We start from the raw sequence: 115343 nt of genomic DNA on the forward strand, positions 1-115343 counted from the left end.
CAAGGCCTGCCTTCAGGATGCCGAAAAAGGCAATGTGAAATTGCGGGCAATTGGGCATAAAAACTGCAACACGGTCCCCTTTGCGAAGCCCGCGTGCCGCCAGCAGCGCAGCAAAACGGTTGGCTTGAGCGTTGAGTTCGGCCCAGGAAACCTCGCTGCCATAAAAAAAGATTGAGGGCGCATCGGGGCGGGTCTGTGCCCAGTGGGACAAATGCTCCGACAGAGGCCGCTCGCCCAGCGGATAAGCGATCTCGCGCGACAGCCCCTCGGGCCAGGAGGCCAGCTGCCGGGCCTTCATGTCAGCAAGATAGGTATCGAGGTCAATAGAAGTCTGTTTCGTCATTTTGCCGTATCAACCTCTTTCAGTTCATTCAGGATCTGCTCGCGCAGTTTGTATTTCTCGACTTTAGCGGTGGGGGTGATCGGAAGCGCGTCTATGAAACGGATGTGACGCGGGCGCATGTAGCGCGGCATCTCGGCCTCCGTATGCGCGGTGATTTGTTCAAGCGACAGGGTGGTGCCCGGCTCGGCCTCGATCCAGACCGCGATATCATCTTCCTCGCCTATGGCTGCGGGGATGGGGACGGCCGCACAGGCGCGGACACCCTCGATGTTAAGGATTACGGATTCCACCTCGAAGGAGCTGACATTCTCGCCGCGGACGCGGAAATAGCCGCCCATCCTGTCGATAAAGACAAACAGGTTCCTTTCCGCGTCGATGCAGCGCACCGCATCTCCGGTATGAAACCAGCAGTTCTTCAGAACCTTCAGGGTCGCCTCTGGCTTGTTCAGATAGCCTTGCAGGATCATTTCGGGAAAACGGGGTCTCAGGCAAAGCTGACCAACCTCGCCTGCTTGCACCGGTGTGTCCGTCTCGTCCATCGCAGCGGCCTCGAAGAATTTGACCGGCGCGCCCATGATGCCCTTGGGCAAGCCCGTGCGCCCGTCAAACACTGGGCGGCCAAGCGCTGCGACCCGGGTGCGATAAGTTGCTTTGTCGTGGCCTTTCCAAAGCGCCTCAGGGGTGCCCTGACCGTCGGGAAATTCATCAATGACGCCGGAAAATACGGACCCGCTTTCAGTTTGGCCAAACCCGACTGTGATGAAATCGATCCCGAAGCGGCGTGCAAAGATTTGGTGGCGTTGGGTGTAGGGCTGGATGTGGACCTTGTTCAGCGTATTGGCAGCATCGTTGTCACTCTCTGGTTGTGACATGATATGCGGGATCATCACGTCGAGCAGAGTGGTCGCAGAAGCACCCACTTTGGCAATCCGTGCCCAGTATTCGCTCGCCGAGAACCTGTCCCACAGTCCGGTTGTGCAGCCGGTCCAGACCGCACGGCCGAAAAGGTTGAATGCCCCGCCCACATGGTAGAGCGGCAGATCGCAATGAACCACGTCTTCGGCTGTGTTGATGTCGCGCGAGGTGTAGCAATACTGGTTTATCCAGCGGTGGCCCAGCCGCACGCCTTTGGCCGGACCGGTGGTGCCCGAGGTATAGATGATGGCGGCGGTGTCGTCAGGCCCGAGCGGCGGTGCTTCGGACAGGGGGGCGTCGGCTTCGTAGGTTTCGACGTCTCCGCCGGGGCCGATCAGGATGAACCCGGGCATGTCCGCCCGCAGATCGTTAATTAATGCGACACCGGGCCCATCTGCGATGATCGCTTTGGGTGCTGTGTCGTTTACTTGATAGCTCAGGAACCCGCCTCGCAGATTGTAGTTGATCGGCGCAAAGACAGCACCAAGCCGCCAGATCGCAAACATCGAGAGAGCAGTGATGAGCGCGTTTTGCGAATGCACACTTACATGATCCCCCGCGGTCACGCCCTGCGACATAAGCAGTGACGCCATCCGGCGCGTGCGGGCGGCAAAATCGGCATAGCTCAGATCGAGGTTTTCGTCACCATAGTGTAGCAGCAGCTTGTCGGGTTGGCGTGCCGCGTGGGCATCCAACGCATGCAGCAGCACGTCACCGTGGCTGGTCATTCTGTCAAACACCTGCTGTGGGGTCAGGACGGTCGTTTCCGTGGTCATGTTGCTGTTTCCAGAATGGCGACCGGTTGGTCTTCGCTCACCTCGTCACCTTCGGCGACCAACAGGGTTTTGATGCGACCGGCTGTTTCGGTGGCGACCTGGATTTCCATCTTCATCGCCTCGACAACCATCACCGTCTCGTCGCGGTCAACGGTATCTCCGACAGACTTCAGTAATTGCCAGACACGTCCGGAAACGTCGGATTTCAATGTAAACTCAGGCATGGCGTACTCCGGTCATTGGGGTTCAGGTGCGGGACGTCGGATCCAGTGCTTCGCGCAAGGATTCGCCCACGGTATTAAAGGCAAGTGCCGTTATCAGAATTGCGATGCCGGGGGCGTACATCTGTGCAGGTGCGATCTGTGCGTAGACATATGCCCGCGCAATCATCGACCCCCAGGAAGGATCGGGCGGCTGCATGCCCAGACCCAGAAAGCTCAGCGATGCTTCGGCCAGCAGTCCCACAGCCATCAGAAGGGTCATCTGCACCAGAACCGGTTGGATGGCGTTGGGTAGGACATGGCGCATCAGGATCCAGCCCGACGAGGCACCGAAACACTGGGACGCCTCGACGTAGAGTTCCTGTTTCAGCACCAGTGCGCGTGCGCGCACCAGCCGTGCCAGTTGTGGCGCAAAGACGATGCCGACAGAAAGCATCGCATTGGTCAATCCGATGCCCAGAACGCCTGTCACCGCGATGGCCAGTACGATGGCGGGAAAGGACAGGAATGTATCAAGGAGCCGGCTGATGATCTGGTCAATCCAGCCGCCGGTGTAGCCTGCTATCAGACCCACGGGCACGCCGAGAACGGTCGCAACGGTGACTGCGAGGACGGCGGCGTATACCGATGCGCTCGCGCCATGTATGAGCCGCGAGAATACGTCGCGACCCAGATCGTCCGTTCCCAGAAGATGCATTGCCGAAGGTGGGTTCAGCATCGCCGCATAGTCCTGAAGCGTAGGATCATAGGGCGCGATCTGGTCCGCAAAAAGGGCGCAGATGAAGATGACCAGCAACACCAGCAAGGCAATCGCTGCAATCGGATCGTCGATCATCCAGTGGAGAATGCGCAGCGGCAATCCGGGCCGGTCTACCCGGGGTGGCGTGGTCGGCGCTGTCGCGGAGGCATCGGCGGGTGGGGACATATCATTCATTGTTGCGCGATCCTCGGATCAAGGATGGAGTAGAGAATGTCGGTGACGAGATTGACGGTGATCACTGTCAGGACCATGACCAGCACAGCCCCCTGAACGACGGGAAAATCGCGCTGGAGCGTGGCGTTCACGATGGTGTTGCCCATGCCGGGGATCGCAAAGACCACCTCGACCACAACGGTAGCGGCCAGTGTACGGCTGATCAGGAGCGAAATCACCGTCAGCAGGTTGACCGACACATTACGCAACCCGTGTTTCCATAGGATTGAACGGAACGGCAGGCCCTTGGCATGCAGTGTGCGGAAATGTTGTGAATGCAGCGTCTCGACCAATGACGAACGGAGCTGGCGTCCGACTTCCGCCATGCCGGAGGCCGCCAGGGCGACAGCTGGTAAGGTAGCATACCACAAGGCCGCCAGCGGATCCTCGAAGGGGGACACAAAACCGGTTGCAGGAAACCAGGCGCGGTTCAGGGCGAAGATCACAACAAAGATCATGGCGATCCAGAAGTTCGGCAATGCCACGCCAACAGAGGTAAGCACCATCACCAGCTTGTCACCAAGCCCGCCCGCCCGCGAGGCCGCCAGAATGCCCAAGGGCACGCCCACCGCCACGGACAGCGTTACTGCGTAGAGAACGATGAACAGGGTATTGGGAAATACCCGCGCAAGGGTGGTGGAAACCGGCTCTCCGGACAGGAGGGATTCTGACAGGTCCCCCTGTATCGCGCCCATAACCCATTGGCCGTATTGCACGATCAATGGCTGGTCCAGCCCTTTGAGACGGCGAATTTCCTCGATCCTCTCGACGGTGGCGTTTTCACCCGCAAGAGTGATCGCTACGTCGCCGGGCAGCAGTTTCAGGAGCATAAACACCGAAAAAGTCGCGAGTAGCAGAACAGGGATCGCCTGTAGCAACCTTCGGGTCAGCATTCTGCGTTGTAGCTTGTTGAGCATAAAGCAGTCTTTCGCAAAAGGGCGAGGGGGAAGGGGAGGCACCGGAGCGAGTGGCCGCTCCGGTGCGCCGGTTCTAGCCGAGCTTCACATCGTTGAACTTCGGCTTGCCAAGCAGATTGGCGTTGAAGTCCTGCACCTCAGAGGTGACGGCATCGACTTCGTAGCGCACGGCCAGCGGGATGGTGAGCTGAGCCTGCATGACCATTTGCTGCACTTCGCCGAGTGCTACCTTGCGCGCATCTTGATCCGCAGTTTCGCGGCTGCGCTGGATCGCATCGGCAAACCCTTCGGGCGGTGCAACCCGTCCGGGGTTGTAGAAGGAGTTTTCCGAGTAAAGCAGCGCATAGGTAAGCGATGGATCGGGCCGGCCCGTCCACGCCGACATAAGAAGATCACCTTGCTTTTCCTCGCCGAAGAAGCGGCCGGAGTTCTCGGCGACCGGCGCGTTCTGGAAGCGACCGCGCACACCGATCTTGCTCCATTGTGCCAGCAGAACTTCTTGGCGCTGCACCGATCCCTGATCCGGATAACCTCTTAGATCAAGCTCGAGACCATCGCCGTAGCCCGCTTCCTCCATCAATCTTTTTGCCTCATCGACATCATATGTTGTGAGCTCTGCGGCCGCCTCGGAATAGGCCCAGTGTGCTTTGGGCAGGTTCATATAGGCGGCTTCGCCCACATTGGCCTGTGTCGCCGCCACAAAGGCGTTGCGGTCGACGGACAGCGAAAGGGCACGGCGGACGCGCACATCCTGCAAAGCCCCGCGCGCGGCATTCACGTAAAGCTGATGAATATAAAGCGTCGGACCCGATACAATTCCGAGATTTGGTATTTTTTCTACCAGGATTTTCTGCCGTTCGCTGAGCTGGTAGGCGATGTGGACCTGTCCCGATTGCACCGCGCGCAAGCCGGTGGATTCCTCGGGCATCACGAACATTTCGATGCCGTCGGTACCGGGTACCCCGTCACGCCAATGCGCGTCGAACTTTGTACCCACTACTTTTTCGCCGTCCGTCCAGGAGACAAATGACCAAGGTCCTGTCCCGACGGGTTCACGGTCGACGTTGGTTTCCGGATCATTCCCCAGTGCCGTTGGCGACACCATCATGCCTGCGCGGTCAGACAGGATCAGCGGAAGTGCTGTGTCGGGTGCAGACAGACGCAGGGTGACAGTCAGCGGATCGGTTACTTCCACCGTCTCGACGCTGGCAAGGTCCTGTTTGATGTTGGAAATCTGTGCTGTGCGATTCCGGTCCAGGTTGAATTTGACGGCCTCGGCGTCACAGGCAGACCCGTCGTGGAAGGTGACCCCGTCGCGCAGTTTCAGCACCAGCGTTTTGGGCTCCGGAAAGGACCATTCGGCCGCAAGGCCCGGTTTGGGAGCAAGGGTGTCGGGCTCCCAGTCGATCAGCGTGTCATAGTGGTTGTAGAGGAACGTGTGGTCAGAACCGGAACCGCCGGTAGCAGGATCAAGGCTTGAGGGGTTGGCATTGGCGCGCACCCGCAGGATATTTTCACCGTTGGCTTGTGCCATGGCGGGCAGACCGCCAATCGAGGCCACAGTTGCCAGACCGGCCAGCCCGCTCAGGACCTGCCTGCGCCGCAAAGGCGGTAGGGCGTCGATAGCCTTTCGTTTTGTCTCGTTCATTTGATATCCTCCCGATTTCAAGTTTCACTGTTGTAGAATTGGGGCATTATTTTACGTCAGGCGGCCCCTTTTTCGCCCGTTCTGTCAGGCAGCGGCGGCAAGCCGTCCGGCGTGGTGTGGTGGCAGGCGGTGTAATGATCCGGCCGCAATTCGCGCCATTCGGGTGCCTCTGTCCGACAGATCTCGGTTGCCCAAGGACAGCGTGTATGGAACCGGCAGCCGCCGGGCGGATCCAGCGGACTTGGGATGTCTCCTTCCAGCCTCAGCCGGGTGCGGTTGCGCAAATGCGCGGGCAGGGGCTGTGGCTCTGCCGACATCAGGGCGATGGTGTAGGGATGCAATGGCCGGTCGATCACATCATCGGTCAGGCCCAATTCCATGAACTTGCCCAGATACGTCACCGCGATCCGGTCTGAAATCTGCGCGACAATTGCGATATCGTGGGCGATAAACGCATAGGCCAGCCCTAGATCGCGCTGCAACTCGACGAAAAGATTGAGGATCTCGCCCCTGATCGAGACATCCAGCGCCGCCACGACCTCGTCACAGACCACAAGTTTCGGGCTGAGCGGCAGGATACGCGCGATATTAACCCGCTGTTTCTGTCCGCCCGACAGCTCGTGTGGATAGCGTAGCGCCAGATCGCGGCGCAGGCCGACCCGTTCCAGCGCGTCCAGCGCCCGGCTGCGCATCTCTGCGCTGTCCATCCCGCCCATGAAACGCATTGGCTCCAGCAGGCTATCCAAAATTGTCATGCGCGGATTAAGCGCGGCACTCGGATCCTGAAAAATCATCTGGAAGGCACGGCGAAAGCTGCGCCATTTGCGGCGTGACAAGGTTGCGCGATCAGTGCCGTCAAACTGCACGGTCCCGTCCGAGGGGGCCAGCAACCCGGCCAGCACGCGACCGATGGTAGATTTGCCCGACCCGCTCTCACCGATGATTCCGAAGGTCTCGCCGTGCCGGATATCAAAGCTGACATCGTCCACGGCACGCAGTTCCGCAGTGCCATCCAGGGTGGGAAAACGGATGGACAGGTTGGTGACTGAGGCCACGGGTGTGGTCGTGTCAATGAACTCGTGCGGTTGTGCTGCAGCGGTACGGTTCATGAGATTACCTCCGGCATGGGGGCGGGCGCTGTGTCCACCGCGCCATTCAGGCGCAGGTCTTCGGAACGCCAGCATCTCACACGTCGGTCGGGCGCAATATCGCGCAGCGCCTGTGGCGCGTCACAGCCCTCAATCCGGTGGGGGCAACGCGCCGCAAATCTGCATCCGTCCGGCATCATGAACGGCGAGGGCACACGCCCCGCGATATACGCGAAATTTCCCCGTTCGTGATTGAAATGCGGCAGCGAGCGCAGCAATCCGGAGGTGTAGGGATGCGCAGGCTGTGCCAATGCTTCATCCACGGGTGCGTCCTCGATAATCTGGCCCGCATACATCGTGATCATGCGCTGACAGGTTTCCGCCACCACGCCCAGATCGTGGGTGATGAACAGCATTGCCATGCCACGCTCTTCCGAGAGGCGGGTTAGCAATTCCATAATCTGCGCCTGAATGGTCACATCCAACGCGGTTGTCGGTTCATCTGCGATGATCAACTGGGGGCGGTTAATCAGCGCAATTGCGATCATCACGCGCTGGCGCATTCCTCCCGACAACTGGTGCGGATAATCGTCGATGCGCTGGCTTGGTGCCGGTATCCCGACCTCGGCGAGCGCTTCTATGACCCTTTCGCGCTCTTCGGCGCGGGGCAGTCGCTCGTGCAGGCGCAGGGCCTCGCTGATCTGGCTGCCGATGGTAAACACCGGATCAAGTGCGCTCATCGGCTCCTGAAAGATCATGGCGATCGATTTGCCGCGCATCCGCCGGATCTGTTTGCTGTTCGCCTTGGCCATATCGATATCTTGCAACAGGACCTGCCCGCCGATCTTCGCGGTGCCGGGCAGCAGACGCATCAAGGACAGGCCGGTGACCGATTTCCCGCAGCCGGACTCACCCACAAGGCCCACCCGCTCGCCGGGTTTGATGCTGAAGTTCAGGTCATGGATAATGTTCGACGAAGGCTGTCCGCGCCGTCCTTGGAAGGATATCGAAAGGTTGCGCACATCCAGCAGGGGCGCGGTTGCATCAATCACTGCGGCCGTACTCATGGACGATACCGTGTCGCTGGCGCGTCGCGCAGATTGCGGCGATAGGCAAGGTGGATGAAATCTACCAGATACGCCCTTGTTTCAGCGGGATCTACGATTTCCTCAATTCCGAATGCTTCTGCCGTGCGGAATGGTGACCGCAGATTGTCGAGCCGCGCCTCGATCTCAGCAAGCGCCGCCTCCCTGTCGGGCGCTTCATCCAACTCCGCGCGATAGGCCGCTTCAATGCCGCCCTCCAGCGGGATCGATCCCCAATCGCCCGAAGGCCATGCAATCCGGTGCCTGAAGCCTTCAGGATTGATATGCGCAGCACCACCCACGCCGAAACATTTTCGGATGATCACACCCATTGTGGGCACCGTCATGCGGTAGACCGCAGCCATGGTCCGTGCGCCGCGTCTTATGGTGCCTGTCGCCTCGGCCTCGGGGCCGATCATAAAGCCGGGGATATCTACGAAATGAATAAGTGGAATGCGGAATGTCTCGGCAAAATCTATAAATCGGGTGATTTTGTCGCACGTATCCGCAGACCAGCCGCCTCCGTATATATTGGGGTCGGATGCCAGAATGGCCACCGGATGCCCGTCGATGCGGGCCAGTGCGGTCAGCGTTGCGCGGCCAAACTTTGGTGCCAGTTCAAGCATACTTTCAGGATCCAGCACACGCCGTAGGATGGTCCGCATCTTGTATGTCTGGCGCCGTGATGTCGGAACAATGTCGCGCAATGAAGGGTCAGTAGCGATGGACACGGGTGCCGCAACCGGAACCGCATCGCCCACCGATGAGGGCAGGTAAGACAGGAACCGGCGCGCGGTATCAAATGCTTCGGCTTCATCTTCGACGACCAGATCAGCGGCACCCGAGCGTTCGTGCACAAGCGGGCCGCCAAGGCTGTCCTTGTCTGTGTCGATGCCGATCCGCGCAACCACAGGCGGACCTGCGATAAACATATGCGAGGTCGAGCGGGTCATGATTGTCAGATGCGCGGATACCGCCCGCGCAGATGCGATACCTGCAACCGACCCAAGTACCAGCGCGATGACCGGAACAGTTTCAAGATTTTCGATGATCGAATCCCAACCGGGACAGGCCGGCACATAGGTTCTTCCGATAGATTCGACCGTGCGCACGGATCCTCCCGTGCCGTCAATCAAGCGGATCAGCGGCAGGCGCAGCTCATGTGCCATCTTCTCGGCTTGGATTGTCTTTTCAGAAATCATCGCATCGGCCGAGCCGCCGCGTACGGTGAAATCGTCACCGGTGATAACAACATCGCGCCCGTCTACCCGACCGCGCCCGAAAATAAAATTAGAGGGGGAGAGGCTTTGCAGACTGCCATCGGAGCCGTATTGCCCAACCCCGGCGATGGAACCGATCTCGCGGAACGTGCCCGGGTCACAGAGCTGGTCGATCCGGGTGCGAACATCCAGTTTCCCGCGCGCATTGTGCCGCGCAACTTTCTCTTCACCACCCATTTTCCGGGTCTCTTGTTGGCGTCGGTATAGCTCCGCCAGCGAGTCCGTCTCAAACATGCGCGAGTCCCTCCTCCCAAAGTGCTCGAGAAGAAAGAAGCCGCAGATCCTGTAGAATGTCAATTGTATACAATCAACATTAACTTGGAGATGTGCGAGATCGTCGCTGGTTGTTAAAAGAAATCGTTGTATTCAAGGAGGTTGCTTGTGCCTCTATTGTGACCTCTGAGACGGGGCGGACGGAGGCAAACCGCTGGTAATAGCAAAACTTTGCCGAAAAGGTCCCCAGAGATATTAAGCGCGGCAAGCGGAAAATTCACCCGTTCATAGGGGAGATCAGAATCACTGCGTACGCTTTAAGCGGCGAACACAGTATCGCAGAGATGTTTGGACGACTTGTCAGAATTGCGATGAAACATGCCTGGAAGCGCATACCTGCCAAAAGCTGAACGACACCTGATGGACGATCCGCCCCTTGGACATTATATGCACTTAAGCGCGGTGGCTGACCGAGCCATCTTTACGTTTACGTTCGACGATTGAGCCCATGGCGGTCGCCCTCATTGATACTTCGGTAGTCTTAGGAACACGGGGCGGAGTTGTATCGAGCCGAACATGTCAAAAAGGTCCAGAGAGTGGCCGAGTGAGATTTGAATTACATGTCAAATAGTGCAATAAATCGAAGGGCTTGCGAGGCAGCCCGCCTATCCGTTGCACCGATGATGGATTGGACGGACCGTCACTGCCGCTATCTGCACCGGCAGCTGAGCGGCCAGGCGCTGCTCTACACCGAAATGGTGACCGCACCTGCGCTTGTGCGAGGCGGGGCCATGCATTTGTTGGACCATCATCCGGCGGAACACCCCGTGGCACTTCAATTGGGCGGATCGGACCCCAAGGAATTGGCGCTGGCCGCCAAACTAGGGGCCGATGCGGGATATGACGAGATCAACCTGAATGTGGGCTGTCCGTCAGACCGGGTTCAATCGGGCTGTTTCGGTGCCGTCTTGATGCAGCAGCCAGCGCTGGTTGCCGAATGTGTGGCCGAGATGCAGGCGGTGGTTGACGTGGATGTAACCGTCAAATGCCGTATCGGTGTAGACGATCAAAACCCGCAGGATGTGCTGCCGGAGTTTTTGTCGCGCATCGTAGCAGCGGGGTGTATCCGCGTGAGCATACATGCGCGCAAGGCTTGGCTTCAGGGCCTCAGCCCAAAGGAAAACCGCGATATTCCGCCGCTGGACTATGAGCTTGTCCACCTGATGAAGGAGTATTTCCCGAACCTACATATCTCGGTCAACGGCGGCATCACGTCGCTTGATCAGGCAGAGGCGTTTCTGGATGGCGGGCTGGACGGGGTGATGATCGGGCGCAGTGCCTATCATCAGCCGGCTGACATTTTGGCGCAGGCAGACCGGCGCATTTTCAACGAGGGCACCGATACCACAGCCGAAGCGGCGGTGCTGGCAATGCTGCCCTATATCGAGGATCACTTGACCGCGGGGGGCAAGCTAAACCAGATCACGCGGCACATGATGGGCCTGTTTGCGGGGCGCCCCGGTGCGCGGCAGTGGCGGCGGATGTTGTCGGAGGAGGCGCACCGCCCAGGTGCGGGGCCCGAACTGGTGTTGGCGGCGCTGGATCAGGTCAAGACGCTGGCACAGGTACAAGAAGCGGTGTAGCAGGGGGCACCCAAACCGGAGAACCCCATGCCCGATACCATGCTTTTGATACAAATGGCGCTTCTGCTGATGCTGATCGGTGCCTTTGCCGGTGTGCTTGCCGGGCTCTTGGGTGTCGGCGGCGGCATCGTTCTGGTACCTGCCTTTTTCTATGCGTTTCAGACTCTTGGCTATGAGGGACCGCAGTTGATGCAGATGTGTCTGGCGACCTCTCTGGCAACGATCATCGTGACATCGGTGCGCTCGGCGCTCAGTCACAATAAAAAGGGTGCAGTGGATTGGGACATCCTGCGCACCTGGGCACCCGGCATCGTGATCGGCGCTGTACTGGGGATGCTGACGGTGGCGCAGTTGCGCTCGAATACCTTGCAGGGAATCTTTGGTGTGCTCGCCCTGATCGTCGGCTTGTATATGGGATTTGGCCGGTCGGAATGGCGTTTGGGGCAGGCCATGCCGACGGGGATCAAACGGGTGGTCCTGTCACCGCTTATGGGTTTTATGTCCGTGCTGATGGGCATTGGCGGCGGCAGCTTTGGTGTGCCGCTCATGAGCCTGTTTAACGTGCCGATCCACCGTGCAGTAGCCACAGCGGCGGGGTTCGGCGTGCTAATCGCGGTGCCCGCGGTCATCGGCTTTCTTTTCGTGCCGATGCTCACCGGCGCACCGCCTTTAACATTGGGCACGGTCAATCTGGTGGCCTTCGGCATCATCATTGCGATGACCCTGATCACCGCACCCTACGGCGTGAAACTGGCACACGCGATGGATCCCAAGCCACTGAAACGGGTCTTTGCGGTGTTTTTGATTGCTGTGGGGCTGAACATGCTGCGCAAAGCGCTTGGATGGTAGAAGACGGCTATACCGTCTTTGACAGCGATCCAGCCACACTCAGATGGGCAACGGCGGCCGGCGACCTTGCTCGCGCTATTGCGAACGATCCGCAGATGCAGCGCGCAAATCTGCGCCATGCAAAGACATGGTTTGTGGGCGTCGATGTACTGCCGAACGCCACGGACGGCAGTATCGGAGAGGTGCCTCTGCAAGGGCCGTTGGAGAAGTGCGTTGCGCCCCAGCAAAGCTGGCACCGCGCGCAGCTTTCCATCGTTTATCCCGGCTACCCGGGACAAGACAAAGACGAAAGTGATGCCAACCACCGCTACAGGATCAAACGGCATGCTGCCCATGTTGATGGCCTTTTGCCCATCGGCCCGGCAAGGCGGCGTTATCTGCGCGAGCCGCACGCCTTCATACTGGGCTTGCCTTTGAACGAGATAGATGCCGCCCCTCTGATGGTTTGGCCGGGCAGTCATCATGTGATGGGGGATGCCTTGCGCGCTGAGATTGGTGATGTAGACCCCCAAGAAGTTGATCTGACAGAGGCCTATCAAGCGGCGCGCCGGAAGGTGTTTGAAACCACCGCTGCGCGACCTGTTCGCCTGAAACCGGGCCAATCTGTGTTGCTACACCGTCACCTGCTGCATGGGGTTGCGTCTTGGGGCAGCGCGGCACCCAGCGATGAGGGTCGGATGATCGCATATTTCCGCCCGCAGTTCACCGCTGAAGAGTGGATAAACCCCTAATAAAATAGCGCAACTTTCTTACAAAGACCGGTTATTTGCCGCATTGTCGCCATTTCGGACACGATATAATGGAGTATCAACAGGCAATCGAAAGCATCCGACATGGCATCCATCATCACCAGCGCACAGGGGTCACTGGCCTACTGGACCGGGAAAGCTACCGGCCCCGGCAGCCGTGCATTTGACCACAAAGGTAATTTTAGCAAGCCTGAGCTCTGCGGTTTTAGCGGGCTTAGCGCCTTTGCCGCCAACAGCAATCACCCGCCAGCGGACTTCGAGGGTGCAGTGACCTGGGATGCGGGCGTCGATCTGCTTTTTAGGATTGCGGGCGCGCGGTAATCTACCGCCCTGCCAAACGTGCCGCCCTGCCGCCGCGCCGCTTGGTCAGTTGTCCCGCCCGTCCGGGCAGTTCATCCATAATCTCGCGCCGTTCCGCCGGATCCATGCGCGACCAGCGTCCGATCTCGTCGATCGACCGCAGACAGCCAGTACACAGCCGCGCCTCAGGGTGCACCACGCAAATCTTGATACAAGGGCTTTCAACCTCGGCCCGTTTCCAGACATCATCGCTCACAACGGCGCTCCTTGCCGGCGCATGACCGCCAAACGGTCCAGCACACCTTGTAGAATATATCCCGCCGCCACATGGTCGATCACCTCTGCGCGACGCTTGCGTGTCGTATCCGCCTCGAGAAGTGCGCGTTCGGCGGCCACAGTTGACAGGCGCTCGTCCCAGTAGGTGATGGGCATCGGGCTGATCCGGTCGAAATTCCGGGCAAAGGCGCGGGTCGATTGGCACCGCGCGCCTTCGGAGCCGTCCATGTTACGCGGCAGACCGAGCACCAGACCACCAATACGACGATCCTTGATGATCTCGATCAGGCGGGCGGCATCCAGTCCAAATTTCTTGCGCCGTACTGTTTCAAGCGGCGTGGCTACGCTGAGGAAGCTGTCGGTCACGGCAACACCGATGGTCTTTTCCCCCAAATCGAGGCCGATCAAGGCCTGCATCGGTGGGAGAACTGCCGCGAATTCGGTCATATCGTCAAAGATCATTCTGCCACCCCGGCGTCCTGTCCGGCCTTCGTGATGATGTCCATCGCCGCTGGCTCACCCGCAAAGACCTCTGCCGCGTTGTTGTAGATCGCCAATGCTTCGCTCCGGCGGCCCAGCACACCCAGCGATGTGATCAGCCGTGCCCAGTCACGGGCAGGGCCGCCTTCCATGGCTAAACGGTCGGACAGCCCTTCAACCATACCGCCTATCATTTCCATCCGGTCTTCAGTGCTCATCTGTGCCGCCGCTTCAATGTCGTCAACCGAAGGGCCGGGGGCGGCCCCCGCACCGATCGCAGGCAGCGTGTAATTGACCCCGGCAAGTTGCGCGACGGTTTCGATCTGTGATACGATGGGGTCGATCCAGGACGCATCGGGTGGCCCACGGCGCAGCAGCGCATCCCAAAGCCGGAAAGCAATATCGGGTCTGCCGGTCTGGATCATCATCAGACCCAGATAGTAGCGCCCTCTACCATCAGTCTCATCCAGATTAAGGGCGGCGCGAAAGGCGGTCTCGGCCTCGGGCGAAACATAGCCGCCTGCGGCCAGCACCAGCAACTCACCATAGTCAGATATATCGCTGGCGGTAATCTCATCCGCCATGATTTGCATCACTCGGTTCTGTGCGGCGGCGGCTTCGGTGAAGTTCCCCAGCCGCGCTTCGTTCTGGGCCAGCAATTGATTGCCTTGCAGGTCATTGGGGCGGGCGGCAACCGTTTCGCGCAGCCGTTCCATTAGGCTGAGAAACTCCGCCGTTGGGGGCTCTGGCGGGGTGAAGGGCGGCAGGCCCGCAACGGCGGTCGCCTGATCAGGCCGGTTCTCGCGCAGTTCTTCGGCGAACGCGATGCGGTCTTCCAAAGCCAGATCGCCATACCCCGGCTGCCCGAGCTTCATATAGATCGCCAGGCTCCCGCCGATCATCGCAACCAAAATCGCGCCCATGAACAGGGGGTTGGGTCCACCGGACTGGGAGGCTTGGGTGCTGCGCCCGGCATCGGCAGCCAGAATACGGCGCGAAATCTCGGTGCGGGCGCGGTCGCCATCGTCAGCCGGGATCACGCCACGCGCCACGTCACGTTCCACCTCGGCCAGCTGGTCGCGGTAAACACGCAAATCATAAGCGGCACCGTCGGTGATTTCCGTCTCACTTTTGCGCCACATCGCCCGCAGCAACAGGGCAGTGACGGCGGCGGCCATTGCGACGGTGATTATCCAGAAACCCATGTGCTGCCCTTATGTTTCGGTTATGCGTACCTAATCGGTCCACCGCTTGGAAAAAAGGGGGCATTTGCCTGCGCCCCTGCGACACCCCGGCGCAATTGCGGGCCATGTCGCAAAACTGGTAGCAAACGCCGATACCAGTATCCCTTTTTCTGGGCATCCCGTCAGAACAGGGGTATCAGCCAAGCGGACTGCGCCAGCCGCCTTCTGTCTCTGCCAAGGATCTGTGATATGAAGAAATACTCTGTCTTTGCCGTCGCCCGCGAAGCGATGCGCCATCACACCGGCTGGAACCGCGCCTGGCGCGATGCGCAACCGAAGGCAAAGTATGACGTGATCATCATCGGGGCAGGGGGGCACGGCTTGGCCACGGCCTACTACCTCGGCAAGAATTTTGGCATCACCAATGTCGCGATTTTGGAGAAAGGCTGGTTGGGCGGTGGCAACACGGGCCGCAACACGACGATCATCCGCTCGAACTACCTTCAGGACCCGTCTGCGGCGATCTATGAAAAATCCCGATCCCTCTACGAAACGATGAGCCAGGATCTGAACTATAACGTGATGTTCAGCCCACGCGGTGTGATCATGCTGGCGCAAACCGAACACGAGGTGCGCGGCTACAAGCGCACGGCGCATGCCAATGCGCTGCAAGGCGTGCAGACCGAATTCATCGACGCCGCCCGCGTCAAGGAACTCTGCCCGATCATGGACATCGACGGGCCGAGCTATCCGGTACTGGGTGGCCTGTGGCAAGCACGCGGCGGCACAGCGCGGCATGATGCGGTCGCCTGGGGCTATGCGCGAGCATGCTCCGACATGGGCATGGACGTGATCCAGAAATGCGAAGTGACGGGCATCCGACAGGAAGGCGGCAAAGTTGTCGGCGTCAGCACCAGCCGGGGCGACATCGGCTGCGACAAACTGGGTATGGTGGTCGCGGGCCACTCCGGCCATTTGGCCGATATGGCAGGCTTCCGTCTGCCCATCGAATCCGTAGCGCTTCAGGCGCTGGTATCAGAACCGATCAAACCCTGTATGGACGTCGTCGTGATGGCCAACACAGTGCACGGCTATTTGTCGCAATCAGACAAGGGCGAGATGGTCATCGGCGGTGGCACCGACGGGTACAACAACTACACCCAGCGCGGATCATTCCATCATATCGAGGAAACGGTCAGGGCGCTGGTCGAGACCTTCCCGATGCTCTCGCGCCTCAAGATGCTGCGCCAATGGGGCGGCATCGTGGATGTGACAGGCGACCGCTCGCCGATCCTGTCAAAAACACCTGTCGAAAATATCTTTATCAACTGCGGTTGGGGCACCGGCGGCTTCAAGGCGATACCTGGTTCAGGTTGGGCCATGGCGGAACTGATGGCCAAAGGCCGCTCGCCACTGACCGATGCCTTCGGGCTGGAGCGGTTTACCGAAGGCCGTTTCATTGATGAAAGCGTGGCTGCGGGGGTGGCCCACTGATGTTGCCACTTCACAACACCGCTGCGGGCTTAGGGAACCTTTATAGAGGTCCGGATGTTTCCTGTGCAGAACCTGAAATAGAAGGGAATGCAAAATGGAACATCCAGACCGTACCGTATCTGAACGTAACACCACGACCACCACAACGACCTCGGGTGGCGCAAGCATGGGATTTATCGTCGGGGCTCTTGTGGTCATCGTCGGCATCCTTGCCTACGTCGTCTTCGGCAACGGGGCGGACACGTCCGACGGCGCAGCCGATGACGTCAACGTCACAATCGAAGGTGCAGGCGATGCCGTCGAAGGCGCAGCGGACGCCGTTGAAGGTGCCGCATCTTCGGGTGCCGAAGCTGTCGCTGACTAAGCGCAGCGTATATCTAGGTAGCAACACCGATGTGGCTGCTCTTCTGACGAGGGGCAGCCATTGCTTTGCGCGATCCGTCCCACATTCACGAACGGAATTTGCGACATGCTAACGATCCATTGTCCTAACTGCGGCGTCACGGCGGAAGAAACCGAGTTCCACGCCCACGGCGAGGCGCATCTGAAACGCTTCGGCCCCGGGTCCTCCGAAGACGATTTCGAATCCTACCTTTTCATGCGCAAAAACCCCAAGGGCGTACACTTCGAGCGTTGGCGGCACCAGTACGGCTGCGGCAAGTGGTTCCATGTGGCGCGTTGCACCACGACCCTGGAAATCTTCGGCAGCTATTCCGCCCAGACCACCGAACCGCCGAAAGAGATCATCAACCACATCGAAAACCGTCGCCCAGACTGGAACGCCACAGAGGCACCAAAGTGACCCCCTTTCTCTTTTTGGCCAAAGGGTCTTCACTTTCAAAAGGTGTCACAAGACGCTGCCTTTCCCTGCAGTCAAACGCGCCTTGTGCCGCATCTTTGTTTATCGGGAAAGCAATGCCCCGACATACCGTCCGCACCAACCACCCACACCATAGGTCGCACACATGAGCACACGCCTCGCCACCCCCGGCCGACTGATCGACAAAGCTGCCCCGGTCTCCTTCACCTTCAACGGTAAACAGCTGCGTGGCTACAAGGGCGATACGCTCGCCTCCGCTTTGCTCGCCAACGACCAGATGCTGATGGGCCGCTCTTTCAAATATCACCGCCCGCGCGGGGTTGTGGCATCGGGGGCGGAAGAACCGAACGGGCTGGTCAACCTAGGGTCCGAAGGCCGGTTCGAGCCGAACCAGCGCGTCACCACGACCGAGCTGTTCGAGGGGTTGGAAGCCAGCAGCCAGAACCACTGGCCCAGCCTGGAATTCGATGTGGGGGCCATTAATGCACAGCTCAGCCGGTTTCTGCCTGCGGGCTTTTACTACAAAATGTTTATGTATCCGCGCAGCTTTTGGGAACATGTCTATGAGCCGATCATCCGCGCCTCTGCGGGTCTTGGCAAAGCGCCGAAGGCGCGGGATGTGGACACCTACGAACACTTCTACACCTTTTGTGATGTATTAATCGTCGGCGGCGGGGTTGCCGGGATGCAAGCCGCGCTGACCGCAGGCAAAGCCGGTGCGCGGGTGATCCTGCTCGAGCAGACCGATCATTGGGGCGGGCGTGCGCCGGTGGACGGGGGCCGGATCGATGGTGCCCCCGTGGATGACTATGTGAAAGAAACCCTCAACGCGCTGCGGTCCATGGACAATGTAGAGATGCGTCTGCGTACAATGGGGGCGGGCGTCTACGATCACGGGTACGCGCTGGGCTACGAACGATTGACCGACCATGCACCTGAAGCAGCAGGTCCGCGTCATCGCCTGTGGCGTATCCGCGCCGCACAAATCATCACCGCGACGGGTGCGATCGAGCGTCCGCTCAGCTTTGCCGGTAACGATATCCCGGGAGTGATGCTGGCCTCGGCAGTGCGCGACTATGTGGTCAACTATGGCGTATCCGTGGGCGACCGCACGGTCGTTGTGACGAACAATGACAACGCCTATCTGACGGCAATTGCGCTGAAACATGCAGGCCTCGATGTGCCGGTGATCCTTGATGCGCGGGTCTTGCCCAGCGATCTCGGGTTGATCGAACGGGCCAAGGCGCTGGGCATTCGTGTACTGATGGGCCACGCCATTGCAACCGTCAAGGGCGGCAAGCGCGTGACCGGCGTCAGCATTTGCGCCCAAGCCGGCGAAGGTGCCGTACTGGAAGAAATCCAATGCGATGCAGTGGCCATGTCGGGCGGCTGGTCCCCGGTGGTGCATCTGTGGTCGCACTGCGGGGGCAAACTGCGCTGGGACACCGCTCATGCCTGCTTTAGCCCCGATGTGGATAATCCGCCCAAGGGCTCCGATGGCATGGGTTTTGTGACCCCGGCAGGGGCGGCATCGGGTATGTTTGCGCTGGATGATGTGCTGCATGACGCCCATGCTGCGGCCGAAGGGGTGATCACCAGTCTCGATATGAAACTGCCCAAGGATGTGACGTCTCCCATCGCTGAGCGGCGCGAGGAAAGCCCGATGGCCCCCGTCTGGATGATGCCACAGGGGGCAAGCGTCAAACTGCGCGAAAAGACATGGCTGGACTATCAGAATGACGTCAAGGTGTCCGACGTCCGGCTTGCCGCGCAAGAAGGCTTTGTCAGTGTCGAACATGCAAAGCGGTATACCACGCTTGGTATGGCGACCGATCAGGGCAAGCTAAGCAACATCAACGGGCTGGCCACACTGGCGGGGGCGTTGGACGCGGATATTCCAACTGTGGGCACCACCACTTTCCGCCCGCCTTATCAACCCATATCGCTTGGCGCGATTGGCGGCGAGGCGCGGGGCGACATCTTTCAGCCCATCCGCCGCACACCGATGCAGGACTGGCACGAGGCCAATGGCGCGGTGTTTGAACCTGTTGGCCGATGGCGTCGGCCCTACGCCTTCACGCGGGGACTGGAAAGCACTCACGATGCAGTAATGCGTGAAGTAAAGAACACTCGCGAAAAACTAGGTTTGCTGGACGCGTCGACCCTTGGCAAAATCATCGTCAAAGGCCCCGATGCGGGCAAGTTTCTGGACATGATGTACACCAACATGATGTCCACGCTGAAGCCCGGCAAATGCCGCTATGGCCTTATGTGTTCGGAGAACGGTTTCCTGATCGACGACGGTGTTGTTGCCCGGATCGACGAGGATACATGGCTGTGTCACACCACCACCGGCGGCGCGGAAAGCATTCATGCCCACATGGAAGAATGGCTGCAGACCGAATGGTGGGACTGGAACGTCTATGTGGCGAACGTGACAGAGCAATACGCGCAAATCGCTGTGGTCGGTCCGAATGCCCGCACCGCGTTGGAGCGTTTGGGCGGCATGGACCTGTCAAAAGAGGCGCTGGGGTTCATGGACTGGGCGGATGGCACCTTGGGTGGCTTCAAGGTCCGTATCTTTCGGATCTCTTTCTCGGGCGAGCTTTCATACGAGATTGCCATCGACGCAGGCCACGGGCAGGCACTGTGGGATTCGCTCTTGGCCGTAGGCGCTGATCTGGGCGCGATGCCATACGGCACCGAATGTTTGCACATCCTGCGCGCTGAGAAAGGATTCATCATGATCGGGGACGAAACCGACGGCACCGTGATCCCGCAGGATCTGGGCTTGAACTGGGCGATCTCGAAAAAGAAAGAGGATTATCTGGGCAAGCGCGCACAGGCGCGGTCCCATATGACCGATCCTTCGCGCTGGAAGCTTGTGGGGCTTGAGACTGTAGACGGATCCACGCTGCCGGACGGGGCCTATGCAACGGGCGAGGGGACCAATGCCAACGGCCAGCAGAACATGATCGGTCGCGTCACCTCAACCTACCATTCTCCGACCCTCGATCGCGGCATTGCCATGGGGCTTGTGCTGAACGCTCCTGACCGCATGGGCGAAGTGCTCAGATTCCCGGGCACCGATGGCAAGATCTACGAGGCCAAAATCGTGGACCCGGTGTTTTATGACAAGGAAGGGAGCAAGCAGAATGTCTGATCCTGTAACCGCCTTGAAAGGCTTGAAGAACACGGGTGGGTTTGCGTCGATCAGCGAGGTCGGCCCGACGGGCATGATCACCCTGCGTGGTGATCTGTCTGCTAAGCCAGTGATCAAAGCAGCGGTGGCCGCGAGTGGTGTGACCATGCCGGAACAGGGTCGCATTGGCAGCGAAGGCAATCACGCGATGGCCTGGATGTCGCCGGATGAACTGTTGATCCTATGCGCCTACGGCGATGTTCACGACCGTCTGGCGGCATTGAACAAGAAGCTGTCGGGTCAACACACACTCGCGGTGAATGTGTCCGATGCCCGCGCAATGTTTCGGGTCCGTGGTGCACATGCACGCGAAGTTATCGCTAAGGTTGCGCCAGTGGATATGCATCCCGATGCCTTCACGCCCGGCATGTTCCGCCGCACTCGTTTTGCGCAGGTGCCTGCGGCCTTTTGGATGCCTGAACCTGATGTGGTGCAGGTCATCTGCTTCCGGTCCGTTGCGCGATATATGTACGATCTTTTGGGCATGGCGGCGCAAAGCAGATCCGAAGTGGGTTACTTCCGCCGCTGACTTTCCCGCAGTTGGTCTTGGTACGGCCGCATTCGAGGTGTTCTGTGCTTGTCTACCGAAGGGGTGGGGCGAGGAGACAATAAGATGCGCAAAGCCTTTGGAACACTTATACTCGCGCTGGTTGGCGCGACCGTTCTCTCGATCATCTGGCTGGGTGGTGCCGCGTTTCTGGGGAACGAAGGGGCGATTTGGGCCTTTTTTCTGGGTGGAATGTTTCTGCGCATCCCGGTACTCTTTCTGCTGGTGATCCTGGCGATGATCGGAGGCCATCTGCGCAACTCGGGCGACAACCCGCTTCCGTCGCCGCGCCGCGAACGGATCGAGCCTCCTTTGAAGGGCGCAGTCGGTGTCAGACCCGCAACCTCTGGTTCAGAAGGACCGGCCGGTGAGCAATCGACGCCAAAGGCAACAAGAAACCACACGATCTATGGTTGTGCCGGGATTGTTCTTGGAGCGCTTTTTCTGGCAGCCAGCGTCCGGCACGCCGTCGGCCTGACGCATTTTGAAAATGCTGGCATTTTCCTGCTCATGATCATCATGCAGTTTAAAACGCTCTTCGGTGTTTTACTTATTCTCTTCGGTCTTGCAGAATTGCAGCATGTCAAAGGTATCCGACAGACTGTTGATGATACCTTCAGTACCTGAGGCTTGCGGCAAATCCGTAGTGGTCCGAACCTGCATAAAGCGTCTGGTGCCTGTTGATCCTGTGGTGATGTTTCCCAAGGCGCAGCCTTGACTAAGGGCTGGCGCGTGCTTCATTTGATAAGAAATGATACTTTAACATCAAGGAGGCCCAACAATGGCTTTTTCACTTCCCGATCTTCCCTATGCCCACGACGCCCTTGCCGCCAAAGGCATGAGCGCCGAGACGCTGGAGTACCATCACGACAAGCATCACAACGCTTATGTCACCAATGGCAACAAGGCGATTGAGGGCACAGAGTGGGAAGGCAAGTCTCTCGAAGAGATCATCAAGGGTACGTATGACGCGAATGCTGTGGCGCAGTCGGGCATTTTCAACAACATTAGCCAGCTGTGGAATCACAATCAGTTCTGGGAGATGATGGGTCCGAATGACAGCGCCATGCCCGGCGAGCTGGAAAAGGCGATCACCGAAAGCTTTGGCTCCGTCGACAAATTCAAGGACGAATTCAAGGCGGCAGGTGCCGGTCAGTTCGGCTCCGGTTGGGCTTGGCTGGTCAAGGACACGGACGGCGGCCTGAAGGTCACCAAGACCGAAAACGGCGTGAACCCTGTGTGCTTCGGCCAGACCGCTTTGCTGGGCTGTGATGTATGGGAGCATTCCTATTACATCGACTTCCGCAACGCGCGTCCCGACTACCTGTCGAACTTCCTTGACAACCTTGTGGACTGGGAAAACGTCGCCTCGCGCATGTAACCGCGATAGGCAGCGTGCTATTCTGGCACCTACTGGAAACCCCGCAAGCTTCGGCTTCGCGGGGTTTTTGTTTGGAACCTGCGACCTTCCGGAAGGGTTTTGTCATCAACAGCAAGACATGAGGAGGACATTATGACGAAGAGAGATGCAGCCGACAAAGAGGGCGCAAAGGTCGTCAAAGAGAGCGATGACCAAATCGCAGTCAGCCAGCAAGGCCGCGCTCAAGGCAATTTGCAAAGAGACATCGCCACCCAAAACGAAGAAAAGCGCGCGGAAGAGATGCCCGCTGGTGTAACGCGCGTAACCGGCTCAGACAAACGCAACCATGGAGAAGACGCATGACCCATCTGACCAACGGAACATGGGTGCTGATCGCTGACGGTGAGAAGGCGCTTTTTTTGCAGAACGTCACAGACGGCGAAGACCCATATCTCGACGTATTCCGCGAGGAAGAACAGGAAAACCCGCCGAACAGAGAGCAAGCTGCAAATCGCCGTGGGCGGTTCAATGATGGCCCAAGTGTGCACCGTTCTGCCGTAGACGATACGGACTGGCACCAGCTTTCAAAGGAAAGGTTCGCAGCAGAGCTTGCTGAGATTCTTTATAAGAAAGCGCATCAGGGCGCGTTCGAAAAACTGGTCATCGTTGCACCGCCAAAGACATTGGGCGAATTGCGTAACGAAATGCATCAGGAAGTTTCTACCAAGGTCATCGGCGAAGTGCCAAAGACACTGACGAACCACCCTGTTGACGAGATAGAAAAAATTGTCGCTGCCGAACTGGCCGCCGCGTGACGAGGGAGAAACCGTCCGTTAACTGAGCGCAGTGTCGAGCGCCGATAGCGCCGCCTTAGCATCCCTGACAAAACTTACAAAACCCAATATGTCGTCGCCCGCAAACCCGCTGGCGACGACATGCTGCAATAGATCACCCAGTTTATCCCAATAGCCGTTCGTATTGATCACCAGCACCGGCTTTTTGTGTAGCCCAAGCTGGCGCCAGGTCAAGACTTCGAACAGTTCATCCAGCGACCCCGCACCGCCCGGCAAGACAAGTACTGCGTCGCAATTCATGAACATGACCTTTTTGCGCTCGTGCATGGTTTCGGTCACCACATAGCTGGTCAGATCGGTCTTTCCCACTTCCCAATCGACCAAATGCTGTGGGATCACGCCAAAGGTTTCACCGCCCGCCGCCTGTGCCGATCGCGCCACACTGCCCATCAGCCCAACATCACCCGCGCCATAGACCAACCGGTACCCGTCCTCTGCCAATCCCGTGCCCAGCGTTTCGGCATCGCGGGTAAATGTCGGATCGTTGCCGGGCCGTGACCCACAGAATACACATACCGATTTTCGCGTCATTCTGTCGCCTTTCTTGTGAAAGTGTGCCTTGGTGGGACCAGTGGCATTTTGACCCCTGTTAGACTGCTTGCTAAAAAGGCTCAACCTTTTGGGATAGAACGATGATGCGAAACATGTTTGCACGGCTCAACGGTGGGGCAGGTGCCTTTGCGGCCGGCATCGTCTGTCTGGTATTGGTCGGTGCGGGCATCTGGATACAGCAACGCCCCTCGGTTGAGGATGTGGAACAGCAAGTCGCTTTGAAGATGCCAAGCAGCGATCCAACGGCGGAAATCGAAGAGGCACCGCGCGAAGCGGATACATCCGAGACTGCGAATACTAATTCACCAACTGCCCCGGCCTTTGACGAAGTGCGCCGCGAGGCGGATGGCATGACCGTCATCGCAGGTCGCGCAACTCCGGGATCTGCGGTCAGTGTAATGCAAAATGGCGTTGAGGTGGCCCAATCCACCGCAGACCCGAACGGCAAATTCGCCACGCTCGCGATCATTCCGCCGGATGGCGAAGGGCATGTGCTGAGCCTGTCACAGACCCTCAACGGGACGCAGGCCATATCGCAGGACGAAATCATCCTTGCGCCGCGAACGGCCATTGAACCTGCGCCCGCCGCTTTGCCGGAGGAGGAAACTGCCGAAAAGGCCCCCGTTCCGGATAAGGTGCCCGACCAGATTGCCGCACAATCCGGAGACACCCAATCGACAGTGGCGGACCCGTCTGAAAACTTGACGTCGGAGGTTGCCGCATCTGAAGTGCTTCAGGAGTCACCCCCGAAAATAGACCCCGCGCCATTGGCCGAACCCTCAGCACCCGTTGCAAAAATCGCGGCTGTCGAGACGCCAGTGGTTGACCCTGCACCCGTACCGACACCTGTCGCCCCCACGGCCACTCCGGCTCCCGCCGCTCAGGCGCCGCAAGCAGTTGCCGTGCTCAAGTCCACTGAGGATGGCGTGGAGTTATTGAACACCCCAAGCCCCCAAGCCATGACGAATGTCGCCATCGACACCATCAGCTATTCCGGCGCGGGTGAGGTTCAGCTGGCCGGACGTGCGCAAAGCGATACCGCATCGGTGCGCGTTTATCTCGACAATGCGCCTGTTGTGAACCTCGCAGTGGATGCCGCAGGCCGCTGGCGAGGGGAATTGCCTGACGTGGACGAAGGCATCTATACGCTGCGCGTCGACGAAGTTTCTTCGCAGGGGACTGTGACCAGCCGCGTTGAGACCCCGTTCAAGCGCGAAGATGCTCAGGTGCTGGCCGATGCCACCGCTGCCCAAAGCGGGCCGGTCAAGGCGATTACTGTGCAAAAAGGCGCGACGCTCTGGGCGATTGCACGCGAACGCTATGGCGATGGAGAGCTTTACGTGCGGGTGTTCGAGGCCAATGCCTCCTCCATTCGCGATCCGGACCTGATCTATCCCGGCCAGATTTTCGATCTGCCGGACTAATGTTGCTAAGGGCATTACGGCTAATTCCGCGCCGTGACTGGCAACCGCCACGTCGCGGGGCTATGTAGCAGGCAAAGAGACTGGAACTTGAATGCCCGCTGATACGAGCCAAACTGCAAACACCAAAAAATTCCCCCGCAAGACAGGCCCGCAAAAGTCGCCGGACCCGGACCCTAAGAATGTGGACGAGGGCCAGTCCGGCCTTCTGGTTCTACGCAAAGTGGCCCCCTATCTTTGGCCGGCGGACATGCCTTGGGTCAAACGGCGCGTTGTCTGGGCAATGATCGCGCTCTTTGTATCCAAGTTGATCTCGGTCGCCACACCGCTCTTTTACCGCGATGCGGTGGACGCACTGGCGGGCGAGGGCGTGCCGATGGTTGCCTTGGGCGCGATTGGGCTGACGGTCGCTTACGGTATGGCACGACTGATGACCGTGGGGTTCCAGCAATTGCGCGATGCAATATTTGCGCGCGTGGGCCAACGCGCGCTGCGGATGCTGGCGCTTGAGACATTCCAGCACATCCACAAGCTCTCGATGCGCTACCACATCACCCGCAAGACCGGCGGGCTCAGCCGGATCATCGAGCGCGGAGTCAAAGGTGTGGAATTCCTCCTGCGCTTCCTGCTGTTCAACATTGGCCCGCTGATTCTGGAATTGCTGATGATCGGCGCGGTGCTGACCTATCTGTTTGACTGGACTTATCTGCTGGTCGTGGCTGTCACCATCGGGCTTTATGTCTGGTTCACCTTTTCGGTCACCGAATGGCGCGTGCGCCAGCGGCGCCAGATGAACGCTGCCGATACCGATGCGAACCAAAAAGCGGTGGACAGCCTGCTGAACTACGAGACCGTCAAATACTTCGGTGCCGAGGCCCGTGAAGCGCAGCGCTATGATGGAGCGATGGCGGGCTACGAGGATGCCGCGATCAAGACCAGCGTCTCGCTCGCCTTTCTGAACTTCGGGCAGTCGCTGATCATTACGGCAGGACTGGTGGCGGTCATGATCATGGCCGCCATCGGCGTGCAGAATGGCACACTCACGGTAGGCGATTTTGTCATGGTGAACGCCTATATGGTGCAGATCACCGTGCCGCTGAACTTTCTGGGCACGGTCTATCGCGAGATCAGGCAGGCGCTGGTCGATATGGGCCAGATGTTTGGCCTGTTGGAACAACCTGCCGAGATTTCGGACAAACCCGGTGCACCCGCCCTGAATGTCACCGGCGGGCGCGTTACCCTGGAGGATGTGCAATTCGGCTATGATAGTGAGCGGCGCATCCTTCGGGGTGTCTCGCTTGAGGCCGCACCGGGGCAGACCGTGGCGATAGTCGGATCGACCGGATCTGGCAAGTCCACCATCGGGCGGCTGTTGTTCCGGTTCTATGACGTGAACAATGGCGCGCTTAAGATCGATGGGCAAGATGTGCGGGACGTCACGCAAAACAGCCTGCACCGTGCGATTGGTGTCGTGCCGCAGGACACGGTGCTGTTCAATGACACCATCGGGTACAACATCGCCTATGGGCGCGATGGGGCCACCCAGGCAGAGGTCGAGGCCGCAGCAAAAGATGCGCAGATCCACGACTTTATCCTAAGCCTGCCCGACGGCTACGACACCACCGTGGGCGAGCGTGGCTTGAAGCTGTCGGGTGGCGAAAAGCAACGCGTGGGCATCGCCCGCACCCTGCTGAAAGACCCCCCGATCCTGTTGCTGGACGAGGCGACCTCGGCGCTTGATAGCGAAACGGAGCACGAGATTCAGGACGCCTTGATGCGCGCAGGGCAAGGGCGGACAGTGCTGACAATTGCACACAGGCTCAGCACAATTGCTGACGCGGACCGGATTGTCGTGCTGGAAAAAGGCGAGATCGTCGAACAGGGCACCCATGACGCGCTCTTGGCGCAGGAAGGGCGTTACGCCCAGTTGTGGCACCGTCAGCAGTCCGAAGAAGCGTGAGCAGGGGCAAGGATTATCCGCGCACGCCGGACGGGCATTTCTTTGTGTCCAAGGGGCGGCTGTGGCGCTGTACCGATCCGTCGCTAGACGACAGTACACGTCGCGCGGCGGTTAAAGCCTTGATGCAGGCACGCAGGGCGGTATTCCAAGCTGAGTCCGAGACAGCGACCCGCGCGGCCCGGGACAAGGTCGATGCGACCAAGAGGGAGTTGGGAGAGCGCGGACCTGTCTGGTGGCGAGATGGCAGTCCTGACGAGGGCGGCAAGCACCCCCGAAATTCAATCTATGCAGCGTGGTGGGCTGATCTGAGCGATGAAGACCGGGAGCGGGGCGATCCCCCAAAGGATAAGTGACGCCCCGCCACTCGCGCGCTAAACTGGTGCGTTGGTTCTAATCCTCGGCAATGGCTTTCGACGTCAGCTTGTCCAGCGCGCCGGTCATCATCTGGATATATTTTGCATCGGCCGGAAGGCCGTGGTCCGCAACAAGGCTGGCGGGCGCGTGATAGCTGACATGCACGACACCTTCGCCGTCGGCATAGCTGAGCACCCGCAGCGGCAGATCAAGTCCGGCGGTTTGCGCGTCCTGCATCGCAGGCGTGCCCAGCTTGGGATTACCAAAGATTAAAAGCTCGGTGGGGCGCAACTCCATATCGACCTTCTCGGCACCAGCGGCGTGATCCACACGGGCGAAAACTGTCGCACCTGCGGCCTCCACAGCAGCTTCCAGCCGGTCCATCGTGGTCGAGACACTATACGGGCTTACTTTGTTGACCATATCGGCGGCAAATGCGGGCAGTGCCAAAAGGGCGGCGGCTGTGCAGGCGAGGACGGTGGACCGGATCATGGAAGAACTCCTGTGTTGAGAGACCATCAACCTATCGCAGATCGCGCAGAATGCGAGGGACGCGCCCTCACATCCGCTTGATCGGTCCTATTCCGCCGCCGCGGCAGGAACCTGCGGGCGGCTGGCGATGGTGGATGGCGGCGGCCCCGCGTCCCAGATGATCTCTTCATTCGACATGCGCCGCGCATCGCGTTGCAAAGCCCAGTCGCGGGCCGCCTTGCTGGCGCGGCCCAATGAAAGCTTGGCCAAGAGCCGCGCAATCCAGCGGATATAGGTGGTCGCCCAGACACGGATCGCCAGCAGCGACGGCGTGACCATCAGCGTTAGAACCGTCGCCACCCCAAGGCCAAAAACCACCGCCGTTGCCAGTTGCTTCCACCACAGGGCGGTGGGGCTATCGACGGTATATCCGCCATCGGCAAAGTTGAGGCTCAGGCCGAACATCATCGGGGCAAGTCCGGCCATCGTAGTGATCGTCGTCAGCAAAACGGGCCGGATGCGCGCTTGTGCGGTGCGAATGATCGCCTCGATCCGCGGCATGTAGCGTTCATATTCCTGATAGGTGTCGATCAGAATGATGTTGTTATTTACCACAATTCCGGCAAGCGCCACGATCCCCGTGCCGGTCATGATGATGCTGAAGGTCTGGTCCATCACAAGCATACCGATCAGAACGCCTGTCGTTGATAGCACGACCGCGACCAAAACCAGCACCGAATTGTAGAATGAATTGAACTGCGCCAGCAGGATGATGAACATCAGCCCTAATGCAGCAGTGAAGGCGGAGCTGAGGAAGGCCTGGCTTTCGGCCTGATCTTCCTGATCGCCGGTCCACTCGCTTGTGACCCCGAAAGGCAACGGCTTTTCATCCAGCCATTTGGTGATCTCTGCAATGCGTTCATTGGCGTTGATCGGGACCAGTCGCAGGCTCCCGTCCGAGACACCCTCCGCGATATCGACGCCCGTGCCGGCCTCTGTGCGCTGTGTCAGCTTGTATGCGGTACCATCGGGGGCTGTGACATCCGCGTCATTGCCCGCTGGGCGCAGGGTGGCCATCGTGGTGCTGACATCCGTGCCATCGACACGTGTTACCTCAACGACCTTCATCAGACCGGCGGTCACATCGGCCTTCACATCCAGATACCGCTTTTGATCGATGCGGTTGATCTCGGCCAGTTTGGGTACGGGCGTGCGGGTGATGAAATTGCTCAGCGGGATCAGACCATCGCCGGTGCGTACCTTAAGCGTATCAAGCGTCGAGAGGACGCGATCGCCTTCAGGCAGGCGCACGCGGATCTCGATTTCCTCATCCGAGCTGTCAACGCGCATGGTATCGAGCAGCAGACCGCGCGTCACCAATTGCACCATCGCGCCCACGGTCAGCACATCCGCACCGTAGCGCCCGGCCTTTTCGACATCCACATCGATCTGCCAATCGATGCCGGGCAGGGGGCGTGTGTCTTCGATCAGGGTCAGACCGGGGGTGCGCTCGAATTCGGCGCGGGTCAGCGCCGTTGCGGTCAGCAGATCGGGAAAACTGTCGGATTTGATCCGCAAATGCACCGGTTTGCCCGAGGCAGGTCCCATCGCGAGGTTCAGTGTTTCGGTCCCGATCCCGGGCAAAGCGGCGAGTTCTTCGTTCAACTCCGCGATGATGACATCGCCGTCAAAAGCGGGGTCCTGAGTGCTGCGATTGATGTCGAAGCCCAGAAGGGGCACCGTAAACAGCGGCGTGACAATCTCCGGCCGATCCTCCCAGGGGATCGTCTCAAACTGGATCTGACCAATGGTGTCTTTGGGCGATTGCGCGCCGCCTGTGTTGCTGTCCAGCCCGCCTTCGCCTGCGAAAGCAAAAGCCGTCTGAACACCAGGGTGCCGCAGAACGATCGCTTCAGCCTGTTGCAGTAGATCATCCTTTTCTTCCAGCGAAAGGTTGCCGCGCGCCAGCACATAGACAATCGCCTGCTCGGGCTCGGATTCCACAAAGAACTCTACGCCTTTCGAGTTATTGCCAAAGAAGATCATCACCGTGCCGACGAAGACAAAAACGATACCGGCCATGACCAGAGGCATCACCGGATTGCCGACAATAAAGGCCATCACCCGGCCAAAGCCGTTCCGTTTATAGCCAGCCTCAATGCGGGTCGGTGTGGTGCGAAACAGTTTGGAAGTGACCCAGCGCCCGCCACGTCCGGCGCGGGTGAAGATGCCAAAGAACGCCAGTAACCCAAGCATGGCACCCGACAACCCCGTGGCCACCAGCGCGCAAAGCGCCAGCACGCTGACAAAAACCACGAAGAAGGTCGGGATCACCGAGCCAAGCAAATCGAACCCGTCCATCGCCGCGAACTGCGCCGAGATGATTCCAAAGAGCGGCTGCATCAGAGCCATGGGCAGCATCAGCATGACCAAAGCCACCGGAAACAGAAGCAAATGCAGATACCAGCGCAGGCCCGCGATGGATTCCATATTGTCGGCCATCCAGCGTTCCAACCGGCCCGTCACGCCGCCCATTACGGGCAGGTAGACCAGCGCCACCACGAGTGAGGCAGAGAGAACAAAGATCAGCGTGACCGGCAACATGCCCATGAACTGTCCGGGCACACCGGGCCAGAACAGCATCGGCAAAAATGCGCACAGCGTTGTCGCAGTTGACGAGATAATTGGCCAGAACATCCGCTTGGCCGCCTCGGTATAGGCCTGCATCGGGCCATCGCCCTGTTGCTGTCGCGCGTCGGCGTATTCAACCACCACAATGGCCCCGTCGACCAGCATGCCCACGGCCAAAATGAGACCAAACATCACGATGTTGGACACCGAAATACCCATCAATGCGAGGAACGCGAAACACAGCAAGAAGGAGGTCGGGATTGCAAAGCCTACCAGAAGGGCGGCGCGAATCCCCAAGGCCGCCAGTACCACGATCATGACCAGTGCGATGGCGGTAAAGACTGACCCCAACAATTGCTGCACCATCGAATCCACGATGCGGCTCTGGTCATTCGAGGTGCCAACTGTCACCGCCGCCTGCAGGCCATCGGGCCAGTCAGCAGAGCGTTCCGCAACGATCTCCTGCACCTGACGCGATGTGTCGATCAGGTTGAAGCCTTTGCGTTTGACCACCTGCAGGGCCAGCGTCTTTTCCCCGTTGAACCGGGCCGTGCCGCGCCGGTCCTCGAACGTCAGGTTGATCTGTGCCAGATCACCCAAGGTCACCACCCGGTCACCGTTGATCTTGACCGGCAGGTTATAGACATCCTGCGGTTCATCGAAAGAAGACGGAATCTTGACCGCAAAAGCGCCTTGCGCATTCTCGATCTCGCCCGCAGCGATCAACTGGTTGTTGTTCTGTACGACATTGATCAGCTCTCCCGCGGTCACATTGTAGGATTCCAGCCGCAGCGGGTCGATGATCACCTCGAGCATCTCATCACGGTCACCGGCCAGACCTGCCTCGAGCACCGCATCCAGACCTTCCAGATCGTCCTGCAAATCACGCGCCACGCGGGCCATCGTGCGTTCAGGCACGGGGCCTGTCAGATTAACGATGATGATGGGGAACTCGGAAAAGTTGATCTCGTTGATCGAATATTTCTCGTAACCATCGGGAAACTGCGATTCTGCCGTCGACATGGCATCGCGCACATCGGCCATGATCTTGGTCTTGTCCCAGCCAAATTCGAATTCCAGCGCAACACCGGCGTAGTTTTCTGCCGCCGTGCCGGACATCTGTTTTAAGCCGTCCAGATCGGACAGCTCCGTTTCCATCGGCTTGACCAACAGGGTTTCGCTGTCAGCGGCAGAGATGCCGGGGAATTGCACCGACACAAAAAGAGCCGGGATTTCGATGTCCGGCTCTCCTTCTTTAGGCAAGGTGCTGTAGGAATAGCCCCCAACAACGAGGCTTAGCAGAATGAAGGCAATCACCATGCGAGCACGGTTGGCGGCCCAATCGACTACACCAGTCATTGTGTGACCTCACTTTCCCAGGTCGGGGCGACGGTGACACCTGCGGTCACGAACTCCTGGCCGATGGTAATGACGTCTGCTTCTTCGGGCAGGCCGGTGACCCAGACACCGTCAATGGTGTCCCGCATGATGCTGATAGGGGCAAAGGCCACGACGTTTTCGTCTTCGACCAAGCGCACGCCTAGGGTGCCTTCGTCATTCAGTGTCATTGAGGACTGCGGGATCAGATGCGCCTTAACCCCGGCAGAGGCGATTGCGATCTCGGCGGTCTGCCCGTCCCGGATCGCCAGATCGCCATTGGGCACTTCGATTTCCACCCGGAAGGTACGTGTTTCCGGATCGGCAGAGCGCGACAGAAAGGTGACCTCGCCCACGACTTCACCACCGCCCGCCGCCAGTCGCGCCCCGGCACGGGCACCAAGGCTCACGCGGTTCACTTCGGTTTCCGGCACAAAGCCTACCAGTTTGATCGGATCCAGCTGGATGATCGTCGCACACAGCGCACCGGGCTGTAGAAGGCTGCCCAATTCGGCGGTGTCGCTTTCAAGAAGCCCGTCGAACGGGGCCAGGATTTCCAACCGTTCAATCTCTTTCTCCGCACTGGCGACTGCGGCAGTGGCGGCCTGAATGCCCGACCGCGCCGCACTCAAGCCCGACGTGGCCGTTGTCACACCAGCGCGCGCTGCTGCGGTGGCGGCGTCAGCCCCTGCGACGCGCGTCTGCGAGGCATAGCCATCCTGCACAAGCCGCGACGCAGCGTTCTGGTTGATCTCGGCCTCGTCAAGCCGGGCGCGGGCTTCTTCCACGCGGGCCTCGGCTTCGGGCACGCGGGACTGTGCCTCGCTCAGCCGCGCGCGCGCTTCGTCCAGTGCCGCACCACGGGTGCCCGGATCGAGCACACATAGCGCTTCACCTTGGGTGATCTTGGCGCCTTTGCGCAAGGGCTCGGATATTACGATCGCCGAGGTCTCGGACCGCACATCTACCTGACGCGCCGCCTCGGTCTCACCGCGCAGGATCACCGCGCTGTCAACTTCCTGACCGGTGATCTTGCGCACAGAGACTTTGACCAGTTTATCACTCTGCACCGCTGCACCGCTCTGATCAGTTTCTTCGACCGATGCATCTTCCGTTTGATCCACCGGATCGGACGATCCGCTGAACATGGCTTCCAGTTGAGGACGTGCAAGGATCGACATTGCCAAAATGATTGTCACAGCGATTGCCGCAATAATTGAGAATATACGCATGTCAAAACCCTGTACGGCGCAGGCCGAAGACCGGCCAATGATGCGGCCTATGTAGGCTGCATTAAGTGAACTGACTAGTTTAGGTGCGCGTTTTTTTCAAAAAGCCGCACCCAACTGCCTATTACAGTTGCAAAACTGTGGCCGCAGGAGGGTATTGGCTTGCCGGGCGGCGCAGGTTAAGAGGGGCAAACTGCAGGGCAAGGTGTGACCGGATGAGCAATACAGACAGCTTTGTCGAAGAAGTGAACGAAGAGGTCCGCCGCGACCGTCTTTACGGCCTACTCCGCCGTTATGGCTGGATCGCGGTGCTGGCAATTGTCCTGATCGTGGGCGGTGCGGCCTACACGGAATATAGCAAAGCACAGCGTGCCGCCTCGGCTCAGGCGCAAGGCGATGCGATGTTGGCGGCCCTGTCGCTGGACGATAGCGCCGAACGGGCAGAATCACTGGCAGCGATTGATCCTGCCAGCCTGGCTGCTGGGGCCGTGTTGCGTATGATGACTGCTGCCGAACAGGCCCGCGCAGGGGATACCGAAGCAGCTGCGGCAACGCTGGATGCGCTTGCTGTCGATGGGGAAGTGCCCGCAATCTACCGCCAGTTGGCTCAGTTCAAATCCGTCACCCTGCAAAGCGCGAGCCTGGAGTCAGCTGACCGCCGTCAGGCCTTTGAGGCGATGGCACAACCCGGAAACGCTTTGCGCCTTTTGGCGACTGAACAATTGGCGCTGATCGACATCGAAACCGGTGATCCGGCGGCGGCGATTGCGAAATACCAATCCATTATCGACGACGCCGAGGTCAGCCCGGACTTGCAACAACGCGCACTACAGGTGATTGTGGCACTGGGTGGAGAGCCGGAACTGTCCGACGCCATGCCGCTGGTACCCGACAGCAGCACCGCGATAACGGACTAGAACCGACCGACCGGACGAAAGAAACGGCGCAAGTAATAAAGTGAGCAGGCCATGATCCAATCGTTGAAATCTGGGGTGCAAGCCTTCGGTCTGCCTCTGTTGGCGGGGATCCTGTTTCTAAGCGGGTGCAACGAGCGCGAAACCTATTTGCCCGGTCCACGCGAAGACGTCCGCGCCGTGTTGCAAAACCCCGCTTTGGCCGCTCCGCTGCCTGGTGAATCCGTGACAGCAAATGTCAGCAGGGCGATATCGCTGGGTGCCGCCACCAACAACGCAAACTGGACGGCGGCAGTCGGCAATCCCGCAACCCGCACAAGCCATCCCGCACTCGCGGCAACGCCAAAATTGTTGTGGTCGGCTGATATCGGCGCAGGCGACAGCCGGCGGTACCGGATCACTGCCGATCCGGTCGTGTCACAGGGCCGCATCTTTACCCTCGATTCAGGGGCGCAGGTCACGGCGACCTCTACGTCTGGTCAAACGCTGTGGACACGCGATCTGACCCCGGCCAGCGACCGGCAGGGGCAGGGTTCCGGCGGCGGCCTAGCGGTTGACGGCGACACACTTTATGTCTCGATCGGCTATGGCATTCTGGCCGCGCTGGATGTCACCACGGGCGGCACCCGCTGGACCCAAGAGCTTGAGGCTTCAGGCTCAGGCACACCAATGGTGTCGGGCGATCTGGTCTATCTGACGGCAGGCGACGACACCGGCTGGGCCGTGAACAAAACCAACGGGCGTGTGGCTTGGCAGACAAGTGGCACGCCCAGCATCAACAACGTGCTCGGTGCGCCCGCCCCGATCATTGCGGGTCAAGTGGCGATCTTTGCCTACGGCTCTGGCGAAGTGCAGGGGGTTTTCCGGCGCGGGGGGCTGGATCGCTGGAACACGGCAGTCGTCGGTAAACGGCCCGGACGTGCATTGTCATCCATTTCGGATGTGACGGGCGCACCAGTGGCGTCGGGCGACCGTGTCTTTGTGGGCAACCAGTCGGGACGTCTGGCTGCACTGAGCCTGGCAAATGGCATGCCGATCTGGACCGCACGCGAAGGGGCGATCACGCCGGTCTGGCCCATTGGCGGCAGCATCTTTGCAATCTCGGATTTGAACGAACTGCTGCGGCTTGATGCCTCTGACGGCAGCCGTATCTGGGGCGTGCCACTGCCCAACTTCGTCAAGGACCGTCCGCGCCGCCAGTCCGAAATCTTTGGCAACCATGGCCCCGTAGTGGCGGGAGGCCGCGTGCGCGTTGCTTCCAGCGACGGGGTCTTGCGCAGCTATGACCCGACGAATGGCGTATTGACCGGTACGGTCGAAATCCCCGGCGGCGCGACCACCGCGCCGGTGGTTGCAGGCCGAACGCTCTATGTTGTCTCGCGCAAGGGCAAATTGCTCGCTTTCCGTTAAGCGCAAAATGGGCTAAAGGCCGGGTTTGATATAGGCCCTTGTTGGGCTTTGGAGCCGAAAATGTCCTTTACCCTCGCCATCGTGGGCCGCCCGAACGTGGGCAAATCCACGCTGTTCAACCGCCTTGTCGGCAAACGTCTGGCCTTGGTCGACGATCAGCCCGGTGTCACCCGCGATTTGCGCGAGGGGGCGGCGCGCCTTGCCGACCTGCGTTTCACCGTGATCGACACTGCAGGGCTTGAAGAAGTCACCGACGACAGCCTGCAAGGGCGGATGCGGCGGCTCACGGAACGCGCGGTGGATATGGCCGACATCTGTCTGTTCATGGTGGACGCGCGGGTGGGGATCACATCGTCCGATCTGGTCTTTGCCGACATTCTGCGCAAACGCTCTGCCAATGTTATTCTTGCGGCCAACAAGGCCGAGGGCAAAGCAGGCGAATCCGGTGTGCTGGAGGCCTATAGTCTGGGGCTGGGCGAACCGATCGCTTTGTCTGCCGAGCATGGCGAAGGGCTGAACGACCTTTATACGATGCTGATGCCGCTGGCTGACAAATACGCCGAGCAGGCGGATGACGATACCCCCGAAACGGATGTGGATCTGGGGGACAACGAAGAGGACGAAATCGAAGCCGTTCCCGTCCCGACCAACGCAAAGCCCCTGCAGGTGGCGGTGGTGGGGCGGCCCAATGCGGGCAAATCCACGCTGATCAACCAGATCGTCGGCGAAGACCGTTTGCTGACCGGGCCAGAGGCCGGGATCACCCGAGATGCGATATCGCTGCGGACCGCATGGAATGACATCCCGATGCGCATCTTTGACACCGCAGGCATGCGCAAAAAAGCCAAGGTGCAGGAAAAGCTCGAAAAACTCAGCGTCTCGGATGGTCTGCGCGCGGTGAAGTTCGCCGAAGTTGTGGTAGTTCTGCTCGATGCGGAAATCCCGTTTGAGCAGCAAGACCTGCGCATTGCTGATCTGGCCGAACGCGAGGGCCGTGCAGTGGTGGTCGCGGTGAACAAATGGGACATCGAGGAAGACCGCCAGGCCAAGCTGAAAGACCTCAAGGAGAGCTTCGAGCGTTTGTTGCCGCAACTGCGCGGCGCACCGCTGATCACCGTGTCGGCCAAGACCGGACGCGGATTGGACCGTTTGCACGAGGCGATCATGCGGGCCTATGAAACGTGGAACCGGCGTGTAACGACTGCTCAGTTGAACCGCTGGCTGGCGGGCATGATGGAGGCGCATCCGCCGCCCGCGCCACAGGGCAAGCGGATCAAGCTGCGGTATATGACGCAGGCCAAAACGCGCCCGCCAGGGTTCGTGGTGATGTGCAGTCATCCTGACAAGGTGCCCGAAAGCTACAGCCGTTATCTGGTGAACAACCTGCGGCTGGATTTCGACATGCCGGGCACGCCGATCCGCCTATGGATGCGCGGACAGAACGATGCCAACCCCTATAAGGGGCGCAAGAAGGCACCGCCGTCGAAGCTGCGCAAACATACCGACGGACGCCGCCGGGACTGAAGGGGGGGGGGGGGGGGCGGAAACTTTCAAAGTTTCCGCCCGTTTTCTTTCAAAGAAAACGTGCGCGCGGATCAGGCCGTGCGAAACGCCTTGAGCGTCGGAAGCAAGAGCACCAAAGCCCCGCCGCCTGCCACATAGGCCACGATAGGTGTGCTCTCGATATTGGCCACGACCACGGCCACCAGCGCCCAGATCACCGCAATGCCGTAGGTTGGCACGCGGCCCAATGCGCCTTGGATAAACCCGCCAAGCAAGATCGCCAGTCCGACAAAAACCAGACCCGCAGTTGTTTGGTCCATGAAGCCATAGCCCGCAGCGAGCAGCCCGAGCGACACGCAAGACGCCGCCGACAGCCATCCGGCATAAAGCCCGACCGGCCAGGCAGCCCAGACCGTATTGGCCACAGGCGCGAGGAAAAGGGCCGCCAGTGCGCTTAGCAACATCACCCAGATTAACAGGCTCGCCCAAACCGGGCTGGCCACCGCCACGGCCAGCCACACCGTGCCTACCGCCAGCGACACACAAAGCGGCACGCGCATGTCATGCCACTGCGCATCATCTCGCGCTTTGACCAGTCCCCAGCCCAGCCCAAGGATCAGCCAGCCATAGATCACGCCCCAGATCGCAAAGGCATAGCCTTCGGGCTGCACAGGCGGGTCATTCTGCGGTACAGGGAATTGATCGGGGTCAAACCCGGCAAAGCCATCGACAAACAAAGGCGAGGCGGCAAAGGCGATGCTGAGGACAAAACACAGTAACGCAACAATTGGACGGGCAGAGCGCATAGGGCAGGCACCTTTCAGATCAGATCGATTCAAAAGATAGCGGTAAGGGCCGTCCCTTCAACACCTTAGGCCAAGACACCGTCCGCAGTCAGCGTGCTTTTGCCGCTCAGATAGCGGGCAAGTGCGTCGGGCAGGACGACAGAGCCATCTTCCCGCTGGCCGTTTTCCAGCACCGCGATCAGGCAGCGCCCCACCGCAAGACCGGAGCCATTCAACGTATGCACAAACTGCGGTTTGCCGCCATCCGCGGGCTTGAACCGCGCATTCATGCGGCGGGCCTGAAAATCACCTGTCGTCGAAACGCTCGAGATCTCGCGGTAGGTGTTCTGCCCCGGCACCCAGGCCTCGATATCAAAGGTGCGCCGCGCGCCGAATCCCATGTCGCCCGTGCACAAAAGCACCGTGCGATAGGGGATACCCAGCCGCTCCAGAATATCCTCGGCACAGCGCAGCATGCGCTTTTGCTCCGCATCGCTCTCGCCGGGCAGGGTCACGCTGACCATCTCGACCTTCTCGAACTGGTGCTGGCGCAGCATGCCGGAGGTGTCACGCCCCGCGCTGCCCGCCTCCGAGCGGAAACATAAGGTATGCGCGGTGTAGCGCTTGGGAAGATCTGCTTCTTCCAGCACATCGCCCGCAACCGTGTAGGTCAGCGGCACCTCGGAGGTCGGCACCAACCACCAGCCATTGGTCGTCTGATAGCTGTCCTCGCCAAACTTCGGCAGCTTGTCGGTGCCGTACATCGCCTCGTCCTTGACCAGCACGGGCGTGTTCACCTCGGTCAGGCCGTTCTCATCAACATGAATGTCGACCATGAACTGCGCCAAAGCGCGATGGATGCGGGCCACGGCGCCCTTGAGCATGACGAAACGTGCGCCAGATGTCTTGGCCGCCGTCTCAAAATCCATCGAAGCGGCAACGCCCGTAATCTCGTAGTGCTCCTTGGGCTTGAAATCGAAGGCGGGAATGTCGCCCCAGCGGCTCACCTCGACATTGTCGTCCTCGTCTTTGCCTTCGGGTACATCCTCGGCAGGGTTGTTGGGCAGACGGGCGAGCATATCGGTCAACTCCGCGTCCAGCGCTTTGGCCTCGGCCTGCATCGCGGAGACTTCGTTCTTTTTCTCGCTCACCAAGGCGCGCAGCCGTTCAAACTCCGCCTCATCGCCTTTCGCTTTGGCGGCACCCACCATCTTTGAAGCCTTGTTCTGCTCCGCCTGCGCGGTCTCCGCCGCTGCGATCTTGCCGCGCCGTGCTTCATCAAGCTTCAGCACATCGGCAGACATAGGTGCATCCCCGCGCCGGGCAAGGGCGGCGTCAAAAGCTGCGGGATTTTCGCGGATGGCGCGGATGTCGTGCATGGGAGCGTCCTTGGGCTGTGAGTCGTTTGGGTCGCGTTATGCCGGATTGCGCGGGGGAGGGCTACTGCGGGTTTGAGTGGCTCGCAAGTCATCGTGTCTGCGGGCAGAGGAGCGAACGGGCAAAACTGTAGAAGTAAGTTTCTAAGCGAAGTCAGAAGGCCTGCGCAATCAGCATTAGTGCAGAGCTGTCGCACCTGCTCGCGTAGATGTCGCATCTGCTCGCGTATATTAGGTACCATCCTTGCGCTTGAATCTGGTAAAAATTCTCCGCCAAAGGCCGGTTCCTAGGTTCAGACTATTTGGACCGATCCGATAGTCCACCCAAAACCCCCTTTGCACCTTGCGCCCGTCCACGCCCGTGCATAGGTTCTGCCAAACTCAGCGACGGGGCAGAATTCTGCTGCCCTGCAGACCTAAAAGGACGCACCCGATGGCCGGTATCGAGCAATTCATCCCCCTTATTCTGATCTTTGCGATCATGTATTTCCTGCTGATCCGTCCGCAGCAGAAGAAGGTCAAGGAACATGCCGCCATGGTTGCGGCGCTGCGTCGCGGCGATCAGGTGGTCACCCAAGGCGGGATCATCGGCAAGGTCGTCAAGGTCAAGGAAGACGGCGAACTGGAAGTCGAGATCGCCGATGGCGTCAAGATCCGGGTGATCCAGTCGACCATCGCCACGGTTGTGTCCAAGACCGAACCCGCTAAGTAATCCGACCCCACGGGCCTAAGGAAGGGCGCAGACATGCTTCAGATTGATCTGTGGAAACGGATTTTGATCGCCTTGACCTGTGCGGCAGGCCTTTTGTTGGCGCTGCCCAATGCCTTTTATGGCCCCGTGGAACAGCACAATGATGCGGTTGCGGCGATCGAGATTGGCGGCAACACGCCCGAGCTTGAGGCGCAAAAGGCGCTTTGGCCCGAATGGCTGCCTTCTGGCCTAGTCAATCTGGGCCTTGACCTGCGCGGCGGGGCGCATCTGCTGGCCGAAGTGCGGGTGCAGGACGTCTACGCCAGTCGGATGGAGGCGCAATGGCCCGAGGTGCGCGATGCGCTGCGCAGTCTAACGCCCGTGCGTCGCCAGCAATCCCCGGCAGACGAGCTGCGCGTGCGGCTGAACGACGAGAGCAAGATGGCCGAAGCGATGCAGATCGTACGCGATCTGGCGCGGCCTGTTCCAACGCTGACGGGGGCCGGGGCCACCGACATCAACGTGAGCGGCGACGCTGGCTTGCTGATCATCACGCTTTCCGATGCCGAACGGCAGGCCACGGATGAACGCACCATGCAGCAATCGCTGGAAATCATCCGCCGCCGCATCGACGAGGTTGGCACCCGCGAGCCCACGATCCAGCGGCAGGGCGCGGACCGTATTCTGATACAGGTGCCTGGTATCGGATCGGCGGCAGAGTTAAAGGCGATCATCGGCACCACCGCGCAGCTGACGTTCAACCCTGTGGTCAGCCGCGGCACCGACGAAAACGCCAACCCCGGTATCGGCAACAAGCTGATCCCCTCATTGGACGAGCCGGGTGCATTCTATGTGGTTGAAGCCTCCCCTGTGGTGGCAGGCGAAGAACTGGTCGATGCGCAGCCCAGCTTTGACCAGAACGGGCGGCCTGCGGTGAACTTCCGGTTCAACACGTCGGGCGCACGGAAATTCGGCGATTACACAGCCGACAACATCGGCGCGCCGTTTGCCATCGTGCTGGACGACGAGGTGATTAGCGCCCCCACCATCCAAAGCCATATTCCCGGCGGATCGGGCATCATCACCGGCAATTTTGATGTGGAGGAATCCACCAACCTTGCCATTCTTCTGCGGGCCGGTGCCCTGCCTGCGGGACTGGAGTTTCTGGAAGAGCGCACCATCGGCCCTGAACTGGGCCAAGACAGCATTGATGCGGGCCGAATTGCGACGGTAGTTGCTTTTGTCGCCGTGCTGTTTTTCATGTTCGCCAGCTACGGTCTGTTCGGCATCTTTGCCAATATCGCGCTTATTATAAACGTGGCGATGGTGTTTGGTTTGCTAAGTCTTGTTGGTGCCACGCTCACCTTGCCGGGCATTGCGGGGATCGTGCTGACCGTGGGCATGGCGGTGGATGCCAACGTTCTCATTTTCGAGCGTATTCGCGAGGAATTGACCACGGCCAAAGGTCCGGCGCGGGCCATATCCTTGGGCTATGAAAAGGCGCTAAGCGCGATCATCGATGCGAACATTACCACGCTGATCACAGCGGTAATCTTGTTCGCCATGGGCTCCGGCCCGGTGCGCGGCTTTGCGATCACGCTGGGTTTTGGCATCATTACATCGGTGTTCACAGCAATCTTTGTGACCCGCCTGATGGTGGTGATCTGGTTTGAACGGGCACGTCCCAAAACGATTGAGGTTTGATGATGCGTCTTCGTCTGTTCAACCAAGCGCCAAATTTTGATTACTTCAGCCGTTGGAAGATCTGGCTGGGTATCTCCGGTCTTATGATGGTTGTCGCCTTTGCGTCTTTCATGATCCAGGGCCTGAACTACGGCATCGACTTTCGTGGCGGCACCACGATCCGTACTGAAAGCCCGCTGGTGGTGGATGTGGCCGAGTACCGCGCCGCTATCGACACGCTGGAGTTGGGCGATATTTCGATCACCGAAGTCTTTGATCCGTCCTTCCGCGATGATCAGAATGTAGCGATGATCCGCATTCAGGCACAGGATGGCCAAGAAGCTGTAACTGTCGAGACGGTTGAAGCGGTGGAGGCTGCGTTAATCGAGGTGAGACCCGATATCAAATTCACCTCGGTGGAATCAGTGGGCCCCAAAGTTTCGGGTGAATTGATACAGACGGCGGTGATCGCGGTGGTCTTGGCGATCGGGGCGGTCCTCATCTACATCTGGTTGCGGTTTGAATGGCAATTCGCTGCGGGGGCTGTGCTCGCTCTGGTGCACGACGTAATCCTGACCATCGGCATCTTTTCAGAACTGGAACTCCGGTTCGATCTGGCGATTATTGCGGCCTTGCTGACCATTGTAGGCTATTCGCTGAACGATACCGTGGTGGTTTTTGACCGCGTGCGTGAAAACCTTCGGAAATACAAAAAGCGCGACCTGAAGGAGGTGCTGAACCTCTCGATCAACGAGACGATGAGCCGGACGTTCATGACCTCTTTCACCACGCTGATTGCGTTGATCGCGCTGTTTGTGCTGGGCGGTGACGTGATCCGTGGCTTTGTCTTTGCGATGATTTGGGGCGTAATTGTGGGGACTTATTCGTCCATCTTTGTGGCATCCGCGATTCTGCTTTATCTAGGGGTCAAGCGAGACTGGTCTAAACCTGACGCCAATGCCGGGAACCAGTACGCCAATATTGACGCTTGACGCTTGACGCTTGGCCGCGCGGCGCGACGTTTTGACCTTGGCGGTGCACTGCTTTTTCGCGTCGTGATCTGTATCGCAGGGGCGGCCTGAGCTAAGCTGGCTGCGCCAATGATGAAAGGATGATCCATGCGCTTGAACGAGATCGACTTTAACGATTCCACTCCCATTGAAGGCTATGGACCGGGGTTCTTTCGCATCGGCGGTGAGGTATTGCGCGGGCCTGTGATCACAGGACCAACTGGAACCAAATCTTGGGGCGGGTTTGACGATACCGATGCCTTGGTCGCGCTGGCAGGCCAGATCGATGTGCTGTTCGTTGGGACTGGCCCGGATGTGGCGCATCTGCCGGATGATCTGCTGGCAACCTTGCAGGAAGCAGGCGTCGGGGTCGAGGCGATGGCCTCCCCGGCCGCATGCCGTACCTACAACATTCTGCTAAGCGAGGGCCGCCGGATTGCTTTGGCCCTGATCCCGGTGTGATGCATTGAGCCTGACGGTCCGGGACCTGACCATTGCGCGGGGCGGCGTGCCTGTTGTGGCGGGGCTGTCTTTTATGTTGGAAGAAGGGCAGGCGTTGATTTTGCGCGGGCCGAATGGGTCGGGCAAGACCACATTGCTGCGCACCATCGCGGGGCTGCAACCGGCGCTAAGCGGTCAAATTGCCGGTGCCGACGATCGCATCGCCTATGCAGGCCATGCGGATGGCATCAAGGCGATGCTGAGCGTACGGGAGAACCTCCAGTTCTGGGCGCGTATTTTTGGCGGCACCCAGATTGACGCTGCGCTCGACGCCTATGCCCTGCATCCGCTGATAGACCGCCTCGCAGGTACGCTTTCTGCGGGGCAACAGCGGCGCCTTGGCCTTGCGCGGCTCTTGGTAACCGCGTGCCCGGTTTGGGTGCTGGACGAACCTACCGTGTCGCTGGATACCCAAGCGGTCACGATGTTCGCGGATGCAGTACGCGTCCATCTGGCCAACGGCGGATCGGCCTTGATCGCCACTCATATCGACCTTGGCATCGAGGCAGAGGTGCTAGTTATCACCCCCTTTCGGGCAGACCCCACAGATCGCGCCGGTGCCAGCGACGAGGCTTTTCTGTGATCGCCCTGCTGCGCCGCGACCTGCAATTGTCCTTCCGCGCAGGCGGCGGCTTTGGCCTCGGGCTGGCGTTTTTCCTGATCGTGACCACGCTGGTACCGTTCAGCGTAGGGCCCGAAGCCGCTTTGTTAGGCGTTATCGCGCCCGGCGTGTTGTGGCTGGGCGCTTTGCTTGCCTGTCTCTTGTCGCTCGACCGGTTGCTGGCGCTGGACTACGAGGATGGCACGCTTGATTTGCTGCTGACCGCACCCCTGCCGCTGGAAGCGGCGGTGAGCATCAAGGCGCTGGCGCATTGGCTGACCACAGGCCTGCCGCTGGTGCTGGCCGCGCCGGTGCTGGGCGTTTTGATGAGCCTGCCCCCGACCGGATACCTTTGGTTGGTGATCTCGCTGGCGCTTGGCACGCCTGCGCTGTCGGTGATCGGCACCTTTGGCGCGGCCTTGACCGTGGGAATTAAACGTGGCGGATTGCTACTCTCGCTTCTGGTCCTGCCGCTCTATGTGCCTACGCTGATTTTCGGGGCAGAGGCCGCGCGGCGCGGCGCTGCCGGGCTCGATACGTCCACACCGCTGTTGATGCTGGCAGGGATCACGCTGGGCACCATCGCGCTGATGCCCTTTGCCAGTGCTGCGGTCCTGCGGATGGGGCTTCGGTGAGGATGACAAATTGTCCGGCACACAGATGCCCCGCGCTTTGCCCATTGAGCCGCAGGGCAGGGGAGACTAGATAATCACAATGTCTATCTGGCAATATGCAAACCCGGTCAAATTCCTGACCCTTTCCGAGAAGGTGCAGCCGATCCTTTGGGTTGTCGCAACGGTCTGCGTTGTAACGGGACTTTTATGGGGTTTCTTTGGCACCCCGGATGACTTCCGCCAAGGGTCCACCGTCAAGATTATCTATTTGCATGTGCCCACCGCCCTGATGGCGATCAATGCGTGGTTCATGATGCTGGTCGCCTCATTAATCTGGCTGATCCGCCGTCATCACGTCAGTGCTCTGGCAGCAAAGGCCGCAGCACCCGTGGGGTTGGTGATGACGCTGATCGCATTGGTCACAGGGGCCATCTGGGGCCAGCCGATGTGGGGCACATGGTGGGCATGGGATCCACGGCTTACATCGTTTCTGATCCTGTTTATATTTTACCTCGGGTATATCGCCTTGTGGGAAGCGGTCGAGGACCCCGACACCGCGGCTGACCTCACCTCGGTTCTGTGCCTTGTCGGATCGGTCTTTGCAGTGCTCTCGCGCTATGCGGTGCAATTCTGGAACCAAGGGTTGCATCAGGGTACGTCGATTCCGGTCGCCACGGGTGAACGCACGGTGTCGGATGTCTTCTGGTATCCGCTGTTGACCAGCATGATCGGCTTTGGCCTGCTGTTTTTGGCACTGGTGCTTTACCGCACTGGTACCGAAATTCGCCTGCGGCGTGCACAAGCGCTGCGCAACCGGATGGAGCGTAGACTGTGATCCCTGATCTGGGCAAATACGCGGTCGAGGTGCTCTCGGCCTATGCGGCGTCGTTGGCGCTGCTGGGTGGGTTGATCTATCTGACCTTGCGCCGGGGCCGTGCCGCGCGCGCGGAACTGCGGGACATTGAGAAAGAGGTGGGCAAGAATGGCTAAAATCTCTCCCCTGATGATTGCTCCGCCACTGATCTTTGCGGGGTTCGTGGCCCTTGCGGCCATTGGCATGTACCGTGAAGATCCAGATGGATTGCCTTCCACGCTGGTAGGTCAAGCCGCACCAGGTGTTCCCGAAGCACCGCTGGAAGGGTTCCCCGAGCTGAGCGCCGACATGCTGGCTGCGGGCGAGGTGACGTTGGTGAACTTCTGGGCCAGCTGGTGCCCGCCCTGCCGCGCCGAACACCCCAAGCTGTTGGAGATGGCCGCCGAGGGCATACCCATCGCGGGGATCAACTTCAAAGACACGGCTGCCAATGCGTCGAAATACCTGATTGAGGACGATAATCCGTTCTTTGGCATCGGCTTTGATCCGCAAGGCCGCACCGCCATCGACTGGGGCGTGACCGCCCCGCCAGAGACCTTCATTCTGGATGGCGACGGCACCGTGCTGTTTCGCTTTGCCGGACCTCTGGTCGGCAGCGACTATGAGCAGCGGTTCCTGCCTGCTTTGCAGGCGGCGATGGACCAATAGGCTGCGGAAAACCTGAAGATAGGTGTCATTATTCCCCAGAGGCACCGTCCTTTAAGGTGTTCGGTAGTAACCCATAAATGAAAAAGGCCCCCACAGCTCGATGCTATGGGGGCCTTTTATTTCAGCTATCTAGAAGCTTATTCAGCAGCAATCGCACCGTCTTCTTTTGCCAAATCACGCAGCACATAGTGCAATACGCCGCCGTGTTCGATGTATTCGATCTCGATCGCGGTATCGATCCGGCACTTGATCTGGATGTTCTTCACCGAACCATCCGCCATCGTGATTTCGCAAGGCACTTCCTGCAATGGCTTGATTGTGTCCAGACCGGAGATGGAGACCGTCTCTTCACCTGTCAGTCCAAGCGATTTGCGCGTGTCGCCGCCCGTGAACTCGAACGGGATCACACCCATGCCAACAAGGTTCGAACGGTGGATCCGCTCAAAGCTCTCCGCAATCACGGCCTTCACACCCAGAAGCGCGGTACCCTTGGCCGCCCAATCGCGCGAGGAACCCGCGCCGTATTGCTCACCGCCAAAGATCACCAGCGGTGTGCCGGCCTCTTGGTGCGCCATGGCCGCGTCAAAGATCGAGGTCTGCTTGCCATCCGGCCCAAGGGTATAACCACCCTCGACGCCATCCAGCATCTCGTTCTTGATCCGGATGTTGGCGAATGTGCCGCGCATCATCACTTCGTGGTTGCCTCGGCGCGACCCATAGGAGTTGAACTCGCGCACCGGCACCTGGTGTTCGGTCAGATACTGGCCCGCTGGCGTGGTTTCCTTGAACGAACCCGCGGGCGAGATGTGGTCGGTGGTGATCATGTCTCCCAGGACCGCCAGCACTTTCGCGCCTTCGATGTTGGTGATCACGCCCGGCTCTGGCGACATGTTCTGGAAGTAGGGCGGGTTCTGAACGTAGGTAGAAGCAGGCGGCCAGTCATAGGTCTTGGCATCCGTGGTTTCCACACCCTGCCACTTCTCGTCACCCTTGAAGACATCCGCATATTTCGTCTGGAATGCTTCGCGTGTCACGGTCTGTTCGACCAGCTCTGCCACTTCCTGCGTCGTGGGCCAGATGTCGCGCAGATAGACGTCATTGCCGTCCTGGTCCTGACCGAGCGGGCTGTTGGCCAGATCGTGGTTCATGTCACCGACCAGCGCATAGGCCACCACAAGAGGCGGCGAGGCCAGATAGTTAGCGCGCACGTCGGGCGAAATGCGCCCTTCAAAGTTGCGGTTGCCCGACAGGATCGAGGTGCCGATCAGATCGTAGTCGTTAATTGCCTTGCTGATCGCAGGCTCCAACGGACCGGAGTTGCCGATACAGGTCGTACAGCCGTAGCCGACAAGGTTGAAACCGATGGCATCCAGATCTTCCTGAAGCTCTGCCGCTTCCAGATAAGCCGAAACCACCTGAGAGCCGGGGGCCAGCGATGTTTTGACCCACGGCTTGCGCGTGAGACCCAGCGCACGCGCCTTGCGCGCCACGAGACCGGCACCGATCATCACATAAGGGTTCGAGGTGTTGGTACAGGAGGTGATCGAGGCGATCACAATAGAACCGTCATGCAGTTGGTAGTGGCCATCCTCGGTCTGGACATAGCCGCGCTTATGGTTGCCCTCATCGCCGGGGATATCCTCTGGCTCGGGCTGGCCGCCTTCACCTTCCCAACGCACTTCGGCATTGGCTGAGGCATCTTTGCCCTCGCGCACGCCTTTGACGTATTCCGCAAAGGCCGTGTGCGCAGAAGTCAGCGCGATATAATCTTGTGGCCGCTTGGGGCCGGAGATCGCAGGCACGATGGTGCCCATATCGAGGCTGAGTGTGTCAGTGTAGATCGGCGCATAGTCCGCGTCGCGCCACATGCCGTTTTCGCGTGCATAGGCTTCGACCAATGCAATGCGGTCCTCGTCGCGGCCCGTGGTACGCAGATAGCGCAGGGTTTCACCGTCGATCGGGAAAAAGCCGCAGGTCGCGCCATATTCCGGTGCCATGTTGGCGATGGTTGCGCGGTCCGCCAGCGGCAGATGGTCCAGACCTTCGCCGTAGAATTCGACGAATTTGCTCACCACGCCCTTTTCGCGTAGCATTTCAACGACTTTCAGCACAAGGTCCGTACCCGTTGTGCCTTCCATCATCTTGCCTGTCAGCTCAAAGCCGACAACTTCGGGGATCAGCATGGAGATCGGCTGGCCCAGCATCGCGGCTTCCGCTTCGATCCCGCCAACACCCCAGCCCAGAACGGCCATGCCGTTGACCATCGTGGTGTGGCTGTCTGTACCAACCAGCGTATCGGGGTATGCGACTTCTTCGCCGTTCTGGTCCGTGTCGGTCCATACTGTCTGCGCGAGATATTCAAGGTTCACCTGGTGGCAGATGCCGGTGCCGGGGGGCACAACGCGGAAGTTGTTAAACGCCTTCTGGCCCCATTTCAAAAAGGTATAACGCTCCATGTTGCGTTCATATTCGCGGTCGACGTTCATTTGGAAGGCACGCGGATTGCCGAATTCGTCGATCATGACGGAGTGGTCGATGACCAGATCTACGGGGTTCAGCGGGTTGATCTTTTCCGCATCGCCGCCCAGCGCCACCAGACCGTCGCGCATCGCGGCAAGGTCGACAACAGCAGGAACTCCGGTGAAGTCCTGCATCAGAACGCGGGCAGGGCGGTACGCGATCTCGCGCGGGTTCACACCACCCTTGGCACCCCATTCGGCGAAGGCCTTGATGTCATCCACGGTAACTGTTTTGCCATCCTCAAACCGCAGCATGTTTTCCAATACGACTTTCAACGCCGCAGGGAGCTTCGAGAAATCGCCCAAGCCGGCCTCTTGCGCGGCGGGGATCGAATAATAGGCAATTTTCTGGTCGCCTGCTGTGATCGTTTTGCGGGCTTTGGCTGTGTCCTGTCCGACTTGAATCGTCATAAGAAACTCCCTTTCTGGGGCTGGTGGCTATTGGGATGTTACAACTTAGATGCCATTCTCACGGGGCCTAATCAACCGCTATTCGCGGGGTTTTCGCATTTTTGTATACCATGGTGTACAAATTTTCGGGGTATTTCTGTGACACTGACACGGGTTTCAAGAAACCTTGATTGGTTATTTTCTCATGGCGGGGATACACCGAGGGAAACAGGTTTCGACTGTCACTGGATCGTTATGAAATATCTCACCGCTGCCCTCTTTACCGCTGTCACTGCTTTCGCGGGGGCTGCCACCGCGCAGAACACTCCCGTTGTTGTCGAGCTTTATACCTCGCAGGGGTGTTCAAGCTGCCCGGCTGCAGATGCGATCATGCATGAACTGGCCGGGCGCGAGGATGTGATCGCCTTGGCGCTGCATGTGGATTACTGGGATTACATCGGCTGGAAAGACGTCTTTGCCGATCCTGCACATGCAGCACGTCAGCGGGCATATGCGGCGTCGGGCAACCGGCGGTCGATCTATACGCCCGAAATGATCGTGCAAGGCAGCACCGATATCGTCGGCGCAAAACCGATGAAGCTTTCCGAAGCGATTGCAGCACATGCAGGCAAACCGGCCTCTGTAACGGTTGGACTGTCGCGGCAGGGCGATGACCTTCGTATCACGGGCGACGTCGTCGGGACCCCGCCAGGTGTCATGACAGTGCATCTTTTGCGTTATGCGCCGAGCCAGACGACAGAAATCAAGCGGGGTGAGAACCGGGGCAAGACATTGCGCTATAATAACATCGTCGAGGGATGGACGGAATTGGCAGAGTGGGACGGATCAACGCCGCTGGACCTCACAACGTCAGTCTCAGGGGACAAACCTGTCGTGGTGATCATTCAACAGCAGAACGCCGGGCCAATCATGGCCGCAGCACGACTGCGCTGATCAGACTTCATCGCCGCGCCAGCGGCGGTGCACCCAAAACCATTGTTCCGGCATTTCACGCACCCGCGCTGCAAGACTGTCGTTCAATGCCTGTGTCATTGTCTCGGCATCGGACGGTTGGATGGGCGCTTCCAATACCGCATCAAAGCTCAACCCGTCAGGTTGCCGGATGCCGTAAAACGGGATCAGCAGCGCGTCATAGCGCAGGGCAAGCTCTGCGGCCGACAGGGCGGTGCGGGCAGGCAATCCCAGAAAATCAAGCACGGGCGCGGCATAGACATGCTGATCGAACAGCAAGACAAGCTGCCCGCCGCCTTTAAGGTGCCGCACAAACCCCGCCGTACCTCGCCGCCCTTGTGGAAAGACCGGCCCGCCGAACGCCTCCATCGTCTTGACGTAGTGGGCGTTGAAATAGGGGTTTTTCATATCGCGGTAGAGCCCGCCGATGTCATAGCCCTGCGCAACCAATGCAGCGCGGGTGGCCTCGTAATTTCCGAAATGGCCGGTCACAAGGATCACCGGCCGGCCGTCTGCCACAGCATCCTTCAGAGCCTCCGCACCGGGTCCATGGGGGGTGATGTCTGCCATACGGTTCGGAAAATCACGATCAGAGTAATTTTCGATAAAAGTGCGACCCACATTGTTCAGACATCGTGTTGCAATGGCGGCGCGCTGGTCCTCGGGCATGCTCGGAAATATCAAAGCCAGATTATGCAACGCGCGGCGTCTGTAGCCTGCGACGGGTCCAATCACCCGTTCCACCAGCCAGCCGACAAAGCGCACCCGCGCCGCATAGGGCAGGGCAAGCGCCAGTTTGATGACCCCTACAATCGCAGCATTTGTCAGAAAGTCGCTGGCACGCCGCAGCGGGGCATCATGAGGGTCATCCGGGGCAGGCTGTTCTGACATAAGGCTCGGTGGTTTGGATCGGGTCCGCCAGACATAGCCCGCTCACCCATAGGCAACAAGTGTGGTTTGACCCCGGTGCGAAATGCCGCTGCAACGGGATGTGCGGGGCGCTAGTCCTCCTCGTCCTCAACGATAAATAGCAGATCGCCCGATTGCTCCATCCGGCGGATCACGCTGACCACATCGGACATGCCGTCTTCGGCATCGGCGGCTTTGACCTTACCGGCGGCCTCTATTTCTTCGCGCAGCTGATCGGCCATCCGCGCTGATATGTTCTCAAGGATAAAGTCGCGGGCCGTGGCATAGCCCGCAGCTTCTGCGCCGGCGAGGGCCACGACCAGCTTGGCCTGATCGACATCGCGCAGAACGCGGGGAATATCGCGCGGGGCAATGCGACTGGCGATATTTCCAAAGGTAAAGATGGCTTTGCGCACTGCATTGGCAAAGCCCTGATCGGTCTCGTCCAAGCCGGTCAGAACCTCATCACGGGTGAGAGAGGTGGAGGAATTAAGGATCGCACCCACCCGCGCAACAGGACCATCCGCAAAGGCACGCTCAGGCTGAGAATCGAGTTGGGCCGCCAATGACAGGCCGATCCGGTCCACCGCGTCGGGGGTCACGGCGCTGGTCAGGGAGACGGCATAGGTTATCTTTCGGGCTTTCGCGCCTGGGATGCGGCCCAAAAGCTCTGCCGCCATAGCCACTGGCAGCTTTGACAACATCACGGCGGCCACTTCGATACTTTCATTCTCCAGCACCGGCACCAAAGCATCCACGCCTAATTCGCGCAGTCGGGCCCAAGGGTCGCCAAATTGCCGCACTCCCGCTTCCTTGCGGAGTCTTGCCGCTGTCTGGGGGCTGATCTTGCCATCCAGTGCATCGAGTGCACCCGCAATACCGGAAGGGAAGGAGAGGCCGATGCGATCAAGTTCTTCCGAGAATTCCGAGACCACAGCGTTGAGCGTATCACGGTCCACCACGCGCATGGCCCCCATTTGCTGTGTCAGCGCGATCTGCAGGTCCTCTGGCAGTTCATCAAGAGGCACATCCGCACCCTCGTTCAGAAGCAGCCGTACCACAACCGCAGCCTTGGCCTTGCGGCTGAGAGAATGGGAAAAGCCGCCGCCCACGTGCTCAGGCAGCGGCGCAAAGCTATTCATTGGCACAATATCGTTCATTTTTGAGGACCCCCGTTATGGCGTCGGTATGGCCCGCAAAGATGAAGAAAAGCTGAAATCAGTAGCTAAAGGTTTGACCCGTAGCGATGGCCGTGCGCAAGGATGCTTCCGCCCATGTCCCGGAGCCGCCCTGCGCCCGTATTTCACGCAATTCGGCAAGCGCCTGTGTCATTTTGCCTTGCTCCACAAAGCCTTGCGCCATGTAGGAGCGTGCCAGATTATTGGCCGGGTTCAGCGCCAGCGCCTGCGCGTAGTATCCCATTGCCGCATCGACATTGCCCTGCTTTCGCTGGGTGAAGCCCATGTAGGTCAGGCGGCGGTCGTCATCAACCGGCATCTGGGCCATCACCGCTTCGGCGTCCTTATAACGCCCAGCATATGCCAGTTCGCGCAGATTCTCGTAAAGGCTGTCGACATCGAGATTGCTTTCCTGTGCGTTCACGCAAGACTTTGTTTCTTTGTCATAAACCATACCCGCCTCGCATTTGGGCTTGGGAGGCGCGGTCTCGTTTCCGCCACCGGCGGCGAACGCGGCGGATACGGACAGCGGCAAGGCGATAGCGGTCGAAAGAATAAAATGTTTCATGGGACGCTCCTGTTCATGTTCGGCAGAAAGATAGCGTGTTTGCGATCTCGGCCAAGTGTCATGTGATTTTAACACGGAGCTGTGAGCGGAAAAGTTTCGCGCCGGCAGCATCGCAACAAAGGGGTTCGTTCATAAGAGAACGCGGCACCCGATCCCGGATACCGCGTTCGAAGTGTTGTCTGAGTGACCTAATGTCAGGTGCTGACGGGCAAACAGGTCTGTGTTGCGCTGTCATAGGATGTGCCAGCAGCACAGGACATCGCCTGCTTTTGCTTGGAGTAATTGCAACCTTCGGCAAAGGCGAGCGCAGGGGCGGCGGTCAGGGCGATTGCAAGTGCAAGGGTCTTGATCTTCATGGTCCGTCTCCTTCTGGTTAGACCTTAAAGGGTACACCGATTGCGGAACAAATCAATTACCTTGCGTCACCCTGCAACACCCTGTGCCTGAGTTTGCCTGTTTTGCAGGCGATCAGCTGCCGAAAACACGGGCAAAAATCGTGTCCACGTGTTTGGTGTGGTAACCCAGATCGAATTTCTCTTCGATCTCTTCTGCGCTCAGCGATTTGAGTACGTCAGCATCTGCCAGAAGTTCGGTTTTGAAATCCTTGCCTTCTTCCCAGACCTTCATCGCATTGCGCTGGACCAGCTTGTAGGAATCCTCGCGGCTGACGCCCGCTTGTGTCAACGCCAGAAGAACGCGTTGTGACATCACAAGGCCACGGAATTTGTTCATATTCGCGAGCATGTTGTCAGGATAGATCACCAATTTGTCGATCACACCGGTCAGACGCGACAGGGCAAAATCTAGCGTGATGGTGGTGTCGGGGCCGATGTTCCGCTCCACGCTTGAGTGCGAGATGTCGCGCTCGTGCCAGAGGGCCACGTTTTCCATTGCGGGCACCACGGCCATGCGCACCAGACGAGCAAGGCCTGTGAGGTTTTCGGTCAACACCGGGTTGCGCTTGTGCGGCATCGCAGAAGAGCCTTTTTGGCCCGCAGAAAAGAATTCTTCGGCCTCCAGCACTTCGGTGCGCTGCATGTGGCGGATTTCGGTCGCGATGTTTTCGATGCTGCTGCCGACAACACCAAGAGCGGCAAAGAAGGCCGCGTGGCGGTCACGGGGGATCACCTGGGTTGAGATCGGCTCGGGCGAAAGGCCCAATTTTTCGCAAACATGTTCCTCGACCCGTGGGTCGATGTTGGCGAAAGTGCCCACGGCACCGGAGATGGCACCCGTCGCAATCTCGGCCCGTGCGGTCTTGAGCCGGCGCAGGTTGCGGTCCATTTCGGCGTAGAACCGCGCGAATGTCAGACCCATGGTGGTGGGTTCGGCGTGAATGCCGTGGCTGCGCCCGATGCGCACGGTGTTCTTGTGTTCCAGCGCCCGGCGCTTGAGCGCGGCCAGCAGTGCCTCGACATCCGCGATCAGGATGTCGGCGGCGCGGGTCAGTTGCACGTTGAAACAGGTGTCCAGCACGTCCGAGCTGGTCATGCCCTGATGCACAAAGCGCGCCTCGTCGCTGCCGATATGTTCGGCCAGATGGGTCAGAAAGGCGATGACGTCATGTTTGGTGACGGCTTCGATTTCGTCGATGCGGGCCACGTCGAATTCCACGTCTTTGGCCTTCCAGACCGCATCCGCATTGGCACGCGGGATCACGCCGATATCGGCCATGGCATCACAGGCATGGGCTTCGATTTCGTACCAGATGCGGAATTTAGTGGCGGGAGACCAGATAGAGACCATTTCGGGACGGGAATAGCGGGGGATCATGGGCAGCGGCCTTTGGGTTGCGACAGGTTCAAAACTCCTGCGCGGCATAGCTTGCCAGGGACGCGAGAACAAGATGGATGGCCCCGATTGGATGTTCTGGCGCTGGAGTCTTTAAAAGGGGGCTCTGCCCCATCGATCAAAGATCGATTCCCCGCGGGATATAAGGCCAAAAAGAGAAAGGGGCCGGGGAGGGGTCTTAGTCGATCAGTTTGGTTTTCACATTCGAGGACCGCTCGAGCGTGCGGTGAACCGGGCATTTGTCGGCGATTTCCAACAGGCGCTGGCGTTGATCCGCGCTGAGATCGCCCGTGAGTTTGATGCAGCGGTGCCACAGGTCGATCTTGTCGCCGCCCCCGGTTTCGGCATCCTGGGCGTGGACCTTGTTATGCGAGACATCGACACTGACGTGGGTGAGCGGCCAGCCTTTGCGGCGCGCATACATCCGGATGGTCATCGAGGTGCAGGCCCCGAGGCCGGCAGAGAGGAACCCGTAAGGTGACATGCCGCGATTTGTACCGCCGTAGGCCAGTGGCTCATCTGCCAGGGCATGGTGATGGGGACCCGCGTTCACGTCCTGCAGGAAGCCTGCCGGATCGGCCTCGGCCACACGTACGATACCTTCCGGCGTACCGGGGGGCGGTGCAGGCGGGGTCAGCCCGAGATAGCGGTGCGCCCATGTGGCGATGACGTCTGCGGCATATTCGGCGTCTGAAGCGCGGCTGATCAGATGATCCGCATCATCGAGCGTCACAAAGCTTTTGGGGTGTTTGGCGGCACCAAAGATATGGGAGGCATTGTCGATGCCCACCGTCGCATCCAGTGGCGCATGCATCACCAATAGAGCGGTGTGCAGAGAGGCGATTGCAGGGGCGAGCTGTGCGGCAGAGACATCCTCCACAAAGCTCTTGCCGATCTTGAAAGGCCTGCCAGCCAGAGACACGTCGGCCACGCCCTTTTCGGCGATTTCGGGCAGGGAGGCCGCGAAATGGTGGGTGACATGCTCGGGATCAAAAGGCGCAGCTAGGGTCGCCACGGCTTTGATCCCCTCAATCTGGGGCGCTGCGCGCAGGACTGCAGCGCCGCCGAGTGAATGGCCGATCAGCAAGGCCGGGGGCATGTTCTGCTCTGCCAGGTAATTGGCCGCTGCGACCAGGTCCGCCACGTTGGAGGTGAGGGACGTGTTGGCAAACTCGCCTTCGGAATGGCCGAGCCCTGTGAAATCAAAACGCAATACCGCAACACCCATGCCCGCCAGCCGCGCTGCAATGCGCCGTGCCGCGGGGATGTCTTTGCCGCAGGTAAAGCAATGCGCAAAGAGGGCCGTTGCCAGATGTGGCCCTTCTGGCAGGTCAAGACGCGCGGCAAGCTGGCTGCCGTCGTGACCGGGAAAGGTGATCCGTTGGGTTGGCATGCGATGCTCCTGCTGTGATTGGGGTGAGGGTGGGGCAGGCGGCAGGCAGGCGCAAGCCAAAGCCCGCAAGTTCACTTTACCGTGACGCAGGCAATGCGATTGCCTGTAGAAGATGCGGGGTATAGCAAGGCCGGGCCTGCATTAGAAAAGAGATCACCGCCGTGACGCAACCGCCCAAGACGCCCTTACATCCCGCCACGATTGCCGCCCACGCGGCAGGGCAAAGTGACCCTGATACCGGCGGTGTGGTGCCCGCTGTGCATATGGCCACGACCTTTGCACGCGCCGAGGACTACAGTCTGCTGAACGCCGACAATGTCTATTTGCGCTCGCACAGTGAAAACACGCGCATGGCGGAACGGGTCTTGTCCGCGCTCGAAAAGGCGGCGGAAACATTGCTCTTTCCCTCTGGCATGGCGGCGGTCGCGGCAGTGTTCCGGACGGTGCCGAACGGGGCCAGCGTGGTGGTGCAGAGCCAGATCTACTGGGGCACGACAGCCTGGATCCGCAGCTTTTGCGAAAGACGCGGTATTGATCTGCACGAGGTCGAAACCGCCGATCCCCAGGCGCTGGAGGCGGCCTGTGCCGCACATAAACCTGCAATTGTCTGGGTTGAGACGCCTTCGAACCCCTGGCTACGGGTCACTGATATTGCAGGTGCTGCGCGCATGGCCCATGCGGTCGGGGCAAAGTTGGTGGTCGATAGCACCGCAGCCTCACCCGTGCTTAGCCAGCCTTTAGCGCATGGCGCGGATATGGTGATGCATTCGGCAACCAAGGGAATCAACGGTCATTCAGATGTGCTGGCTGGGTCGCTTTCGGTAAATGATACGGAGGCGCCCATCTGGCAGATGATCCGCGCGGACCGTGATACCGCAGGTGCTGTCCTTGGCCCGATGGAGGCGTGGCTGCTGTTGCGGGGCATGCGTACCTTGCCGCTGCGGATGCGGGAAATGTCGCGCAATGCGATGGCGCTTGCTGAATATTTGTCGGACCACCCTCAAGTCGAAAGCGTGCTGTATCCCGGTTTGCCGGTTCACCCCGGCCATGCGACTGCAAAGGCACAGATGTCCGGCGGGTTTGGCGGTTTGCTGTCTTTTGTGGTCAGGGGCGGTGCCGCCCCTGCGTTGCGGGCTGTTGGCCGCATGCAGGTGTTCCAGCGGGCCACGTCATTGGGCGGTGTCGAAAGCCTTGTCGAGCATCGTCATACAATCGAGCCCCATACCGGTATTCCCGAAGGCCTGCTGCGTCTGTCCGTTGGGATCGAGGATGTGGACGATTTGATCCGCGATCTGGCTCAAGCGCTCGGCCAGTAGACGTGAGGCGAGGCACCGGCGGTATGTGACCGCCAGTGACGCAAATTCACGCGCTCGGGATCAGAAGGCGCTGGCCCACACGGATGCGATCCGGTGTTCTAAGCTTGCTGCGGTTGGCCTGAAAGATCAGCTCGTACGCATCGACCTTGCCGTAGAATTGCAGCGCGATATAGGCGAGGGAGTCACCAGCTTCGACGGTGTAATACCGCTCTCCTGTCACGGCAGAGGCGGTTTCTGACCCGACCGTCTTGTCCTTGGCCAGCATCGCTATCGCAGCTTTGCGCATCTTTTCACCGGCATGCTGTTCTTCCAGCGTGCCATTTTGCAGCGCACGTTCCACCAGATCGAACAGCAGGATATGGCCGTTTACCTTGCCATCGGCATCCACCACCGAATTGCTGTGGGCTACGATGCCAGCCTCGGCAGCATTGGCCAGAAATCGTTCCAGCTCGGTTTGGTCCTCTTCATGCCCGACAAAGGCAAAATGGATCCGGCCAGAGAATGTCTCGTCCTCATAGTCGGTGTGGATGTCATAGTTCCCCGCAACAACAGCACCGACAAGCTCCTGAACACCTGCCTGAATGATCGCTAGTGTTTCAAGGCGTCTGGCATCCGCAATGACTTTATCGTCCAAGGCGGGGACAGGCGGCGTGGCGACAAGCTGGCGCAGTTTTTCGGCTGTGCTTGGCCCGCTGGGCGCATCTGGCTGAACAAAAGCCACGGCGGCCGTTGCTTGCGGCGCAGCATTCGACGCGCTGTTGAGGGTCAACAGATCAATAGGCGCGTTGCGCGTGACCTGTTCTGCCGGGACCTGTGGGTGCGGTAAGACCGCAACCGGCTGGGGCGCGAGGGCCGTCTGCGGCTGGCTCAACTGGTCGACCATCTGGGTCATCAGGGCCAGTTGCTGTTTTTGCGCATTCCATTGGGCATAGCCAAAAGCCAGCAAGGCCCCCACCATAAAGGCACCACCGCCGACAGCGATGTGCAGAAGCGGGAATGATTTCTCGTTTTTGTCATAAGGCGCTTTGGCCTGATAGCTTTTCATAATGATTGCCTTTTATTCAATAGTGCGTCGACAGAGCGGAAAAATCGCGAAACTGGAAATATGGAGAACGAAACATCCCGACCGTGAAAGCGCACGCTGGCATGAGGTAGGGGAGTGCTGTGATTCTGTGGTGCCGAACGGCAGGAGGTCTGTTGTTTTTGCGCCTTTAGGTTGCATCAAGTAAGCGGCCTAAGGCGTGCAAGCCAATGGCTTTAATTCCTTTGTACCCCCTCGAATCGGACCCAATATGTAGGTTGGTGGAACGCCCAGCCTGCTGCCTATAGAGTTGTGGGGGTTATATCGGGTGGCTCAAGGAGCGGTCAAAACAAAACCACAGATGAGATTACATTCAATCTCAGGTAGCAATCGGTTTATCAGCTGATCTAGATGCTTATGCGCCCATCAGGCGCGGATCGAAGGGGTAGGTCGTCAGATTCTCGAACCCGTCTTCCGTGACCAGCACCTGATCTTCGAGCTTGATTGCGAAATCGCCGCCCTCAGGCTGCACCAACACCTCGACGCACAGCACCATCCCCGCCTCAAGCGGGTAATCATAGGCCCCCGCAACTACGTGATCGGGGTAGGCCACCAGCGGCCATTCATCACAAAGCCCTACGCCATGCATCAGGCAGCCGTATTTGCCCGCCTGAAACTGCGCGTCCAGCACATGGGTGCCGGCCGACAACTCGGGGATCATCACGCCGGGGCGCAGCATCTGCATGTTGGTCTGGATATGCTCGACCCCGTGCTGCATCGCATAGATCATATCCGCACGGGGCTTCTGGTCTCCGACCCACCATGTGCGCGAGATGTCGACGCAAATGCCATAGCTGCCCACCAGATCGGTATCGAAGGCCACGATTTCATTGTTCTGCACGATCCGGGGGCCACATTCCTGAAACCACGGGTTGGTACGTGGGCCGGAGGTGAGTAGGCGTGTCTCGATCCATTCGCCGCCGCGCTTGATATTTTCCGCGTGCAGCACGGCCCAGATGTCATCTTCTGAAGTGGCACCCATAGGCACTTCGGTGCGGGCAAAATACTCCATCCGGCGCACGGCGGTTTCGCAGGCATGACTGGCACAGCGCATCGCCAGAATTTCGTCCGGTCCCTTGATCGAACGGCTCTTTTCCGTGACCTCTTCCCCGTCCATGATCTCGAAGCCCTGCGCCTCCAGTGCGCGCAGCCCGTGCAGCATGATCTTGTCCACTGCCAGCCGCATATTGCCGCCGCCGTGGGCTGCGATCAGGTCGCGCACCTCGTTGCTGAACACATCTGCGGCCACATCCACCTTGTCGCCGCGATCAAAATAGAACAGGTCCGCGCCCGAGCGTTGCTCCCGGACCAAGGGGTTGAATTCGCTGAGGAAAGGCGAGTTCTTGTAATCCCAGATCACCATATAGCCATCCGCGCACAGCAGGACGGCCCGAAACGGGTTATGCGTGTTCCACAACTGCATATTGGTGCTGTCGGTGGCGTAACGGATGTTCAGGGGATCGAACATCAACAGCCCGCCGTACCCGCGCTCTACAACATGGCGCGTCAACCGCTCCCAGCGATAGCGGCGCATCCTCTTCAGGTCAGGCAGGATAAGCCCCGCAGTTTCCCATTCGCGAAAGGCGAGCAGGGTCGGACCGATCTCCACCCGGTCTGCATCATTGGGCGAGCCATCAGGCAGATGGCTGCCTTTGCCAGGATCAATTTTGCGGGTCTCTAGGAAATGGGTGTTCATGGCGGGCCGTCCTTCGGGCTTTGACCCAGCTTGGCGCATATTGTGCAGGCGTCTTGGCCGGAACCGACGCGCGGGAATGTCGTTTTTGCAAGACACCGACGGCGGCGACAGATACGCAAAAGGGCATGACCGTGATCCTGCAATCCACCTTGCCGCCCGAAATGGAAGTGCTCAAAGCGTTACCCGGCGTGGCCCCCTGCGCCGCGCAGGACTGGCTACGGGTGGATGAGGCCTATCCCGCTCAGATGGCCTACCGCAGAGAGTTACTGCGCACGCGCAGCGACAAAGTGTTGTGGACCGACCCTGCGGCACAGCCTGCAGCGCAAGAGCTTTTGCGGGAGGTTCTCGCCCTTCTGCCGGATTTGGGTTTTGCGGTGCACGACGGTCATGTGATCTGTCCGGATGGTATCAGCGTGCCGCTAACGGACGATGACCCGCTGCTGACGCTGGGCCATCTGGTGCAGCAAGACCTGTGTATTCTGGAAAGGCGCGGAGAAGAGCATGTGCTGACAGGCGCGGTCCTTTGCTTTCCAGCAAACTGGCGGCTGGCCGATAAGGTGGGGCGCGGGCTTCTCGCCATTCACGATCCTGTCGATGAGTATGATAATCAGCTGGCGCGGCGGGTGCAGCGCCTGTTCGACGGGGTGCAGGTGGGGCGCCCCTTGTGGCGGTTCAACCGGCTCGATTACCTTGATGCAGATCTGCACCAACCCTATCGCAAAGCGAGCGGAGCAGGCGGCTTCATCCGTTCCGAACGGCAATGCATCCTGCGTTTGCCACAGACCAAGGCTGTGGTCTTTGCCATTCATACATTCGTGGTGGCACAAAAAAGGGCCGAAGCGTGAGAAACAAGCTCCGGCCTCCAAGCCTCAAGCCATATCAAGTACCATATGCGGTTGCCCGTCAGAGGTCTTTTGCGGCGAGACACCTTTGGGCGTCACCGTCGCACTCACCTGTCTGCGCATCGAACTGAACAGCGGTGAGGTCACGACATCGATTGCCGTGTCAAAGCGCAGGGTCAGCGACCAGAAGCCGTTTGCCGATTGACGCGCGGCCTTGACCTCGCCCTGAAACGGATGGCCCAGATAGCGTCCGGTCACCCGCTGGCCGGGGGCAAAGCCGCCGGGATGCTGGGTAGAGGCACGGGCGCTTAACGTATTCCAATCGCGGGCACCCCATTGGTGCGCAATGGTTTCCAATGCCTGCGCGTGGCTGATCACCTGGCCGCGTGCGGTCAAATCGGCACGCAACCGCTTGGCCTGCGCCTTGAGCATATCGCGGGACGGAAGGGTTTTGGTGGTATTCATATCAAACTTTCCTTCTCGCAGGGGATCAGGGGGTCCGCGTTGCCCATCAATCAGCGAGATTGAAGGTTTGGTCTCTACTACAGGACTTCACCGGAATGCGGACGGCAGGGGCCTGACCCTTGCACCGCATATAGGAAGGTCATGCAAAACGCACAAGGCCCGCCGTGTTGGAACGGGCGGGCCTTGCAGAAACTGTGGCTCAAATGCCCTTATCCGTCGATCCGCGCCGCCATGATTGCAATGGCCTGCTGATAGACGGTTGCCGCATTCCACTGTTTGATCACATTGAAATTTGGCTGGCCTTCCTGATAGCCTTGGCCCGGTTTCCACCCCTTCTTGCGCAGGAAGTTCGCGGTAGAGGCCAGCGCATCGGTCTGGTTATAGAAATCCACCCGCCCGTTACCGTCGGCATCCACGCCGTATTTCAGCGCATTGCCGGGCAGGAATTGCGTGTGACCCAGCTCGCCGTGTTTGGCACCTTTGGTGGCGTTGGTGATCGCCCCCTGATCGACAAGTTTCAGCGCGCCGATCGCGTGAGGCACAAAGAACGCAGAGCGGCGGCAATCATAGGCCAGTGTGGTGATGGCCGAAACCACCTCGCTCTTGCCCATGAACCCGCCAAAGCCGGTTTCCATCCCGTGGATGGCCAGAATAACACCCGCAGGCACGCCGTAGCGTTGCTCAAGCGACTGGTAGAACCCCGCGCTACGTGCCTTGCGCTTACGGCCCTGGCTGACGATCGTGTCAGCCCCGCGCACCTGCATAAACTTCGACAGGGAATATTTGAAAGACTTCTGATTGCGGTCGGCCTGGATCGTGCCGGTAGCATAGCGTGCATTCGCCAAGGCCTGCAGCCCGCGCTGGCCCACACCTGCCGCTTGCGCTTCGCCGGCAAAAGCGGCTTTCCACTGGTTGAACCCGCCGGCATTGTTGCCGCATTGAGCAGCCAAAGCAGGCACGGTCAGGGCCATAGAAGCCGCAGCCGCATATAGAATTGTCCGGATATTACGCATGGGAGTACCTCATCAAAACTGTTGCGCACAGCTTAGCGAGGTTTGCTCAAGGTTCAACTTAGAACGTTGTGGAGATCAGGAATGCTATGCTCAGCCTGCCAGTGCCATAACCCACTGCATTTCTGGCTGCACGGAAGCAAATGCATAGGCTGCACCACCGGTAAGGATGCCGACACCGACGAGGCATGGGAAGGTCAACATCCGGGCGCGAAAGCTGCGGCGGTTTTTCGTGCGTCCGACCTTTGCGGCAGCATCGACAGTCTGGCCATTGTTGATACGCGAAAGGCGCTCTTCAAATGTTGTGGTAGATACGGCCATGACAGTCTCCTCGTTTCCTTGTGTTAGCGTATGCTTAGGATTCTGGGCGGAAATGGGGCAGGGAACGGGCATAGTCTGGGAAAGGTTGAGATGACCTCGAAATGGGTGCAACGAAAAAGGGCGCCCCCGAAAGGACGCCCTCCCTCATGAAAGTCGTGCCGATTAGCAGCTGTAGTACATGCCGAATTCGACGGGGTGAGGCGTGTGCTCGTAGTTGTGCACCTCTTCCATCTTCAGCTCGATATAGCCTTCGACCTGGTCACGGGTGAACACATCACCGGCCAGCAGGAAGTCCATGTCGGCCTGCAACTCTTCCAGCGCTTCGCGCAGGGAGCCACACACTGTTGGGATATCCGCCAGCTCTTCTGCAGGCAGGTCATAAAGGTTCTTGTCCATCGCCTCGCCGGGATCGATCTTGTTCTTGATACCGTCAAGACCAGCCATCAGCAGCGCTGCAAAGCACAGGTAAGGGTTTGCCGCCGGATCGGGGAAACGGGCCTCGACGCGCTTGGCTTTGGGGCTTTCTGTCCACGGAATACGCACACAGCCCGACCGGTTCCGCGCGGAATAGGCGCGCAGCACGGGTGCTTCAAAGCCCGGGATCAGGCGTTTGTAGCTGTTTGTCGCCGGGTTGGTGAACGCGTTCAGCGCCTTGGCGTGGGACAAAACACCACCGATGAAGTACAGCGCTTCTTGGGACAGATCGGCATATTTGTCGCCCGCAAAGAGCGGCTTGCCGTCTTTCCAGATCGACATGTTCACGTGCATGCCGGAGCCGTTGTCGCCGTAGATAGGCTTGGGCATGAAGGTGGCCGATTTGCCATAGGCGTGCGCCACGTTGTGGATCACATATTTGTACTTCTGCAGCTCGTCCGCCTGTTCGGTCAATGAGCCAAAGATCAGACCCAGCTCGTGCTGGCAGGACGCCACCTCGTGGTGGTGCTTGTCGACCTTCATGCCCAGACGCTTCATCGTGGAGAGCATCTCAGCGCGCAGGTCATGTGCTTCGTCCGTCGGGTTCACAGGGAAGTAGCCGCCCTTGAGGCCCGGACGGTGGCCCATGTTGCCCATTTCATACTCGGTATCGGTATTCCAGGATGCGTCTGTCGCATCAACTTCGTAGGATACTTTGTTGATAGAGTTGGAGAAACGCACATCGTCGAACAGGAAGAATTCCGCTTCGGGACCGAAATAAGAGATGTCACCGATGCCGGAAGACTTCAGATAGGCCTCGGCCTTTTGCGCTGTGCCGCGTGGATCGCGGTCATAGGCTTCGCCGGTGTCAGGCTCGACAATAGAGCAGTGCACACAGATTGTTTTTTCCGCATAGAACGGGTCGATGTAGGCGCTGTTCACATCTGGCATCAGCTTCATGTCGGAGGCTTCGATGGACTTCCAACCCGCGATGGAGGAGCCGTCAAACATGAACCCTTCTTCAAGGAAGTCTTCGTCCACCAGATCGGACACGACTGTGACGTGCTGCAGCTTGCCACGTGGGTCGGTGAAACGGATATCGACGTACTCGATGTCCTCGTCTTTAATTTGCTTCAGAAAATCAGAATTGCTCATCAGGGAGTGTCCTTTTCCTTGAGATAGTGAGTGGGTATTTGTTTACAGCGCGTCCGAGCCGGTTTCGCCGGTGCGGATACGAATGGTTTGTTCGATCGGGGAGACGAAGATCTTACCGTCGCCGATCTTTTCGGTCTTGGCCGCCGCTACGATGGCTTCGATGGCCGCATCGACCTGCTCGTCGTCCAGAACGATTTCGATTTTCACCTTTGGCAGAAAATCAACGACATATTCAGCGCCGCGGTACAGTTCTGTGTGGCCTTTCTGGCGCCCAAAGCCTTTGACCTCGATTACGGAAAGACCCTGTACGCCGACTTCCTGAAGGGCCTCTTTGACTTCGTCCAGCTTGAACGGTTTGATGATCGCTTCGATTTTCTTCATACGATGTCCCTCCCGGAAATGCATTGGCTGTTCGAGGTCATTTCATTTCGCATAGGGGGAATCCATAAAGGTCAGGCGACTCGGAGGGGGTAGTGCTGGGAAACCGGCATCGCTGACGTAAAAAGTGGCGGCGTGCCTAAATAATGTGCGGAATGAAAACTTGGGGGCTTTAATGACCGAATTGCTGACATCCGAGCAGATGCGTACCTTTGAAAAAGCCGAGATAGACAGGGGTGCGGTCACCGGCCTGACCTTGATGGAACGTGCAGGCCAGGGCGTGGTGGATGCGATATTGGCGCAATGGCCCGAGTTGGCAAAGGACGAGCGCCGTGCTGTTGTGCTTTGCGGACCGGGTAACAACGGCGGCGACGGGTTTGTCATTGCCCGACTGTTGCGGGCCAAGGGGTGGCAGGTGCGCGTGCATCTGTTCGGCGATCCGGGCCGGATGTCCGCGGATGCCAAGACAAACTACGATTTGTGGAGCGCGGATGGGCCGGTGCATGCGCTGGACAGCGAGACAGTGTTCGCAGGGCCGCGTCCGGATGTCTGGATCGATGCGGTATTTGGCATCGGATTGTCGCGCCCGGTACCGGATGTCGTGGCAGAAGTGCTCGACGCAGGCGCGATGAAAGCGTGGAAGCAGCCCCATCAGATCAAGCGCGTAGCGGTCGACGGCCCATCAGGGCTTGATCTCGACACCGGTATGGTTGTCATTGACACGGCTGCAGTTGAGGCGGGAGACAGTAACTGGCCCCAAACCAAGAACAAGGTCGACCTGACTGTCACTTTTCATAGTCCCAAGCCGGGCCACTATCTCGGAACGGGTCCGATCTTGTGTGGAAGGGTTCATACTGTTGATATTGGTCTACAGGGTGCGGCGCAGGAACAGCGGGCTCTTATGCAAGACCCTAATCCGGAGCGCATCCGGCTGGTCGAGCCGGTCTTTACCGGACGGGCCATACCCCCGCGCGTGTGGTTAAAATCCGTCATGGGGAAGCCCGGGATCAACGGCCACAAGTATGATTCTGGTCATGTGGCAGTGTTTGCGGGTGGTGTGGGGCAGGGCGGTGCCGCACGGCTGGCTGCCCGTGCCGCGCTGCGCTCGGGCGCGGGTCTGGTGACGGTGCTTTGTCCGCCTGCTGCGCTGATCGAAAACGCCTGCCAGTTGACTGCGATCATGCTGCGCGCCTTGAAGAAAGACGCCCCGCTTGAAGATGTCGCCGATGCGCGGGTGTCTGGCTTTTGCATGGGGCCGGGTATGGGGGTTACGCCTCGCACCCGTTCTTTGGTGCTTGAGGTGCTGGCCCGCCGCGCTGGCCCACGCTTAGATCGCAATCCGGCGGTTGTGCTGGATGCCGATGCGCTAAGCTGTTTTGCCGATGATCCCGAAGCGCTCTTTGCCCAGACCCATGCCCGCACCATCCTGACGCCCCACGAGGGCGAGCTCGAACGGCTGTTCCCCGATCTGGCCCGCTCGGAACGGCAGGGAAAGTCGAAAGTCGATGTGGTGCGCGAAGCGGCAGCTCGCGCAGGCTGCATCATCTTGCTGAAAGGCGTTGATACGGTCATCGCCAGCCCGCAAGGGGCCGCGTCGGTTCACGTTGCGGCCTACGGGCGCGAGGCACCGTGGCTCGCAACGGCGGGCGCAGGCGATGTTCTGGCGGGGTTGATCGCAGGATTGGCAGCACCGCACACCAGCGCAGCGCTTTTTCAGATCGCCGAACTCGCGGCCTATCTGCATGTCGAATGTGCGAGAGGTTTCGGCCCCGGCCTGATCGCAGAGGATCTGCCGGAGCAGCTACCGAAAGTTTTTGAAGACCTGGGCCTTTAAGCGGCGTGCAAGACAGCACCGCGGGCGCGCGCGCCATCAGCGGTGCTCAGCTCAAGCCCATCGCAATACAGGATATGCGGGCCGTCACAGAATATCTGGTACAGCGTGGTTTCCTGCGTGCCCAGATCGGTAATGAATTCACCATCCAGCAATGCCCGCGCCGAAACAAGCGCCACTTCTGTGTTAAAGAGCGCCCGTGCGCGCCAATCACGGATCAGCACCATCTGTTCAGCTGCCAGAACCGCATCACGTTCGGGGCGGGTATGCCCCAGTGATCCTGCGGACAGGGCAATCTGATGCACCTCGCGAGTGGTGCGCTGGATATGCGTGATTTTGGAAATGCCTGTATCGCGGGTGATAAGCTTGTCACCGACCGACACAAATTCGACCGGCATTTCACCGTCGAGGGTTAGCAGCATAGCGCCTTGGATCAGCCCCGTATCAACGGTGACATAAGGCGAAAATTGGCCCGCATGACGATCATTGCCGTCTACGCGCCCGACCGTGTTCGGTTTCATGGGCGTCTCTTTCTTATTAACCTGCTCTGGTTATCAAAACTATATGCCAAAAAGATGTTAATGTCTTGCTCTTTTTTGGTCTCGCAAATCGCCGCAGTCTTTGCTAGTCACCACAAATCGCTTCGGCGATTGTTGCGGGTGTGGCGGAATTGGTAGACGCACCAGATTTAGGTTCTGGCGCCTATGGCGTGGGGGTTCGAGTCCCTTCACCCGCACCACTCTAACTCCTTGAAAGTAAACAATGCCCTTGCAAACAAGGGGCAAAGTCCGTTTGATGGTTACAACTTTGGTTACAAACGGGCCGTGATGTGACAGGCAAAATCAAGAATTTGGTGAACCGTCGTGGACGCTACCATGCACGGTTAGTGGTCCCGAAAGACCTGCGAAAATTTGTTGGCAAAACGGAACTTCGAACTCCGTTGGGCGGTGACTATCGGCAGGCGGTGAAGTTGCTGCCCGGTGCGGTGGCTCAACTTCAACACAAAATTGCTCTCGCTGAGCGTGAGGCAGGGATCGGCGACGGCACTCCGGCACGTTACCCACTTGCGACGGATCAGTTGGCTTATAACCATTATTCCTTGCGCTTGATGTTCGATGAGCGGCGACGGAATCACTTTCCAATAGGTCAAATCGGCATCAACGATCTGCTTGTAGACCAGTTGCGTGCAGCTGTTGGGGGGCATGCAACTAACGAAGAGCTGAAGGTGCTGGTCGGGCCGCACATCGAACGGTATCGGACCCTTGGCAATACAGATGTTCTAGAGGGCAGTCCGGCTTGGCGGGAACTAGCCAGAGCGCTTTGCATGGCCGATCTGGAAGCACTCGAACGTATTGTCGAACGGGATGAAGGCAACTTTTCTGGCGAAACTAATTTGCCGCTCCTCAAGGATGCAGAGCCACCAAAGAACCCTGACAAGCCCGTGAATCTCACGCAGCTTTGGACCGACTACGTCAATAGTCGCGTTCAGGCCGGTTTCATGCGGGACAAGGGCAAGCGTCAGTTGCCGGTTATCGAAAGCCTGCGAAAATTCGTTAAGCACAATGACGCGAGACGCATCACCAAGAGGGACTTGCTCGAATGGCGCGATCAGGTGCTGGAAGACCGGTGTGCAAAGACCGTGAACGACGTCTATCTTTCGGCAATTCGTTCACTGTTTTCTTGGGCGTTTGAGAACGAGCGCCTAACCGAAAATGTAGCAGCATCCGTGAAGCAGCCGAAGGCGAGGAAGGTTTACAGCCGCGAACGCGGTTACACAGATGCAGAAGCGCTGAAGGTTCTGAAGGCGTCCCGATCTTATCAGTCAAAAGTTGATGAGTTCGGGAACGTGCGTGAATCAGTCCAAATCGCAAATGTGAAGCGTTGGGTGCCGATGATCTGCGCTTTTTCAGGTGCACGGGTTTCAGAGATTATCCAGCTGCGCAAACAGGACGTCACGAAGGTGGAAGGGCGGTGGGTGATCAGGATTACTCCGGATGCTGGCACAGTGAAGTCTGGCGGATATCGCGATATCCCATTGCACGACCAGATCATTGCCGAAGGTTTCCCTGAGTTCGTGCTGGCGGCAAAAGACGGCCCGCTTTTCCATAACGCGAAAGACCCTGAGAAATTCCAACGTGCAGCGGTCATAGTATCTAACAAGCTTTCAGAATGGCTCCGCACTACAGGCTTGCGGCCTGACGGGTTGCAGCCAAACCATGCTTGGCGGCACAGGTTCAAGACCCAATGCCGTGAGCTGGGCATCTCTGATCGTGTTGTAGATGCAATCCAAGGACATGCGGCCAAAACTTCGTCAGACAACTATGGCGATGTAACCTTGAAGACGAAAACGAACGCGATAGAGCAGCTCCCGAACTACGATCTGAACTGCATGACGGCATAAAATAACTTTGCTCTTTCCCTCGGATTCTTACTGTGGTATTTATGCAACACTCAATTTGTTACATAGGTTCACATGGCCCTTACTCGCCTAAAGCAAGCTCTTGGCTTCACTACCGAACAGAAAGCCATCACGCTCACTGATCCGGAAGCATGGGCGCTGTTCGGATCAATGCCTACTGCGTCGGGTATCAGTGTTGGTCCATCAAGCGCCATGCGCGTTCCTGCCGTTGCATGTGCAGTATCGCTAATCAGCGAAACTATTGGTGCTATGCCGGTCAAACTGTTCGACCGGGACACGAAGGATTAGCTCACTACTCACGCTGCCTATCGCTTGATCCATGATGAGGCGAACCCTTGGACAAGTGCATCTGAGCTGCGCGAACAGCTGACCACAGATGCTTTGTTGCACGGGGCAGGACACGCACAGGTTATCCGGTTTCCGGATGGCACACCGTTCGAGTTGCATCGCATCGAACCGGGTAAGGTGCAGCGCCAGCTAGAACAAGACGGCGAACCTTTCTACCTTGTTAGCACGGTCTCCGGCCAAGCACGCATACCTTACAGCGACATACTACGCGTTGAGGCTTTCGGCGGGATATCTCCGGTCACTTTGGGTCGCGAAGCAATCGCATTGGCCCTCAGCTTCGAACACCATATCGGCGGCGTGTTTGCGAATGGTGGCCGTCCGTCAGGAGTGATCAAGGCACAGAAGTCCCTCGACGCAGAAGCCAAAAAGAAGCTGGCTGCATCGTGGTTCACGACCCACGGCGGCAAGAATGCAGGCGGCACTGCCTTGCTCGATGAAGGCATGGACTATCAACAACTGTCTATGACCCTTGCGGATACTCAATTTGCGGAAAACCGTCTTGAGCAGATCCGTGAAATTGCCCGTGTGTTTCGAGTGCCCCCTACGATGCTTTTCGAGCTGAGCCGTGGCACTTGGTCCAATACCGAACAGATGATGCGCCAGTTCCTCACGCTTACCCTGCGGCCTTGGCTGACCAACTGGCAGGCTGCGTATGCACGTTGCCTGCTGACCCCAGAGGAACGCGCCGAAGCCTACATCGAATTCATCACCGATGATCTGTTGTCTACGGATCATGCCACCCGTGCAACTGCTTACGGGCAATATCGGTCTATGGGTGTGATGACCGGCAACGAAGTCCGCAGAGGCTTAAACATGGCGGATCACCCGGAAGGCAACAAGCTCGACAATCCCCACATCACTACGACTACCGATATGCAGCCTGATCAACCGGAGGTCACAGAATGATCACCTTTACTGGGTTCTTCGGCACCGCAGATCACACCTTCACCCTGACCGATGCCATGATCGCCGAACTGGAACGCGTCTGCGATTGCGGCATTGGCACGCTTTATCAGCGCACGGTGGCGATGGCCTTCAGGTCTGCTGATCTGACAGAAATCATCCGACTTGGCCTGATCGGCGGTGGCATGACGCCTCAAGAGGCGATGCAGCTGACAGACACCTACGCACGCAATCGTCCCATGGGCGAAGTGTTTCCACTGGCCTTGGATATTTTGGACGCCCGCTGGAACGGCACTGAACCCGATAAGGAGGCCGGAGCGTGACCAATTACATCGAAGTTAAGGCAGCTCTGTCCGTCACAGACGCAGGCGAGATCACCGGTATTGCATGGCCGTTCGGTAGTGCAGACCGCGTTGGCGATGTGATCGAAAAGGGTGCCATAACAGCACCGGCAACCTTGCCCATGCTGTTCGCTCACGACCAAGGCCAAGTCGTCGGCGTTTGGGATCACATCGCAGAGACGGACCAAGGGCTGACCGTAAAAGGCCGCTTGCTAGTAGACGGCGTAGAACGCGCCCGTGAAGTGCGTGCGATGATCCAGAGTAAGGCCGTCACCGGCCTGTCGATCGGCTTTGTCACCAAGCAAGCCAAGCGGCACGCCAAAGGCCGCACGATCACAGCTGCGCACCTTCACGAAATTTCAGTTGTCGCGGTCCCGTGTCATCCGGGCGCACAGATCACTTCCATCAAATCCGATGACACCACCATGACAATTCAGGAGAGAACCCACATGGAAAAAGAAGAAATCGCAGGCGATCAAATCGACCCAAAAGTCCCTGCGAACGATGCCCCGCAGATCGACACCAAGGCTTTCGAAGAAATGAAGGTCCGGCTTGATCGCATGGAAGCAAAAGCAAATCGGCCTCGGATCAGCCATGACCAGAACCCGGTCATGCAAGGTGACGAAACCAAAGCATTTGCGGCCTACCTGCGCACAGGCGATCGAACAGAGATCAAATCGCTTGCCTATAGTTCTGGCACAGGTGGCATTCTCGCGCCTGAGACAGTCAGCACATCAATCCTCGAAAAGATCGCTGAATTCTCGCCCGTGCGCAGCGTCGCGCAAACCATTCAGATGAACGGCCCACTGCTACAGCTGCCCCGGCTTCAGCAAGAGGTCGATCCGGCAGAAGTTGCTGAGGGCGCGGAAAAAGACGTGGACGAACCAACATTCGACCAAATCGATCTTAAGCCTTTCGAAATGGGCGTTGTGGTTCCCGTTACCAAGATCCTTTTGGAAGACGCTCACATCGATCTTTCGGCATATTTGGGAAACCACATTGCCCGCCGGTTTGGTCAAAAAGAAGCGACTTGGTTCGTAAACGGCAATGGCACATCGCAGGCCGAAGGCGTGATGGTTTCAGCCGATATTCTGGACAACGAAGTCGCTTCCATCGACGCCGATGCTCTGATCGATCACTATTACGGTATCAAGACCGGTTACGCCTCAAATGGCGTCTGGCTGATGAACCGCAAGACGATGGCATTGGTCCGGAAGCTGAAGGATGCCGATGGTCAGTATATCTGGCAGGCGGGTCTACAGTCCGGCCAACCAGCAAACTTGTTGGGCCGTCCGGTCTATGAAGCTGTCGATATGCCTGACCCCACTGCTGGCAATTCGCCGATTGTCTTCGGTGACTTTGCCGAAGGATATGCCATCGCCGATCGCACAGGCTTTGAAATCATCCGGGATGAACTGACCGGTGCAGCGTCTGGCATGGTCAAGTTGATTGCACGGCGCCGTGTAGGTGGCCGCGTGGTCATGGGTGAAGCTCTGGCAAAACTGTCGCTGGCTGCCTAAGCAATGACAAAGCAGCACGCATTTCGGGCGATCGCTTTGGAATACGGTGGCAACACCGTTTTCCTGCTACCCTCGTTGCGTGCTGCATTCTTTCTCGAACAGCTGCATGGCGGCTTTCCGGGCTTGCTCAGAAAGCTGGCAGAATTTGACACCGCAACGGTCTGGCATGTGATCAAGGAAGCTGCTGGCAAAGACGCCAGTGACACGCTGCTTGCGTATGCAGCAACACGACCTCTTACGGCATTCTCACATGCCGCTACAGGCCCATTGTTTGCATTGGTGGCGGCACTGCTGCCGATCGCACCAAAGGCTACGACAACTGATAGCGATGGTGCTTCAGTCCCTTGGGCAGATGCCTTCACTGAACTCTTCAAGATCGCAACCGGCTGGCTTGGCTGGACACCGGAAACGGCATGGAATGCCACGCCGCAAGAGATCACAGACGCCTTTGATGCACATCTGAACAAGCTGAAGGCGCTGCACGGTGCGGCGGATGATGAACCTGACAGCACGAACGCAAATCAAAGAGCGCAGAATATCGCATTGGGCCTTGATCCTGAGTTCGACAGGGCCGGTCTGCACGCGCTGAAGGTTAAAAGCAAAGCGCGTGAAGGGCAGGTGGATCTATGAGTAGACCACCAAGGCTCTGCACATGCGGCAAAACAGTCGCGCACGGTCAAAGATGTCCCTGTCAGATTATTCGCAATCGCGCACGCAATCAGCGCCACGATCGCAACCGCCCTACAGCCTCGCAGCGCGGTTACGGCAGCGCATGGCGAACGGCCCGTGCAGCATTCCTAAAGATAAATGATCGTTGCGCATGGCCCCGTTGCGGTGCTGTGGCGACAGTTGTGGACCACATCATTGCGCATCGCGGCAACCAAGACCGGTTCTGGGACCGAAGCAATTGGCAACCGCTTTGCAAACCTTGCCATGATCGCCGCAAGCAACGGCAGGAGCGTAGCGATGGCAGATAACCAACATCAGAAGCTCTGGCTTGAAGTGTTATCCAAAGCCATCACCGATGCTCTGGAAGGTGCACCCAGCTGGTCTAGCGATCGGGTAGAAGAAACCCACAAGGCACGCAGCTATTTCACAGAGACCAACAAAGACTTCACGACTGTCTGCAATCTGGCTGGCGTTGATCCGGAAGCCGTCCGCGAGCGGATGATCAAGCTGATCGAAGCAGCAGCTACGCCGGAACTGCTGTTTGGAATGCCACATGCAGAAAGACGCGGCCAAAAGCTTCATTCAAAGCCAGCGCACAGGCGCAAGCTGTTCCTCACCTACAAAGGTGAGCGCCGCAGAATGACAGAATGGGCGAAGTGCTTTGGCATCAATTACCGCGTCTTGCACAACCGTATCAAGAATGGCTGGCCAGTCGAACGCGCCCTGACTGAAGCGGTTGGACCCTCGTTCAAAGGTATGGGGGGTGGTCTAGCTTTTCGGACCGCTCAGGGGACCGGCGGGGGGAGTGCCGCACAGGACAGCTCGAAAATAGATTTTCCAAAGAGAATTTAAGCTTTACTCGCCGGGGGCTTTTTCAACACCTATTCTCATCCACGACTGAATTGAGGTCTTGATACTGTCGAACATGGCTTCGTTGAGCGTATCGCTGTTATAAATTGTCGTGTGCAGGTCGAGCCCGATCTGTCCGATGATAATTTTTCTCTGATTGTATTTTGGTGAAACAGCTGCCCAAAATGAAGTATTAATTGAGCCGTGACAAAGGCCGGTTTCCGCACGAGTTGCATCCACTTGAATCTTGAATTCTGCGATATTCTCTCTCAGAACTGGATGAGGAAGGCCGTTGTCTCGTTCGGGCATTTCAATCACGTTAAACCCAACGAGTTCTAATTGGTCTTGTGCATAATTGCGGGTCTCGCGAATGTTGGTCCAACAGCCACCGTCGGCGTGATCACGGATCGTAACATAGACGCCATCAAACACTTTAGGTTCCCACAACGGCTGTGCCGACAATGACTGTGAAAGCAGCCCAAGGTAAACAAGCGGTGCTGCAATAAATCTCTTTGTCATACGATCGCCCTCCAATGTGGGAATTGTATTGCTTTGAGCTGCAAAATTACAACCAGACTTCCAAACACGATTACGATATGTTATAACATACCATACAATACTGCGCTGGATAATTGAGAAATGACTTCAACCACACCCGTCACCCTACTGAAATTGCAACTCAATCTTGAGCATGATCTTGATGACGAACTGCTACAGCACAAGCTGGACGCAGCCGAACTCTGGATCACAAACTACACCGGCAGTGCTTTCGCAGAAGGCAACGCGGCGTTGACTGAGGCTGCATTACAGCTTGCCTCTTACTGGTATGAACAGCGTGAAGCAGTGGGCTTTGACGTCGCCCTGAAGCCAGCACCTTTCGGCGTGCGGGAGCTTCTGGATTCCTACAAGACTCAGGTGACCGGCCATGTCTCTGAGTAAGCAATCCCAAAAGCTTTCCAAGCGCTTGGCAGCCATCCCTGAAGCGGTGCTTGAAGGCGTTCGCCCTGCCTTGATCAAAGGTGCCGAAGAGATTGCAGCGACCATGGAACTGCTGGTTCCTGTTGATGATGGCGACCTGAAAGCCTCTATCACGGTGACCAAGCCGGGGCAGACAACACCTGCCTACGCTGAAGGTGGTGGCAAGCGGACAGCAGGCCCAAATCAGGCGCTGGTGACCGTCGGTAATGAGAACGTCCGGCACGGTCACTTGCAGGAATTCGGCACAGTCAAGCAGGAAGCGCAGCCCTTCCTGCGACCTGCCGAACGGCTTGCCGGACCAAAGGCCAAGCGCAGGATCATCCGTGCGATCGGTCAGTCCATCAAGAGGGCAGCGGGAGGTAAGGCATGATTGATCCTAGCATCACATTCCAAACGGCTGTTCGGGCGGCTCTGGTGGCCAGCCCAAGGGTCACGTATCTAGTAGAAGCGGATCACATTCGCGCCGGATCAACTCGCCCTGAAAAGCTGCCGACAATCATCTTGGCGAATCCTCAGACGATCCATCTGGGCAAGGCAAGTTGTGGATCGTTTCTGACCCGTGTTTTCATCGATGTGCACATCTGGGCGATTGAGGACGGTGCTGATGTGGCACGCCAAATCGGAGCGGCAATCTCGGTTGCCCTATGGGATACGCCATGCTCGACCGAAAACGATATCGATGCCTACAGCCGCCCCAGCTTTCGCTACATGCGTGACCCTGATCCGAGCCGCGCATATTGTCACGGCGTCGGCACTGTCGAAGGGGTAGTTCGATGGGCGCTCTGAAAGTGCAAAGGGCCGGGAAACTGGATCAGCAGATCACGATCATTCGGGAGTTTGAAACCGTTGCTACCAGCGGGGCTGTCAATGTGCAGTGGGGGCAGCTTGGCGTTCTGCGTGCAGAATTGGTGGTGAACCAAATCGCCGAAGAGACCCGTGGTTTTGGTGACGCCGAAGCTGGTCCCGTAGTTTTCCGCATCCGATATCGTCCGGGGATCATGACCGCAGACCGAATCATCTATGGGCTAGGGGTCTACGAGATCGAAGCGATGGAAGAGATCGGTCGCAAGCGTGTTATCGAGCTGAGCACCAACATGATCAGCCGGGACACGCCGCCTCATCTGACAGACCTGCCGATTATCGATCCGGACGATCCGGGAAACATACTCTCTTCGGCGAACTGGTAATGACGCACCTACGCGGAGTAAAGCCGCCCCTCAGTTCAGACACAGAAGCGCTCAGCAAGGCACCGCCCGTGCCGAAGTATCTTGCACCGCACGCAAAAGCGGAATGGAAGCGGATCATGCCGCAGCTGATCAGCCGCCAGATTATCACGCGGGCTGACCTTGCCGGGGTAGAAAATTACTGCGCGATGATCGGCACGATCCGGCAGATCGAAGAGGAACGTGCGGCGGCTGGCGGCGCGATCGATATAAAACTGTTCGGCGTTCTGAACCGTGCGACGCAAACAGCACGCCAGCTTGCCGCAGAATACGGCCTGACGCCGACAAGCCGCGCACGCATTGGTGCTGCTAACACTGACACCGATGACGATGACAATCCGCTTGCGGTGCGGTAATGCCTGCCACGGCGTATCCAGAGTGGATTTATGATGGGTCGGACATTCCTGATCCTTTGGGCTACGGCGAAAGGGCAGTCACGTTCCTGAAGCGCTTGCGCCACCCGAACGCATTCAACCCACAGGCTGCTAACGCAAACAGTCATCCGCGTGCTTTTCAAATCGCACCCTTTCAGGAACGTATCGTGCGGCGCATCTATGGGCCACGGGACGGCAATGGGCATCGCGTCGTGCAGAACGTCTTTCTGCTGGTGCCAAGGGGCAACCGAAAGACCAGCTTAGCCGCGGCTTTGGCCTTGCTGCACACGATCGGTCCTGAGCGCGTTCCGGCAGGGCAAGTGATCTTTGCCGCAGCCGATCGTGAACAGGCAGGCATCGGCTTTCGGGAAGCCGCAAATATCGTGCGGGAAGACAAGCGGCTGGTTGCGGCAACGAAAATCTACGACGCCTTCAACAGTGCGAAGCAAATCGTGATGAACGCCGACAAGGTGACCCTGCGTGCAATCAGCAGCGATGGCAGTGCTGCGCACGGCATGACGCCGACCTTCACCCTGATCGATGAAATCCATGCTTGGAAGGGGCGCGATCTATGGGAAGCGCTGCGCTCTGGAGCAGCCAAGGTTGATGACAGCTTGACTGTCATTGCGACGACCGCCGGTCGCGGTTCAGAGACCCTAGCCGCAGAGCAGTTCGCCTATGCTACGGCTGTTGCCAAAGGCGACGTGATCAATCCCGCGTATCTCCCCATTCTGTTCCACGCTGGACCAGATGATGACTGGCACGACGAAGCAGTCTGGCACAAAGCGAACCCCGGCTTGCAGCATGGTTTTCCATCATTGGCAGGCATGCGGACGTTGGCGAAAGAAGCTGAGCACCGGCCCTCAGATCGGGCGGCGTTCCTTCAGTTCAACCTGAATGTCTGGCAAGCCAACAGCCGTGATCCACTGTTCGAGATGGCAACGTATGACGCACGCCGGTTTGATGATGATGAGGCGGACTTAGAAGAGCTGCCTTGCTGGCTAGGCGTCGATATGGCCGTGAACGGCGACACTGCCTGTGTTGCAGCGGCATGGCTGCACGATGATGGGCAGATCACCTTGAAGCCATGGTTCTTTGTGCCAGGGGATGATCTAGAGGGCAGGGCCGACCGCGACGGCGTGCCATACGTGCAGTGGCGTGACGCTGCTCTGGTGACCGCTACACCGGGGCCAATTATCGATCCTTTCATCGTGGAGGATCACATACGCGAACTGAGCGCACGCCATGACGTGCAAGAGATCGCTTTCGATCCACATCTTGCCCGGGTGATGATGCAGCGCCTTTATGATGATGGTCTGTCGGTGGTCGAACTGCGGCAAGCGCCGCTCACAATGGGCGTTGCTGCTGGCGATCTAGAGCGGACCGTGAACGGTCATTTGATCCGCCATGACGGTCACGCAGTTCTACGCAATCACTTCGAAAATGTGGTGGTGTCGCGGAATGACACCACGGGCCTGATCCGCATGCACAAAGGCAAAAAGACCGATCGCATCGACGGCGCGATCGCAGCCGCGATGGCGGTGCACAGGGCTATCGCTGGTGAGACCAACAAATCCAAATACACCGGCGCTGACGCCGAAATTTTTACTTTCTGAGGAATAGAAACATGACAGAACTTCCCGGCCTAATCGTTCCATTAGAAGCACGCGTCGACAAGCTCGAAAGAGGGCTGCAACGGGCCAACCGCATGCAGCAGCGTTCGTCCGGCCAAATGGAACGGCGTGCAGAGGTTTCCGCAAAAAGGATGCAAGCCAGCTACGGGAAAGCAGGCAGTGCGATCGCTGCGAGCTTCAGCAAAATCGGTCCGGCACTTGTCGGTGGTTTGGCCGTTGGAGGGTTCGCGGCTTTGACCAGTAGCCTTGGCCGGATCGTGACAGAGACAGCTCAGATCGGAGATGAGGCAAAACGCGCCGGTGTTTCAGTTCGTGCGCTGCAAGAGTGGACCTATGTCGGTAAGCAAAACCGCATTGGCACAGATGCCATCGTGGATGGTCTGAAAGAGATGAATTTGCGTGCGGATGAATTCATTCTCACGTCGAAGGGGCCAGCGGCAGAAGCCTTCACCCGGTTGGGCTACGGCGCGAGTGAACTGAAAACCAAACTGAAAGACCCGTCCGAACTACTGTTGGAAATCATCGGCAGAATGGAAGCCTTGGACGATGCAGCGCGTATTCGCATCGCCGATGAACTTTTCGGCGGCAGTGCTGGCGAGCGCTTTGCCGAACTTGTTGCGGGTGGTGAGCAAGCGCTGCGCAGCACGATCAAGGCGGCAAATGACACTGGTGCCGTTCTGGACCGCGAGGTTATCGAAAAAGCAGCTGAGCTGGATCGTAAATTTGCAGCCCTGACCACCCGTGTAGATACATTTGTGAAGACAGTCGTGGTCGGCATTGCGTCTGCCGGCCCCAAACTTGAACGCGTCGGTTCATATCTCGACAACCTTTTCGATAATCCACGGCAGACGGGTTCCATCCTTGGCAGCGGTATCACCTCTGAGCTTTACGGAAATGCACGCGCTGTCGAAGAACACAGGCAGACGATCGAAGCACTGGCCAGCAGTTATGATGAGACAGCCTACATCGCAGATCGCACAGCAACACGGTTGGCGAATGTCGCACAGCAACTGCGTGCTATGGGCCAGACTGACGCAGCAAACGAGCTGGATCGTGCCGCAGCTGAAATGAGAAAGCTGACCGAAGAGTTCGACAACGGCGTAATTGGAGCGACAGAGTTTGAGGAACGCCTGACCGATGCCACAGGTGCGGCGCAAGACACCCTTGCAGAAGTGGCTGCGATCAATGGCAGTAAGTTCGACTATGTGATCAGTGGGCTTGGCCGTCTGGTCACCGCACTGGCGTCAGCGGCAACGAAAGCCCGTGAGCTGCGCAGCGCATTGCCGGGGGCCATGCCCGGTGGCGAAACCGAAACACTTGCCCCAATGGATCCCGGTCCAAGAACGCGCAACGGCCATAGAGCAGCGACACCGGGGCTGGCTACGGCTACATCTGCTCGCCCGACCCTGCCGAGCGTAGACGCCAGCTTTGGCACCCCAGAACCTAGTTCCGGTGGTGGTGGCAAGAGCGGTGCCAGTCGTCAAAATGACTTTGAACGCGAGCTGCAATCAATCGCTGAAGAAACAGCAGCCCTGAAGTTGGAAGCTGAAGCGCTGGCGCAGGTTACCGGTGCTCAATTGCGAAACGTGGATGCGATGGAACTGGCGCGAACCAAAGCTGAGCTGTTGGCAGCTGCGCGACGGTCTGGCCTTGCCGATACACCAGTTCTACGCGCTCAGATCGATACGATGGCCGATGCCTATATCGAAGCCAGCAGAGGTGCAGAGCTTGCGGCGGAAAAGATCAGCGAAGTGCAGGAGGCAAGTCGGAAAGGTGCGAGCTCCGTCGCAAGTGTTTTTGAGCAGATGGCAACTGGCGCACTCTCCGCAAAAGAAGCAGTCGGCAAATTGATAGTGGAAATGCTCAAGATGGAAATGCAAAAGCGGTTCATGGACATGGCCGCTGGCGCTTCCGGCAGTTGGCTTGGAACTATGCTGACCGTTTTAGGCGGCGGTTTTGCCGAAGGTGGATACACAGGGGCAGGTGGAAAGTTCCAGCCAGCCGGGGTGGTCCACAAGGGTGAATACGTCATGCCGCAGACCGTAGTGCAACGATTAGGGGTTGATCGACTCGCAGCGCTCCATAGCGCGGCCCTGAAAGGCTATTCTGGGGGCGGGCTGGTAGGAGGGCAGGCAGGCCTCCAGGGTGGCGCTCAGGGGCATTCTGAGGCGATGCCTTCTTTGGTGGTCAATGCGCCGGTAACGGTCAACGGTTCTGCCGGGACACCGGTCCAGAATGATGATCTGGCGCTGAAGATGGCGCGTAAACTAGAAGCGACTATGCGTGGCGTCGCTGTCGACGAAATGCGTCGTCAGATGCGCCCCGGCAATTTGCTCGGAAAGCAGTGACCAATCCTGCTTTTTGCTGGCCAGTGTTGCAATAATTCAAGTCTGTCGTATGGCGCAAAATTACGAAAGTAGGGCTGCTGCACTTGACCCATACGACTTCCGGTTGCAATATCAAAGAGTAATTAAAGCATTTTATTTGGGAGACGAGAATATGTGTATTCGCGTGCTTAGTATATTTGCGTTAGTTTTTAATGTGTTAGCTCTTTCGGCAAGCAAATCGATTGCTCATGATCTTAGCGCGTTCAGAGAGATAATCAGCGTAGAAGTGGACGGACGTGTCCAAGAAGTAACGGTTTCAGCGCAACCAATCGGACAAGGAATGCTTCGACTAGAGGCGAGATCAAGGTCGGGAAAAGTCGTCGTCGAAGTTCCTGAAAGCGATATAACTACTCAGCCATTTATCGTTGGCTTTATGGGCAGATACTGGAAGCAAGCTGTCTCGTTGGCGGGCAGTTTAGCAAAAATGTGTGGACTTGGCGGTGATGCCGGAGGCGCGACCGGCGACAACGGTGGCGACAGTAATGACAACAACAACACTAATAACAGTGACAGCGATAGCAGTAGTAGTAGCTCCAGCACTAGCGACGGACAAAGCGGAAATGGCAACGGAAGCTTTGATGGCAACAACTTTGATAGCGGTGGCGGCGACATAAACGTTAACTTGAATTTTAATTGTCAGTAATATTCAGGCTTTCTATTTCTCTTGGGCGACTTAGACTACTCGCGGCTTGTCCTGCTTCAGTTCAATGGTTGCGCAAAATAAAGCTACAATGGAATGAGAATATTTGGTGAGAAGAGAAGTGTCATCCTATTAGCTGCGATTTTGTTGGTATGTTTTCCCAATATACTTACGGACTATCGAGAGTTCGATACTGGTGCGGATTTTGGCTCTTTGACGTTCAAAAAGACCGGGATAAGTCACCTTCCTGTTGTAGATCTTGCGCATTACGGGTATAACCAGTATAGCTGATTAAAAGCAGGAGGCAACATGCCAGAATTAGTAAAACTTCCAAGTCAGCGCGTCGAACAATTGCGCCAGCTTTCTTCCAAGCTACAAATGCCGATCTCGGACTGCATCGGTCAGTTTATCGCTGAGCAGATAGAAAAAGGGAACCTTGATCCAGATGTGCCCGGTGTTCAGGTGTCTAAGTCAGCAAAAGAAGTTCGTTTTAAAACGCCTGATGTTGATCTTCGGTCGTCCAGAATACAATTTCTGGAAGACGCAGCGGCTTCAATTCGTGCTATAACGCGACCTTCTAAAAACAACCCTTTGATGCCGTTACCAGAAAACTTCGGTGTTACGCGGCGAGGAACGTCTGTCAAAATCCGAGATACTGAAACTGGATCAGAAACCACACTCGCTTTGAGCGTTGCCCTAGACGTAGCGGCTCAGTTGGAGCGCGCTTCAAAAAGTTGAATTCCAATCGGCCCGCCGCAGCAACGATGGGCCGATCTGATCTGAGGATTGGTGGTGGTGGTGTGATGAAGCGATACCAAAATACTGGAAAGCGACTAAGAAGTTGTCATGTGTCAGCCGATGCGTGCATTAAGGTCAATCATCCCGCATCGGATGCAAACACAGCCGGGCAAGATCCATTGGATTCAGTTGGAAAAGTTGCGGAGAGCAAAAGAGCGGAAGCCCAGCATTTCCGCTATGAAGCAAAGGCCCCACGGGCAACTTCTGAAAACGGTTGTCTAGTTGATACACCAACCAACCCCTCCATCGTCAACACCTCAACCCCTCCAACAACTCAATCCACACGCCTCACCACCCTCCTTCAGTCACCAGAAGTCCAAGCCTTCATCGCAAAGGCCAAAGCGCAGAACAAGCGTGAAGAAACCAGAGCCGCCAACCTGATTAGCCGCAAGTCCATCCCGACGACCAAATGGAAACGAGCTACGCCTGATGAAAAGTTCCGCTATGCCGGTCATTGGGCCGAACGTGCCGAAGGTAAAGCATTCAGCTTGAACCTATCGCCCACCACACAAGACAAGCTCCGTATCCATGACGACCCGCTAAGGGCCTTCTCAGACATTCTGAACCGCCAACTGAAAGCGTATGGACTGTTCGGCATTTCCTACGCTCTGACACTTGAAGACAGCAAGGCAGACAAGTTGCACGTTCATGGTTTCCTTGTCGCGCCACCAGACACAGACAAGGCCGTCAGGGCCGCTCTGAGGGCCGCTGGTGGTCATATCTCCGGCAGGGCAGGCAGTAGGCAGCTCACACTTAGGAACCTGTCTGACGGCGGTGGTTGGGCTTTCTATTGCGGCAAAGACAAAGAACGCACCAATGAAGAGCTGAAGGGCGTAGCGCGACCTTTCCTAAACAGATCGATGGTGCAGGCGGCGCGTGAGTTTTCCCTTTCGACAGACTGAGCGTCAAAGGCACTTCTTAAGCTGGACCATGTTCGGCGTTGTGAGAATGGCCTTGATGCTTTGGTAATTTTGTTGCATATATACAACACTCAGGCAGAGTGACGGCTCCGGGCGGGATCACCTTAGTAAGTTCAAAGTTCGGGGCCGTATCTCGTAAGTAAGTTCTGACTTATTTATATAAAACAATGACTTAAGTAGAATTCGAACTTGCTTGAATGAGCAGGCTAGGGCTAACTGCATCGTGCACCAAAGGGGGAACGCGCATGGCACTTGGCCAAGACAAATCAATTTACCTGCCTGACCATACCTACAATCAGCTCAAGGAGAGGCTGGTCCACCTCATTGGGGATCAGTCTGAGGGTTGCGGCACAGACGCTGCAACAGAGGTTGTGGCTGCCCTAGGTGAGATCGCCGATATCTGGCCTGAATTGATCCGTAGTGAGAATTAGCTTGCAAACCGTCATCGTCAATGTTACGTTGACGATGACGGGAGGGCTGCAAATGGCTAAGACTTCAACTGAAAGAATGCAGGCTAAGAAAGAACGCGAAGAAGCTGCACGCAGGGCAGCTGAAGACTCAACCTATCCATACTTAAAGGAGACGTTCTCGGAATTTCTCAAACATGAAGGTAACTATTCCAGCGTCGAGATTGCGCTCGGTCTAGCCGGTATAGAAGCCCCCTTAATAGAAGATGAGATGGGGCCGGAGAACTTTGCTTTGGAGGACGTCATCGCTGGCGTTGATGATCCGTTTCCCGGCGCAAAAGGTGCCATCGGAAGAGCGGAAATCATGATCGATTGTTTCATAGATGCAGCGATGGAACTCGCCAATGTCGTTCAAAATTACAAGCGACAAGAGATCGAAGCCCGCCTTGCCGAACTTGAAAATTCCGAAAAAGCTGACCGAGCTACTGCTATGAAGGAAGCAGTGAAGCTCACCAAGATATTAGACCAGCTGGACAAGCAGGTCAGACGATCTTTCCCACAGTGGAAGGTAACGGGCATCTAAGCCCAAAGTGCGGCTGATCTGGTGATCAAATTCTGACACTCGACACCGGATCAAGCCGCTTTAGCAACGTCTCAAAAGAGGAGAGACATTATGATTAAGAATATCACCAATGACAGAAGTGATGCAAGATTTTTGGATGAAAACATGACACTTGCCGCATTTAAGTCGTATGTGTGTGCTACCAGTATGACCGAAAAGGTTCGCCCATCACTCGTGCTGCATGCGCCATATACGACGGTTGAGTATTTCAACTCTCCATTCGGTTTGATTGTGTTTGCTCATCATGACACGTTTGAAGGGCAGGTGGATGGGATTCATCCGGCAGCGCTCAGCGAAAACATCGTAAGTCCTCGAAACATCGTTAAACCGCTTACAGGAAACGCGGCAAACAAGATGGCGTATAATGTTCATTACATGACGCGCCGCTCTCAGGGAGCACTAGTGCTGAAGGCATTCGGACGGATGGTCCACAGCGGTGACGATGAGGCACCTAGCTTTGGCACTAGCAAATCTTTTCTGCTCGAAGTCTACAATTTGGAGATGGGGCCGATCATAGGTGCCATCGAAAGCGAAGAGCGGGTTTGCGTCATTCGACCTGAGGATTTGCAGCGAAAAAACCTGCGGCACGAGGTGGCAGCATGAAACAGGTATCCATCACCCGCGGCGGCACGACCTACAGCGGCACATACATAGTCAAAGGAAAGATGCTCTATGTGACCTATGCGGGGCAGACAAAGGCTACTCAAGTCGGCGGCATGAAAGGCAATGAGTCTGTGCTGGCCAGGACTATCCTTGCAGAGATGATCGGCTCATAGCGAGCAAACGGCGCGTTGAATGACAATGAGCTGAGCCCGCCGGATAACTTCCGGCGGGCTTCCTACGCCGACCGTGGAAACTCTGGTCCAAGCGCACGCTCAATACGCCAGCTAAGATTACCCTCGGCCCCACACCGCTTACACTTCATATCAGCCTGAACATGTATCAGCTTTCTCATCTCGTGATACCGGGCGAACAAGACGTGAGGCGCTACGTTGCTGATCCAGTGGCAGGCGGGGCAGGTGACTATGAGAACGTCACGAGCGGTCAGGTCAGCAATCCTGACTTCGAACTTTAGACCAAGGATAACAGGTTGGTAGGGCATACACCTGTCATTGCATATGTTCACTCTTCGTTCCATCGCTTCATCGCGTGGTTGAGGTAGAACTTGCGTCTTTCTGTCATCAAGGTTTCGCCCACTTGTCGCCCAATATCGCGTGCATGCTCAAATCGCTCGCCGAAACCTGCCACTGAGAAACAGAATGAGAAAATTGCGACCAACAAAACTTCGTTCGCCCGATCGATTGTAAAGTGCCTGTCGGGCTACCTTCTATAAGGGCGAAGACCCAAACCCGATTCCGGAGTGCTTTTGTCTGCATAGTCATCGCCATAATCGTATACAGTTTGGCCTAGAAACGGTCCATTCTAAAGTCGGTTACATGGTTACAAAATGACCCGTAACCCATTGATATATAATATCGCGATTAGGGTTCGAGTCCCTTCACCCGCACCAAACACCCTTCCCGAACGGGCGGGTGGTCTTTGACAAGCACAGACAAGCGCGGTTTGTGTTGCTGTGCACGGGCATCGGCTCCGTTAGATCGAGGCTTCTGCGCTGGCCACTGGCCGCTTTATCGCGCCACAACGGCCCTTTGACAATTTAGCTTGAATTGAAGCGTTCCGCGGTGGGATCGCCATGCAGAAAATGCATGACAACTATGCTAAACTGTAGGTTCTAAATGCCACCCGACAGGCCTATCTGCCGATTATAGAAACGCTAGTTCGAAGGAGCAGCACAATGTCAAAGTTCTCTAAAGACGTCTTCGGGATCGCATCTTTCGTCGCGATCACTGCTGTTCTTATTGGCCTGCATTCATGGATGTTTGTCCTGTAATTAACAGCGCCTGGCGTAGGCAGACTTGCTTTTGCGTCCCCTGCGCCAGATCAATGTCACGAAACCTCTAAACGTCAAAGGGCACCCTCATCGAAGGGTGCCCTTTGCGTTTGGAGCCTTCGAGCTTATCTGCCCAACAGCAACTCAGGCAGCCACATCGAAAGTTCTGGAATGAAAGTGGTCAGCATCAATGTGGGCAACCATGCAAAGATGATGAACACCAGTGTAGGCCACAGCATCCGCGAAACCGGCACGTCGCAAATCTGTGCGCCCAGATAGAGCAGGGGCGCGGTGGGCGGCGTGATGTTTGCCATCCCCAGATTGACACCGATCACGGCGGCAAAGTGGATTGGATCCATCCCTGTGCTCTGCGCGATGGGCAGCAAGATCGGCGTCGCGAGCAGCAGACCCGAAATGTCATCCATCAACATCCCGATCAGGATCATCACAACATTGACCATTAACAAGATTATAATCGGGTTCTCTGACACCGAATAGACCATCTGTTTGGCCAATTGCGGCGCACCCTGCGCGATCAGGTTGTCGGAAACGATCAGCACCATAAAGATCATCACCAGAACCACGCCGATGGTCACACCCGACGATCCGATGGTCTGGGCCAGTGTTTTCCATGTCAGCCCTTTGTAGAAGTAGATCGCGATCGGAATAGCATAGACCACGGCGATCCCCGCGGCTTCGGTGGGGGTCATGATGCCGCCATAGATGCCGCCCAGAATGATCAGGGGCATCATCAGGGCAGGGCCCGCCAGCCGTCCCTGGTGGGCAATGGCAGGTAGGAAGGGCGAGGGGCGTTCCTTGAGCTGGATGTCGGTCACCTTGCGCAGCTGGAACTGGTTTACGATGATTAAAAGTGTGATCAGGATGATCGCAGGGACCACAGTGGACAAAAAGCATTTCAACACGTTTTGCTGTGCGACCCAGCCATAGAGAATGTGCGACGCAGAGGGGGGGATCAGCAGGCCCAGCGGGCTGGCTGACACGATCAATGCCGCCGACAGGCCCGTAGGGTAATTGGCCCGCTTGAGGTGCGGCATCATGATGCCACCGATACAGGTCAGCGTGGCATTGGCACTGCCCGAGATCGAGCCGAAGATACCACAGGCCAGCACACCGGCGGCACTTAGGCCCCCTTTGATGTGCCCGATGAACATCTCGGCCAAAGCGACGAGGGGGGCAGCGATCCGGCCCTTCTCCATGATGCCACCGGCGATCATGAACAAAGGCACCGCCAGCAGCACCAGCGAACGGATGCCGGTGGCCCCTGTCGGCAGATAGCCCGAGATCGACTGATCCCCGACCAAAGCGATAAAGATCAGAACCGATCCGAACGCCACATAGACGCTGACGCCCAGTAGCAGCATCACACATACGATAAGAAGACTTCCGGTAATGATCATTGCGCTGCACCTTTCGCGGTCTCGGACTTAAGCGGATATCCCAGCCCCCGGCGGATGTGGACGTACATGTAGGCTGCGGTGAACATGGCCATCAGGCCAAAGGCCACCATGATCGCGATGCGCCAGGATACGAAGGGAATGCGCAGCACTGTTGTGGCGCGCAGGCGTGGAAAGGAGAAGTCATCCAGCAGGGAAACATAGCAGGCGTAGACCAAAAACAATGTCACGAATACTTCGACAGCAAGGACCACAAAGGTGCGCCACCAGATCAGACGGGGGTTTTCAATCATCATGCCAAGGATATCGGCGCTGATGTGCAACTGGCGCTCAGAGGCCAGCACAGCACCGGCGAAAAAGCCGACGATGCTGATGGCAAGCAGCCATTCCTCATACGCGAACAGATCGCCACCAAAGCCATAGCGGATCACAACGACAGCGCCAAAAGTGAAAGCCATCAGAAACCCGGAAAAGATCACGATGCCCTGCATCACGATCAAAATGGCCTTCATCGGCAGGCCGATAAAGACCGGCAATTCGTCTGTTATTCTGATCCTGTGGCCATCAATTTCGCCACCGGCACCCGTTGGCAATTCGTCAATTGTGTTCGACATGCCGTTCGCCCCCTGTTGGTCTTGTTTTTAACGCATACTAAAAAGGGCCGGCATTTCTGCCGGCCCTCGGGTTGTGGTGGTTTAGTTCATCGCGCCCTTCAGGCGGTCGATGATGTCCTGGCCTACGCTGTCAGCCATCATTGGCCAAATCTCTTCGCGCACCTTTGACGCCATCGCGGCCTGATCTTCTTCGTTCAGGCTGAGGATGGTATAGCCGCTGTCCAGGAGACGCTGCGCGTAGGCATCATCGTTCTCGCGGTTGTAGGCAAAGAAATCATCGGAAGCTTTTGTCATCGCGGCCTGCAAGACTTCGACCTGCTCGTCGGTCAGCTTGTCCAGGGTGCGCTGGGAGGCGTAAAAGCTCGTCAGTTCGGAAATCGCGTTATACTCGACAAAGTGCGTGCCCACGTCGGACTGCGCAAAGATTGTGTAAGTCGCGGTCTTTGTGCAGCAGATCGCGCCGTCAACAATGCCGGACTGGATCGCCGGGAAGATATCGCCCCATGCCATTGTAGTGGCCTTGAAACCAATCATTTCCATCATGGACTTCACGATTGTTGAAGACCACACACGGATGTTCATGCTTTTGTCGTCAAAAGTATTCCAGTTTGTCGGCTCTTTCGTGGCAACAACACCTACGAACCCTTCGGGGTTCTGCGCCATGACGCGCACGCCATACTCGTCGGTGATTTCCTGAAGGATCGTGTTATATTCGGACCCCATGTCACGCATGATGGTGTTCATGTCGTCCCATCCGCTGACAAGGAAAGGCATGGACAGGAATTCAAGACGGGGATCGGTGTCGGCATAGATGAACGCCGCCGCCAGATCGATGTTGCCGCGCGCGACATCTTCAAACAGCGCTTCGCCCGAGCCGAGCTGGTTGGCAGGGAAGAGTTCGATCGTTAGACCAACGTCTGCCGCGGCGACCTCATCGGCGACCTGCTGCATGGTGATGGTGCCCTGATGGTCAATCGGGAAAACCCCGGCAAAGCGCAACGTCGTCTCTTGCGCAAAAGCGGCAGTCGACATAAGTGCACTGACGGCGCTGACGGATAGAATTTTTGTAATTTTAGCGAAACTCATTGAGTTTTCTCCCTGTTATAAGGTGTCGGCTAGCTATGGATGTACGCTGACAGCCAGCATCATCCGAGGCATCCCAAAAGGCTAGGCAATTAACCTGGTCATAGCAAATTGATTTAAAGACATTGCATTGAAATAAGGGTTTTCACCTTAAATACCGTGTTTGACTGACAGATATTCCCGCAACGAAGCCCTTTGTCGGAGAATATGCAGAGGGCCCGCCTTTTTCAGCAGTGGAAAGCCTTACTCGTCACAGGTTTGTTTCAAGTGCATCGTTCTCAACGATTCCTTGCCGGATTTATCCTGTGCAGCACGCTGAACGCGCCAGAACTCTCGCTTGACCAACCGATGCGAATTGCCCGCGGCTCTCTTTGACGCCGCGCGTTAATGCGCCAGTCCCACTTTCGCGGCAAAGGCCGCAAGGGAGGTATCGAGGATGCCCAGTATCTCGCCAATCTGTTCCTCGGTCACGATCATCGGCGGGCAGATCAAGAAGTGGTCCCCCTCAATCCCTCCTCGGGTGCGGCGCGAATAGGTGATCAGGTTGTTGTCATAACAGATGTCCACAAACCGCTCGTAGGCGTTCATGGATTTGGGAAGGGGTGCCATCGTCTCGCGGTCCGTGACCATCTCGAACGCGGTCAGCAACCCTTTGCCGCGCACATCCCCGATGAAGGCATAACGCGCCATCAGGTCGGTCAGTCCCTGCATCAACACTTCGCCCATCGCGGCGGCGTTTGCCATTAAATCAAGGCGGTCAATCTCTTGCAGCACCGCAAGCCCGGCGGCACAGGCCAGTGGATTGCCGGCATAGGTGTGACCATGGGCAAAGCCCCCGGCATCCAGCACCGTGTCGACCATCCCGTCATCCGCGATCATCGCGCCCAGCGGCGCATAGCCCGCGCCGAAGCCCTTGGACAGCGCTACCAAATCGGGCCGCACGCCCCAGTGATCGCTGGCGAGGAACGCCCCCGTGCGCCCCACGCCCGACATAACTTCATCCATAATCAATAAGACGCCGAATTCATCACATATCTCCCGGACGCGGGTGTAATAGCTATCGGGGGCCACCAGAGCCCCGGTCGAGGCGCCACCCACCGGCTCCATCGCGAAGGCCAGCACGCTTTCGGGTCCTTGCGCGATGATCTCGTCGCGCAGTATCTCGGCGTATTTCAGGCCGCGGTCGTGGTCAGACAGGTTATCGCAATCCAGATAGCAGGTCGGCGCGGGTATCTTGGGCATCTCGGTCAGCAGCGGCGTGAATGCATCTGTCAGCGGCCCGTAGCCGGTGATGGCCAGCGCCCCCAATGTTGACCCGTGATAGGAGGGAAAACGCGAGATCACCTTCCACCGGCTGGCCTGGCCTGCGGCGACCGCCCATTGCCGGGCAAACTTTACACAAGACTCCACCGCCTCTGACCCACCCGAAACAAAGAATACGCGGTTCAGGCCGTCGGGCATCCGGTCCGCGATCGCGCTGGCCAGATCTTCGGCAGCGGCGTTTTCAAAGTGCAGGCGGTAGGCGAATGTCGCGCTGTCCATCTGGCGCTTCATCGCGGCAAGCACGTTCCGGTTGGAATGTCCGATATTGCTGACCATCGCACCAGAGGAGCCGTCGATATAACGGTCTCCGGTGTTCGCCCAGATATAGATGCCCTCGGCCCGGTCGACTTCGGGGCGGCGTTGACGGCTTTGGTAGAAGAGGTTGGACTTTTTCACAAAGGGCTTTCTGCAAAGAGACACGTCAATGACACAGCGATGCGAGAGGAAAAGCAACCCTGCACCCAAGAAAATTCCCACGCCCTTGCGCAAATAACCGCAAGACTTGCCTGCCAGCATCTGCACCATCAGCGCAGTTGACATGGCAACCGGCAAAGGGTTCTTTGCGCCCGTTACGGCAGGGGAGAACAGCGATGACAGTCTTGATCAACGGCGGCGGTATTGCGGGGCTGGCACTGGCGTTGACCTGCCACCAGATCGGGGTGCCGTTCAAAGTGTTCGAGGCGACGCCCGAGATCAAGCCGATGGGCGTTGGCATCAACGTGCAACCCACCGCTGTGCGTGAGTTGTTCGATCTGGGGCTAGAAGACAAACTGTCGGCCATCGGCGTGCGCACCCGTGAATACGGACTTTATTCCAAACACGGGCTGCACATCTGGACCGAAGCGCGCGGCACCGATGCAGGCTATGACTGGCCGCAGTTCTCGGTCCATCGCGGCAAGCTGCTGATCATGCTGTATGAGACATTGCTGGAACGCGCAGGCCCCGATTGCATTGAGACAGGCTGGCGGGCCACTGGGTTCAGCAATGTAGAGGGTGGTGCGGTGCTGCACTTGCAAGGGCAGGACGGCGAGACCCGCGAAGAAGCCGGCAGCGTGATCATTGCTGCAGATGGCATCCATTCCGCCATTCGCGCGCAGATGGCCCCGGATGAAGGGCCAGCAAAATGGGGTGGCAACATCCTGTGGCGCGGTACTGCGCTGGGCAAGCCCTACAAAAGTGGCGCCTCGATGGTGCTGATCGGCTATACCGGTTTGCGCTTTGTGTCCTATCCCATTTCCGAAGCGGACCCAGAAACGGGGCTGGCAACGATCAACTGGATCGCCAATCTGAAATTTGCCGATGGGGCCGACTTCAGCAAGGAAGACTGGAACCGGCAGGCCAACCTGGATGATTTCCTGCCGCAGTTCGAACATTTCAACCTCGACTGGATCGACATTCCGGGCCTGATCGAAGCATCGGACGAAGTGCTTGAATATCCAATGGTAGACCGCGATCCACTGCCGCGCTGGACCGACGGGCGTGTTACGCTGATGGGCGACGCGGCGCATCCGGCCTATCCCGTTGGATCGAACGGGGCAGGCTCCGCTATTCTTGATGCACGGCGTCTGGGGGCAGCGTTTCTCAGCCACGGGCTGACGCAGGTCGCACTTGAAGCTTATGAGGCGGATATGCGCCCCGTGACAAATGCGGTCACGCTGATGAACCGCGTGGCCGGGCCGGATACAATTCTGGACGTGGTCGAGGCGCGCAGCGGCGGCAAGTTCGAACACATCAACGATGTGATCCCGCAGGCCGAACTGGCCGCTCATGCGGACAAGTACAAATCCACCGCAGGCACCAGCGTTGCAGACACCAACGCACGGCCCCGCACAATTCCCGAAGGCGCGCGTTTCGCAGGCTAGCCCAGCACCGCGAGCCAGAACCAGACTGTCAGGATCGACGAGGCCGTGGCGATCAACACGACCGAGGCCGCGACGCGTTTGGCGCGGCCGTACATATTGGCGAAGATATAGGCGTTGAAACCCGGTGCCATCGCCGCCGTCAACACGCCCGCGCGGAACAGGTCCTGCTCAAGATTGAATGCGGTGCCAAGGCTCCATGTGATGGCCGGGTGCAACAACAGGACGATGAGACAGACCATGGCGATGGTTTTCATGTCCCCTTCGGGCCGGTATTGAAACAAAACGCCCCCAAGAGCGAAGAGCGCGGCGGGCAAGGCCGCCCGCACAATGAGCGACACCGCATCATCCACGACGCCGGGCAAGGCGACGCCGGACAAGTTCACTGCGAACCCCGCGAGAATGCCCAGCACCAATGCGTTGCGGAACATGGCTTGACCCACGGAGCGGATCAGCGTCAGCCCCGACTGGCCGCGATTGCGCACAAACTCCATGGTGGTGATGCCCAGCCCGTAGCAAAAGGGTGAGTGGAACGCGATGATCGCATAATTGCCGGTGAGCGAATCCGCCCCATAGGCCCGCTCCGCGATGGGCAGGCCGAGCAGGACCGAGTTGGAAAAGAGACAGCAGAAACCGATGGCGACGCAATCCTCCCAGTCTCGTTTGAAAATCACCCGCGCTCCGACGATCCCCAGCGCAAAACAGGTCGCGGCACCTGCGTAAAAGCTGATCAGCAGACGCGGGTTGAAGGACGCGCCGATGTCGATATGGGCGATGGCCTGAAACAGCAGGCAGGGCACGGCAAAGTTCTGGGCAAAGCGCAGCACCCCGTCGATGCCCGCCACTGGAAAAAACCCGCGCCAGACCGCGACATAACCAAAGCCGATAACCAAAAAGACGGGCAGGATGACGTCCAGAAGAGTTTGCAATTGCTGGCCTCGCGTCTGGGCCGGTCGGACGGCTCTTTGGTATTTCTAAAAGGGTGAATTCAGGGCAGATCGAACCGCAGTACCATACCGTCAAAGGCGGGTTTGATATGATCAGGTGTCTCTGCGGCGACGGTAGCGTAGTCCAGATCATTGTGCATGTTGGTCAGCACTGCTGTCTCGGGTGCCATGTCGGCAATCCAGTCGAGGGTCTGGGCCAGATGGCTGTGGGTGGGATGCGGATCGCGGCGCAGCGCGTCGACAATCCAGCAGCGCAGGCCGCGCAGATGTACCCAGATGTTATCCGGTATCGTCACCACATCGGGCAGATAGGCCACGTCGTTGACGCGGAATCCCAACGCGTCCATGCCGCCGTGCTTTACCAGAAAGGGTGTGAAGGTCAGGGTGCCGCCGGGGCCGTCGATTTCAACGTCGCCGTCGATATCGTTCAGATCCAGGATGGGCGGATACATGGAGCCTTTGGGTTGGATGAAGGCGTAGCCGAACCGTTCCAGCAGCGCTTCCTTGGTAGGGGCATCGGCCCATACGGGCAGGCGGGCGCGCATGTTGATTACGATCATGCGCAGATCGTCGATCCCGTGCACATGATCGGCATGGGAATGGGTATAGAGTACCGCATCCAACCGTCCGACATCTGCATCCAACAACTGGCTGCGCATGTCGGGCGAGGTGTCAATCAGGACAGAGGTGGTGCCTTCGTCCGTCACCCGTTCCACCAGCGCTGAACAGCGGCGGCGGCGGTTCTTTGGCTCGGTCGGATCGCAGGCCCCCCAATGGCCCCCCAATCGCGGCACACCGCCGGAAGAGCCGCAGCCCAATATTGTGATGCGCATTTCGGCCATCACGCAGCGGCCTTGTACTGAGCAGCCTTGGTAAAGAGCCGGTCGAAATTTGCCTGTGTCTGGGCTGCGAAATCGGCGTAGTCCAAGCCAAAGGTTTCCGCTGCACGCCCTGCTGTATGGGCCACATAAGCAGGCTCGTTGCGTTTGCCGCGGTAGGGCGGGGGTGCCAGATAGGGCGCGTCGGTCTCGACCAGAATACGGTCCAGCGGGGCCGCGGCGAAGATATCGCGTAACTCCTGTGATTTTGGGAATGCGGTGATGCCCGACATGCTGAGATAAAAACCCAGATCGAGAGCAGCGTGTGCCAGTGCAGGCGAGGAGGAAAAGCAATGCATGACGCAGGAATAGGCCCCGTTGCGGTATTCTTCGGTCAGAATGCGCGCCATGTCATCATCTGCGTCGCGGGCATGGATGATCAGCGGCAGTCCGGTTTCCCGCGCGGCTGCGATATGGATGCGCAAGGAGGTTTGCTGCACCTCTGCGCTTTCGGCGGTATAGTGATAGTCCAGCCCGGTCTCGCCAATGCCGACCATCTTGGGGTGGTTTGTCACCGCTACCAGTTCGTCCACAGTCACCATCGGCTCTGACGCCACGGACATCGGGTGGGTGCCTGCGGCGAAAAACACCGGCGCATGGGCTTCGGCAATGGCTTGCACGTCCGGCAGGCTTTTCAGCTTGGTGCAGATCGTGACCATGCGCGTCACCCCCGCATCGACGGCACGTGCGACGACTTCGGGAAGGTAATCCGCGAAATCGGGGAAATCGAGGTGGCAGTGGCTATCGGTGATCTGGATTGTCTCGGTCATGCCTGCCTGCGTTTGATCATGGGGCGCTCTATCTCGGAGCGCAGTTACCTATCTTTTGCAGGGTATCTAGGACCAGTGCGGCAGGGTCAAGGTTGACCGCCATCCCGTGTTGCGCGCGTACAGATACCTCTTGCGCCAATGCTGCCCAGCTCCGGCCCTGTGCGGCATCGGGCGACAGGCGGGTCATCAGGGCAGCTTCACCCTCTGCCGCCTCGATTTCCGGCGGGGAGCCGGTGGCCCCTGTACGGGCAAGGCGGCTTAGCAGCAGATCAATCAGCGTGAACAGCAGGATGAGCTTTTCCTCGGCCCCGCGCTGGGCGGCGGCTTCGGCCAGTTTGAGGGTGCGGGCGCGGTCCATGCGCGGCAGGCCCGACATGAGGCCGATCAATTCGGCATAGATCTGCAAACCGCCCATCAGCGATAGCCGCAAGGCACCCCCGACCGATCCCCCCGAAAGCGCCGCAAGGGCAGCAGGATTACCGTCGAAGGCGACGCCGGAAGCGCCGAGTGCTTCGGCCATCAGATCAGGTGGCAGCGGGTGCAGCCGGAGCGTCCGGCACCGCGAGCGGATCGTGGGCAGCAGGCTGGAGGGTTGGTGACTGAGCAGCAACAGCGTGGCCCGCGCGGGTGGCTCTTCGAGCATCTTCAGCAAAGCATTGGCGGCATTGGGGTTCATCTCGTCCGCATCGTCGATGATGACCACACGTCGTCCGCCATCCGCAGATGACATCTGGAAAAAGCCGTTCAACGCGCGAATGTCATCCACCACGATTTGCTTACGCATCCGCTTGGTGTCGGGATTGACCGAACGCGTCACGGATTTCAGCGCCCCTTCACCACCCGAGGCAATGCGCCGGGCGACAGGATGGTCGGGCGCAATATCCAGTGTATCCGGCGCGGGTGCGGCAAACATTCCGCCGTCATTCTCGGGCGTGGCCAGCAGAAACTTTGCGATCCGCCAGGCCAGGGTGGCTTTGCCTACACCACGCGGCCCGGTCAGCAGCCAAGCGTGATGCAGTTTGCCAGCGTTGAAGGCGTCCAGAAAGGCCGCTTCCGCCATGCCTTGACCGATCAGCCGGGGCGTGTCGCGGGGATGCTGGGCACCATCAAGTCGGTCTGGCTGGGGGGCGTCATCGCTCATGGGCGGGGTTTAACATGTTTGGGGGAGGAAGGAAGGTCGCTTAGGCCGGCAGACGGGCGGCAACGCTGGCCTGCACATCTGTGGCGACAGTCTCAATCGGGCGGGTACCGTCAATCACGGTGATACGGGTCGGGAATTCCCGCGCCAAAGTGAGGAACCCGTCCCGCATCGCGCGTTGCAGGTCTTCGCCAAAATCCTCGAACCGCTCTTCGGCAGTCTGACGGGACAAAGCGCGCGAAAGCCCCTGTTGTGGGTCCATGTCGATAAGCAGTGTCAGATCGGGTTCCACCCCGATCATCAGCGCATGCAGATCATCCACAACACCACGCAGATCACCGCGGGACAGCCCTTGGTACATGCGCGTGGAGTCGGCAAAACGATCGCAGATAACTACTTTTCCCGCTTCTAGCGCCGGACGGATTGTGCGCTCCAAATGGTCGCGCCTGGCAGCGGTGAAAAGCAGGATTTCCGTCTCGGCAGACCAGCGGTCTGGATCGCCTTGCAAGACCAGAGCGCGGATTTCCTCGGCACCGGGGGAGCCGCCGGGCTCGCGGGTCAGCACGACATCATGGCCTTTGGACGTCAGGTGTTCCGCCAGCAACCGCGCTTGCGTTGATTTGCCTGATCCGTCGATGCCTTCAAAGCTGATGAACAACCCTGTACTCATGACCGCGGACAGGCGCTCACGAGGCCTCCTGTGGCCCTGCATTCAAGCGGGCAAACAGGTGTTTGGCGGCTGCTGCAAGTTTAACCATGAACCCGCCGGGCTGCACGCTGTCACTGGCCACCAGTGGCACGCGTACCTCGGGCAAGCCATCGCGGGTCAAGATCAGTTCGGCCATTTCATCGCCCTTTGTGATGGGCGCGCGAAACGGGCCATTGTACACAATTTCGCCCTCAAGCCCGCCACTGGCGCTGATCGGGGCAAGCACCGACAGGTCTTCGGCCAACTCCAACCCCACGCTGATCGCACTGCCCATGGCCACCGGTGCCTCGGCCAGTTGCGTGCCTGCACTTCCAAGAGACTGCTGGCTGAATTGGCGGAAGGCCCAGTTCACGATCGATTCAGATTCCAACGCCCGTGCCGAGGTGCTGTCGAGACCGGAGATCACAAAAATGACCCGGCGGTCGCCCTGTTTGGCACTGCCGACCAACCCATATCCCGCCTCTTGCGTGTGGCCGGTCTTGAGCCCATCCGCGCCAATGTCGAGAGTCAGGAGCGGGTTGCGGTTGAACCGGTTCGCGCTTTCGTTCTCGTCAAAAAGAAACTCGCGTTCGGCGAACATCGGATAGAACTGCGGGAAGTCGGTGATCAGCAAATTGGCCAGAAGCCCGAGATCGCGCATCGACATGCGGTGGCCGGGTTTGGGCCAGCCGTTTGAGTTCATGAAGGTCGAATTGGTCATGCCCAACTGTTGGGCGCGCATCGTCATGTCGCGGGCAAAGCGGCCCTCGGTACCCGAAAGCGCCTCTGCGATCACCACGCAGGCGTCATTGCCCGAGAGCACGATGATGCCGCGAATGAGATCTTCGACAGATACCCGTTCGCCTTCTTGCAGGAACATGGTCGAGCCGCCGTAGCGTGCGGCCTCAGCTGAGACAGGCAACTCCTGATCCAGCTCCAACCGTCCCTTCGCCACAGCCTCGAACGCCATATAAAGCGTCATCAGCTTGGACATGGAGGCGGGTGGCAAGGGCTCGTCCGCATTCTTGGCCAACAGCACGGTCCCGGTGGTCTGGTCCATGACATAAGCAGCAGTCGCCTTGGATTCAAAGGCGGCAGCGGGCAGGGTGGTAAGGATCAGCGCCAGACTGGCAGCAAAATGGCGGATCATATAAGAGGCTCCGTTCAGGGTCAGTTGGTCACGGCGTAGGCGTCAGAGAAACCCTCGGCCTTGATGGCTTTGATCAAGCTGTTCAACTCGGACTTGTTGGTGGCCGGGCCGACGACGACGCGCCAGAAGGCTTTGCCGTTGATTTCGGATTGTTTGACTGTGGGCACCATGCCGGCACTGCGCATCTGTTTGGCAACACGTTCGGCGTTGGCTTCGATGCTGAAGATGCCTAGTTGCACATAGGGCTTGGCCAGGTTCGATGCAGGCCGTGCAGGGGTAGGCTGCGGCGCGGCGGCCACAGGCGTGGCAGGGGCGGTCTCGATCGCGGCACCGGCGGCGGCGATGGGGTCAAGCGATGTTTCGGTCACATCCGCAGGTGCCGCAATGGTTTCGCCCGGGTCGGTTGTTTCTTCCGCTGGCTCCGGCGCTTCTTCCCGGCGCAGAGCGGTGACGTTCAGCGGGGCAGGGGCACCGGCAAGAATTTCGAGGGCCGCAGCCGCATCCGATGAGATCTGCAGCTTTGGCCCGGGCAGGTCACGTTCCTTGCGGAACAGCGCACCGATTACGAACTTACCATTGGCCTCGTTGCGGATGATCACCCGCTCGGGGTCGCTGACATCCGGATGCGCAACCCAGACACCGCCCAGGGAAGGGCGACCGTCCCATAGGCCCTGATCGGTTGCAGAAAACACTTCGGGTGCTTCAACATCGCGCTCGACCAGCCGGGTCGATTTGGTGCTGCCCGCTGTGGATGCGACCGACTTTGCACCGGGCATCTGCAAATTGAATTTGCTGTTCTCATCACAGGCTGCAAGCAGACCAAAGGCCAAAGCCCCAACTGCGACAAGCCGCAGGCGCGGCAAAACATGGCGGTTTCTGTCCGAGGGCCTGCGTGTCATTGCGTCGTCCTTGCCTGTGGGCCTGTTCGGCCTCATTTCGCCGTGGATCACGGCATACTTACGGACCCCTTGCCGGGGTTCTTGTGCGCACAGTAACCTGCATCTGCCTACCTGAAAAGACCGCTGGCACAAGATCGGCAAAATTCCACCCTGATCCCCGTGCGTTGCCATAGGTGATTTCGGGGTTTGCCGAATCAATAACAGCCCATTAGGAGGGTCCGTGCTGCGGAGGTTTGGCAGAGTGGTCGAATGCACCGGTCTTGAAAACCGGCGGGCGTGAGAGCGTCCCCAGGGTTCGAATCCCTGAGCCTCCGCCAGCATACCTGTAAATTGTTGTATCAGTCCGTAACCGGCGTGCTTTCCTGAGGTAGCAGCCGGTTGTTTGGCTGGCGTTTAGGTTCACCTCTATCCCAAATTCGCAGCGGATAACCGGTGGTTGCATTGAGCCTGCCATTTCTTAAGACACGAACCGCAAATGTCCCTTCTGTACGAAAACAGATGCAAAGCGCCGAGCGTTGGCAAGGCAACCTCAGGCATTTACGACTTTGAGCAGGCTTCAAGGCGCTAGAGATCAACTCCAACCAACCGGCCGAGCCTCCCGTGCGACTGACAAGCTCCTCCATCACATGCACAATTAAAATTGTTGCGTGAATCGAGGTCTTCCGCTTACTTTGTTCTCATTATTTTTGAATTTTCTGCATTTTGCATCCGAACAATTTTCCGGGGGATTGACCTATGTCAACGATCAGCCCAGCTCAGGCTTCTGAACTCCAGCCGCGCCTTGACGCTCTGAAATCGCTACGAGACGAATTCTATCAAGACTTCATTGCCGACCAGATCATCGAACCGGATGAGCAGGCAATACTGGACAGGATTGATGGAAAGCTGACAAACCTTGAAGCCTTGCTGAAAGACGCAGGCAAGGTTGGCAAGACCATTTCAGGGTCTGTGGGCAAGGGGGCCGACAATGGCCCCGACGATGTCACTGTCGTTCAAAGTCTGCTTAACAACAACGGTGCCAGCCTGTCGGTCGACGGCATCATCGGCCCCAAGACACGCGCGGCAATCACGGCGTTTCAGGAAAAAGCATTGGGCTTTGGCGACTGTTATGTCGAGCCGGGTGGCAAGACGATGAAGGCGCTGAACGGCGGTGCTGTGGATGCGGGCGAGGGTATGTCCGAGGCAGGCGGCGGCGTTTCTGAAACTGGTGGCGGCCAGTCTGTCGGAGGGGACGGCGGTACGGCGCCGGAACAGGGCGGTGGTGGTGCCTCTGGTGACGATCAGCCGCTGGAAGCCAAGCCGGTCAAGGAAGCGATCGCAGAGGCGGTGAAATGCGGTGATCCTTCGCAGCCGATCGTCATTGATCAAGATCCCACTGACCCCAAAGTTGCCGAAGAGATCGTCAAAGAAACAAACAAATACCTGCCGGATCAAAAGATCACGGTCAAACAGCCCACTGGCCCGGACGGCGAAGAACTTATCCTGGAGACCCTTCAAGGGATCGGTTTCAAAGGCGGCGAGATTTCCGTGGGCATGAGTGTCGGGCCTTACAGCGGCACGCTGAAGCTCAAGCTGACCGACAAAGGACAGGTTCAGGCCGCCGTGGAGATTGACAACATCCCGGGCGTAAGGATCGGCACAGGTGCATACGGCATCTTTGTCAGTGGCGAATTCAAACCTCTGTCGACCGAATTTTCTTTCACAACCAGAGGCGACGAATTTATCACCATCTGCGAAATCTCAACGAGTGGTTCGGCCATTGCGGGTATCGGTGCTGCGGCGGGGGAGAATTGGGGTGGATTGGGCAAACAGCTTGAATTCAAGGTTGCCCAAAGCCAGGAGCTTACCGCCTCCCTCTCAATAGAGACGCTCAAGCAACTGATCATGGACGGGATCAATGTCGTCTCTCAAAACATGGTGTTCAATGTTCCCCAAACCATCGTGTTCAAAGGCGAAGAGAGTGTGGTCTTGGGCGGAGGCGGAGGTAAGGAGGGTGGCGCAAGCGCCAGCATCGCTGCCAAGCTCACTTTGCAGGCATGGGATCCGATTATTGGCCTCAAGATTTCGGCTAGCGGGGTTGAACCTGTCTACGATGATTTGCAGGCGTTTCTTGAGCATCAATTCCTGAAGAACGTCCCAATTCTGAGTACCTTTATGGAGCATTACGAGAGAATGCTGGAAATCCGCAAGTTTCTCGAAGATCCGGCAGCTTATGCGCAAGAGCAGCGCAGACAGGCGCTGGAGTACATCGAGTTTATTCGCGCCGTGCCGGATGTCGCCAAGGAAATCTTTGACCGCGAAGGGCAAGAGCTTCAGGCGGTGATTGATAAGCTGGAAGCGGATTACGAGGAATCCAAACGGCAAGTGCAAGAAGCAATGGACGGTGTGCGGCAGGAAGCCGAAGCATTCTTGGCAGAACTTGAAGCGGCTGGCGAAGACATCGGAGAGCTGGCTGGCGGTGCCTACGAAGACCTGATGAAAGAGATCGACGACGCGGCTGATACCGCAGGCGAAGCGATCGATGATGCTGCTGACGAGATCGAAAAAGGGCGTCAGGAAGCCGAACGGATGCTTCAGGAAATACGCGATAAGGTCAAAGAGGCCAAAGAGGCTGCGAATGATCTGCTCCAGCAGGCTGGAGAGGCCTTGGAAGAAGGCCGCGAACTGGCGGAAGAGTTGGTCGAGGACGTCGAAACTGCTGTTGATGAGTTGAAAGACATGGCCGCTGAGGAGCTGGCCGATGCGGCAGATGACGTTCTGGAATTTGCGGATCAGGTTGGCGAGGTTGTGGGTGGCATTGGCAAAGACCTGATGAAGCAGATCAACGAAGGCCGCAAAGCCGCGGAAGAGGCCAAGAAAAGGGCCATCGAAGAACTGCGCGAGACCGGCGAAGAGATCATGGACGCCGTCACCGACTTTGGTGAAGAGGCCGCCGAAAAAGCCAAAGAGGCGCTGGAATTTGCCGATGACGCCCGCGAGCAGGTTGAAGAGGCTGTGGACGACGTCTGGGACTTAGTGAAGGACGCGACCAAAGCGGCGGAACAAACTGCCAAAGGGGTCCGCGACGGCATGGAGGAGATGGCAGGCGAGGCCATCGACGGGCTTTGGGATATTGGCAACGACATCTGGGACTTTGGCGAGGATGTGTCAGCCGAGGTGCAGGACAAGATCAAGTCGGTCGCCGAGGGTGCCAGAGAAGCCGCCGAAGCCGCGCGAAACGAGCTTGAAGAAGCCTATAACGGCGTAGAAGAGCAGGTCGGCGAATTTGCCGAAGATGTTCAGGAAGGCGCCGAAGAAGCCATCGAGTTCCTCGACGAGACCCGACAGGGGGTTGTCGATACCGTTGACCGTATGGCGGAGGCTGCCAAAAAGAAAGCCGAAGCCGTCAAGAAACAGCTTGAAGACGCGGCAGGCGAGGCGGGCGACTTTGTCTCTGACGCGCAGGACGCTGCAGAAGACGCGGTGGGCGGTGTCATGGACCTGTTCGACACGGCCTTTAACGAGGCCACGGACAATGCCGAAGACTTTGCTAAAGAAGCGATGAAGAAAGCCGAGGAAGCCAAAAAGCTTGCAGAGCAGAAGGCCAGGGAAGCGCAAGAAGAGCTTGAGGCAGCAGCCGAACGCGCCTTGGAGGAAGCCCGAAAGGCGAAAGAGGAACTAGAGAAAAAAGCCCAGGCGCTGGCCGACAAAGCCGGAGACGTCGTGGACGATGTCAAAGACGCCGGCGGGAAAGCCGCCGAAGCGGCAGGCAATTTGTGGAACGGGATCAAAAGTCTCTGGTGATCCGCAACGCGTTTCTTGAACGCGGGACGGTTGGCATCGCGCCAACCTTCAGCGGGCACCGCGATTTGTACCCGCGTCTCTTAGCAAAGGTCGTGCGGATTAAGGCGCAGAACGAATAGCAGTCTCAAAATCCTCAAAGGCCTTCTGGGTCAGCGGATCGCTTAGCAAATCACGCGCAACCGCAGGCGCGATGGTAAAGCAGTCATGCCCAAGCCCTGCCAATGTAACCATTTGCTCCGCCGATCGCAGTGACGCGACGAGCACCCGACACGCCGGGCCACCATTGCGGTTCATCGCGGCCATCGTTGACAGATGCGCTTCACCATCGAGCCCGGCTTCCATCATCCGGCCAAAGTAGGGGGCGATAAACTCTGCACCCAGTGCTTTGGCGGTAATCATCTGTTTGGCGTCATAGCAGGCGGTCATCAAAATACGCCCCCCCAATTCCTTGATCGCCGGGGTCGCGCGAATGGCATCTTCGACCAACGGGATTTTGACGATGGTTTCGATCCCGGCAGACTTGCCAACCTCATAAAGCTGGCCAGCCCAATCGACATACCCCTCAGGGGGGCCGTAGACCTGCGCAAAAAACTCCGTCGCACCCAGATCACGGGCGCGACCCGCCAGATCACCCCATGCGATGTTCGGATAATCCAGACCGGCGCGCGCCGCCAGTAGAGGGTTCGTGGTGATTCCCTGAAACAGGCCCAAGGGCATCAGCGCGTCCCAGTCGGCAGTGTTCGCCGTATCAAGGTAAAGTGTCATACGCGTTCCGTCGGCAAGCCATCCACAAGCGCGGCCTCGATTGCGGCGCTGCTTGGTGGGTCACAGCCTTCCTTGAGGCAATTCAGGCAGGCTGCATGGATCGACCAACTCGTAATGTCGCGCAGGTCTTCTTGGGTTAGGTTATCCATCGGTTTGCTGAGTACGCGTGCAAGCAGACTGGCCATGAATGTATCGCCTGCACCAATCGTATCGACCATTTTGAAAGGGGGCGGGTTCGGCACCGCGCAGTGCACATCGCCTGCCCATATCTCAGCGCCGTCAGGTCCCTTTGTCAGGGCAACGACCTTGGCGGGGGTCGAGGACACCACTTTGGCTATCGCCTGTGTCTGGTCCAGATCAGGAAAGAGCCAGTGCAAATCTTCATCACTCAGCTTCACAATTGTCGACACCGCCAATAAGCGCGCAATACGTGCGCGGTACGCATCGGGGTCTTCGACCAAAGATGCCCGCACATTCGGGTCGAGCGAAGTCGAGCATCCCTGACGCTGGGCATCTGTGAATGCGTCCTCCCAAACCTGCGCATCATCGCCGCCTACAAAGGCAAGCGAGCCTGCGTGGAAATGTGTCATGCCCTTCGGCTGCGACGCCTGAATGCTATTCAGTGTGACATGCCGTTCGGCCGTGTTCTCCCTCAGGAATTCATAGCTCGGCACGCCATCCTCAAGCGTCACAATAGCCTGTGTCGTCGGCTCGTCCCGACGCTCTCCCGTAACGGCCACGCCATTCTCTACCAGATGCCCGGCGAGCCTCTGGCCAAAGGCATCGGTCGAGATGGGGGTCAGAAAATGCGTCTGCATTCCCTGCCGCGCAAGGGCTATGGCCACGTTAAAGGGCGATCCACCAAGATTATGTGCAGACGTCATGCTGCCATCGTTCAATGGGCTCTGGACCGTATCAATCAGGTTCTCACCGGCCACAGCGATGATGGGTTCAGCGTGCATTGATTAAAGCTCCCGCGTTCTGATGTAAGAAGTCTGGACATTCACGCCGCCCAGAAGTGCAACCGCGCCTCAGATCAGGAAGGGTGCCGTGATCTGGTACCCTAACATCCCTTCAGGAACAATCGCCGTGACACAGACGGATGATGATTGCGATGACATATCCTCTTTGGCACTTGCCCACCCACCGCCGTCCGTCAGACCCCAGCAGATCTTAGAAACCTGCGGCTCCGCCATCTTTGCGCGGGTCCGACCCGCCTGCATAGCCGCGTGCACCCAACCGGTGGATCAACTGTGCGCCGCCAAATCCGAAGGCGTTGTCCGGCGCTTCCAGTGTGATCTGGTGGCCCATGCTGCGCAGGGCGGCAAGGGTGGCGTCGGGCAAGGTGGTCTCACAGGCAACGCCCAGCCCTTCCGTTACACGCCAGCGTGGCGCATCGGCGGCCATCTGGACGTCTTGGTCCCAAAGTTGCGTGCGCAGCACCATCTGCACATGACCCTGCGCCTGCATCGGGCCGCCCATGACGCCAAAGCTCATCAGCGGGCCATCTGGCCCCATCAGGAAACCGGGGATGATCGTATGGAACGGGCGCTTGCCCCCCGCCACATGGTTCTGATGCGCCGGATCAAGCGAGAACCCGGCACCGCGGTTTTGCAAGGCGATCCCTGTGTCCGGCACCACAACGCCCGACCCGAAGCCTGCATAGTTTGACTGGATGAAGGACACCATCATGCCGCTTGCGTCGGCGGTGCTCAAATAGACCGTGCCGCCGTCCTTGGGTGCGCCCGCGCCAAAATCACTCGCCCGAGCGGGATCAATCTCCGCCGCACGTTTCGCCAGATAGCCGTCGTCGAGCAGATGATCGACCGTTACATCGTTCATGTGGCCGGCATCCGCGACATAGCTTTCAGCATCCCGCAGCGCCAGTTTCATGGCTTCGATCTGAAGGTGCAGGGCAATGGGATCATCGGCATCCAGATCGCGGATTGACGTATGGCTCAGGATGCCAAGGCCCATCAGCGCAGCAATCCCCTGACCGTTGGGCGGGATCTCGTGCAGGGTCACCTCGTCGAACGCCTTCGAGATCGTGCCGCACCATTCGGGCTGATGCATCGCAAGGTCGGAGGCATTCAACGCCGAGCCATGTTCGGCGGCAAAGGCAGCGATTTGCTCGGCCAGATCGCCTTCGTAGAACGCCTTGCCCTTGGTCTGCGCGATCCGGCGCAGGCTGTGGGCATGGCCCGGACTGGTGAAATACTCGCCCGCTTTCGGTGCCCGCCCACCGGGCATAAAGGTTGCGGCGAAACCGGGCTGGTCGCGCAATTCGACGGCAGCCCGCGCCCAAAGGGAGGCAATGACAGGCGAGACGGGAAACCCGTTTTCAGCCAGATGGATCGCCGGGGCAAAGAGCGTCTCGAACGGCAGTTTGCCAAACCGTTCAGACAGGCTGACCCAGGCCGAGACCGCGCCCGGTACCGTCACGCTCTCCCATCCCCGGTAAGGCACTGCATCCATCCCGGCGAACCGCGCGGCGTCCCATCCCGCAGGCGCGCGCCCCGAGGCGTTCAACCCGTGCAGCGTGTCACCGTCCCACAAAATGGCAAAGGCGTCCGAGCCGATGCCGTTGCCTGTGGGTTCCACCACCGTCAGTGCAATGGCCGTGGCCAAGGCTGCGTCCACGGCATTGCCGCCCTGCGCCAGCATCGACAGCCCCGCTTGCGCGGCCAAAGGCTGTGACGTGACGACCATATTGTCGGCCAGGACCGCAGAGCGGCGAGACGGGTAGGGGTGGTTGGTCTGCAAATGCATGATGGTGCTTTCGATTTGAATTTGGCCGCAGACTGCGCCTCCCGCCCGCCGGGCGCAAGTGCATGGCCCATTGAAAGCTGCGTCTGCCATGATAGCCTGCGGTCAACCCAATCAAAGGCATTCCATGATCCAGATCGATGCATCCCCCGACACCTGCCACTGGGGCTTTTTTGACGCCAGCCTGCCAGCCATCGCAGAAATCGACAGCGGGGCAGAGGTGATGATCAACACCGTCTCTGGCGCGCCTCAGGTGCTGCCGGGGGAAGGGTTTCATGTGCCGCCCGAACTGCTCGAGATTCATGCCGCAGGGCCACCGCCTTTGCCGGGGCATATCCTGACAGGGCCGGTTGCTGTGAAAGGGGCGATGACTGGCGACGTTTTGCAAGTCGACATCCTGGACGTCCAGCTGCGGCAGGACTGGGGGTACAACGTGATCCGGCCCCTGTCTGGCACGCTTCCGCTCGATTTCGATCAGACACACCTGACCATCCTGCCGCTCGACGCGGACCGCGGGATCGCCACCATGCCGTGGGGATTGGAGTTGCCGCTGGCGCCGTTCTTTGGTGTGATGGGCGTGGCCCCGCCGCCCGGTTGGGGGCGCATTTCCACCATCGAGCCGCGTGTGCATGGCGGCAATATCGACAACAAGGAACTGGTCGCGGGCACCACCCTGTACCTGCCGGTCCAAACCGAAGGGGCGCTCTTTTCCTGCGGTGACGGCCACGGCGCGCAGGGCGACGGAGAGGTCTGCGTCACCGCCATTGAAACCGCACTGCAAGGGCGCTTTCGCCTGACCGTGCGGCGCGATCTGGACATGGCCTATCCGCAGGCGGAAACGCCGACGCATCTTATCACCATGGGCATGAACGCCGATCTGCATCAAGCGGTGGAAGTCGCCCTGCGCCGGATGATCACCGTGGTCGCGGCGCAGGTGGGCATCACCCGCGCAGAGGCCTATATGCTATGTTCGCTTGCCGCGGACCTGCGGATCACACAGACCGTGAACCGTGAAAAAGGTGTGCATATGATGATCGACAAGGCCCTGCTGCGGGGCTAGCTCACGTCGCACAGACCGATAAAGCTGGTTGCATTATGCTGCCGCTTGCCATTTGATTGGGCCATCAGTCAATAAAAACAAAACCGGGAGCCTTTCACATGAAAAATCTGCTGACCACCACCGCTGTTCTGCTGAGCCTTGGCACTGTCGCCTCTGCCGAATGCAACAAGGTCACCTTCTCTGACGTGGGTTGGACCGACATCACCGCCACCACTGCCGCCACATCTGTAGTGCTTGAGGCGCTGGGCTATGAGACAGAGACGAAAATTCTCTCCGTGCCAGTGACTTACACTTCGATGGCCGCAGGCGATATCGACGTCTTTCTTGGCAATTGGATGCCGACGATGGAAGCCGACATCGCCCCATACCGTGAGGCTGGCACCGTTGATACGGTCCGCGCCAATCTTGAGGGTGCAAAGTACACGCTGGCTGTAAATAAGGCCGCTGCGGATATGGGCATCACGTCCTTCGCGGATATTGCAAGCAAAGCCGACGCGCTGGACGCTACGATTTACGGTATTGAACCGGGCAATGACGGCAACCGCCTGATCCAGTCGATGATCGACGACAACGCCTTTGATCTGGCCGAGTTCGAGGTCAAGGAATCCTCCGAGCAGGGGATGCTGGCGCAGGTCAAACGCCTGAGTGACCGGGACGAGCCGATTGTCTTTCTGGGGTGGGAACCGCACCCGATGAACGCCAACTTCGATCTGACGTATCTTGAGGGCGGCGACGATTTCTTCGGCCCCGATCTGGGCGGTGCGACCGTCTATACCAACACACGCGCCGGCTTTGCCGAGGAATGCCCGAATGTGGGCAAGCTGCTGAACAACCTCGAGTTCACACTGGCCATGGAGAACGAGATCATGGGTGCCATTCTGGATGAGGGCGAAGACCCTGCCGATGCCGCAGGCGCATGGATCAAGGCAAATTCGGACGTGCTCGGCGGTTGGCTTGACGGTGTGACCACCGTGGATGGCGGCGATGCGATGGCCGCGGCGGAAAGCCTTAAGTAAGCGCGAGATAAGACGCAGATGATGCCCGCCTTGGCTGAAGTCGGGGCGGGCATTTGCACTTTGGGGGACGCCGATGAACTGGCTCACGGACAATAAGATACCTGTCGATGACATGGCCGAAGCCGCGTTTGGCTGGCTGCAGTCCAGTGGGGGCTGGTTTTTTGACGGGTTGGCCGTGGTGATGGAGCATCTGATCGACGCGATCCTCTGGGTGCTGCAAACGCCTCATCCGATCATCATCATCGCTGCTTTTGCCGGGCTGACCTGGCTCATTCAGCGCAATTGGAAGACTGTGGCCCTGATCGTTGTGGGGTTCCTGTTCATCGTCAATCAGGACTATTGGGAAGAAACCACCGAGAGCCTGACGCTTGTGCTATCGGCCTGTGTGGTCTGCATGGGCGTGGGTGTGCCCATCGGCATTGCCGCCGCGCACCGGCCCCGGCTGTACCGCGTGATGGCGCCCGTGCTCGATCTGATGCAAACCCTGCCGACCTTTGTCTATCTCATCCCGGCCATCGTGTTCTTTGGCATCGGCATGGTGCCGGGCCTGATCGCTACCGTGATTTTTGTGCTGCCCGCGCCGATCCGGCTGACTCAACTTGGCATCTCTTCGACGCCCAAGGCGCTGCTTGAAGCGGCGCAGGCCTTCGGTGCGAAGCCCAGCCAGACCTTGTGGAAAATCGAACTGCCCTACGCCCTGCCGCAGATCATGACGGGATTGAACCAGACGATCATGCTGTCGCTGTCGATGGTTGTGATTGCGGCGCTGGTGGGGGCGGACGGATTGGGCGTGCCGGTGGTGCGGGCGTTGAATTCGGTGAACACCGGACTGGGGTTTGAATCTGGTCTTATTATTGTGGTCGTGGCCATCATGCTGGACCGGATGTTGCGGGTGGGCAGCAAATGACAACGGCTGTTTCCTTTAACAAAGTTTCTATCGTCTTTGGAGAAAAGCCCGAAGACGCCTTGCCGCTGATGGATGCGGGTAAATCGCGGACGGAGGTCGAGGAGGCCACAGGTCAAATCCTGGGTGTGCATGATTGCAGCCTTGATGTCGCCGAAGGAGAGATCCTTGTTCTGATGGGCTTGTCGGGGTCCGGCAAATCCACGTTGTTGCGAGCGGTCAACGGGTTGAACCCGGTGGTGCGCGGCCATGTGACGGTAAACGATGGCGCATGGCAGGCGAACGTGCAGAAATGTGCGATGAGTGACCTGCGCAAGGTGCGCCGCGAATGTGTGTCGATGGTGTTTCAGCAATTCGGCTTGCTGCCCTGGCGCTCTGTGCGCGAAAACGTGGCTTTGGCGCTGGAACTGGCGGATGTGCCCAAAAAAGACCGCCTTGCACGGGCCGACAAACAACTGGCTCTGGTGGGGCTGTCCGACTGGGCCGACCGCAAGGTGGGCGACCTCTCGGGCGGGATGCAGCAGCGTGTGGGCCTGGCCCGCGCCTTTGTGACCGAAGCGCCGATCTTGCTGATGGACGAGCCGTTCTCGGCGCTTGACCCGCTGATCCGCAGCCGCTTGCAGGAAGAATTGCTGGACCTTCAGCGCGATCTGAAACGCACCATCATATTTGTCAGCCATGACCTGGACGAGGCGTTCAAACTGGGCGGACGTATCGCCATCATGGAAGGCGGTCGCATCGTACAGGTGGGCACCCCGCGCGAGATTTTCTCGAAACCTGCGTCTGATTACGTGGCCGACTTTGTGGCCAACATGAACCCGCTCGGCGTTCTGACCGCGCGCGATGTGATGCAGGCCGAGACAGATGTGACCGGCCCGACGGTTGCTGCAGAAACACCCGTTGCAGAACTAATGCAACAGTTGAGCGGCGGTGAAACGACGTTGCGGGTGATTGAGGGCGACAGTGTTTTGGGCACCGTCACCGCACAAAGCATCGTGGACCGGCTGAGCGGTTGATCTATCCGTAGATCGCCAAACGGATGATAAAGGCGACCACGCTCAGCAGCCCGACACTCACCAGCCAAAGGGCGACGAACCAGCCGATCTGCCGCCAGCGCGGTGCCATTAATGGTAACCCTCATCCGGATCCATTTTGCCGCGGAACACCCAATAGGCATATCCAGTGTAGGCCAGGATCATCGGTATGAGAATGATGGTGCCGACCAGCGCAAACCAAAGGCTTTCGTCCGGCGCGGCCGCTTCGACGATTGTCAGGCTGGGCGGGACGATATGAGGGTAAAAGCTGATCCCGATGCCAACAAAGCACAGCACAAACAGGGTGAGTGAGGCCAGAAACGGCTGCGCATCCTTGCCATCGCGCAATCCTGTGAACAACAACCATGCCGTCAGCAGCATGGCACCGGGCATGATCACGCTGAAAAAGACACCCGGCATTGCGAACCACCGGTTGAAGTATTCGATGTCCTGGAACGGTGTCAGCAGGCTGACCACACCGATGAAGCCCAGCGTAGCGATCCCGAGGCTCCTGGCGTGGCGCTGCATCAATGCCTGCAAACCGCCTTCGGTCTTGAAGATGATCCAGGTCGCCCCGAGCAGGGCATAGCCGACCACAACCGCACATCCGGTGAGGATAGAAAACAGGCTCAGCCAATCCCACCAGCCGCCCGCATAGGCGCGGTTTTCAATCTCGATACCCTGTACGAGGGCACCCAAAGCAATCCCCTGCATCATTGCGGCAACGATAGAGCCGCCGAAAAACGCCTTGTCCCATACATGCTTCCAGCGTTCCGTCCGCCAGCGGTATTCAAACGCCACTCCGCGAAAGATAAGCGCCAGCAACATCAGAATGATCGGCATATAGAGCGCAGGCATGACAGTGGCATAGGCCAGAGGAAACACCGCGAAAAGCCCGCCGCCGCCCAGAACCAGCCAAGTCTCGTTGCCGTCCCAGATCGGCGCGATTGAGTTCATCATCACAGCTTTTTCGCGTTCGCTTTCGGCCAGCGGGAACAGAATACCAACCCCCAGATCAAAGCCGTCAAGAATGACATAGGTCAGCACAGCAAATGCGATGATCCCGGCCCAGATGAATGACAGTTCAAACATGATCGTATTCCTTATTTACCGGGAACAGAGCCGTGTGGCGGCTGCATCGCCGGCGTCGTGCCGGCGGTGCGGATCGGCCCGTCGCGCAGACCCAGTTTCAACGTGCCGGGCGACTTGTTCATCATGCGCAGCAGATAATAGGTGCCCGCACCAAAGACAAAGAAGTACACGACGATAAAGGCAACCAGCGACGCAGCGACTGCGGGTGCCGCAACAGGGGCCAAACTGTCAGAGGTGCGCAGTATGCCGTAGACGGTGAACGGCTGGCGGCCCACCTCGGTCGTGATCCAGCCTGCCAGAACCGCGACAAACCCCATTGGTCCCATCAAAAGCGAGGCCCGGTGTAGCCAGACATCCTGATAGAGCTTCCCGCGAAAACGCTGCAGCACGCTCCAAAGCCCGAGACCCAGCATGGCAAAGCCCAGCATGATCATCACGCGAAAGGACCAGAACACGATGGCGACGGGTGGTTCCTCATCGTCAGGGATTGTGTCCAACCCATCCAACGGCGCGTTCAGATCGTGTTTCAGGATCAGGCTCGACAACTTTGGTATCTCGACCGCGTAGTCGATGCGCTTTTCCTCGGGATTGGGGATACCGAACAGAATCAGCGGCGCACCCTCGGGATGGCTGTCGTAATGACCTTCCATCGCCATCACCTTGGCAGGCTGATGCTCCAGCGTATTCAACCCGTGAAAGTCACCCGCCAAGATTTGCAGCGGCGCCACGGTGATCAGCATCCACATCGCCATAGAGAACATCCGCTTTGCACCGGCGTCCGACCGGTCACGCAACAGATGCAGCGCACCTGCGCCCCCAACAACCAGCGCCGTTGTCAGATAGGCGGCAAGCACCATATGCACCAGACGGTAGGGGAAGGAGGGGTTGAAGACGATCTGCCACCAGTCTTCGGGCACAAACTGGCCCACCTCGTTCATGCCGTAGCCTGCGGGCGTCTGCATCCACGAGTTGACGGACAAGATCCAGGTCGCCGACATCAGCGTACCAAATGCCACCATGCCGGTCGCAAACATATGCAGCTTTTCACCGACACGCTCGCGTCCGAACAACATGATGCCCAGAAAACCCGCTTCGAGGAAGAAGGCAGAAAGAACCTCGTATGCCATCAACGGCCCGAGGATGGGCCCGGTCTTGTCCGAAAAGACCGCCCAGTTGGTGCCGAATTGATAGGACATCACAATGCCCGACACGACCCCCATGCCAAATGCGACAGCAAAGATCTTTTTCCAGTAGTTGAACAGCGTGAGATATGTCTCATCCCGCGAGGTCATCCACAACCCGTTCAGCACCGCAAGGTACGAGGCAAGCCCGATCGAAAATGCCGGGAAGATAATGTGGAAAGACACGGTGAATGCAAATTGGACGCGTGCAAGAGTCTCTGCCGTGAAGCCGTCTAACATATCGTACTCCGTCAGGTCTTCTGGGAGGGCCGGTTCGAGCACGACCCGTTCCTATTGATGACAGTGATATATGATAAGACAGCCTCAATACTATCGAAACCCGCATGTTGGATTAAGACCGAGCATCATGGGGTCGTTCCTGTAAGTTTTTGTTACTAATATGTAAATTAAGAATTAATGATGCTATGCGCGCACTGCGGCATGATGTTGCACCCGCTGCGTAAGGCTGTTCTTCAGGCGGAAGGTCCGCACGATGCGGTTCCCGTGATTTAAGCAAAGCCGTGAATGAAACGCCTGACGAGCGGGCGCTGTGTTGCCGGATTGCACAAGGAACGCCTGTGCCCGCACGGATGAAGGTGTATTCAGATACGAAGAAGAATGGTGCCCCCACACGGACTCGAACCGCGGACCTACTGATTACAAAGCATTTTACGGTACTTTACCATCGTTTACCGATGCGTTGCCATCTTATTGACATCTTTACCGTTTTTGATCTGAATTTACCGATCCACTAGCTGCGGTTTACCGCCGTTTCCCGATTTTTCGTGTCCTGTTTGCGTCCTAGATTTTGTCATGCCCATCAAAAAGCGCTCCCCCTACATCCCGCGGAACGAAAGGTTGCATCTCAGTGGCAAGCTGATTGAAGCGATGGCAGCCGGACAAACAGACTATCTCGTTAAGGACGATGTGATCCGAAGACTGCACCTCAAGGTCACACCAGCGGGGAACAAGACTTTCCTCATAAGGTATCGGAATACAGATGGCGTCGAACGCAAGCTGAAGCTTGGGACATTCCCAGATATGAACGTTTCAGTGGCTCGAAAGCGGGCGGGGGAGGAATTGCTGAAGGTCCAACTCGGAGATGATCCTTCGGCTTCGAAAGCCCAGCGGAGGCTGGAGCCAACATTCTCGGCATACGCGGACGGCTTCCTTGTGGACTACGCCGAAGTGCAACTTCGGCCTATCACGGTGAGGGACTACCGTGGATTGCTTAGAGGGGTGATTAACCCGGCAATCGGCGGCAAAAAACTGCTAGGTATTTCGCAAGCGGACCTACGCCAACTCCAAAAAGTTCACAGCGCAACTCCCTATAGAAGCAATAGGGCTATCGGACTTGTCCGGAGAATTTACAACTATGCGCAGGCCGCGGGAGATGTTCCAAAGGGGGCTAACCCTGCTGACGGCATCAGGCAGTTCAGAGAAGAGGGAAAAGAACGCCTTTTTAGCAATGACGAGATGATGCGCATTGGTGCTGCAATCTCTGAACTCAGAGTTAAGAACCCTTCCGCTATATACGCCTACAGCGTCATTCAGTTTCTCTTCCTAACCGGTTGCCGGAAAAGCGAGGCACTGAGGCTCCAATGGTCGGATATTGACTTCGAACGTGGCTTTCTCCGGTTTGCGCGGACGAAAACTGATCCGAGAACACAGGCTCTGACGGATGAGTTGACTGGATTGCTCCAATCGTTGCCCAGCCAACAGTTTTCAGCGTGGGTATTTCCGGGACCCGACGCTTCAAAGCACCTTGTCAATATTGCGAAATCTTGGTCAGCAGTACTTAGGTCTGCGGACGTCGGCCATGCCCGCTTGCACGACATACGTCATACAGTTCTGTCTGACATTGCTAACCAGACAGACCTTCCCACTGCAGCGGCGATTGGCGGTCACCGAAGTATTCAGTCGACAATGCGCTACGTCCACGGTCGTGCAGAAAGCACAAACCGTGCTTTGCGAAACGCTGCGGCACAGAAAGGACGTCTGCTGATCACGACGAGCAGTACCAAAGGGGAGGAAGAATGAAAAAAGTGAAACGGATCAAGCGCCCACCGCGGCGGATAACCCCAAGGCATCGCGCCGAAGAGAAAACACTCAAAAGCAAGACTGTTGTTAAGAAAGTCGCGCCCAATCCCCGCCGAGAAATAGTGACGCCTGACGGGCTGCTGAACGAAGTCGCGGCAGCGAAGCGAGCGGGGAAAAGCCCCAGCACACTGCAAAATCGTCGAAGTCTTGGAATGCCGCCCGAACATGAGCATCGCGGTCGCTTCGTCTTCTATCGACCTGAAGCAATTGATGCAGTTTGGGGTTCCAAGAAAAGGCAGTTGTAGAGTTGCGGTGACTTGGACCGAGAGGTGTAGAAAAGCTTCTTAGTATCAATTGCTTGATAGAAGAAACGGACCCATTTTTTCGGGCTTCAGTCGCGGCAGCCCCCGTAACTCTACATGTCTGGCCATGGCGAGAGATTTTCCGAAACGGACATAACACATTCAAAATGACAGGAATGGCTGACTGCTAACACCTTCAATGGCGCGGCCAAGCAAAATTATGACCATTGCTAAACCACTAATAGACATACTGCTTCCGGCTTACGCGCCTTGCCAGCACTTCGGTGATGCCTGTGCGAACGCCTGTAGCTGGAGACCGAGAGACGGTCTTGTTCCTTGCGCTTTTGGTGGCGCATTTGGGACCATAGAGGACGTGACACTTGTTATCGTTACCGCAGAGCCAGGTGATCCCCCGGATGATGCCAATTACCGGGGTGGACCAGAAGAGATGCTGAGAAACTCTGTCCGCCTGTTTGAAGAGGCGATGGAGCGGGGCGGTTTGGAGCGCGCTGGTCGACCAACGCCATTTCATCGAAACATGCGGCTCATTCTTGATTGCTTCTGGCCCGAACTGAACCTCACAGAACAACTTACAAGAACATGGACGACCAATGCGGTTCTTTGCCCAGCGCAAGTATCCGGAGGTGCTCATCTGAAGCGTGTGGAAGGAGCGTGCGCATCAACCTATCTCGGGCCACAGCTTGAAATATTCAAACATGCGTTCGTGCTGGCTCTCGGAAACAAAGCACGAGACAGGCTTGCCGCGGCTGGATTGCGATATGACTTCGTCGGACGGCATCCCAGCGCGAGAGTATCTCAAGATGATAAACTTGCTTCATGGGAGGCTGCAGCAGAGCGCTACCATCAAACGCGGTCAAAAGGAGCGAACAGGATTAATCAACAGGCACATTCTTCAAAAGGAACAAAGCCGACGCAGGCAGTCTCGGCCTTAGACCACCCGTCAAATAATGGTAGTCACGAGAGGAGTTGCTCAGAAGCAACCAAAACATTGGAGTTCTTCAGGTCCATAGACGACCACACCGACTACTCATACAAAAAGGGACGCATACAAAGCATGATCTGGTTCCGCGGACGCAAGGTCGGGGGATATAATCGCAAAGAAGATCACTGGTATCTTTCAAAGAAATTCGTTGATGAGTGTAGCTTTGCAGAGCAACTCAAGGCGCTCGGTTTTCATTTCGTCGTTCACAACCAGAAGCATGCCTATTGGAAGATACGCGGGAACCGAGCAAGAGCTGGCTTTCAGCGTGCTCTGACTAGAATGACGGGTGTATCGCTAACATAGGGGTTATCCTCATCAGGTTGGACAGTAAATCTGTTATGCTCATATCACGGATTGATAGGTCCAACGGCGCGTCAGATACTTGTTTGCCTCAGAACACGTCATGTCGACATTCTGTGCTAGTGAAAAATCGCGCAAGTTTCGGAAATTAAACAAAATTATCCGCATATCCTTCCCTGCCTCCGAACACGTCTCATTGCTACAATCGATTGCAGCTCAAGAAGGCTCAAAAAACTAGTAAAATAGGCATTTGACGCCGAAACCGCGGCGAAAAATGAGTAAAATCCCTAAAATTCATTTTATTGCCCCTAAAACCTATCAATTGATGTCGGAGGTGACCAGTTCTGTACACAAGCAAC

The 115343-nt window shown here is 58.2% G+C and carries 111 protein-coding genes, 2 tRNA genes and 1 pseudogene (1 of these 114 running past the window's edge); 63 read left to right on the forward strand and 51 right to left on the reverse strand.

Going from position 1 to position 115343, the window contains the following annotated elements:
- From Z945_RS0112870 to Z945_RS0112910, 9 genes are all read right to left on the reverse strand, one after another.
- Positions 1-343 carry the beginning of an AMP-binding protein gene (locus tag Z945_RS0112870; RefSeq protein WP_025052521.1) on the reverse strand. It extends 1373 nt beyond the left edge of the window, so the window shows 343 of its 1716 coding nt (coding positions 1-343); its start codon is at positions 341-343; its stop codon lies off the left edge, out of view.
- Positions 340-2034: an AMP-binding protein gene (locus Z945_RS0112875; RefSeq protein ID WP_025052522.1), complete on the reverse strand. Its 1695-nt coding sequence runs from the start codon at positions 2032-2034 to the stop codon at positions 340-342. The genes Z945_RS0112870 and Z945_RS0112875 overlap by 4 nt, the downstream gene beginning before the upstream one ends.
- A complete protein-coding gene (locus Z945_RS0112880) occupies positions 2031-2258 on the reverse strand; it encodes an acyl-CoA carboxylase biotin carboxyl carrier protein subunit (protein WP_025052523.1) in 228 nt (75 codons plus the stop codon). The genes Z945_RS0112875 and Z945_RS0112880 overlap by 4 nt, the downstream gene beginning before the upstream one ends.
- A gap of 22 nt (positions 2259-2280) precedes the next feature.
- Positions 2281-3189, reverse strand: coding sequence for an ABC transporter permease (locus Z945_RS0112885; RefSeq protein ID WP_206537303.1), 909 nt, complete (start codon positions 3187-3189; stop codon positions 2281-2283).
- A complete protein-coding gene (locus tag Z945_RS0112890) occupies positions 3186-4145 on the reverse strand; it encodes an ABC transporter permease (RefSeq protein WP_025052525.1) in 960 nt (319 codons plus the stop codon). The genes Z945_RS0112885 and Z945_RS0112890 overlap by 4 nt, the downstream gene beginning before the upstream one ends.
- Positions 4146-4218: 73 nt before the next feature.
- Positions 4219-5793, reverse strand: a complete 1575-nt coding sequence (locus tag Z945_RS0112895; RefSeq protein ID WP_025052526.1) for an ABC transporter substrate-binding protein — start codon at positions 5791-5793, stop codon at positions 4219-4221.
- Positions 5794-5849: 56 nt separating this feature from the next.
- A complete protein-coding gene (locus Z945_RS0112900; protein ID WP_025052527.1) occupies positions 5850-6902 on the reverse strand; it encodes an ABC transporter ATP-binding protein in 1053 nt (350 codons plus the stop codon).
- Positions 6899-7948 (reverse strand): ABC transporter ATP-binding protein, encoded by a 1050-nt coding sequence (locus Z945_RS0112905; RefSeq protein WP_037971052.1) that lies wholly within the window; start codon positions 7946-7948, stop codon positions 6899-6901. Before Z945_RS0112905 ends, Z945_RS0112900 begins: the two co-directional genes overlap by 4 nt.
- Positions 7945-9480, reverse strand: coding sequence for an acyl-CoA carboxylase subunit beta (locus Z945_RS0112910; RefSeq protein WP_025052529.1), 1536 nt, complete (start codon positions 9478-9480; stop codon positions 7945-7947). Before Z945_RS0112910 ends, Z945_RS0112905 begins: the two co-directional genes overlap by 4 nt.
- 599 nt (positions 9481-10079) lie before the next feature.
- Between Z945_RS0112910 and dusA the strand changes: the two genes are divergently transcribed.
- The 4 genes from dusA to Z945_RS0112930 all read left to right on the forward strand — a co-directional run bounded on the left by dusA (position 10080) and on the right by Z945_RS0112930 (position 13021).
- On the forward strand, positions 10080-11102 hold the full coding sequence (dusA, locus tag Z945_RS0112915) for a tRNA dihydrouridine(20/20a) synthase DusA (RefSeq protein WP_052862661.1): 1023 nt from the start codon (positions 10080-10082) through the stop codon (positions 11100-11102).
- Between the two features lie 27 nt (positions 11103-11129).
- Complete coding sequence (locus Z945_RS0112920; protein ID WP_025052531.1) at positions 11130-11951, forward strand: sulfite exporter TauE/SafE family protein; 822 nt, start codon at positions 11130-11132, stop codon at positions 11949-11951.
- Complete coding sequence (locus Z945_RS0112925; protein WP_025052532.1) at positions 11945-12682, forward strand: phytanoyl-CoA dioxygenase family protein; 738 nt, start codon at positions 11945-11947, stop codon at positions 12680-12682. The genes Z945_RS0112920 and Z945_RS0112925 overlap by 7 nt, the downstream gene beginning before the upstream one ends.
- A 102-nt stretch (positions 12683-12784) precedes the next feature.
- Positions 12785-13021, forward strand: a complete 237-nt coding sequence (locus Z945_RS0112930) for a hypothetical protein (protein WP_025052533.1) — start codon at positions 12785-12787, stop codon at positions 13019-13021.
- Position 13022: 1 nt separating this feature from the next.
- Here the strand turns inward: Z945_RS0112930 and Z945_RS0112935 are convergent, their stop codons facing one another.
- The 3 genes from Z945_RS0112935 to ccmI are packed head-to-tail and all read right to left on the reverse strand — an operon-like array spanning position 13023 to position 14961.
- Positions 13023-13256, reverse strand: coding sequence for a DUF1289 domain-containing protein (locus tag Z945_RS0112935; RefSeq protein ID WP_025052534.1), 234 nt, complete (start codon positions 13254-13256; stop codon positions 13023-13025).
- On the reverse strand, positions 13253-13738 hold the full coding sequence (gene ruvX, locus Z945_RS0112940) for a Holliday junction resolvase RuvX (RefSeq protein WP_025052535.1): 486 nt from the start codon (positions 13736-13738) through the stop codon (positions 13253-13255). Before ruvX ends, Z945_RS0112935 begins: the two co-directional genes overlap by 4 nt.
- Complete coding sequence (gene ccmI / locus Z945_RS0112945; RefSeq protein ID WP_025052536.1) at positions 13735-14961, reverse strand: c-type cytochrome biogenesis protein CcmI; 1227 nt, start codon at positions 14959-14961, stop codon at positions 13735-13737. Before ccmI ends, ruvX begins: the two co-directional genes overlap by 4 nt.
- 228 nt (positions 14962-15189) lie before the next feature.
- On the opposite strand from ccmI, the gene Z945_RS0112950 reads away from it, so the two are divergent.
- The 9 genes from Z945_RS0112950 to Z945_RS0112990 all read left to right on the forward strand — a co-directional run bounded on the left by Z945_RS0112950 (position 15190) and on the right by Z945_RS0112990 (position 23178).
- Entirely contained in the window at positions 15190-16434 is a 1245-nt protein-coding gene (locus Z945_RS0112950) for a sarcosine oxidase subunit beta family protein (RefSeq protein WP_025052537.1), read from the forward strand.
- A gap of 94 nt (positions 16435-16528) precedes the next feature.
- Positions 16529-16798 (forward strand): hypothetical protein, encoded by a 270-nt coding sequence (locus Z945_RS0112955; protein ID WP_025052538.1) that lies wholly within the window; start codon positions 16529-16531, stop codon positions 16796-16798.
- 105 nt (positions 16799-16903) lie between these two features.
- Entirely contained in the window at positions 16904-17236 is a 333-nt protein-coding gene (locus tag Z945_RS0112960; RefSeq protein ID WP_025052539.1) for a sarcosine oxidase subunit delta, read from the forward strand.
- A gap of 163 nt (positions 17237-17399) precedes the next feature.
- Entirely contained in the window at positions 17400-20417 is a 3018-nt protein-coding gene (locus Z945_RS0112965; RefSeq protein ID WP_025052540.1) for a sarcosine oxidase subunit alpha family protein, read from the forward strand.
- Positions 20410-20985, forward strand: coding sequence for a sarcosine oxidase subunit gamma (locus Z945_RS0112970; protein ID WP_025052541.1), 576 nt, complete (start codon positions 20410-20412; stop codon positions 20983-20985). Before Z945_RS0112965 ends, Z945_RS0112970 begins: the two co-directional genes overlap by 8 nt.
- An 84-nt stretch (positions 20986-21069) precedes the next feature.
- On the forward strand, positions 21070-21630 hold the full coding sequence (locus Z945_RS0112975; protein WP_025052542.1) for a hypothetical protein: 561 nt from the start codon (positions 21070-21072) through the stop codon (positions 21628-21630).
- A 154-nt stretch (positions 21631-21784) separates the two neighbouring features.
- The gene (locus Z945_RS0112980; protein ID WP_025052543.1) at positions 21785-22384 is read left to right on the forward strand and encodes a superoxide dismutase; all 600 of its coding nucleotides are present in this window, start codon (positions 21785-21787) and stop codon (positions 22382-22384) included.
- Positions 22385-22516: 132 nt separating this feature from the next.
- Positions 22517-22726, forward strand: a complete 210-nt coding sequence (locus Z945_RS0112985) for a hypothetical protein (RefSeq protein ID WP_025052544.1) — start codon at positions 22517-22519, stop codon at positions 22724-22726.
- Positions 22723-23178, forward strand: a complete 456-nt coding sequence (locus Z945_RS0112990) for a host attachment family protein (protein WP_025052545.1) — start codon at positions 22723-22725, stop codon at positions 23176-23178. Before Z945_RS0112985 ends, Z945_RS0112990 begins: the two co-directional genes overlap by 4 nt.
- Before the next feature lie 18 nt (positions 23179-23196).
- Here the strand turns inward: Z945_RS0112990 and Z945_RS0112995 are convergent, their stop codons facing one another.
- Positions 23197-23748 carry an LOG family protein gene (locus Z945_RS0112995; protein ID WP_025052546.1) on the reverse strand — a complete coding sequence of 184 codons (552 nt, stop codon included), beginning with the start codon at positions 23746-23748 and terminating at the stop codon, positions 23197-23199.
- A 101-nt stretch (positions 23749-23849) separates the two neighbouring features.
- On the opposite strand from Z945_RS0112995, the gene Z945_RS0113000 reads away from it, so the two are divergent.
- The 3 genes from Z945_RS0113000 to Z945_RS0113010 all read left to right on the forward strand — a co-directional run bounded on the left by Z945_RS0113000 (position 23850) and on the right by Z945_RS0113010 (position 27503).
- A complete protein-coding gene (locus tag Z945_RS0113000; RefSeq protein ID WP_025052547.1) occupies positions 23850-25193 on the forward strand; it encodes a LysM peptidoglycan-binding domain-containing protein in 1344 nt (447 codons plus the stop codon).
- 91 nt (positions 25194-25284) lie between these two features.
- Positions 25285-27150 (forward strand): ABCB family ABC transporter ATP-binding protein/permease, encoded by a 1866-nt coding sequence (locus Z945_RS0113005; protein WP_025052548.1) that lies wholly within the window; start codon positions 25285-25287, stop codon positions 27148-27150.
- The gene (locus tag Z945_RS0113010; protein ID WP_025052549.1) at positions 27147-27503 is read left to right on the forward strand and encodes a hypothetical protein; all 357 of its coding nucleotides are present in this window, start codon (positions 27147-27149) and stop codon (positions 27501-27503) included. Before Z945_RS0113005 ends, Z945_RS0113010 begins: the two co-directional genes overlap by 4 nt.
- Positions 27504-27540: 37 nt before the next feature.
- Here the strand turns inward: Z945_RS0113010 and Z945_RS0113015 are convergent, their stop codons facing one another.
- The 3 genes from Z945_RS0113015 to Z945_RS0113025 all read right to left on the reverse strand — a co-directional run bounded on the left by Z945_RS0113015 (position 27541) and on the right by Z945_RS0113025 (position 33215).
- Positions 27541-27996 carry a DUF302 domain-containing protein gene (locus Z945_RS0113015; RefSeq protein ID WP_025052550.1) on the reverse strand — a complete coding sequence of 152 codons (456 nt, stop codon included), beginning with the start codon at positions 27994-27996 and terminating at the stop codon, positions 27541-27543.
- Between the two features lie 87 nt (positions 27997-28083).
- Entirely contained in the window at positions 28084-31965 is a 3882-nt protein-coding gene (locus tag Z945_RS0113020; protein ID WP_025052551.1) for an efflux RND transporter permease subunit, read from the reverse strand.
- Positions 31962-33215, reverse strand: coding sequence for an efflux RND transporter periplasmic adaptor subunit (locus Z945_RS0113025; RefSeq protein ID WP_025052552.1), 1254 nt, complete (start codon positions 33213-33215; stop codon positions 31962-31964). Before Z945_RS0113025 ends, Z945_RS0113020 begins: the two co-directional genes overlap by 4 nt.
- 212 nt (positions 33216-33427) lie before the next feature.
- On the opposite strand from Z945_RS0113025, the gene Z945_RS0113030 reads away from it, so the two are divergent.
- From Z945_RS0113030 to der, 3 genes are read left to right on the forward strand one after another with little or no spacing between them, the layout of a single operon-like run.
- A complete protein-coding gene (locus Z945_RS0113030; protein WP_025052553.1) occupies positions 33428-34129 on the forward strand; it encodes a hypothetical protein in 702 nt (233 codons plus the stop codon).
- 51 nt (positions 34130-34180) lie between these two features.
- Positions 34181-35536, forward strand: coding sequence for a PQQ-like beta-propeller repeat protein (locus tag Z945_RS0113035; RefSeq protein WP_025052554.1), 1356 nt, complete (start codon positions 34181-34183; stop codon positions 35534-35536).
- 60 nt (positions 35537-35596) lie between these two features.
- The gene (gene der, locus Z945_RS0113040) at positions 35597-37060 is read left to right on the forward strand and encodes a ribosome biogenesis GTPase Der (RefSeq protein ID WP_025052555.1); all 1464 of its coding nucleotides are present in this window, start codon (positions 35597-35599) and stop codon (positions 37058-37060) included.
- 71 nt (positions 37061-37131) lie between these two features.
- Here the strand turns inward: der and Z945_RS0113045 are convergent, their stop codons facing one another.
- Together Z945_RS0113045 and serS are read right to left on the reverse strand one after the other, a co-directional pair.
- Positions 37132-37845 carry a tryptophan-rich sensory protein gene (locus Z945_RS0113045; protein WP_025052556.1) on the reverse strand — a complete coding sequence of 238 codons (714 nt, stop codon included), beginning with the start codon at positions 37843-37845 and terminating at the stop codon, positions 37132-37134.
- A 65-nt stretch (positions 37846-37910) separates the two neighbouring features.
- Positions 37911-39203: a serine--tRNA ligase gene (gene serS, locus Z945_RS0113050; RefSeq protein ID WP_025052557.1), complete on the reverse strand. Its 1293-nt coding sequence runs from the start codon at positions 39201-39203 to the stop codon at positions 37911-37913.
- 430 nt (positions 39204-39633) lie between these two features.
- Here serS and yajC point away from each other — a divergent pair, with 430 nt between their 5' ends.
- From yajC to Z945_RS0113095, 9 genes are all read left to right on the forward strand, one after another.
- Entirely contained in the window at positions 39634-39912 is a 279-nt protein-coding gene (yajC, locus tag Z945_RS0113055) for a preprotein translocase subunit YajC (RefSeq protein WP_025052558.1), read from the forward strand.
- A gap of 33 nt (positions 39913-39945) precedes the next feature.
- Entirely contained in the window at positions 39946-41595 is a 1650-nt protein-coding gene (gene secD, locus Z945_RS0113060; protein WP_025052559.1) for a protein translocase subunit SecD, read from the forward strand.
- A gap of 2 nt (positions 41596-41597) precedes the next feature.
- On the forward strand, positions 41598-42566 hold the full coding sequence (gene secF, locus Z945_RS0113065; RefSeq protein WP_025052560.1) for a protein translocase subunit SecF: 969 nt from the start codon (positions 41598-41600) through the stop codon (positions 42564-42566).
- Positions 42567-42692: 126 nt separating this feature from the next.
- A complete protein-coding gene (locus Z945_RS0113070) occupies positions 42693-43046 on the forward strand; it encodes an Mth938-like domain-containing protein (RefSeq protein ID WP_025052561.1) in 354 nt (117 codons plus the stop codon).
- Positions 43047-43050: 4 nt separating this feature from the next.
- Positions 43051-43668 (forward strand): heme ABC exporter ATP-binding protein CcmA, encoded by a 618-nt coding sequence (gene ccmA, locus Z945_RS0113075; RefSeq protein WP_025052562.1) that lies wholly within the window; start codon positions 43051-43053, stop codon positions 43666-43668.
- Positions 43665-44321 (forward strand): heme exporter protein CcmB, encoded by a 657-nt coding sequence (gene ccmB / locus Z945_RS0113080; RefSeq protein WP_025052563.1) that lies wholly within the window; start codon positions 43665-43667, stop codon positions 44319-44321. The genes ccmA and ccmB overlap by 4 nt, the downstream gene beginning before the upstream one ends.
- A 79-nt stretch (positions 44322-44400) precedes the next feature.
- Positions 44401-45135: a heme ABC transporter permease gene (locus Z945_RS0113085; RefSeq protein WP_025052564.1), complete on the forward strand. Its 735-nt coding sequence runs from the start codon at positions 44401-44403 to the stop codon at positions 45133-45135.
- A complete protein-coding gene (gene ccmD, locus Z945_RS0113090) occupies positions 45132-45290 on the forward strand; it encodes a heme exporter protein CcmD (RefSeq protein WP_025052565.1) in 159 nt (52 codons plus the stop codon). Before Z945_RS0113085 ends, ccmD begins: the two co-directional genes overlap by 4 nt.
- Positions 45283-45822, forward strand: coding sequence for a DsbE family thiol:disulfide interchange protein (locus Z945_RS0113095; protein ID WP_025052566.1), 540 nt, complete (start codon positions 45283-45285; stop codon positions 45820-45822). The genes ccmD and Z945_RS0113095 overlap by 8 nt, the downstream gene beginning before the upstream one ends.
- A 137-nt stretch (positions 45823-45959) precedes the next feature.
- Here the strand turns inward: Z945_RS0113095 and acnA are convergent, their stop codons facing one another.
- Complete coding sequence (gene acnA, locus Z945_RS0113100; RefSeq protein ID WP_025052567.1) at positions 45960-48752, reverse strand: aconitate hydratase AcnA; 2793 nt, start codon at positions 48750-48752, stop codon at positions 45960-45962.
- Between the two features lie 234 nt (positions 48753-48986).
- On the opposite strand from acnA, the gene Z945_RS0113105 reads away from it, so the two are divergent.
- Positions 48987-49685, forward strand: coding sequence for a DUF1223 domain-containing protein (locus Z945_RS0113105; RefSeq protein WP_025052568.1), 699 nt, complete (start codon positions 48987-48989; stop codon positions 49683-49685).
- Here the strand turns inward: Z945_RS0113105 and Z945_RS0113110 are convergent, their stop codons facing one another.
- The 6 genes from Z945_RS0113110 to Z945_RS0113135 all read right to left on the reverse strand — a co-directional run bounded on the left by Z945_RS0113110 (position 49686) and on the right by Z945_RS0113135 (position 55542).
- On the reverse strand, positions 49686-50594 hold the full coding sequence (locus tag Z945_RS0113110; RefSeq protein ID WP_025052569.1) for a lysophospholipid acyltransferase family protein: 909 nt from the start codon (positions 50592-50594) through the stop codon (positions 49686-49688). It abuts the gene before it with no gap.
- A 110-nt stretch (positions 50595-50704) separates the two neighbouring features.
- Positions 50705-51772: a flagellar motor switch protein FliG gene (locus tag Z945_RS0113115; protein WP_025052570.1), complete on the reverse strand. Its 1068-nt coding sequence runs from the start codon at positions 51770-51772 to the stop codon at positions 50705-50707.
- 58 nt (positions 51773-51830) lie between these two features.
- Entirely contained in the window at positions 51831-52358 is a 528-nt protein-coding gene (locus tag Z945_RS0113120; protein WP_025052571.1) for a tetratricopeptide repeat protein, read from the reverse strand.
- A 194-nt stretch (positions 52359-52552) separates the two neighbouring features.
- The gene (locus tag Z945_RS20620; RefSeq protein WP_161634096.1) at positions 52553-52714 is read right to left on the reverse strand and encodes a hypothetical protein; all 162 of its coding nucleotides are present in this window, start codon (positions 52712-52714) and stop codon (positions 52553-52555) included.
- A 112-nt stretch (positions 52715-52826) separates the two neighbouring features.
- The gene (gene purB / locus Z945_RS0113130) at positions 52827-54131 is read right to left on the reverse strand and encodes an adenylosuccinate lyase (protein ID WP_025052572.1); all 1305 of its coding nucleotides are present in this window, start codon (positions 54129-54131) and stop codon (positions 52827-52829) included.
- Between the two features lie 196 nt (positions 54132-54327).
- Positions 54328-55542 carry a bifunctional alpha/beta hydrolase/OsmC family protein gene (locus Z945_RS0113135; RefSeq protein WP_025052573.1) on the reverse strand — a complete coding sequence of 405 codons (1215 nt, stop codon included), beginning with the start codon at positions 55540-55542 and terminating at the stop codon, positions 54328-54330.
- A gap of 161 nt (positions 55543-55703) precedes the next feature.
- Between Z945_RS0113135 and Z945_RS0113140 the strand changes: the two genes are divergently transcribed.
- Positions 55704-56858 carry a trans-sulfuration enzyme family protein gene (locus tag Z945_RS0113140; protein WP_025052574.1) on the forward strand — a complete coding sequence of 385 codons (1155 nt, stop codon included), beginning with the start codon at positions 55704-55706 and terminating at the stop codon, positions 56856-56858.
- A gap of 46 nt (positions 56859-56904) precedes the next feature.
- Here the strand turns inward: Z945_RS0113140 and Z945_RS20115 are convergent, their stop codons facing one another.
- Complete coding sequence (locus tag Z945_RS20115; RefSeq protein ID WP_025052575.1) at positions 56905-57903, reverse strand: LysM peptidoglycan-binding domain-containing protein; 999 nt, start codon at positions 57901-57903, stop codon at positions 56905-56907.
- Positions 57904-58294: 391 nt separating this feature from the next.
- Positions 58295-59635, reverse strand: a complete 1341-nt coding sequence (dddP, locus tag Z945_RS0113150) for a dimethylsulfonioproprionate lyase DddP (RefSeq protein WP_025052576.1) — start codon at positions 59633-59635, stop codon at positions 58295-58297.
- Positions 59636-59688: 53 nt separating this feature from the next.
- On the opposite strand from dddP, the gene Z945_RS0113155 reads away from it, so the two are divergent.
- Positions 59689-60480, forward strand: a complete 792-nt coding sequence (locus Z945_RS0113155; RefSeq protein WP_338152105.1) for a heme-dependent oxidative N-demethylase family protein — start codon at positions 59689-59691, stop codon at positions 60478-60480.
- 24 nt (positions 60481-60504) lie between these two features.
- On the opposite strand, the gene Z945_RS0113160 is transcribed toward Z945_RS0113155, so the two are convergent.
- The 5 genes from Z945_RS0113160 to Z945_RS0113180 all read right to left on the reverse strand — a co-directional run bounded on the left by Z945_RS0113160 (position 60505) and on the right by Z945_RS0113180 (position 64223).
- The gene (locus Z945_RS0113160; protein ID WP_025052578.1) at positions 60505-60942 is read right to left on the reverse strand and encodes a glyoxalase superfamily protein; all 438 of its coding nucleotides are present in this window, start codon (positions 60940-60942) and stop codon (positions 60505-60507) included.
- Positions 60943-61151: 209 nt separating this feature from the next.
- Entirely contained in the window at positions 61152-61955 is an 804-nt protein-coding gene (locus Z945_RS0113165) for a lytic murein transglycosylase (protein WP_037971053.1), read from the reverse strand.
- Between the two features lie 90 nt (positions 61956-62045).
- Positions 62046-62273, reverse strand: coding sequence for a hypothetical protein (locus Z945_RS0113170; protein ID WP_025052580.1), 228 nt, complete (start codon positions 62271-62273; stop codon positions 62046-62048).
- Positions 62274-62435: 162 nt separating this feature from the next.
- On the reverse strand, positions 62436-63842 hold the full coding sequence (gene glnA / locus Z945_RS0113175) for a type I glutamate--ammonia ligase (protein ID WP_025052581.1): 1407 nt from the start codon (positions 63840-63842) through the stop codon (positions 62436-62438).
- 42 nt (positions 63843-63884) lie between these two features.
- Positions 63885-64223: a P-II family nitrogen regulator gene (locus Z945_RS0113180; protein WP_025052582.1), complete on the reverse strand. Its 339-nt coding sequence runs from the start codon at positions 64221-64223 to the stop codon at positions 63885-63887.
- A 172-nt stretch (positions 64224-64395) separates the two neighbouring features.
- On the opposite strand from Z945_RS0113180, the gene Z945_RS0113185 reads away from it, so the two are divergent.
- Positions 64396-66054, forward strand: a complete 1659-nt coding sequence (locus Z945_RS0113185) for a bifunctional ADP-dependent NAD(P)H-hydrate dehydratase/NAD(P)H-hydrate epimerase (RefSeq protein WP_025052583.1) — start codon at positions 64396-64398, stop codon at positions 66052-66054.
- Here Z945_RS0113185 and Z945_RS0113190 read toward each other — a convergent pair.
- Positions 66051-66572: a Hint domain-containing protein gene (locus Z945_RS0113190; RefSeq protein ID WP_025052584.1), complete on the reverse strand. Its 522-nt coding sequence runs from the start codon at positions 66570-66572 to the stop codon at positions 66051-66053. The genes Z945_RS0113185 and Z945_RS0113190 overlap by 4 nt on opposite strands.
- A 134-nt stretch (positions 66573-66706) precedes the next feature.
- Between Z945_RS0113190 and Z945_RS0113195 the strand changes: the two genes are divergently transcribed.
- From Z945_RS0113195 to Z945_RS0113230, 8 genes and pseudogenes are all read left to right on the forward strand, one after another.
- A tRNA-Leu gene (locus tag Z945_RS0113195) sits at positions 66707-66790 on the forward strand.
- A gap of 90 nt (positions 66791-66880) precedes the next feature.
- Positions 66881-68452, forward strand: a complete 1572-nt coding sequence (locus tag Z945_RS0113200) for a site-specific integrase (RefSeq protein ID WP_025052585.1) — start codon at positions 66881-66883, stop codon at positions 68450-68452.
- A gap of 321 nt (positions 68453-68773) precedes the next feature.
- Positions 68774-69724 (forward strand): annotated as a pseudogene (locus tag Z945_RS19680) (phage portal protein); the annotation flags it as partial.
- Entirely contained in the window at positions 69721-70044 is a 324-nt protein-coding gene (locus Z945_RS0113210; protein WP_025052586.1) for a gene transfer agent family protein, read from the forward strand. The pseudogene Z945_RS19680 and the gene Z945_RS0113210, both read left to right, overlap by 4 nt.
- Complete coding sequence (locus Z945_RS0113215) at positions 70041-71582, forward strand: phage major capsid protein (protein ID WP_025052587.1); 1542 nt, start codon at positions 70041-70043, stop codon at positions 71580-71582. Before Z945_RS0113210 ends, Z945_RS0113215 begins: the two co-directional genes overlap by 4 nt.
- 3 nt (positions 71583-71585) lie before the next feature.
- Entirely contained in the window at positions 71586-72212 is a 627-nt protein-coding gene (locus tag Z945_RS0113220) for a hypothetical protein (protein WP_025052588.1), read from the forward strand.
- A complete protein-coding gene (locus Z945_RS20345) occupies positions 72209-72559 on the forward strand; it encodes an HNH endonuclease signature motif containing protein (RefSeq protein ID WP_025052589.1) in 351 nt (116 codons plus the stop codon). The genes Z945_RS0113220 and Z945_RS20345 overlap by 4 nt, the downstream gene beginning before the upstream one ends.
- Positions 72447-73103, forward strand: coding sequence for a hypothetical protein (locus Z945_RS0113230; RefSeq protein ID WP_169736951.1), 657 nt, complete (start codon positions 72447-72449; stop codon positions 73101-73103). The genes Z945_RS20345 and Z945_RS0113230 overlap by 113 nt, the downstream gene beginning before the upstream one ends.
- 3 nt (positions 73104-73106) lie before the next feature.
- On the opposite strand, the gene Z945_RS0113235 is transcribed toward Z945_RS0113230, so the two are convergent.
- Positions 73107-73619, reverse strand: a complete 513-nt coding sequence (locus Z945_RS0113235; protein WP_025052591.1) for a hypothetical protein — start codon at positions 73617-73619, stop codon at positions 73107-73109.
- 120 nt (positions 73620-73739) lie between these two features.
- On the opposite strand from Z945_RS0113235, the gene Z945_RS19685 reads away from it, so the two are divergent.
- The 13 genes from Z945_RS19685 (at position 73740) to Z945_RS20625 (ending at position 83859) form a co-directional block, all read left to right on the forward strand.
- On the forward strand, positions 73740-74039 hold the full coding sequence (locus Z945_RS19685) for a head-tail connector protein (RefSeq protein ID WP_025052592.1): 300 nt from the start codon (positions 73740-73742) through the stop codon (positions 74037-74039).
- Positions 74026-74448, forward strand: coding sequence for an HK97-gp10 family putative phage morphogenesis protein (locus Z945_RS0113245; protein ID WP_025052593.1), 423 nt, complete (start codon positions 74026-74028; stop codon positions 74446-74448). Before Z945_RS19685 ends, Z945_RS0113245 begins: the two co-directional genes overlap by 14 nt.
- Positions 74445-74864 carry a DUF3168 domain-containing protein gene (locus Z945_RS0113250; protein WP_025052594.1) on the forward strand — a complete coding sequence of 140 codons (420 nt, stop codon included), beginning with the start codon at positions 74445-74447 and terminating at the stop codon, positions 74862-74864. The genes Z945_RS0113245 and Z945_RS0113250 overlap by 4 nt, the downstream gene beginning before the upstream one ends.
- The gene (locus Z945_RS19690) at positions 74852-75265 is read left to right on the forward strand and encodes a head-tail adaptor protein (protein WP_025052595.1); all 414 of its coding nucleotides are present in this window, start codon (positions 74852-74854) and stop codon (positions 75263-75265) included. The genes Z945_RS0113250 and Z945_RS19690 overlap by 13 nt, the downstream gene beginning before the upstream one ends.
- A gap of 68 nt (positions 75266-75333) precedes the next feature.
- Positions 75334-75657: a phage terminase small subunit P27 family gene (locus Z945_RS0113260; protein ID WP_241434507.1), complete on the forward strand. Its 324-nt coding sequence runs from the start codon at positions 75334-75336 to the stop codon at positions 75655-75657.
- Positions 75657-77291: a terminase large subunit gene (locus tag Z945_RS0113265; RefSeq protein WP_025052597.1), complete on the forward strand. Its 1635-nt coding sequence runs from the start codon at positions 75657-75659 to the stop codon at positions 77289-77291. Before Z945_RS0113260 ends, Z945_RS0113265 begins: the two co-directional genes overlap by 1 nt.
- Before the next feature lie 11 nt (positions 77292-77302).
- Positions 77303-79657, forward strand: coding sequence for a phage tail tape measure protein (locus Z945_RS0113270; protein ID WP_025052598.1), 2355 nt, complete (start codon positions 77303-77305; stop codon positions 79655-79657).
- Between the two features lie 49 nt (positions 79658-79706).
- Positions 79707-80339, forward strand: a complete 633-nt coding sequence (locus Z945_RS0113275) for a hypothetical protein (protein ID WP_025052599.1) — start codon at positions 79707-79709, stop codon at positions 80337-80339.
- A 306-nt stretch (positions 80340-80645) separates the two neighbouring features.
- Entirely contained in the window at positions 80646-81074 is a 429-nt protein-coding gene (locus Z945_RS20510) for a hypothetical protein (protein WP_152541124.1), read from the forward strand.
- A 110-nt stretch (positions 81075-81184) separates the two neighbouring features.
- The gene (locus tag Z945_RS0113285; protein ID WP_152541125.1) at positions 81185-82036 is read left to right on the forward strand and encodes a hypothetical protein; all 852 of its coding nucleotides are present in this window, start codon (positions 81185-81187) and stop codon (positions 82034-82036) included.
- A 450-nt stretch (positions 82037-82486) separates the two neighbouring features.
- A complete protein-coding gene (locus Z945_RS0113295; RefSeq protein ID WP_152541126.1) occupies positions 82487-83044 on the forward strand; it encodes a hypothetical protein in 558 nt (185 codons plus the stop codon).
- Between the two features lie 90 nt (positions 83045-83134).
- Complete coding sequence (locus tag Z945_RS0113300; RefSeq protein ID WP_025052603.1) at positions 83135-83686, forward strand: hypothetical protein; 552 nt, start codon at positions 83135-83137, stop codon at positions 83684-83686.
- Positions 83683-83859: a hypothetical protein gene (locus Z945_RS20625; RefSeq protein ID WP_161634097.1), complete on the forward strand. Its 177-nt coding sequence runs from the start codon at positions 83683-83685 to the stop codon at positions 83857-83859. Before Z945_RS0113300 ends, Z945_RS20625 begins: the two co-directional genes overlap by 4 nt.
- A gap of 1240 nt (positions 83860-85099) precedes the next feature.
- On the opposite strand, the gene Z945_RS0113320 is transcribed toward Z945_RS20625, so the two are convergent.
- The 4 genes from Z945_RS0113320 to Z945_RS0113335 all read right to left on the reverse strand — a co-directional run bounded on the left by Z945_RS0113320 (position 85100) and on the right by Z945_RS0113335 (position 89949).
- Positions 85100-86392, reverse strand: a complete 1293-nt coding sequence (locus Z945_RS0113320) for a TRAP transporter large permease (protein WP_025052605.1) — start codon at positions 86390-86392, stop codon at positions 85100-85102.
- Positions 86389-87003 carry a TRAP transporter small permease gene (locus Z945_RS0113325; protein ID WP_025052606.1) on the reverse strand — a complete coding sequence of 205 codons (615 nt, stop codon included), beginning with the start codon at positions 87001-87003 and terminating at the stop codon, positions 86389-86391. The genes Z945_RS0113320 and Z945_RS0113325 overlap by 4 nt, the downstream gene beginning before the upstream one ends.
- Positions 87004-87084: 81 nt before the next feature.
- The gene (gene dctP / locus Z945_RS0113330; RefSeq protein ID WP_025052607.1) at positions 87085-88089 is read right to left on the reverse strand and encodes a TRAP transporter substrate-binding protein DctP; all 1005 of its coding nucleotides are present in this window, start codon (positions 88087-88089) and stop codon (positions 87085-87087) included.
- 381 nt (positions 88090-88470) lie between these two features.
- Positions 88471-89949, reverse strand: coding sequence for an aminotransferase family protein (locus tag Z945_RS0113335; protein ID WP_025052608.1), 1479 nt, complete (start codon positions 89947-89949; stop codon positions 88471-88473).
- Between the two features lie 50 nt (positions 89950-89999).
- Here Z945_RS0113335 and Z945_RS0113340 point away from each other — a divergent pair, with 50 nt between their 5' ends.
- A complete protein-coding gene (locus Z945_RS0113340) occupies positions 90000-91271 on the forward strand; it encodes a flavin-dependent oxidoreductase (protein WP_025052609.1) in 1272 nt (423 codons plus the stop codon).
- On the opposite strand, the gene Z945_RS0113345 is transcribed toward Z945_RS0113340, so the two are convergent.
- Genes Z945_RS0113345 through Z945_RS0113375 form a run of 7 tightly spaced genes read right to left on the reverse strand, consistent with a single transcriptional unit; the run spans position 91268 to position 97738 of the window.
- Complete coding sequence (locus Z945_RS0113345) at positions 91268-92197, reverse strand: AEC family transporter (RefSeq protein WP_025052610.1); 930 nt, start codon at positions 92195-92197, stop codon at positions 91268-91270. The two genes, Z945_RS0113340 and Z945_RS0113345, sit on opposite strands and share 4 nt — an antisense overlap.
- A 59-nt stretch (positions 92198-92256) precedes the next feature.
- Positions 92257-93057: an MBL fold metallo-hydrolase gene (locus Z945_RS0113350; RefSeq protein ID WP_025052611.1), complete on the reverse strand. Its 801-nt coding sequence runs from the start codon at positions 93055-93057 to the stop codon at positions 92257-92259.
- Complete coding sequence (locus Z945_RS0113355; RefSeq protein WP_025052612.1) at positions 93057-93863, reverse strand: TatD family hydrolase; 807 nt, start codon at positions 93861-93863, stop codon at positions 93057-93059. Before Z945_RS0113355 ends, Z945_RS0113350 begins: the two co-directional genes overlap by 1 nt.
- A 28-nt stretch (positions 93864-93891) precedes the next feature.
- On the reverse strand, positions 93892-95004 hold the full coding sequence (locus Z945_RS0113360) for a DNA polymerase III subunit delta' (protein ID WP_025052613.1): 1113 nt from the start codon (positions 95002-95004) through the stop codon (positions 93892-93894).
- 40 nt (positions 95005-95044) lie between these two features.
- Positions 95045-95671 carry a dTMP kinase gene (tmk, locus tag Z945_RS0113365; RefSeq protein WP_025052614.1) on the reverse strand — a complete coding sequence of 209 codons (627 nt, stop codon included), beginning with the start codon at positions 95669-95671 and terminating at the stop codon, positions 95045-95047.
- 16 nt (positions 95672-95687) lie between these two features.
- Positions 95688-96839, reverse strand: coding sequence for a D-alanyl-D-alanine carboxypeptidase family protein (locus Z945_RS0113370; RefSeq protein ID WP_025052615.1), 1152 nt, complete (start codon positions 96837-96839; stop codon positions 95688-95690).
- Between the two features lie 20 nt (positions 96840-96859).
- Positions 96860-97738 carry an SPOR domain-containing protein gene (locus Z945_RS0113375; protein ID WP_025052616.1) on the reverse strand — a complete coding sequence of 293 codons (879 nt, stop codon included), beginning with the start codon at positions 97736-97738 and terminating at the stop codon, positions 96860-96862.
- Positions 97739-97965: 227 nt separating this feature from the next.
- On the opposite strand from Z945_RS0113375, the gene Z945_RS0113380 reads away from it, so the two are divergent.
- Together Z945_RS0113380 and Z945_RS0113385 are read left to right on the forward strand one after the other, a co-directional pair.
- Positions 97966-98055 (forward strand) — tRNA-Ser (locus Z945_RS0113380).
- Positions 98056-98473: 418 nt separating this feature from the next.
- Positions 98474-101521: a peptidoglycan-binding domain-containing protein gene (locus Z945_RS0113385; RefSeq protein ID WP_025052617.1), complete on the forward strand. Its 3048-nt coding sequence runs from the start codon at positions 98474-98476 to the stop codon at positions 101519-101521.
- Between the two features lie 99 nt (positions 101522-101620).
- Here the strand turns inward: Z945_RS0113385 and Z945_RS0113390 are convergent, their stop codons facing one another.
- The 3 genes from Z945_RS0113390 to Z945_RS0113400 all read right to left on the reverse strand — a co-directional run bounded on the left by Z945_RS0113390 (position 101621) and on the right by Z945_RS0113400 (position 105055).
- Positions 101621-102286, reverse strand: a complete 666-nt coding sequence (locus Z945_RS0113390) for a transaldolase family protein (RefSeq protein ID WP_025052618.1) — start codon at positions 102284-102286, stop codon at positions 101621-101623.
- Positions 102283-103248: a carbohydrate kinase family protein gene (locus Z945_RS0113395; RefSeq protein ID WP_052862668.1), complete on the reverse strand. Its 966-nt coding sequence runs from the start codon at positions 103246-103248 to the stop codon at positions 102283-102285. The genes Z945_RS0113390 and Z945_RS0113395 overlap by 4 nt, the downstream gene beginning before the upstream one ends.
- A 211-nt stretch (positions 103249-103459) precedes the next feature.
- The gene (locus tag Z945_RS0113400; protein ID WP_025052620.1) at positions 103460-105055 is read right to left on the reverse strand and encodes a gamma-glutamyltransferase family protein; all 1596 of its coding nucleotides are present in this window, start codon (positions 105053-105055) and stop codon (positions 103460-103462) included.
- Between the two features lie 124 nt (positions 105056-105179).
- Here Z945_RS0113400 and Z945_RS0113405 point away from each other — a divergent pair, with 124 nt between their 5' ends.
- The 4 genes from Z945_RS0113405 (at position 105180) to choV (ending at position 109048) form a co-directional block, all read left to right on the forward strand.
- Positions 105180-106112 (forward strand): acetamidase/formamidase family protein, encoded by a 933-nt coding sequence (locus tag Z945_RS0113405; RefSeq protein WP_037971054.1) that lies wholly within the window; start codon positions 105180-105182, stop codon positions 106110-106112.
- Positions 106113-106210: 98 nt separating this feature from the next.
- A complete protein-coding gene (gene choX, locus Z945_RS0113410; RefSeq protein WP_025052622.1) occupies positions 106211-107128 on the forward strand; it encodes a choline ABC transporter substrate-binding protein in 918 nt (305 codons plus the stop codon).
- 73 nt (positions 107129-107201) lie between these two features.
- On the forward strand, positions 107202-108035 hold the full coding sequence (choW, locus tag Z945_RS0113415; protein WP_025052623.1) for a choline ABC transporter permease subunit: 834 nt from the start codon (positions 107202-107204) through the stop codon (positions 108033-108035).
- Positions 108032-109048, forward strand: coding sequence for a choline ABC transporter ATP-binding protein (gene choV / locus Z945_RS0113420; RefSeq protein ID WP_025052624.1), 1017 nt, complete (start codon positions 108032-108034; stop codon positions 109046-109048). The genes choW and choV overlap by 4 nt, the downstream gene beginning before the upstream one ends.
- Position 109049: 1 nt before the next feature.
- On the opposite strand, the gene Z945_RS20515 is transcribed toward choV, so the two are convergent.
- The 3 genes from Z945_RS20515 to Z945_RS0113435 are packed head-to-tail and all read right to left on the reverse strand — an operon-like array spanning position 109050 to position 111579.
- Positions 109050-109157 carry a DUF2474 family protein gene (locus tag Z945_RS20515; RefSeq protein ID WP_152541127.1) on the reverse strand — a complete coding sequence of 36 codons (108 nt, stop codon included), beginning with the start codon at positions 109155-109157 and terminating at the stop codon, positions 109050-109052.
- On the reverse strand, positions 109157-110158 hold the full coding sequence (gene cydB, locus Z945_RS0113430) for a cytochrome d ubiquinol oxidase subunit II (RefSeq protein ID WP_037971055.1): 1002 nt from the start codon (positions 110156-110158) through the stop codon (positions 109157-109159). The genes Z945_RS20515 and cydB overlap by 1 nt, the downstream gene beginning before the upstream one ends.
- 11 nt (positions 110159-110169) lie before the next feature.
- Positions 110170-111579 carry a cytochrome ubiquinol oxidase subunit I gene (locus Z945_RS0113435; RefSeq protein ID WP_025052626.1) on the reverse strand — a complete coding sequence of 470 codons (1410 nt, stop codon included), beginning with the start codon at positions 111577-111579 and terminating at the stop codon, positions 110170-110172.
- A 573-nt stretch (positions 111580-112152) separates the two neighbouring features.
- Here Z945_RS0113435 and Z945_RS0113440 point away from each other — a divergent pair.
- The 3 genes from Z945_RS0113440 to Z945_RS20520 all read left to right on the forward strand — a co-directional run bounded on the left by Z945_RS0113440 (position 112153) and on the right by Z945_RS20520 (position 114987).
- On the forward strand, positions 112153-113379 hold the full coding sequence (locus tag Z945_RS0113440; protein WP_025052627.1) for a tyrosine-type recombinase/integrase: 1227 nt from the start codon (positions 112153-112155) through the stop codon (positions 113377-113379).
- Entirely contained in the window at positions 113376-113684 is a 309-nt protein-coding gene (locus tag Z945_RS0113445; RefSeq protein WP_025052628.1) for a hypothetical protein, read from the forward strand. The genes Z945_RS0113440 and Z945_RS0113445 overlap by 4 nt, the downstream gene beginning before the upstream one ends.
- A 370-nt stretch (positions 113685-114054) precedes the next feature.
- Positions 114055-114987, forward strand: a complete 933-nt coding sequence (locus Z945_RS20520) for a hypothetical protein (RefSeq protein WP_152541128.1) — start codon at positions 114055-114057, stop codon at positions 114985-114987.
- Positions 114988-115343 lie beyond the last annotated feature (356 nt).

Source organism: Sulfitobacter noctilucae (genome assembly GCF_000622365.1).
Classification (GTDB): Bacteria; Pseudomonadota; Alphaproteobacteria; order Rhodobacterales; family Rhodobacteraceae; genus Sulfitobacter; species Sulfitobacter noctilucae.

Bases quoted from the DNA above. Each gene is read 5' to 3' on its own strand.
- Z945_RS0113005 (WP_025052548.1), top strand. From the start codon at position 25,285: ATGCCCGCTGATACGAGCCAAACTGCAAACACCAAAAAATTCCCCCGC.
- Z945_RS0113245 (WP_025052593.1), top strand. From the start codon at position 74,026: ATGTCTCTGAGTAAGCAATCCCAAAAGCTTTCCAAGCGCTTGGCAGCC.
- Z945_RS0113250 (WP_025052594.1), top strand. From the start codon at position 74,445: ATGATTGATCCTAGCATCACATTCCAAACGGCTGTTCGGGCGGCTCTG.
- Z945_RS20625 (WP_161634097.1), top strand. From the start codon at position 83,683: ATGAAACAGGTATCCATCACCCGCGGCGGCACGACCTACAGCGGCACA.
- Z945_RS20620 (WP_161634096.1), bottom strand. From the start codon at position 52,714: ATGAAGATCAAGACCCTTGCACTTGCAATCGCCCTGACCGCCGCCCCT.
- Z945_RS0113385 (WP_025052617.1), top strand. From the start codon at position 98,474: ATGTCAACGATCAGCCCAGCTCAGGCTTCTGAACTCCAGCCGCGCCTT.
- Z945_RS0112920 (WP_025052531.1), top strand. From the start codon at position 11,130: ATGCCCGATACCATGCTTTTGATACAAATGGCGCTTCTGCTGATGCTG.
- Z945_RS0113025 (WP_025052552.1), bottom strand. From the start codon at position 33,215: ATGCGTATATTCTCAATTATTGCGGCAATCGCTGTGACAATCATTTTG.
- Z945_RS0113340 (WP_025052609.1), top strand. From the start codon at position 90,000: ATGACAGTCTTGATCAACGGCGGCGGTATTGCGGGGCTGGCACTGGCG.
- Z945_RS0112900 (WP_025052527.1), bottom strand. From the start codon at position 6,902: ATGAACCGTACCGCTGCAGCACAACCGCACGAGTTCATTGACACGACC.
- Z945_RS0112955 (WP_025052538.1), top strand. From the start codon at position 16,529: ATGGAACATCCAGACCGTACCGTATCTGAACGTAACACCACGACCACC.
- Z945_RS20115 (WP_025052575.1), bottom strand. From the start codon at position 57,903: ATGAAAAGCTATCAGGCCAAAGCGCCTTATGACAAAAACGAGAAATCA.
- Z945_RS0113110 (WP_025052569.1), bottom strand. From the start codon at position 50,594: ATGTCAGAACAGCCTGCCCCGGATGACCCTCATGATGCCCCGCTGCGG.
- Z945_RS0113395 (WP_052862668.1), bottom strand. From the start codon at position 103,248: ATGCACGCTGAACCCATCATCGCTGTGGCCGGTGAGAACCTGATTGAT.
- Z945_RS0113270 (WP_025052598.1), top strand. From the start codon at position 77,303: ATGACAGAACTTCCCGGCCTAATCGTTCCATTAGAAGCACGCGTCGAC.
- Z945_RS0113320 (WP_025052605.1), bottom strand. From the start codon at position 86,392: ATGATCATTACCGGAAGTCTTCTTATCGTATGTGTGATGCTGCTACTG.
- Z945_RS0113170 (WP_025052580.1), bottom strand. From the start codon at position 62,273: ATGGCCGTATCTACCACAACATTTGAAGAGCGCCTTTCGCGTATCAAC.
- Z945_RS0113235 (WP_025052591.1), bottom strand. From the start codon at position 73,619: ATGACAAAGAGATTTATTGCAGCACCGCTTGTTTACCTTGGGCTGCTT.
- Z945_RS0113325 (WP_025052606.1), bottom strand. From the start codon at position 87,003: ATGTCGAACACAATTGACGAATTGCCAACGGGTGCCGGTGGCGAAATT.
- Z945_RS0112930 (WP_025052533.1), top strand. From the start codon at position 12,785: ATGGCATCCATCATCACCAGCGCACAGGGGTCACTGGCCTACTGGACC.
- Z945_RS19685 (WP_025052592.1), top strand. From the start codon at position 73,740: ATGACTTCAACCACACCCGTCACCCTACTGAAATTGCAACTCAATCTT.
- Z945_RS0112970 (WP_025052541.1), top strand. From the start codon at position 20,410: ATGTCTGATCCTGTAACCGCCTTGAAAGGCTTGAAGAACACGGGTGGG.
- Z945_RS0113070 (WP_025052561.1), top strand. From the start codon at position 42,693: ATGCGCTTGAACGAGATCGACTTTAACGATTCCACTCCCATTGAAGGC.
- Z945_RS0113180 (WP_025052582.1), bottom strand. From the start codon at position 64,223: ATGAAGAAAATCGAAGCGATCATCAAACCGTTCAAGCTGGACGAAGTC.
- Z945_RS20515 (WP_152541127.1), bottom strand. From the start codon at position 109,157: ATGGCACCGCGCTGGCGGCAGATCGGCTGGTTCGTCGCCCTTTGGCTG.
- Z945_RS0113030 (WP_025052553.1), top strand. From the start codon at position 33,428: ATGAGCAATACAGACAGCTTTGTCGAAGAAGTGAACGAAGAGGTCCGC.
- purB (WP_025052572.1), bottom strand. From the start codon at position 54,131: ATGATCCCCCGCTATTCCCGTCCCGAAATGGTCTCTATCTGGTCTCCC.
- Z945_RS0112885 (WP_206537303.1), bottom strand. From the start codon at position 3,189: ATGAATGATATGTCCCCACCCGCCGATGCCTCCGCGACAGCGCCGACC.
- Z945_RS0112985 (WP_025052544.1), top strand. From the start codon at position 22,517: ATGACGAAGAGAGATGCAGCCGACAAAGAGGGCGCAAAGGTCGTCAAA.
- Z945_RS0113375 (WP_025052616.1), bottom strand. From the start codon at position 97,738: ATGACACGCAGGCCCTCGGACAGAAACCGCCATGTTTTGCCGCGCCTG.
- choW (WP_025052623.1), top strand. From the start codon at position 107,202: ATGAACTGGCTCACGGACAATAAGATACCTGTCGATGACATGGCCGAA.
- Z945_RS0113105 (WP_025052568.1), top strand. From the start codon at position 48,987: ATGAAATATCTCACCGCTGCCCTCTTTACCGCTGTCACTGCTTTCGCG.
- Z945_RS0112980 (WP_025052543.1), top strand. From the start codon at position 21,785: ATGGCTTTTTCACTTCCCGATCTTCCCTATGCCCACGACGCCCTTGCC.
- Z945_RS0113020 (WP_025052551.1), bottom strand. From the start codon at position 31,965: ATGACTGGTGTAGTCGATTGGGCCGCCAACCGTGCTCGCATGGTGATT.
- Z945_RS0113275 (WP_025052599.1), top strand. From the start codon at position 79,707: ATGGCGCAAAATTACGAAAGTAGGGCTGCTGCACTTGACCCATACGAC.
- Z945_RS0112975 (WP_025052542.1), top strand. From the start codon at position 21,070: ATGCGCAAAGCCTTTGGAACACTTATACTCGCGCTGGTTGGCGCGACC.
- Z945_RS19690 (WP_025052595.1), top strand. From the start codon at position 74,852: ATGGGCGCTCTGAAAGTGCAAAGGGCCGGGAAACTGGATCAGCAGATC.
- der (WP_025052555.1), top strand. From the start codon at position 35,597: ATGTCCTTTACCCTCGCCATCGTGGGCCGCCCGAACGTGGGCAAATCC.
- Z945_RS0112910 (WP_025052529.1), bottom strand. From the start codon at position 9,480: ATGTTTGAGACGGACTCGCTGGCGGAGCTATACCGACGCCAACAAGAG.
- secD (WP_025052559.1), top strand. From the start codon at position 39,946: ATGCTTCAGATTGATCTGTGGAAACGGATTTTGATCGCCTTGACCTGT.
- Z945_RS0113360 (WP_025052613.1), bottom strand. From the start codon at position 95,004: ATGAGCGATGACGCCCCCCAGCCAGACCGACTTGATGGTGCCCAGCAT.
- Z945_RS0113185 (WP_025052583.1), top strand. From the start codon at position 64,396: ATGACCGAATTGCTGACATCCGAGCAGATGCGTACCTTTGAAAAAGCC.
- tmk (WP_025052614.1), bottom strand. From the start codon at position 95,671: ATGAGTACAGGGTTGTTCATCAGCTTTGAAGGCATCGACGGATCAGGC.
- acnA (WP_025052567.1), bottom strand. From the start codon at position 48,752: ATGACGATTCAAGTCGGACAGGACACAGCCAAAGCCCGCAAAACGATC.
- Z945_RS0113210 (WP_025052586.1), top strand. From the start codon at position 69,721: ATGATCACCTTTACTGGGTTCTTCGGCACCGCAGATCACACCTTCACC.
- Z945_RS0113405 (WP_037971054.1), top strand. From the start codon at position 105,180: ATGATCCAGATCGATGCATCCCCCGACACCTGCCACTGGGGCTTTTTT.
- Z945_RS0112925 (WP_025052532.1), top strand. From the start codon at position 11,945: ATGGTAGAAGACGGCTATACCGTCTTTGACAGCGATCCAGCCACACTC.
- cydB (WP_037971055.1), bottom strand. From the start codon at position 110,158: ATGTTTGAACTGTCATTCATCTGGGCCGGGATCATCGCATTTGCTGTG.
- Z945_RS20510 (WP_152541124.1), top strand. From the start codon at position 80,646: ATGCCAGAATTAGTAAAACTTCCAAGTCAGCGCGTCGAACAATTGCGC.
- Z945_RS0113160 (WP_025052578.1), bottom strand. From the start codon at position 60,942: ATGAATACCACCAAAACCCTTCCGTCCCGCGATATGCTCAAGGCGCAG.
- Z945_RS0112995 (WP_025052546.1), bottom strand. From the start codon at position 23,748: ATGACGCGAAAATCGGTATGTGTATTCTGTGGGTCACGGCCCGGCAAC.
- Z945_RS0113370 (WP_025052615.1), bottom strand. From the start codon at position 96,839: ATGATCCGCCATTTTGCTGCCAGTCTGGCGCTGATCCTTACCACCCTG.
- serS (WP_025052557.1), bottom strand. From the start codon at position 39,203: ATGCACGACATCCGCGCCATCCGCGAAAATCCCGCAGCTTTTGACGCC.
- Z945_RS0113095 (WP_025052566.1), top strand. From the start codon at position 45,283: ATGGCTAAAATCTCTCCCCTGATGATTGCTCCGCCACTGATCTTTGCG.
- Z945_RS0113355 (WP_025052612.1), bottom strand. From the start codon at position 93,863: ATGACCGAGACAATCCAGATCACCGATAGCCACTGCCACCTCGATTTC.
- Z945_RS0113035 (WP_025052554.1), top strand. From the start codon at position 34,181: ATGATCCAATCGTTGAAATCTGGGGTGCAAGCCTTCGGTCTGCCTCTG.
- yajC (WP_025052558.1), top strand. From the start codon at position 39,634: ATGGCCGGTATCGAGCAATTCATCCCCCTTATTCTGATCTTTGCGATC.
- Z945_RS0113335 (WP_025052608.1), bottom strand. From the start codon at position 89,949: ATGTCAACTGCGCTGATGGTGCAGATGCTGGCAGGCAAGTCTTGCGGT.
- Z945_RS0113435 (WP_025052626.1), bottom strand. From the start codon at position 111,579: ATGTTAGACGGCTTCACGGCAGAGACTCTTGCACGCGTCCAATTTGCA.
- Z945_RS0112990 (WP_025052545.1), top strand. From the start codon at position 22,723: ATGACCCATCTGACCAACGGAACATGGGTGCTGATCGCTGACGGTGAG.
- Z945_RS0113120 (WP_025052571.1), bottom strand. From the start codon at position 52,358: ATGAAACATTTTATTCTTTCGACCGCTATCGCCTTGCCGCTGTCCGTA.
- Z945_RS0112960 (WP_025052539.1), top strand. From the start codon at position 16,904: ATGCTAACGATCCATTGTCCTAACTGCGGCGTCACGGCGGAAGAAACC.
- Z945_RS0113440 (WP_025052627.1), top strand. From the start codon at position 112,153: ATGCCCATCAAAAAGCGCTCCCCCTACATCCCGCGGAACGAAAGGTTG.
- choV (WP_025052624.1), top strand. From the start codon at position 108,032: ATGACAACGGCTGTTTCCTTTAACAAAGTTTCTATCGTCTTTGGAGAA.
- Z945_RS0112880 (WP_025052523.1), bottom strand. From the start codon at position 2,258: ATGCCTGAGTTTACATTGAAATCCGACGTTTCCGGACGTGTCTGGCAA.
- Z945_RS0112875 (WP_025052522.1), bottom strand. From the start codon at position 2,034: ATGACCACGGAAACGACCGTCCTGACCCCACAGCAGGTGTTTGACAGA.
- Z945_RS0113265 (WP_025052597.1), top strand. From the start codon at position 75,657: ATGCCTGCCACGGCGTATCCAGAGTGGATTTATGATGGGTCGGACATT.
- Z945_RS0113015 (WP_025052550.1), bottom strand. From the start codon at position 27,996: ATGATCCGGTCCACCGTCCTCGCCTGCACAGCCGCCGCCCTTTTGGCA.
- Z945_RS0113350 (WP_025052611.1), bottom strand. From the start codon at position 93,057: ATGGCCGAAATGCGCATCACAATATTGGGCTGCGGCTCTTCCGGCGGT.
- Z945_RS0112905 (WP_037971052.1), bottom strand. From the start codon at position 7,948: ATGAGTACGGCCGCAGTGATTGATGCAACCGCGCCCCTGCTGGATGTG.
- dusA (WP_052862661.1), top strand. From the start codon at position 10,080: ATGTCAAATAGTGCAATAAATCGAAGGGCTTGCGAGGCAGCCCGCCTA.
- Z945_RS0113400 (WP_025052620.1), bottom strand. From the start codon at position 105,055: ATGCATTTGCAGACCAACCACCCCTACCCGTCTCGCCGCTCTGCGGTC.
- Z945_RS0112890 (WP_025052525.1), bottom strand. From the start codon at position 4,145: ATGCTCAACAAGCTACAACGCAGAATGCTGACCCGAAGGTTGCTACAG.
- glnA (WP_025052581.1), bottom strand. From the start codon at position 63,842: ATGAGCAATTCTGATTTTCTGAAGCAAATTAAAGACGAGGACATCGAG.
- Z945_RS0113445 (WP_025052628.1), top strand. From the start codon at position 113,376: ATGAAAAAAGTGAAACGGATCAAGCGCCCACCGCGGCGGATAACCCCA.
- choX (WP_025052622.1), top strand. From the start codon at position 106,211: ATGAAAAATCTGCTGACCACCACCGCTGTTCTGCTGAGCCTTGGCACT.
- dddP (WP_025052576.1), bottom strand. From the start codon at position 59,635: ATGAACACCCATTTCCTAGAGACCCGCAAAATTGATCCTGGCAAAGGC.
- Z945_RS0112965 (WP_025052540.1), top strand. From the start codon at position 17,400: ATGAGCACACGCCTCGCCACCCCCGGCCGACTGATCGACAAAGCTGCC.
- ccmI (WP_025052536.1), bottom strand. From the start codon at position 14,961: ATGGGTTTCTGGATAATCACCGTCGCAATGGCCGCCGCCGTCACTGCC.
- ruvX (WP_025052535.1), bottom strand. From the start codon at position 13,738: ATGATCTTTGACGATATGACCGAATTCGCGGCAGTTCTCCCACCGATG.
- Z945_RS0113045 (WP_025052556.1), bottom strand. From the start codon at position 37,845: ATGCGCTCTGCCCGTCCAATTGTTGCGTTACTGTGTTTTGTCCTCAGC.
- Z945_RS0113190 (WP_025052584.1), bottom strand. From the start codon at position 66,572: ATGAAACCGAACACGGTCGGGCGCGTAGACGGCAATGATCGTCATGCG.
- Z945_RS0113165 (WP_037971053.1), bottom strand. From the start codon at position 61,955: ATGCGTAATATCCGGACAATTCTATATGCGGCTGCGGCTTCTATGGCC.
- Z945_RS0112895 (WP_025052526.1), bottom strand. From the start codon at position 5,793: ATGAACGAGACAAAACGAAAGGCTATCGACGCCCTACCGCCTTTGCGG.
- Z945_RS0113135 (WP_025052573.1), bottom strand. From the start codon at position 55,542: ATGCCAACCCAACGGATCACCTTTCCCGGTCACGACGGCAGCCAGCTT.
- Z945_RS0113115 (WP_025052570.1), bottom strand. From the start codon at position 51,772: ATGAACGATATTGTGCCAATGAATAGCTTTGCGCCGCTGCCTGAGCAC.
- Z945_RS0113000 (WP_025052547.1), top strand. From the start codon at position 23,850: ATGATGCGAAACATGTTTGCACGGCTCAACGGTGGGGCAGGTGCCTTT.
- Z945_RS0112950 (WP_025052537.1), top strand. From the start codon at position 15,190: ATGAAGAAATACTCTGTCTTTGCCGTCGCCCGCGAAGCGATGCGCCAT.
- Z945_RS0113085 (WP_025052564.1), top strand. From the start codon at position 44,401: ATGTCTATCTGGCAATATGCAAACCCGGTCAAATTCCTGACCCTTTCC.
- Z945_RS20345 (WP_025052589.1), top strand. From the start codon at position 72,209: ATGAGTAGACCACCAAGGCTCTGCACATGCGGCAAAACAGTCGCGCAC.
- Z945_RS0113300 (WP_025052603.1), top strand. From the start codon at position 83,135: ATGATTAAGAATATCACCAATGACAGAAGTGATGCAAGATTTTTGGAT.
- secF (WP_025052560.1), top strand. From the start codon at position 41,598: ATGCGTCTTCGTCTGTTCAACCAAGCGCCAAATTTTGATTACTTCAGC.
- Z945_RS0113390 (WP_025052618.1), bottom strand. From the start codon at position 102,286: ATGACACTTTACCTTGATACGGCGAACACTGCCGACTGGGACGCGCTG.
- dctP (WP_025052607.1), bottom strand. From the start codon at position 88,089: ATGAGTTTCGCTAAAATTACAAAAATTCTATCCGTCAGCGCCGTCAGT.
- Z945_RS0113220 (WP_025052588.1), top strand. From the start codon at position 71,586: ATGACAAAGCAGCACGCATTTCGGGCGATCGCTTTGGAATACGGTGGC.